Source organism: Rhodococcus sp. NPDC127527, assembly GCF_042672245.1.
Lineage (GTDB): Bacteria > Actinomycetota > Actinomycetes > Mycobacteriales > Mycobacteriaceae > Rhodococcus_G.
Window position 1 is genome coordinate 187,025 of sequence record NZ_JBHXVP010000007.1, and the last position, 98,968, is coordinate 285,992.

Genomic DNA, 98,968 nt, shown 5'->3' on the forward strand with positions numbered 1-98,968 from the left:
TCGCCGGTATGTCGGGTGGCCGCCGTCGGCCAGTAGGTGCGGCGCTGGAACGCATAGGTGGGCAAGGCAACCCGGCGGCGACCGGGCAGCACCCGATCCCAGTCGATCGCGACACCCTGCACATGGGCGGCAGCGACCGCCTCGACGATCCCGCGTGTTTCGTCTCCGCGTCCGGGCAGCGTGGCGATCGTGTTCGGGACGACCTCGGCGGCGAGCGCCGCCAGTGCCGCGCCGGGACCGACTTCGACCATGTGGGTGACGCCGAGTTCGTCGAGGGCGCGGACGCCGTCGTGGAAGCGCACCGCGTGCCGGAGATGACGGGTCCAGTACTCCGGGGACATGATTTCCGCGGACGTGGCAACGCGCCCGGTGACGTTGGAGACGACCGGAATCTTCGGTGGCTGCGCCGTCAGCCTCGACACCACGGCGGCGAACTGGTCGAGGACGGGGTCCATCAGGGTCGAATGGAAGGCCCGCTCGACCCGCAGGCTCGTGGTCTTCAGTCCGGCGGCGGACAGTTCGGCGGCGACGGCGGGAACGTTGCGTTCGCCGCCCGAGAGGACGACGGCTTCGGCGCCGTTGACGGCCGCGAGATCGACGCGGCCGTCGATCCGCGGCAGGATGTCCGCCTCACGGGCCCGTACGGCGATCATCAGACCCGGTTCGGTCGACTGCATCAACCGTCCACGCTCACCCACCAGTGCGGCGGCATCGGGCAGGCTGAACACCCCGGCGACGTGTGCGGCGGTGATCTCACCGATCGAATGGCCGATCAGGTAGTCGGGGGTGATGCCCCAGTCCCGCAGTAGCCGGTACAGCGCGACCTCGATGGCGAACAGTGCCGGCTGGGTGTACTCGGTGCTGTCGAGCTTCGCGCCGCTACTGCCGGTCTCGTCCCAGAGGACCTGCCGTACCGGGGTTTCCACGTGCTCGTCGAGTGCGGAGCAGACCTCGTCCAGTGCCCTCGCGAACACCGGGTACGTCTCGTAGAGTCCGCGGCCCATCCCGAGACGTTGCGCACCCTGGCCGGTGAACATGAACGCCGTCTTGCCACGGGCGCTGGTCCCGGCGACGACGTTGCCGCCGGGACGCCCCGTGGCGATGCGGGCGAGGCCGTCGCGCAGGTCCGCCAGTGTTTCTCCGATCACCGCGGTGCGGTGGGCGAAACCGGATCGGGTGGTGGCCAGGGAGTAGGCGAGGTCGGCCGGATCCGGGAGTTCGGACTCGTTCGTGTCGAGAAACTCCGCCAACCGGGTGGCCTGCGCCCGCAGTGCATCCCCGGTCTTTCCGGAGATCACCCAGACCAGCGGTGAGACCGTCGGCGGCGGGACCTCCGGCACCGCGTCCTCGGGGGGCTGTTCGAGGATCATGTGCGAGTTGGTGCCGCTGATACCGAACGACGAGACCGCCGCCCGCCGGGGTCGTCCGGTCTCCGGCCAGGCGACCGACTCGGCGAGCAGCGAGACCTCGCCCGCGGTCCAGTCGACGTGCCGGGTGGGGACGTCGCCGTGCAGGCTCGGGGGCAGTACGCCGTGGCGCATCGCCATCACCATCTTGATCACGCCGGCGACGCCCGCCGCCGCCTGGGCGTGGCCGATGTTCGACTTGACGGAGCCGAGCCAGAGCGGCCGGCCCTCCCGGCCCTGCCCGTACGCGGCCAGCAGCGCCTGCGCCTCGATCGGGTCGCCGAGCGTCGTGCCGGTGCCGTGGGCCTCCACGGCGTCGATGTCCGTGGGGCCGAGCGCGGCGTCGGCCAGCGCCTGGCGGATGACCCGTTCCTGTGACGGCCCGTTCGGTGCGGTCAATCCGTTGGAGGCCCCGTCCTGGTTGACCGCCGACCCGCGGATGATCGCCAGCACCCGGTGGCCGTTGCGCCGGGCGTCGCTGAGCCGCTCCAGCACCACCATTCCCGCGCCCTCGCTGAGCCCGGTGCCGTCGGCCCGGTCGGAGAACGGCTTGCAGCATCCGTCCGAGGCGAGGCCGCGCTGGCGGCTGAACTCGATCAGCACACCGGGGGTGGCCATCACCGTCGCACCGCCGGCCAGCGCCAGCGCGCATTCCCCGTCGCGGAGCGCCCGCGCCGCGAGATGCATGGCCACCAGCGACGACGAGCAAGCCGTGTCGACGGTGACCGCGGGACCGGTGAAGCCGAGGGAGTAGGAGATCCGGCCGGACGCCACGCTGTTGCTGGTCCCGGTCATCAGATAGCCCTCGGCGTCGACATTCCGCTGAGTCATCAGGTGGAAGCCGTAGTCGCCGCCCATCAGCCCGACGTACACGCCGGTGTCGGTGAGTCCGGGAGCGGTCGGCCGGATTCCCGCCTGCTCCAAGGCTTCCCAGGCGCTCTCGAGGAGCAGTCGGTGCTGGGGGTCCATCGCGATCGCCTCGCGCGGGCTGATGCCGAAGAACGCGGCGTCGAATTCGTCGGCGTCGTAGAGGAATCCGCCCTCCTTCATGTACGTGGTGCCGGCCCGGTTCGGGTCGGGGTCGTACACCTCGTCGAGATTCCAGCCCCGGTTGTGGGGGTACGCGCCGACGGCGTTGCGGCCGTCGCGGACGAGTCGCCACAGGTCCTCCGGAGAGGACACGTTGCCCGGGTACCTGCACGCCATTCCGACGATCACGATCGGATCGTCCGTGCGGGTACGTGTCGGACCGGTCGGCTGCGGAGCAGCATCGTCCCCGAGCAGGCGCGCCACCAGCTCCTGAGCAAGCGCGTCCGCGGTGGGATGGTCGAACACCACCGTCGCGGCCAGGCGCACACCGGTAGCGGTCGCCAGCTGATTGCGCAGTTGCACGGCGGTCAGCGAGTCGAAACCGAGTTGTTTGAAGGCGCGTTCCGGGTCGATCGCCTCCTTGCCTTCGTGACCCAGCACCGCCGCCACGTGGGTGGTGACGATGTCGAGCACTCGACGGTGCCGCTCGCCGGGGTCCAGCGCCCGCAATTCCTCGGCCAGGCCGGCCGGGGAATCGGCGGCAGTGGCGCGGCGACGGACGCCGAGCACCCGCCGCAGGATCGGCGGCAGCGATTCACCCTCGGATCGCGGGGCGCGCTTCGAGAGCCGGATCGGCACGATCAACGGGCGGTTCACGGCCAGGGCGGCGTCGAACAGGGCCAGACCCGACTCCGGGCTGATGGTGTCGATGCCGTCGCGCTGCAACCGGTCGAGATCGGCAGTATTCAGATGGGAGGTCATTCCACTGGGTCGGTCCCACAGGCCCCAGGCCATGGACGTCGCGGGCAGCCCGCGGGCGCGGCGGTGCTGCGCGAGGGCGTCGAGGAAGACATTCGCCGCCGCGTAGTTCGCCTGACCTGCGCCGCCGAGCACACCCGCAGCGGAGGAGAACAGCACGAACGCCGACAAGTCGCGGTCCCGGGTGAGTTCGTGCAGATGCCAGGCGCCGTCCACCTTGGGGCGAAGGACCGCGTGCAACTGGTGCTCGGTCAAGGTGGCGGCGGTGGCGTCCTCGAGCACCCCGGCGGCGTGGATCACACCGGACAGGTCGGGAATGCCGGCGAGGAGAGCAGCCACCTCGGTGCGGTCCGCGACGTCGCAGGCGACGACGCCGACCTCCGCCCCCGACTCGGCGAACTCGGCGCGCAGTTCGGCCGCACCCTCGGGATCGAGCGCGCGCCGGCCGGTCAGCACCAGTCGGCGCACCCCGTGCCGCTCGACGAGGTGGCGGGCGATCAGTCTGCCGATGGTTCCCTTGCCGCCGGTGATCAGGACGGTGCCGTCCGCGCCGAACACCGCGGGTCCCGGTTCCGGCGCCGCCGCAGCGGGCGTCACGGCGGCGAGCATGGGCACCAGCAGTACACCGTCCCGGATAGCCAGCCGAGATTCGTTGCAGGCCAAGGCCATGGAGATCAACGAAGGATCGTCGGCGGGTACGTCCAGGTCCACCAGCGTGATGCGGTCCGGGTGCTCGTTCTGCACCGCGCCGACCAGTCCCCACGCGGCCGCGGCCGACACGTCGTCGACCGGTTCGTCGTCGCGGACCGCCACCGCGAGCCTCGTCGTGAACAGCAAGCGGGTCTCGGCCAGGCGATCCTCGCGGAGCCACGACTGGATCGCCCGCAACGTCGCGTCCGCGGCGGCGTGCGCGCGGACCGGCACGTCCGGTTCGTCGCCCAGGTCGCAGTCGAACCACAGCACGCGACCTTCCGGATCACCGCCGGCAAGCGCCTCCGCGAGCGGCATCAGGTCTGCCGGCGCCGTCTCGGACGCACCCACCGGCATCCACTCCACGCGGTAGAGGCTGTCGCGGACTCCGGTGGCAGGCACGTCCGCGTTCCCGAGCGGCCGCAGCGTCAGCGACCGGGCGGTCAACACCGGTCGTCCTGCCGTGTCGTACGCGGTGACCCGGTATCGGTCGGGCCCGGTCGCGGTGACGTGCACGCGCAGGGCCGTGGCGCCCACGGCGTGCAGTTGAACCGTGTCCCAGGCGAACGGCAGCCGGATGTCGCGTGCACCGGTGTCGGCGGCGCCGTCATCCAGATGGTGCAGCGCAATCACGTGCAACGCCGCGTCGAGCACCGCCGGGTGGATCCCGTATCCGGCGACCGTCGCGGCCGGGTCCTCTCCGCTCAGCCGCACCTCTCCGTACAGGTCGTCGCCGCGCCGCCACGCCGCCCGCAGACCCCGGAAGGCCGGGCCGTACTCGTAGCCGGCCTCGTCGAGCACGTCGTAGAGACCTCGGACGTCGATCGGCGTGGCATCGGCGGGTGGCCACTGCGATCCGGGGGAGCCGGCGGCGTCCACGGCCGCCGTGAGCGTGCCGGTGGCGTGCCGGGTCCACGAGGTGTCCTGCGGGGCATCCGCGGGCCGGGAGTGCACGGACACCGTGGGGGGACCCGCCTCACCGCCGGCGAGCACGCTGACCTGCAACGCCACCTCGCCGTCGGCGGGAATCACCAGGGGTGTCTCGATGGCGAGTTCCTCGAGCCGGCCGCACCCCACGCGGTTCCCCGCGTGCAGGGCGAGCTCCACGAAAGCCGTGCCGGGCAGGATGACGGTGCCGTCGACGCCGTGGTCGCTCAGCCACGGAAGGCGTTGCGGGGACACCAGTCCCGTGAACACCGTGCCCCGGCCGTCGCCGAGCTCGACCGCCGCGGCGAGCATCGGGTGTCCACCCGTTTCCATGCCCGTCGACGCGAGATCTCCCTGTGACACCGGAGTTTCCAGCCAGTACCGGCGATGTTGGAAGGCGTATGTGGGTAGGTCCACCCACTGCCGCCGTTCGTCGTGTCGGGCCCAGCGCACCCGATCCCACTCGACGTGCTGTCCGTACACCCAGGCCTCGGCGAGTGCGGCGGTGAACTGGCGTAGGCCTGCGCGGCCGCGTCGGATGGTGCCGACGGCTCGGCCGGCGACGCCTGCCGCGTCGAGAGTGTCCTGCAGCGGCACGGTGAGGACGGGGTGGCTGCACGACTCGACGAACAGTCGATACCCGTCGGCGGCCAGCGATCTCGTCGCCTGCTCGAACCGGACCGTCCGCCGCAGGTTCCGGTACCAGTAGTCCGCGTCCAGTGCGCTGCCGTCCAGCACGCCACCGGTGACCGACGAGTAGAACGGAATTCGGGACCGGCGGGGGGTGATCGAGGAGAGGACGTCGAGAATGGGTTCACGCAGGACGGAGACGTCCGCGCAATGCGACGCGTACTCCACCGCGATCCGCCTGGCCTGGACGCCGTCGCCCTGAAGTTGCCCGACCAGGATGTCGAGTGCGTCGACGGGGCCGGAGATCACCGTCGCGGACGGCCCGTTGATCGCCGCGACCTCGACGGCGCCGGCCCAGGGTTGAATCTTCTCCTGCACGAGGTCCGGCGGCAGTGCCACCGAGGCCATCCCCCCGCCCCGCCGGGCCGACTCGCCGATCACCCTGCTGCGCGCGGCCACGACGAGTGCCGCGTCCGAAAGGCTCAGCGCGCCCGCGACGCAGGCAGCCGCGATCTCGCCCTGGGAATGTCCGACGACGGCCGCCGGTTCGACGCCGTGCGCGCGCCACAGTTCCGCGAGACCCACCATCGTCGCGAACAACGCCGGTTGCACCACGTCGACCCGGTCCAGGGCCGCGGGATCGCGGTCGCGCAGCACGTCCAGCAGCGAGAAGTCGGTGTACGGAGCCAGTGCGTCGGCGCACTCCCGGACGGTGTCGGCGAACACCGGCGACGTGTCCAGTAGCTCGGTGGCCATGCCCACCCACTGCGAACCCTGGCCGGGGAAGACGAACACCGGCCGGTCGCCGGCTTCCAATGCCACGCCGGTCACGACGTCGGCGCTGGGCGCACCTCTGGCGAGCGCGTCGAGGCCGCTCGACAGGCTCTGAGGGCGGGTGCCGAGCACGGCGGCGCGGTGGTCGAACGTGGCACGCGAACCCAGCAGTGCACCTGCCACCTCGGCGGGTGTCAGGTCGGCGTGCTCGGTGACGTAGTCGCGCAACCGTTCGGCCTGGGCGCGGAGCGCGAGCTCGGTGTGGCCCGACACGAACCAGGCCACGACTTCGTCCGGGGGAGAGGCTGATTCACCCGCCCGCGGCTCGACCGGTTGGGACTCCTCCAGGACGACGTGTGCATTGGTGCCGCTGATGCCGAACGACGAGACCGCCGCCCGCCGGGGCCGATCGGACCCCGGCCACTCCCGGTTCTCGGTGAGCAACGACACCGAACCGGCGGACCAGTCGACGTGCGGTGTCGGCCGGTCGACGTGCAGTGTCCTCGGCAGGACGCCGTGCCGCATCGCCATGATCATCTTGATCACGCCGGCGACGCCTGCGGCCGCCTGGGTGTGCCCGAGGTTCGACTTCACCGAGCCGAGCCACAGCGGCCGGTCGGCGGGGCGGTCGCGGCCGTACGCGGCCAGCAGGGCGGACGCCTCGATCGGATCGCCCAGTTTCGTCCCGGTGCCGTGCGCCTCGACCACGTCGACGTCGCCCGGGCCGAGTCCCGCACTGGCCAGCGCCTGCGCGATCACCCGCTCCTGAGCCTGCCTGTTCGGGGCGGTCAGGCCGTTGCTGGCGCCGTCCTGGTTGACCGCGCTGCCGCGGATGACGGCCAGTATGCGGCGACCGTTGCGCGCCGCGTCGGACAGGCGTTCCAACGCGACCATCCCCGCGCCCTCGCCCCACGCCGTGCCGTCCGCAGCGGCGGAGAATGCCTTGCACCTACCGTCCCGGGCCAGCCCGCGCTGGCGGCTGAACTCCACGAACACAGCGGGGGTCGCCATCACGGTCGCCCCGCCCGCCAGCGCGAGTTCGCACTCGCCGCCGCGCAGTGCCTGCATGGCGAGGTGGATGGAGACCAGGGACGACGAACACGCGGTGTCCACCGTGATCGCGGGTCCGTTCAGGCCGAAGCTGTAGGCCACGCGGCCGGACGCGACGCTCATGGCGTTGCCGGTGATGAAGTACCCCTCGAGGTCTTCGGGTGGCATGCCACCCGCTCGCGCCGCGTAGTCGATGCCGGACAGCCCGGTGAAGACGCCGACCCGGCGGCCGTGCACCGACCGCGGATCGATGCCGGCATGTTCGAGCGTCTCCCAGCTCGTCTCGAGGAGAAGTCGCTGCTGGGGGTCCATCGCCAGCGCCTCGCGCGGCGAGATGCCGAAGACCTCGGGGTCGAACCCCGCCGGGTCGTCGAGGAAGCTGCCCTGCACCGTGTACGTCTTGCCGGACTGCTCGGCCGTCGGGTCGTAGAGGTCCGCCAGGCCCCAGCCCCGGTCCTCGGGGAAACCGGAGACGGTGTCCGAACCGGATTCCACCAGGCGCCACAGGTCCTGAGGCGATCGCACCCCGCCGGGGAACCTGCAGCCGATCCCGATGACGGCGATCGGCTCTCTGCTCACCGCCTCGGCCTCGCGAAGTTTCTCCCGAGCCTGGTAGAGCTCCGCGGTGACCCGCTTCAGGTAGTCAAGGAGCTTCGCTTGATCGGCCATCCGGTTCAGCTTCCATCCGAGCCCCCAACGCCAGCGCGGAACCTCGATTGTATCCGCCGCGGTCTCGAAGTCGAAGGGCGCTCGTCGATCGCGCAGGTCTGACCAGCGAATTCCCCGCTGCCGCCCCTCTCGCCCGGCGGCCGGCACGCCCAGCGCCTCCCCGGTCGACGTCCCAGCGTCAATCGTCTGGTGGCACAGTGTCTTCCATGCCGCTCATTCAGATCAGCCAGACGCCGGGGCTCACCACCGAGCAGAAGCGAGCCACCATCGAGGCCGTCACCAAGGCGTACGCGGAGGCGACGGGGAAGAACCCGGCCCAGGTGTGGGTCACGCTCACCGACGTCCCGCGCGAGAACTGGGGCGTCGGCGGCGTGCCGTTGGGCTGACGGCCGCCGGTCAGGCCTTGCCGGTTCCCTTCGCGATGCCGCGGTCGAGCTGGGTGACCATCGCCTGCCCGAGCCTGGTCAGGTCGGCGACCTGGGTGTCGTCGAGTCCGTCGAACACGAGTGTCTGGACGGCGTGCACGTGCCCCGGCGCGGCGGCGACGACCTTTGCGTACCCGGCGGCGGTGAGGACCGCGAGCGATCCGCGGGCGCCGACGATGCTCTTGCGCCGGACCCAGCCGGCCTTCTCCAGCTTCGTCACCACGTGCGACAGTCGCGACAGCGACGCGTTCGCCTGACCGGCGAGGACGCTGAGCTGCAGTTGTCGCTGCGGCGCCTCGGACAGGACCGCGAGCACGAAGTACTCGAAGTGCGTCAGGCCGGAGTCGCGCTGGAGTTGGGTGTCGAGGGCGGCGGGCAGGCGGGTCGTCAGGGCGACGAGTTCGCGCCAGGCGCGCTGCTGTTCGTCGCTGAGCCACCGAGTCGTCGGATCCGCCGAATGGTCCGAACTCTCCGTCATCTGAACCCCCGTGTCGTGTGCACCACCGAGTCATGCTGTCACGTCACCCGGGAATACTTGCCGTCCGCCGCTGTTTGCTCCTATTGTAGTTGAAGCTTCAATCTAAAGGAGTCGAAATGACGGACCTAGCCATGCCGGCGCTGTACCTCAGCCACGGTGCGCCGCCGCTCGTCGACGACGAGCTGTGGGTCTCCCAGCTCACCGGGTGGTCCGCCGATCTGCCCCGGCCGACGGCGATCCTGGTCGTCTCCGCGCACTGGGAATCGGCGCCGCTGACCATCGGGTCCGTGACCACCGGCACCCCGCTGGTCTACGACTTCGGCGGATTCGACCGCAAGTACTACCGGGTGACCTACCGCTCGCCCGGAGCGCCGGAGCTGGCGCGACAGGTCGCCGCGCTCATGCCCGACAACGAGCCCGTCGTCTACCAGCCCGACCGCGGACTCGACCACGGCGCGTACGTACCGCTGACCGTCATGTACCCGAACGCCGACATCCCCGTTCTGCAGATCTCCATGCCGACCCTCGACCCGCAGCGGTTGCTGCACCTCGGCGAACGACTGCGGCCGCTGCGTGAACAGGGCGTGCTCATCGTCGGATCCGGGTTCACCACGCACGGCCTGCCGTTCCTTCGGGACTGGACGCCGAACGCCGCCGCACCGGGCTGGTCCGCCGAATTCGACGCCTGGGCCGCCGAACGGATCGCCGCTGCCGACGTCGACGCGCTGATCGACTTCCGGGCCAAGGCGCCCGGCATGCCCTACGCGCACCCGACGATCGAGCACTTCGCGCCGCTGTTCGTCACCCTCGGCGCGTCCAGCGAACCCGGGCAGGTGCCCCAGCAGGTGATCGACGGATTCTGGATGGGCCTGGCGAAGCGCTCACTCCAGGTCGTCTAGGACGTCAGTGTGCGCGCAGGAACTCGAGCGCCTGGTCGGCGTGCGTGTTCGCGCGCAGCTCGCTGGCGATCACCTTCAGCACGGTCCGGTCGGTGCCGATGACGAAGGTGGTGCGCTTGACCGGCGACAGCTTCGACAGCAGGCCGCGTCGCACGCCGAACTGCTCGGCGACCGCGCCGGACTCGTCGGACAGCAGCGGGTAGTCGAAGGACTTCGCGGTCGCGAACGAGGCCTGCTTGTCCACATTGTCGGTGGAGATACCCGCCCGCGAGGCGCCCACCGCCGCGAACTCCGAGGCCAGGTCGCGGAAGTGGCAGGCCTCGGCAGTGCATACCGGAGTGAACGCCGCCGGATAGAAGAACAGCACCAGCGGACCGTCGGCGACGAGTTCGCTCAGGGTCCGGACCGTGCCGTCCTGATCGGGGAGTGCGAAGTCGGGAGCGAGCTGACCGGTTTCCATTGCGACGAGGCTACCGGCTGCCATGCCGCCACGAGTGTGCTCCGCTCGTGCCACCCGGTCGCTCCGCAGGCTCCGCTCCTGCGACCCGGTCGCTCCGCAGGCTCCGCTCCTGGGATGATGGGTGCCATGCCCGGCGAGCCAACCTCCGTCCCCTCCGCAACCGCCGTCGTCGACGCGAGCGAGTCCACCACCACCAGGGAGCAGTTCCGCTCCCTGGCGGCCGACCACCGAGTCGTCCCGGTCACCCGAAAGGTGTTGGCGGACTCCGAGACTCCGCTCTCGGCGTACCGGAAGCTGGCGGCCGACCGGCCCGGAACCTTCCTGCTCGAGTCGGCCGAGAACGGCCGGTCCTGGTCGCGATGGTCGTTCATCGGCGCCGGCAGTCCGGCCGCGCTCACCGTCGTCGGCGGCGAGGCCGGCTGGCAGGGCAACGTCCCCGCGGGCGCGCCCTCGGGCGGGGACCCGATCCTGGCGCTCGGGCAGACCCTGGAACTGCTGCGCAGCGAGCGTCTGCCCGACCTGCCGCCGCTGACCGGCGGCATGGTCGGGTTCATGGGCTACGACATCGTGCGCAGGCTCGAACGGCTGCCCAACAACGCCGTCGACGACCTGCAGGTCCCCGAGATGGTGATGCTGCTGGCCACCGACCTCGCCGCCGTCGACCACCACGAGGGCGCGATCACCCTGATCGCGAACGCGGTCAACTGGAACGGCACCGACGAGCACGTCGACGAGGCCTACGACGACGCCGTCGCCCGACTCGACGCCATGACCGCGGCCCTGAGCGCGTCGTCGCCGTCCACGGTGTCCACCTTCGGCCGGCCGGCACCCGAGTACCGGCGCCAGCGCACCACCGAGTCGTTCGGCGCCGACGTCCGCACGCTGATCGGCGAGATCGAGGCCGGTGAGGCGTTCCAGGTGGTGCTCTCGCAGCGGTTCGAGATGGACACCGACGCGCACCCGTTCGACGTCTACCGGATGCTGCGCGCGTCCAATCCGAGCCCGTACATGTACCTGGTCAACGTCCCGGACGGCCACGGCGGCATCGCGTTCACCATCGTCGGGTCGAGCCCCGAGTCGCTGGTCACCGTCAAGGAGGGGGTCGCCACCACCCACCCGATCGCCGGCACCCGCTGGCGCGGGGCCACCGAGGAGGACGACCTGCTGCTCGAGAAGGACCTGATCGCGGACGAGAAGGAGAACTCCGAGCACCTGATGCTGGTGGACCTCGGACGCAACGACCTCGGTCGGGTCTGCGAGCCGGGCACCGTCAAGGTGCACGACTACCGGCACGTCGAGCGCTACAGCCACGTCATGCACCTGGTCTCCACGGTCACCGGGCGGCTCGCGGCGGGCAAGCACGCGCTCGACGCGGTCACCGCGTGCTTCCCCGCCGGCACCCTGTCCGGCGCGCCGAAGGTGCGGGCGATGGAACTGATCGACGAGCTCGAACCGACCCGGCGCGGCATCTACGGCGGCATCGTCGGGTACCTCGACTTCGCGGGTGACGCCGACACCGCCATCGCCATCCGCTCCGCACTGGTCAAGGACGGCACCGCCTACGTGCAGGCCGGCGCCGGGATCGTCGCGGACTCGGACCCGGTGTACGAGGACACCGAGGCGCGCAACAAGGCCATGGCGGTGCTCAGCGCGATCGCCGCGGCGGGCACGCTCAGGACCCTGGGCGGTGCCGATGAGTGACCAGGTGCCCACCGCCGACGAGGCCCCGCCCGCGCGGCGGTCCGGGCGTGCCGCCGCACTGCCCGCCCTGCTGCTCGCGGCCGCCGCACTGTGCCTGTGGGCGTCCTCCCGGATGACGTGGGTGCGGGTGGACTCCTTCGACGGACTCGGCGAAGCACGCAGCACCGCGCTCATCGGCGGTACCTGGGCCGCGGCGACGACCCCGCTCGCCCTGACGTTGCTCGCGGCGATCGCGGCCTCGTTCGCCGTGCGGGGTTGGGCGCTGCGGGTGGTGGGTGTGCTGGTCGCGGCGGTGGCGGTCGCCGCGGCGATTCCCGCGGTGACGCTTCTCGTCAAGGGTGTCGACAGCGACAAGGCCGGACGGCTCGCCGAGTTGCCCGCCCGCGCCGAGGTGACCGGCACCGCGACGCACGCCCCGCCCGCGGTACTGGCCCTGCTCGGTGCGGTGTTGGCGCTGGCGGCTGCCGTGGCGCTGGTCCGGAAGGCTTCGGTCAGCGCCGGGTTGTCGTCGAAGTACGCGGCGCCCGCCGCGCGCCGCGAGGAGGCGAGCAAGCGGCGTGGCGCCGGCTCCGGGGAACCGCAGAGCCAACGAGAGCTCTGGGATGCGCTCGACGCGGGGGAGGACCCCACCGAGGAGCAGTCGCCGGACCAGGCAAACCGCGACGACTCCGGTGACACAGACACCCGCCGTTAGTCAAGAGCGGGGCGCCCTCTACGCTTTACGAATCCGATGAGGTTCCTCACATCGGCCGCCAGCCCAGAAAGGACTCGGGACGCGATGACTGTTCTCGATTCGATTCTCGACGGGGTCCGCGCCGACGTCGCCGCCCGCGAATCCGTGCTCGACTTCGCCGCCGTCAAGGCCGCGGCCGCCGCCGCTCCCGCGGCCCTCGACGCCGCCGCGGCGTTGCGGTCCCCGGGCATCGGCGTGATCGCCGAGGTCAAGCGTGCGAGCCCTTCCAAGGGTGAGCTCTCCACCATTGCAGACCCGGCGGAACTCGCCCTCGCCTACGAGCAGGGTGGGGCGCGCGTGATCAGCGTCCTCACCGAGGAGCGCCGCTTCCGCGGTTCGTTGGCCGACCTCGATGCGGTGCGTGCCGCGGTCCGAATCCCGGTGCTGCGCAAGGACTTCATCGTCGGCCCCTACCAGATTCACGAGGCCCGCGCCCACGGCGCCGACGTGATCCTGCTGATCGTCGCGGCCCTCGAGCAGAACACCCTGAGCTCGCTGCTCGACCGCACCGAGTCGCTGGGCATGACCGCGCTCGTGGAGGTGCACACCGAGGAGGAGGCGAACCGCGCCCTCGAGGCCGGCGCCAGCGTGATCGGCATCAACGCCCGCAACCTCAAGACCCTCGAGGTGGACCGCGACACCTTCGGCCGGATCGCGCCGGGACTGCCGACCAACGTCGTGAAGATCGCCGAGTCGGGCGTCCGGGGGACCGCAGATCTGCTCGCCTACGCCGGTGCGGGCGCCGACGCGGTGCTCGTCGGTGAGGGACTGGTCACCAGCGGCGATCCGCGCACGGCCGTCAAGGATCTCGTCGCCGCCGGGGCGCACCCGTCCTGCCCGAAGCCCGCTCGCTGACCCGTCCGCCCGCGGTCGGACCCGAGGTGGGTCCGACCGCGGCGACTAAGGCAGACTGGTACAGGTGAGCACAGACGATCCCGTCCTTTCCGCCAAAGGCCGCGGCCTTCCCCGCATGAGCGCGGGCGTCACCGAGCGCAGCGCCCACGAGCCCGACCAGGGCGGCCACTTCGGTGTCTACGGCGGCCGGTACGTTCCCGAGGCGCTGATGGCGGTGATCGAGGAGGTCACGGCCGAGTACGACAAGGCCCGCGGAGACGACGCCTTCCTCGCCGAACTCGACCGCCTGCAGCGCGACTACACCGGCCGTCCCTCGCCGGTGTACGAGGCCACCCGGCTGAGCGAGTTCGCGGGTGGTGCGCGACTACTGCTCAAGCGGGAAGACCTGAACCACACGGGTTCTCACAAGATCAACAACGTTCTCGGCCAGGCGCTGCTCGCGAAGCGGATGGGCAAGACCCGGGTGATCGCGGAGACCGGGGCCGGCCAGCACGGCGTCGCCACCGCCACCGCCTGCGCGCTGCTCGGCCTCGAATGTGTCGTGTACATGGGCGAGGTCGACACCAAGCGGCAGGCGCTCAACGTCGCCCGGATGCGGCTGCTCGGCGCCGAGGTGATCCCCGCGATCACCGGCTCGGCGACCCTCAAGGACGCCATCAACGAGGCGCTGCGCGACTGGGTCACCAACGCGCACAACACCTACTACTGCTTCGGCACGGCGGCCGGCCCGCACCCGTTCCCGGTGATGGTGCGCGACTTCCAGCGCATCATCGGCCTCGAGGCGAGGGCGCAGGTGCTGGCGCACACCGGCAGGCTGCCCGACGCGGTCGCGGCCTGCGTCGGCGGCGGTTCCAACGCCATCGGGATCTTCCACGCCTTCCTCGACGATCAGTCGGTGCGCCTGGTCGGCCTCGAGGCCGGCGGCGACGGCGTCGAGACCGGCAGGCACGCGGCGACCATCGGGGGCGGCACACCGGGCGCGCTGCACGGCGCCTACTCGTACCTGCTGCAGGACGAGGACGGCCAGACGATCGAGTCGCACTCGATCTCCGCCGGCCTCGACTACCCGGGTGTGGGACCCGAGCACTCGCACCTCAAGGACATCGGCCGCGCCGAGTACCGGTCGGTCACCGACACCGAGGCGATGGACGCGCTCGCGCTGCTCAGCCGCCGCGAGGGCATCATCCCCGCGATCGAGTCCGCGCACGCGCTCGCCGGCGCGCTGAAGCTCGGCCAGGAACTCGGCGAGGGCGCGATCGTGCTCGTGAACATCTCCGGTCGCGGCGACAAGGACGTCGACACCGCCGCGAAGTGGTTCGGCCTCTTCCCCGACGACGACACCGACGCCAGTGCCACGGAGGAAACCTCGAAATGAGTGAACAGCAGCAGTCCCGGCTGGGCGACCTCTTCGCGCAGTGCCGGGCGGAGAACCGGGCCGCGCTGGTCGGCTACCTGCCCGCCGGCTACCCCGACCTGCCCCGGTCGATCGAGGCGTTCGAGACGCTGGTCGAGTCCGGGTGCGACCTGATCGAGGTCGGCATCCCGTACAGCGATCCGGTGATGGACGGTCCGACCATCCAGGCCGCCGCCGACGAGGCCCTGACCGCGGGCTTCCGCGTGCGGGACGTGTTCACCGTCGTCGAGGCCATCTCGAAGGCGGGCGGCAAGGCGGTCGTCATGACCTACTGGAACCTCGTCCTCAAGTACGGTGTCGACAACTTCGCGCGTGACCTCGCCGCCGCAGGCGGCCTCGGCATCATCACCCCCGACCTGATCCCCGACGAGGCGGCCGACTGGATCGCCGCGTCCGACCGGCACGGCCTGGACCGGATCTTCCTGGTGGCGCCCTCCTCGACCGCCGAGCGCCTCGCGACGACCGTCGACTCGTGCCGCGGCTTCGTCTACGCGACGTCGACGATGGGCGTCACCGGCGCCCGCGCGGCCGTGTCCAACATGGCACCGGAACTGGTCGCGCGGGTGCGCACGCACTCCGACATCCCGGTCGGCGTCGGGCTCGGCGTCAAGTCGGGCGCGCAGGCCGCCGAGATCGGCGCCTACGCGGACGCCGTCATCGTGGGGTCCGCGCTGGTGACCGCCGTCGCCGAGGGCCCGGAGGCGTTGCGGGCGATCACCACCGAACTCGCCGCCGGCGTGCGCTCGGCTACCGTGGCGTCGTGACCTCGACCGTCGACATCCTGGCGTACATCCCGAGCCCGCCGCAGGGGGTGTGGAACATCGGCCCGGTGCCGCTGCGCGCCTACGCCTTCTTCATCATCGTCGGCATCATCGTGGCCATCGTGTGGGGCGACCGTCGGTGGGTCGCGCGCGGCGGGGAGCAGGGCACGGTCCTCGACGTCGCGATCTGGGCGGTCCCGTTCGGCCTGATCGGCGGTCGGCTCTACCACGTCGCCACGGACTGGACGACCTACTTCGGTGCGGGCGGGCATCCCGCCGACGCGTTGAAGATCTGGCAGGGCGGCCTCGGAATCTGGGGCGCGGTGCTGCTCGGCGGCGTCGGCGCCTGGATCGGCTGCCGCCGGCTCGGGGTGTCGGTGGCGGCGCTCGGTGACGCGATCGCGCCCGCGATCCTGCTGGCGCAGGCGATCGGGCGGATCGGCAACTACTTCAACCAGGAGCTCTACGGCCGCGAGACCACGGTGCCGTGGGGTCTCGAGATCTACGAGCGGGTCAACTCCGCGGGCCGCGTCGACATGCTGAACGGCACCTCGACCGGGGTGGTCGAGCGGGTCGTGCACCCGACCTTCCTGTACGAGCTGGTCTGGAACCTGCTGATCGTGGTGCTGCTGGTGTGGGTGGACCGCCGCTTCCGGATCGGGCACGGACGCCTGTTCGCGCTGTACGTCGCCGGGTACTGCGTCGGCCGGTTCGTCGTCGAGCTCCTGCGCGACGACCACGCGACGCACATCGCCGGGATCCGGATCAACGTGTTCACCTCGGTGATCGTGTTCCTCTGCGCGGTCGCCTACTTCGTGCTCGCGAGGAAGGGGCGGGAGACGCCCGCCGAACTGCGGATCGGGAAGGCCCGCGAGACGTATCTGGCGGAGCACTCGGAGGATCCGCCGTCCGCGGACGTGACGGAGCGCGCCGCGGCGACGACCGACCCGGGCACGCCGAAGACGAGCACCACCGAACTGGGGGGCGACGACACGTGACCGGACCTACCGACGACTGGCAGCAGCGGATCGAGAACGGCCTGCCGTTCGAGCCGACCGCCGACGAGCAGGCCACGGGGTTCCCGAACGCCGGGTACTCGGCCGGGCTTCCGCCTACCTCCGGTCCGGTGTACGGCTCGCCCGGCAGCGGCCCGGGGTATCCACCGCCTGCGTCGGGCGCCGCGGCGGCGGGCGCCGGACAGCCGTACGGCGCCCCACAGTTCCCGCCGCCCCAGCAGTACGGTGCGCAGCCCGGTTACCCGACGCAGTACCCGCAGCAGTTCGCTGCGACTCCCGGCTACGGTTACCCGGGCGCGGACCCGGGCGCACCGTTCGGTCGGGACCCGCTGACCGGCGAACCGATGTCGGACAAGTCGAAGACGACGGCGGGACTGCTGCAGATGCTGCTGCCGTTCGTCGGCGTGTGCGGGGTGGGACGGCTCTACACCGGCAGCACCGGCATCGGGCTCGCGCAGCTGCTCGGCTTCTGGTTCGGCGTGTTCGCCACCGTCCTGATGGTCGGATTCGTCATCTTCCCGGTGATCTGGGTGTGGTCGTTCGTCGACGGGATCATCATGCTGTCGGGTGGCGTCCAGGACGGCCAGGGCCGCAAGCTCCGCAGCTGAATCTCGTCCCCTTCTTCACCCTGATCCATCGGCGTAACCCCTGCTAGACTGTGCGCACCCGAGTGTGACGCTCGGAAATCCCTTCGGGCAGAGTCGTCCCGGTACCCCGAAGTAGCACTTCCGCGGACACCCGATCAGGCAGCCGGCGGATCTCGCTACCGCAAGGTTCCCGGAGCAGCGCCCGAACGCGCCACACCGGCGGCATTCCGTGCCGACGTGGAGGTGCCCAGGTGCTGTTCTCGCAGATGCCCGCGCCGCAGGGCCTGTACGACGCTGCGCGGGAAACCGATTCCTGCGGCGTCGCGATGGTGGCCGACATCCACGGCCGCCGTTCGCACGGCATCGTCGCCGACGGCCTTCTCGCGCTGGAGAACCTCGAGCACCGCGGGGCGGCCGGGGCGGAGCCGAACAGCGGCGACGGGGCCGGAATCCTGCTGCAGTTGCCCCTCGACCTGCTCACCGACGTCGCCGGGTTCGCGCTGCCCGCCCCGACCGCGGACGGCGCGAACACCTTCGCGGCGGGCATCTGCTTCCTGCCGCAGGACGAGGCGGCCCGATCGGCCGCGATGGACCGCATCCATTCGATCGCCGCCGAGGAGGGGCTCGAGGTGCTCGGCTGGCGGGACGTGCCCGTCGACCCGGACGGCGCGGACGTCGGGGTCGCGGCCCGAGACTGTATGCCGCACATGAGTCAACTGTTCGTCGTGGCGCCGCCGGGCCCGGCCGGACGGCCCGCCGGACTCGACCTCGACCGGCTGGTCTACGCGCTGCGCAAGCGTGCCGAACAGGTCACCGCCGAGGTAGAGGCGGAGGGCAGCGGGGTGTACTTCCCGTCCCTGTCGAGCCGGACCATCGTGTACAAGGGCATGCTGACGACCGCCCAACTGTCGGCCTACTTCCCGGACCTGCGCGACGCGCGGTGCGCCAGCGCGATCGCGATCGTGCACAGCCGCTTCTCGACGAACACCTTCCCGTCCTGGCCACTGGCGCACCCGTTCCGGTACGTCGCGCACAACGGCGAGATCAACACCGTGCGCGGCAACCGGAACCGGATGCGCGCCCGCGAGGCGATGCTGGCGAGCGACCTGATCCCCGGCGACCTGCGCCGGCTGTACCCGATCTGCACGCCCGAGGCCTCCGACTCGGCGTCCTTCGACGAGGTGCTCGAGCTGCTGCACCTCGGCGGCCGTGGCATCGCGCACGCGGTGATGATGATGGTGCCCGAGGCGTGGGAGAACGACGAGGCGATGGCCCCCGAGCGGCGCGCCTTCTACCGCTATCACGCCTCGCTGATGGAGCCGTGGGACGGTCCGGCGTGTGTGACGTTCACCGACGGCACCCAGGTGGGTGCGGTGCTCGATCGCAACGGCCTCCGCCCGGGCCGGTGGTGGCAGACCGTCGACGGCCGGGTGATTCTCGCCAGCGAGTCCGGCGTCCTGGACGTGCCGCAGTCGCAGGTGCTCGCGAAGGGCAGGCTCGAGCCGGGCCGGATGTTCCTGGTCGACACCGCCGCCGGGCGGGTGGTGCCCGACGCCGAGGTCAAGATGTCGCTGGCCACCGAGCAGCCTTACGGCGAGTGGTTGCACGCCGGGCTGCTCGGGCTCGGGGAACTGTCCGAGCGCGAACCGGTCGCGCACCCGCACGAGAGCGTGGTGCGCCGTCAGGTGGCGTTCGGCTACACCGAGGAGGACCTGCGGATCCTGCTCGCGCCGATGGCCGCCCGTAGTGGGGAACCGTTGGGTTCCATGGGAACCGACACCCCGGTCGCGGTGCTCTCGCAGCGCTCCCGGCTGCTCTACGACTACTTCGTGGAGTTGTTCGCGCAGGTGACCAATCCGCCGCTCGACGCCATCCGCGAGGAGGTCGTCACCTCGCTGACCCGGGTGATGGGGCCGGAACAGAACCTGCTCGCACCGAGCGCCGCCTCCTGTCGGCAGATCGTGCTGCCGTGGCCGGTCCTGGACAACATCGAGCTGAGCAAGATCATCCACATCAACGACGACGGTGACCTGCCGGGATTCGCGGCGACGGTGCTGCGGGCCCGTTACGACGTCGAGCGCGGCGGGGTGGGCATGGCCGAGGCGATCGAGGACCTGCGGGCCCGTGCCAGCGCGGCGATCGCGGCCGGCAGCCGCATTCTGGTGCTCTCCGACCGGGACTCCGATCACACCTACGCGCCGATCCCGTCGCTGCTGGCGGTGTCGGCGGTGCACCACCACCTGGTGCGCACCAAGGAGCGCACCAAGGTCGCCCTGGTGGTCGAGTCGGGTGACGCGCGCGAGGTGCACCATCTGGCGTTGCTGATCGGCTTCGGTGCGGCGGCGGTCAACCCGTACCTGGCGATGGAGTCGATCGAGGACCTGGTCAGCGAGGGGGAGTTGACCGGCGTGGAACCGGCGGTCGCGGTCCGCAACTATCTGACCGGCCTCGGCAAGGGCGTGCTCAAGGTGATGTCGAAGATGGGCATCTCGACCGTCGGCTCCTACACGGCCGCGCAGGTGTTCGAGGCGATCGGTCTCGACCGCGACCTCGTCCACGAGTACTTCCGCGGGACGGTCAGCAAGCTCGGCGGCGTCGGCCTCGACGTGCTCGCCAGGGAGGTGCGGATCCGGCATCGGCTCGCCTACCCGGACAACCCGACCGACCGGGTGCACCGACGACTCGACGTGGGCGGTGAGTACCAGTTCCGCCGCGAGGGCGAGTTGCACGTGTTCACCCCGGAGACGGTGTTCCTGCTCCAGCACGCCACCCGCACCGGCAAGCACGAGGTGTTCGCGCGCTACAGCGAGGAGGTGAACCGGCTCGCGGCCGAGGGCGGCGCGCTGCGTGGGCTGTTCCGGTTCCGCGACGGCCTGCGCCCGCCGGTCCCGCTGGACGAGGTGGAGCCGGTCGAGTCCATCGTGACCCGGTTCAACACCGGTGCCATGAGCTACGGGTCCATCTCGGCGGAGGCGCACGAGACGATGGCGATCGCCATGAACAACCTTGGCGGACGGTCGAACTCGGGCGAGGGCGGCGAGGACGCGGACCGGTTGTACGACGACCGCAGACGGAGCGCCGTCAAGCAGGTGGCCAGCGGTCGCTTCGGCGTCACCAGCGACTACCTGATCAATGCCAGCGACATCCAGATCAAGATGGCGCAGGGCGCCAAGCCGGGGGAGGGTGGCCAGCTGCCCGCGTTCAAGGTCTACCCGTGGGTGGCCAAGACCAGGCACTCGACGCCGGGGGTCGGGCTGATCTCGCCGCCGCCGCACCACGACATCTACTCGATCGAGGACCTCGCCCAGCTGATCCACGACCTGAAGAACGCCAACGAGAGGGCCCGGGTGCACGTCAAACTGGTCAGCTCGGTGGGGGTGGGGACCGTCGCGGCCGGAGTGTCGAAGGCGCACGCCGACGTGGTACTCATCTCCGGACACGACGGCGGCACCGGCGCGTCCCCGCTGACCTCGCTCAAGCACGCGGGCGCGCCCTGGGAGATCGGGCTCGCCGACGCCCAGCAGACGTTGGTGCTCAACGGACTTCGAGACCGCATCACCGTGCAGTGCGACGGCGGCATGCGGACCGGGCGGGACGTGATGGTCGCGGCGCTGCTCGGGGCGGAGGAGTACGGCTTCTCCACCGCGCCGCTGGTGGTCGCGGGCTGCATCATGATGCGGGTCTGCCACCTCGACACCTGCCCGGTCGGCGTCGCCACCCAGAATCCGGTGCTGCGCAAGCGGTTCACCGGCAGGCCGGAGTTCGTCGAGGAGTTCTTCCGGTTCGTCGCCGAGGACGTCCGCGGTTACCTGGCCCAGCTCGGGTTCCGCAGCGTGGACGAGGCGGTCGGTCACGCCGACGCGCTGGAGACGGCGGAAGGGGTGGCGCACTGGAAGGCCCGCGGCCTGGACCTGTCGCCGATCTTCGTGATGCCGACCGACGGCGACGGGAACCGGCTGTCGCAACGGCGTCGTCAGCGGGACCAGGACCACGGCCTGGACCTGGCGCTGGACCGCAGCCTGATCCAGCTCGCGGAGGGGGCGCTCGAGGACGCCCACCCGGTGCGCCTGGAGCTGCCCGTCCGCAACGTGAACCGCACCGTCGGCACGCTGCTCGGTGCCGAGGTGACCCGCCGATACGGCGCGGCCGGCCTGCCCGACGACACGATCCGGGTCCGGCTGACGGGGTCGGCGGGGCAGTCGCTCGGCGCGTTCCTGCCTCCGGGCATCACGATCGAGATGATCGGCGATGCGAACGACTATGTCGGCAAGGGTCTTTCGGGTGGCCGAATCGTCGTCCGGCCCGCGGCGGACGCGTTGTTCGAGGCGGAGGAGCAGGTGATCGCCGGCAACACCCTCCTCTACGGGGCCACCTCGGGCCAGGTGTTCCTGCGCGGACAGGTCGGGGAGCGTTTCGCGGTCCGCAACTCCGGCGCCGTCGCGGTTGTCGAGGGGGTGGGTGACCACGCGTGCGAGTACATGACCGGTGGTCGCGTCGTGGTGCTCGGACCGACCGGCCGCAACCTCGCGGCGGGCATGTCCGGCGGGATTGCCTACGTGCTCGATCTGGACCCGGCGAACGTGAACACCGCGATGGTGACGTTGCAACGCCCGGACCCCGACGACCTGGCGTGGCTGCGCGAGATCGTCACCGCGCACCGGGACCGGACCGGCTCGCCGGTCGCGGCGTCCGTGCTCGCCGACTGGCCGCGGCGCAGTTCGCTGCTGACCAAGGTCATGCCCACCGACTACCAGCGGGTGCTCGACGCGACCCGGATGGCGCGTGCCGAGGGGCGCGACGTCGACGCGGCGATCATGGAGGCGGCTCGTGGCTGATCCGCAGGGTTTCTTGAAGGTTCGCAAGAAGGACGCGCCCAAACGGCCGGTCGCCGAACGGGTCCGCGACTGGCACGAGGTGGCCGCGCCGCAGACGGCGGCCGAACGGGCCCGCGAGGTCGCCGAGCAGGCGACGCGCTGCATGGACTGTGGAATCCCGTTCTGCCACTCGGGGTCCGCGGGCTGCCCGCTCGGCAATCTGATCCCGGAGTGGAACGACCTGGTCCGGCGGGACCGGTGGACCGCGGCGGGTGACCGCCTGCACGCGACCAACAACTTCCCGGAGTTCACCGGCCGGGTGTGCCCGGCACCGTGCGAGGCGGCGTGCGTGCTCTCGATCGCCGAGAACGACACCGGTGGCGCGGTGACCATCAAGCGGATCGAACAGGCGATCGCGGACGCGGCCTGGGAGGGCGGCACGGTGTCCGCGCAACTGGCGACGATCAGTACCGGAAAGTCCGTTGCCGTGGTCGGCTCCGGTCCGGCGGGCCTGGCGGCGGCGCAGCAGTTGACCCGTGCGGGCCACGACGTGACGGTCTTCGAGCGTGACGACCGGCTCGGCGGACTGTTGCGCTATGGCATCCCGGAGTTCAAGCTCGAGAAGGCGGTCGTGGAGCGGCGGCTCGGCCAGATGCGAGCCGAGGGAACACATTTCGTCACCGACTGCGAGGTCGGCGTCGACATCACGGTGGAGCAGGTGCGGGCCCAGTTCGACGCGGTCGTGGTCGCCGTCGGCGCCCTGCGGGCACGGGACAACGCGACCGTGCAGGGGCGTGAGCTGAAGGGCATTCACCTCGCGATGGAACACCTCGTGCTCTCCAACAAGGAATGCGAGGGCGACGGTGCCACCCCGGTCACCGCGAAGGGCAAGCACGTGGTGATCATCGGCGGCGGCGACACGGGCGCCGACTGCCTCGGCACCGCGCACCGGCAGGGCGCACTGTCGGTGACCCAGCTCGACTACCACCCGGAACTGCCCGCCGTTCGCGACGACGAGCGCTCACCCTGGCCGTCGTGGCCGATGGTGCTGCGCACGTCGCCTGCGCACGCGGAGGGCGGAATGCGCCGGTACGAGGTTGCGGTACAACGGTTCCTGGGCGACCAGGACGGTCAGGTCCGCTCGATGGTGCTGGCCGAGGTGACGGTCACCCGCGACGCCGACGGCCGCCGACACGTGACGCCGGTCGGTGAGGAGGTCGAGTTGCCCTGCGACATGGCACTTCTGGCGATCGGATTCGAGGGAGTCGAATACGGCAGGTTGCTCGACGACTTCGAGCTCACGCTCACCAGGAACGGCACCCTCTCGTGCGGTCCGGACTGGCAGACCAGTGCGCCCGGGGTGTTCGTGTGCGGGGACGCGCATCGCGGGGCGTCGCTGGTGGTGTGGGCGATCGCCGAGGGCCGCGCGGCCGCGCACGGCGTCGACGCGTTCCTGACCGGGCACTCGGATCTGCCGTCGCCCGTGCATCCGACGGCACTTCCGCTCGAAGTCCTCTGACCAGCAGGTGACACATCAGTGAACTGTTCTCACTGTTCATTTCGTTCACGGGGTGCGAATAGATCTGAATCGGTTCACCGATTAGGCTTGACGTCGTGACTCGACGGACAAAGATTGTGTGCACCCTGGGACCCGCAACCGCGACCGGGGACCGTATCCGAGAACTCGTCGAAAGCGGCATGGACGTCGCCCGACTCAACTTCAGCCACGGCGCGCATGCCGACCACGAGGAGAACTACCGTCGGGTGCGGGACGCCTCCGACGTGACCGGCAAGGCGGTCGGCATCCTCGCCGACCTGCAGGGCCCGAAGATCCGGCTCGGCCGCTTCGCCCAGGACCGCACGGTGTGGGAGAACGGCGAGCAGGTGCGGATCACGGTCGACGAGTGCGAGGGCACCCACGACCGGGTCTCGACCACCTACAAGGAACTTGCCCGGGACGCCAAGGCGGGCGACCGTCTGCTCGTCGACGACGGCAAGGTCGGCCTCACGGTCGACCACGTCGACGGCAACGACGTGGTCTGCACGGTGACCGAGGGCGGGCCGGTCAGCAACAACAAGGGCGTGTCGCTGCCGGGCATGGACGTCTCGGTGCCCGCGTTGTCCGAGAAGGACATCGAGGACCTCGAGTTCGCGCTGGGTCTCGGTGTGGACTTCATCGCCCTCTCGTTCGTCCGGTCGCCCGCCGACGTCGAGCTCGTGCACGCCGTGATGGACCGCGTCGGCCGGCGTATTCCGGTGATCGCGAAGCTCGAGAAGCCGGAGGCGATCGAGAACCTCGAGGCGGTCGTGCTCGCGTTCGACGCGGTGATGGTGGCCCGCGGCGACCTGGGCGTCGAGCTGCCGCTCGAGCAGGTGCCGCTCGTGCAGAAGCGTGCCATCCAGATCGCGCGCGAGAACGCGAAGCCGGTCATCGTCGCGACGCAGATGCTCGAGTCCATGATCGAGAACTCCCGGCCCACCCGCGCCGAGGCCTCCGACGTCGCCAACGCCGTCCTCGACGGTGCCGACGCGGTGATGCTCTCCGGTGAGACCTCGGTCGGCAAGTTCCCGATGGAGACCGTGCAGACGATGGCCCGCATCGTCGAGGCGGTCGAGAGCGAGTCCACCCGGGTGCCCCCGCTCACGCACGTGCCGCGCACCAAGCGCGGGGTGATCTCCTACGCCGCCCGCGACATCGGCGAGCGACTCGACGCCAAGGCGCTCGTCGCGTTCACCCAGTCCGGCGACACGGTCCGGCGCCTGGCGCGGCTGCACACCCACCTGCCGCTGCTCGCCTTCACCCCGCTGCCCGAGGTGCGCAGCCAGCTGACCCTGACGTGGGGAACGGAGACGTTCCTGGTCTCGCCGGTCTCGACGACGGACCAGATGATCGGGCAGGTGGACACCGCGTTGCTCGGCCTCGGCCGGTACAACAAGGGCGACCAGGTCGTGATCGTCGCGGGTTCCCCGCCCGGCACGGTCGGCTCGACCAACCTCATCCACGTCCACCGCATCGGCGAAGAGGACCACTAGGTGACCGACGCGGGGGAGCTCGAGCGCGCACAGGACCTGGACGTCCTGCTCGACCTGCTGGACCTCGAACAGATCGACGAGGACGTCTTCGTCGGGCAGCATCCTGCACAGGCCCAGCTCGGCAGCCGGACGTTCGGCGGTCAGCTGGTGTCGCAGGCGATGGTGGCCGCCGGCCGGACCGTGGACGGCGACCGGCCGGTGCACGCGATCAATGCGCACTTCATCCGGGGCGGCGACGTCAAGGCGCCGATCGAGTACCGGGTGCAGCGGCATCGGGACGGTCGGGCGTTCGCGAACCGACAGGTCACCGCGTACCAGGACGGTCACGAGCTGATGGTCGTGCTCGCCGCGTTCCAGGACTGGGGCCGCGGGCTCGAGCACGCGGTCGAGGTGCCGGAGGTGCCCTTCCCGGAGTCGTTGCCGCCCTTGGGTGATCACTTCGTCGGGTACGAGGACCGGCTGCAGATGTTCGTCAACGCGCTCAAGCCGATCGACATGCGGTACGCCAACGACCCCACCTGGATCCTCAAGGGCACCGGCGAGACGCTCAACCACAACCGCGTCTGGATGCGGGCGGACGGGCGGCTGCCCGACGACCCCCTGCTCCACGTCGCGACCATGGGCTACGCCTCGGACACCACGGTGCTGGACTCGATCATCACCACGCACGGTCTGTCCTGGGGACTGGACCGAATCGTCGCGGCGACGGTGAACCACTCGATGTGGTTCCATCGGCCGTTCCGCTTCGACGACTGGACGCTGTACGCGACGGAGTCGCCGGTCGCGGCCGGCTCGCGCGGCCTGGCGACCGGGCGGTTCTTCTCCCTCGAGGGCGAGCTCCTCGCTACGGTCGTACAGGAGGGGTTGATCCGGCACTTCCCGAAACGGGGCTGACTCCGGGACAGGAGGTGGCAGTGGGCTTTTCGACGCTCGCCTTCATCTCGGTGATCGCCCTGCTCGGGCCCGCGGTGGCGTATCGGCAGCGATGGCACCTCCCGGTGGTGCTCGGCGAACTCGTAGCGGGGGTGGTGGTCGGCGCGACCGGTCTCGGCCTGCTCGACGCGAGCGACCCGACACTGATGCTGTTCGCGGACATCGGTTTCGCACTGGTCATGTTCGTGGCGGGGACCCACGTGCCGATGCGCGACGCGAGCCTGCGCCCGGCGCTGGCGCGGGGCGCGGCGGCGGCGATCGTGGTCGGGGTGCTCGCCGTGCCCGCGGGCATCGGCATCGCACGGGCCTTCGGGACCGGCCACGCGGGGCTCTATGCCGTGCTGATCGCGTCCTCGTCGGCCGCGCTGGTGCTGCCCATCGTCGACTCGCTGCGGCTGGGTGGGACGTCGGTGCTGCAACTGGTCGCGCAGGTCGCGGTCGCGGACACCGTGTGCATCGTCGCGCTTCCGCTGATGATCGATCCGTCGCACGCGGCGCGGGCCGCGCTCGGCGCGCTGGCCGTCGCCGGGTGTGCGGTGCTCGTGTACGGATTCTTCCGTGCGCTGGAATACCACGACCTGCGCCGCCGGCTGCACCGCGTCTCCGAGGACCGCAAGTTCGCGATGGAACTGCGGATCAACCTGGGCATCCTCTTCGGGCTGGCCGCGCTCGCGGTGTGGAGTCACGTCTCGATCATGCTGGCCGGCTTCGCGCTCGGCCTCGCGGTCGCGGCGGTGGGGGAGCCGCGGCGGCTCGCACGCCAACTGTTCGGCATCACCGAGGGATTCTTCGGTCCCCTGTTCTACGTCTGGCTCGGCGCCTCGCTGAACCTCCGCGAACTGGTGGATCACCCGTCGTACACAGTCCTCGGGCTGGTCCTCGGACTGGCGACGGTGGCGGTGCACTGCGCGGCCCGGCTCCTCGGTCAGCCGCTGTCGCTCGGCGCGTTGGCCGCCGCACAACTAGGCATCCCGGTCGCCGCCGCGACGATCGGAACCCAGTTGCACCTGCTCAACGAGGGGGAGGCGCCGGCGTTGATTCTCGGTGCGCTGGTCACCATCGGGTTCGCGTCCGTGGCGGGCGGCGTTGCGGCGCGACACGGATTGACGAGGTCGTAGCCGGGAGGCGTGGCCCGGGCGACCGGCAGGATCGTCGCGGCGGGGTCAGGTCGTCGAATGGTGCTGTGCGGAGATCGAATCCGTTGACCCGACAGTGCCGCAGGGCCGGGGTTAAACTGCGCCATCGGTCTCGCCCGCTGACGGGGGATGTCAATGTCGCAAACGTCCGGATTCGACTGGAATCACGAGGTGGCGAACACCTTGCTCTGGACGCTGCGGGCGTTCGGGATCTCGGCGGTGTGCTTCCTGCTGATCGCCCTGTTGCTCGTCCGGTTCACCCGGTGGGGCCGACAGTTCTGGCACATCAGCGGACCCTATTTCACCGGGCGTTCCAGCTGGCGGGTGTGGGCGCTGTTCGCGGCGGTGCTGTTGTTGACGGTGCTCGCGGTGCGGATGACGGTACTGCTCTCGTACCAGGGCAACGACATGTACACCGCCATCCAGCGGGCCGCTCAGGCGTTCGCCCAGGACGACTCCGCCGCGCTCGACGAGGCGGAGTCGGCCTTCTGGCGAAGCCTGCTGATCTTCGGGATCCTGGCCACTGTTCACGTGATCCGTACCCAGCTCGACTACTTCGTCGGGCAGGCCTTCGACATCCGGTGGCGGGTGTGGCTCACCGACCACATCACCTCCGACTGGCTGCACGGTCGCGCGTTCTACCGGGACAGGTTCGTCGGCGACCCGATCGACAACCCGGATCAGCGAATCCAGGCCGATATCACCGATTTCGTGCAGATTTCACGGAGCCTGTCGATGGGCGCGGTCGGAGCGGTGATCTCGCTGGTGTCGTTCACCAAGATCCTGTGGGACCTGTCGGGGCCGATGACGGTCTTCGGCACCGAGATCCCCCGGGCGATGGTCTTTCTCGTGTTCACGTACGTGTTGGTGTCCACGGTCATCGCGTTCTGGATCGGCAGGCCGTTGATCTGGTTGAGTTTCTGGAACGAGCGGTTGACCGCGAACTTCCGTTACGCCCTGGTCCGGGTCCGCGACGGATCCGAGAATGTCGCGTTCTACCGAGGTGAACACGTCGAACGGCACGGTCTGCTCGGACGATTCGCCGCCGTCATCCGCAACTACTGGCGAATCGTGTTCCGAACACTGAAATTCGACACCTGGAACCTGGTGGTCAGCCAGATCTCGGTGGTGTTCGCCTTCATCATCCAGGCGCCGCGGTTCTTCTCCGGCGCGATCACCCTCGGCGACATGACGCAGTCGGCCACGGCCTTCGGCCAGGTGCACGATTCGCTGTCCTTCTTCCGCGAGTCCTACGCCACCTTCGCCGGCTACCGCGCGAGCTTGCTGCGACTGAACGGACTGCTCGAGACCGACCACGATTCGCGGGCGCTGCCGACCCTCGACACCGTGCTGCTCGACAACGCCCTCGAACTCCACGACGTTCACGTGCGCAGGCCGGACGGCGAGGCCCTGATCACCGGCCTCCATCTGCAGATGGCGCCGGGGGAGACCTTGGTCGTCAAGGGTCGTTCGGGCAGTGGCAAGACCACGTTGCTGCGCAGCCTGGCCGAGCTGTGGCCCTACACCGAGGGGCAGGTCCGGCGGCCGTCGGACACGGAAACGCTGTTCCTCTCCCAGATGCCGTACCTGCCGCTCGGTGACCTGCGCACGGCAATCGCGTATCCGGGCACCACCGACCGCCTGGACGACGAGACGATCCGCGCGGTGCTGGGCAAGGTTCAGCTGGGCAACCTGGTCGGTCGGCTCGACGAGGAGGCAGACTGGGCGAAGATCCTCTCGCCCGGTGAGCAGCAGCGCATCGCGTTCGCCCGGATCGTCCTGATCCGGCCGACGTTGGCCTTCCTCGACGAGGCGACGTCGGCGGTCGACGAGGGACTCGAGTACTCGCTCTACAGCCTGATCAGGACCGAGGTGCCCGACTGCATGCTGGTCAGCGTCAGTCACCGCAGCACCGTCGACCAGCATCACGCACGACAGTTGGAGTTGGCCGGGGACGGCCCGTGGGAGCTCTCGCCGGTGCCGGCCTAGCTCACGGCCGCCAACCGCTGGGCATGTGCTCGTCGGCGAAGGCGAGTTTGATGCGGATCAGCTCGGATCGGTTGGGCCGGCCCGACTTCATCAGCAGCCCCTCGTGTTCGGCCTGCTGGTCGTACTGCTGGATCTGACCCGCGTCCATCTTCACTCCGACGAGGGGACGTACCGGTCCCGGCCTAGGCATGGCTCGACCCTGTGTGGCGCACGTGTAGTCGGTTCGCCGTTGCCGGCCGTGCTGTCGCGCTCAAGGTGACCTCCCCGGGATCGTAGACCGCGTTGTCGTGCCGAGATGTGGTGCCTGGTGGTGGGCGTCCGAACCCGCGAACGCGCCGGTAGTCGATCTGTTGGCATGCAATGTAGCGAATGGGGACATACCAGTTAGTTGGTTTGGCGTAATTTCCTGGACGTTTGTCCGAGCACTCCCGTGGGATGGGACTGCGCGTGCCTGATTGCGGGACGGGCGGGCAGGCTGGCGGGGTGAACACCGTCGATGCAGTTTCCGAAATCCAGTCCCTGCTGGCGCGATTGGCCCACCTCGCGGACGACGGGACCGTCGAGGAGTACCTCGCGAACTTCACCGAGGACGCGGTGTGGGAGTCCTCGGCCAACCCCGCCACCGGCATGGCGGCCCAGGCCCGCACCGGCGTCGCGGAGATCGAGACCGGTGTGCGGGACCGTCGCGCGGCGGGCATCCAGGGCCCCGGAACCGCGACGCGGCACGTCCTGACCACGGTGGCGGTGACGGCCCCCGACGGCGCGGCGGCGACGGCCACCGCGTACTGGACGTTCTTCGTCGAGACGACCACCGCGCCGCGGCTGTCCAGCATCGGTCGCTACGACGACGTCCTGCGACTCGAGGACGGCGTGTGGCGACTGGCCCGCCGTACGGTGACCATCGGCTAGGGGCGCCGCGGATCACGATCGGACGACGCCGCAGGCCTCGCGACCTCGGCATATAACGATTCCGCAGAGTCTCCGTGCGGACGGGGCATCGGTAATACCGTGGAAGCCACGGCGTGACTCATGTTGCTGGTGTGACGGAGGTCTGTCTGATGCGTGCCGCCTCGACATCCGGACCGGGCCGACTGCGATCGGCGGTACTCCTGCTGGTGGCGGCCGTGGTCGTGCCGATGGGAGTCGCACTCGGCACGACCGGCACCGCGGCCGCGAACCCGTACGACCGCTTCCACGAGGACTGGGTTCCGGCGCCCGGCGGCGTCGGGCACATCAAGGTGCGCATGTGGCTCGCGAACAACGGCAGCAACCGTGCCGTCTACCTCCTCGACGGACTCCGGGCGACCGACGACGTCAGCGGCTGGGAGCACGAGACGAACGCCGCGTGGCTGTCCGACCACGGTGTCAACGTCATCGAACCGGTCGGCGGGGAGTCGAGCTTCTACAGCGACTGGTACTTCCCGAACAACTTCACCAATCAGCCCTACACCTACACGTGGGAGACCTTCCTCACCCGGAACCTGCCGGATCACCTCGCGCGGAACTACGGCATCAGCCGGTCGAGCAATGCGGTGGTGGGGCTGTCGATGGGCGGCAACGCGGCGCTGATCCTGGCCGCGCACCACCGCGACCAGTTCACCTTCGCCGGCACGATGTCCGGGTACCTGAACCTCTCGGCGCCGGGAATGCGCGAGGCGATCCGCATCGCGATGCTCGATGCCGGGCTGTACAACTCGGACTGCATGTGGGGCCCGCCGTGGGATCCCGCGTGGCTCGTCCACGACCCCTTCGTCCAGGCGGAGGGTCTGCGTGGGCTGCCGATGTGGGTGTCGGCGGGCAGCGGGCTGCCCGGGCCGCAGACCCGGCCGGCCTACCCGATCGACTACCTCGACACCGCGACCGGGATGGGCCTCGAGGCGCTCTCGCTCGCGCAGACCCGCGCGTTCCAGGTCCGACTCCTCACGATGGGAATCGATACCGCGCACTTCGACTTTCCGCCCGCGGGCATCCACGCCTGGCCGTACTGGCAGGACCAGCTGTGGGCGATGCTCCCGATGATGAAGAGCGCGATCGAGGCCTGACGGAGACGCACCCGGACCTCGGGTGACACGTTGACCTGATTGTGCCGATTCGGCCCCCGTGCGGAGCCGAATGCTCGTACACTCCAGCCGAATCCACCCACACTCGAGGTCAAGGCGGCTGCCGTGAATCGCTCCCGACCGGTCGGGAGGGCCGCCGCCGCGGCGGTGCTCACCGGCCTCGTCTTCGCCGTGTCGCCGTCCGCGGTGCACGCCGACGCCGGCCGGGTGACGGCCGGGGACGACGGATTCGCCTCGACGACCTCGGTCGGACTGCACAACACCTACGAGCGGGCCAAGTACGACCGCCTCACCGACGCCCTCGACGCAGGTTCCTCCCTGATCGAGATCGACGTCTGGACCAACGTCGCCGGTCCGGGCTGGCGGGTGTCGCACAGCAATCCCGTTGGCAGTGACAGCAACTGCTCGAACGGTTCGATGTCGATGCAACTGACGGGCGACCCGGACCAGGGTCTCGGCGATTGCCTCTCGGACCTTCGGGTGTGGCACGACGCCAATCCCGGCCATCGACCGATCACGGTCAAGCTGGAGCTCAAGGACGGCTTCACCGCGGGTTTCGCGCGTGGCCCGGCCGATCTGGATCTGCTGCTCCGAAATCGGCTGGGCGACGCACTGTTCCGTCCTGCCGCGCTCGTCGGTGACAGCGGTCGCACGCTCGACGACGCGGTGCGTGCGGACGGCTGGCCGACCCGCGAGGCGATGGCGGGCACCTTCATGATCGAGTTGATCCCCGGCACGGTCGAGGAGTCGAACCCGCTCGACGACCTCTGGTCCGATCGCGAGTACGCCCTCCATCTGCGTCAGCTGGCGGCCGCAGGGCAACTGGACCGGGCCGCCGCCTTCCCGGCCGTGCACCGGGCACAGGCCGGTGATCCCCGGGCCCGCTACGAGCAGCCGCTGCGGCCGTGGTTCGTGGTCTTCGACGGTGACGCGGCCGCGTACGCGGACGGCGGGATCGACACCGGGTGGTACCGCGACAACCACTACCTGCTCGTGATGACCGACGCGCACAGCGTCGCCCCGCCGATCGCCTCGGTGGCTCCCACCGAGGCGCAGGCGCGTGCGCGAGTCGCGGAGCTGGCGGCGCGGTCGGCGAGCATCGTCACCTCCGACTGGACGGCGGTGCCCACCGTGTTGTCCGAGGTCGTTCCGCGGGGTTAGGTCGCGGTCGGCATTGCCAGCGTCGTCAGGTCCCCGTCGGTGGCCGAGCGGATCACCACCGGCTGATCGGGACGCGAGAGGTCGAGCATGAGGTCCGGACCGACCGCGCTCAGCAGCGCGGGCCGGAGGGTGACCGGATCGAAGGCGAGCGTGACTTCGGGCCCGGTGACGGTCGCCGGCACGGAAAGTCGGTCCTGCCCGTCGCCGCCGCCGATCGTCAGCTCGCCGCCGCCGACCGTGCACCGGATCGGAGTGTCGCGGACCGCGTCCAGTGCGTCGAGGAGCGCCAGTCGGGGCACGACCACGCGGGTTCGGGTCGGTGCGAGCGCGGCCAGCATGCCCCGGTAGTCCGGGTAGGGCTCGTCGATCACGGTGCAGTCGAACCGATTCCCCCCCGCGTGCAGTGTGAGCCGGGCGGCGGTGGCGGTCAATCCGATCTCGCCCTCGCCGCGCAGCCCGGACGCCGCGGTCGCGAGTTCGTCCGCCGCGACGACCGCCGACCACGATTCGCCCGCCTGCTGGGGGAGGACCAGGGATCGTGTCGAGAGCAGGTAGCGGTCGGTGGCGGTCAGGGTCAGTGATCCAGGCGTCGCCTCGACCAGGATGCCTCGCAGTACCGGGATCGTGCGGTCGCGCGCGGCGGCGGGGAGCACCTGGCCGACGGCATCGGCCAGGTGGGTGCCCGCCAGCGTCGGGCGGCCCGTCGCGGGGTCGGTACCGAGCGCACGCTTGACCGCGTCGGCGACCGCGGCGCCGTCGCGAGCTCGCCGTTCGAGGTCGAGGACGTGCTCGTCGAGCAGTCGTGCGGCTCGATCCGGGTCACCCGCGAGCACCATCGCGACAGCGTCGATCGGCATGCCGATCTCCCGGAGGCGACGAATCATCACCGCCTGCGCTCGCTGCTGCCCCGAGTAGTAGCGGTAGCCCGACGACGCGTCGACCCTGGCGGGCACCAGGAGTCGGCAGTCGTCGTAGAACCGCAGGGCACTCGGCGTGAGTCCGCTCGCGCGGGCGAGAACGCCGATCGTGATCCATTCGTCTGTCGCGTCGTCAGTCACGAGGCCCATCATGGAGCCTCAGGTAACCCGAAGGTCAACCCGCGCGTCAGCGAAAGAGTCCGGCGACGAACCGGGCCTCGTCCTGTTCGGCGTCGTAGATGGTGCGGATGTGATCGCCGGGGTACACCCGGAAGTCCGGGCGTGTGCCGGCCAGCTTCATGTCCGCGATCAGCGCGAGCGTCAGCGGAATCGGCACGACGGCGTCGCGCGCGCCCTGGGCGATGAACAGGGGCCGGTCGAAACCTGAGGTGGGCACCTGGAGGTAGTCGCGCAGCGCGGCGAGCAGGGCGGGGTTGGCCAGTGAACGAGAGAGCATCTGCGCCACAGACACATTCGCACTGAGCTTGGCGAACTGCGCGTACGGCAGGTTGGGTGCCGCATCGACGAGGCGGCGGCCGACGGGGGTGAGGTAGCTGTCCACGTTCAGCTCGGGGTGGACGTCACGCATCCCCGCGATCACGAAGGTCATGAAGTTGGTCAGTCCGGCGAACAGCCCCGAGGGCGGGAACCACGGACCCGCGAGCGGCGCGAGGTTCTCGATGTTCGACGGCACGCCATTGGCCACGGCGCCGCGATAGTCCAATTCGGGGGCGTAGCGCGTGGCCGCATGCGCGGTGAACACCGCGGCGTGACCTCCCTCGGAGAGGCCCACCACCGCCCACCTGGGGGAGAGGGACCGATCGAGGGCGCGGGCGGCGCGGACCGAGTCGACCACCGCATGTGCGGACACCTGGCCGTCCAGATATGGCGGCACCCCCTCGGTGCCCAGTCCGACGTAGTCGGTGGCCGCGACCGCATACCCACGACCGAGCCAGTCGTTGACGTAGGCCCGGGGGTCGTTGTCGACGCCGGTGACCGAGGGAGCGTCGAAGTCGGAGTCCCCGACGGTGCCGTGCGCCCAGGCGATGACCGGCCAGCCGCCGGCCGGGGGCGGGCCGGGCGGGACGAAGACCATACCGGTCGACGGTGTGATGCCGCGCGGGCCTGTGGTGAGGTAGGTCAACCGCCACGCGGTGCCTGCACCGGGCAATGTGAGATTCGCGGGCAACGGCGCGGACTCGAGCACCGCGCCCGGCGCCTGCCTGACCGGCGCGGCCGCAGCCTGGGTCCACCCGGCGTCGACCAGGGGTACCGCCACCGTCGCAGCGATCGCCGTCACCGCCATCGATCGCAGGGAGCCCCGCCGCCTCATTCGCCGAAAGTAGCTCAGTGGGGCGGTTCTCCCGGCGCCTTGGCGGAATCGATGCCCAGTCGATATTTCGAGTGCGCGAGGTTCGGTAGCCTGTTGCGCGTGGCGGCACCGCCGGGGGACGAGGAGGCGACATGCCGGACAGCCTCGAACTACGGGTGCTCGGCCCGGTCTCCGCAGTCCGGGGCGGGCAGCAGCTCGATCTCGGCGGTGCCCGCCAGCGAGCCCTGTTCGCGGCACTCGTCCTCGCGTATCCGCGTTCTGTGTCCGCGGAGCGGCTGCTCGGCCAGGTGTGGCACGACCTCGCCGCACCCAAGCTCAGTTCACTTCACGTCGCGATCTCGAAGCTGCGGGACGCGCTGAGCCCGCAGCGGGCCCGGCGTACCGACGGTGTGGTGGTGCGCGAGGGCAAGCGGTACGTGCTGGCCGTCGACCGCGAGTGTGTCGACGCGTCGAGATTCGAGGACCTGGTCCGGCGCGGCTCCGCGGCCTCGGCGGACGAAGCCATCGGCTGCTATCGGGAGGCACTCGAGCTGTGGCGAGGGTCCGCGTATGCGGACATCGCGGGGGCTGAGTTCGCGGCGCCGGAAGTTGCCAGACTAGCCGCCCTTCGCCTGTCTGCCCGAAAGTCCCTACTCGCCGTGGAGATCTCCCGCGGCCGGTTTGCGGAGGTGCTCCCTGACGCCGAGGCGGTCGTCGCGGAGCACCCGCTGGACGAACGTGCATGGGAGCTGCTTGTCCTCTCGCTCTACCGCAGCGGCAGACAATCCGACGCGTTGGCCGCGCTGCGCCGGGTGCGGGCCGTTCTCGACGACGAACTCGGTATCGACCCGGGCATCGGACTGAGGGAACTCGAGGTCGCCGTCCTGACCCAGGACGAGGCGCTGGACCCCGTGCGCGAGGTGGTGCGCCTCGAGGTGCCGCGCCTGTCGCAATTGCCGGTTCCGCGTACCCGATTCGTCGGGCGCGCCACCGACGTCGACTCGGTGACAGCCCTGCTCGACGATCGTCCGCTCGTCACCCTCGTGGGGCCCGGCGGGGTGGGTAAGACCCGGCTGGCGGTCGAGGTGTGCCGAACCCGCGTGGACGCGGACGGTCCGTGGCTGGTGGACCTGGGCACTCTGGCCGACGGCGCGCTGCTCGTCGCCGCGACGGCCGCCGCGCTGGGACTGCCGGGCGTCGGCACCGTCGAACACCTCGCGGACGTGTTGTCCTCCCGCGAGACGCTGGTGATCTTCGACAACTGCGAGCACGTGGTCGCCGACGCCGCCCGAGTGGTGACCGTCCTCCTGGACCGATGCCCGCAGGTCCGCGTGCTCGCCACCAGTCGCGAGCCGCTCGACGTGGACGGGGAAGTGTTGCACGAGGTTTCGCCGCTGGCACCCGACACCGCGGTCGACCTCTTCGCAGTCCGGGCAGCCGGTGTGGTTCCCGGCTGGACACTCGGCGATGACAACCGCGATGCGGTGCGGACGATTTGCGTTGAACTCGACGGGGTGCCGCTCGGCATCGAGCTCGCGACCGCGCAACTCCGCGTGCTCTCGGAGCAGCAGATCGCGGACGGGCTGGGCGATCGGTTCACGCTGCTGCAGGGCGGGTCACGCAGTGCCCCACCGAGACAGCGCGGCCTCGCCGACACCATCGAATGGAGCTACCGACTCCTCGACGACGAGCAGTCGGCGCTGCTACGCCGGGTGGCCGTGTTCGCGGAGAGCTTCGACCTCGCGGGCGCCGCAACGATGAGCGGGGCCGCGACCGCCGTCGCAGCGGTGGCGCCGCTGACCGCACTGGTACGGCGATCACTGCTGATGGTGTTGCCTGGTACCTCGCCTCGGCGCTATCGAATGCTGCAGACCATCAGGGCCTTTGCGCTCGAGCAGGCGGTGCCCGCCGAGCGGGTTCGGAGCGAGGCCGCGCACCGAGCGTACGTGCTGGCACGGGTGAACGCCGCTCACGCGGGACTGTACGGAACCCACTCCGCAGCGACCATGCGCGAGCTGTCCGACGATCAGGCCGAGCACCGAGCAGCGCTGGTGTCGGCGTTGGCGGTGGGTGACGCGCATTACGCCCTCGAACTGTCCGGCGGGCTGTACTGGTTCTGGTACCGGATGGGCCGGATAGGCGAAGGACTCGGGTTCCTCACCGCCGCCCTCGAAGCGGTGGCGGCCGACGGGCGGCCCCCCGACCCGAGGGTCCTCGCTCGCGCTCAGTCGGGCACCGCGTCGTTGATTTACCTCACCGGTGACCGGGCGGGCGCGGCCCGCGCCGCACAGGCCGCGGCCGACGCCTGGGAGGCGTCGGGCGATGCGGCCGAGGCCGCCCGACTGACTGCGTGGCTCGGCTACTTCCTGTCGATGGACGGCGCCCACGGCGAGGGACTCGACATCGTCTGCCGGAGCGCCGAGCGCGCCCGCGACCTGGGCTCCGACTTCGCCGAGGCGGACGCCCGGATGGTGCTCGGCATGGTGCTGCGCACCCACGGCCGCCCGGCCGAGGCGCGGGCCGCGCTGACAACCGCGATCGCGCTCGCCGAACGGATCGGCAACAGGTGGGCCGTCGGCTCGTCGATCTGGGCGATGATGAAGTCCGCGATGGACGTCGGCGACCTGGAGTCCGCGATGTCGTCGGCGAGGGACATGCAGACGGTGCTCGAGGTCGACGGCGACGTGACGTCGTGGCTGGTCCTGATCCACACGTCCGCCGCGGTGCTGGCCCGGGCGGGCCATCCGGTCGAAGCGGCCGTCCTCGCGGGCGCGGTTCAGGCGCAGGGTAGCCGGATCGGATTCCTGCCCGAGTGGATGGATCCGGTGGACGGGCCGCGGGAGGCGGCCGCGGTGCGGGACGCGCTCACCGTCGAGGACTACCAGCGGCACACCGGGGTAGGGGCGGATCTGGGTCGCGCCCAGATCAACGCGATGCTCGCCGATGTGCTCGAACGGTGGGTGCCAAGCATGTCGTAAGAGAACGGTAAGTGGGCGCGTGTCTGCTGTGGTCGACAGTTTCGACAGCCGAAGGGAAGCGCCCATGTCCACCAGCATCGAAGAATCCTCGCCCGCCCTGCCCTCGATCGTCGAGCGTCTCGCCGCCGCGACGGCCGGGCCGGTGCACGCCCCCGGCGACCCTGGGTTCGACCTGTCCGTGGCCTCGTTCAACACCACGACCGTGCACCGGCCCGCCGCTGTGGTGGTCGCGTCCAGCGCCGCGGACGTGGCCACGGCGGTCGGGATCGCGATCGACGCGGGTTTGTCGGTGGCCGTGCAGGCCACCGGGCACGGCGCGGCCGCCGCAGGGCCGGAGTCGATCCTGATCAACACCAGACTCCTCGACTCGGTCGTCGTCGATCCCCAGGCCCGCACCGCGACGGTCGGGGCGGGCGTGCGCTGGCAGCAGGTGCTCGACGCGGCGACGCCACACGGACTCGGCGGGGCCTGCGGGTCCGCGCCGGGCGTCGGGGTGGTCGGATACACCCTCGGCGGCGGAATCGGCCCGGCGGCGCGCACGCTCGGTTTCGCGGCCGACCACGTCGTCGAGGTGGAGGTGGTCACCGCGGACGGTCAGTTGCACAGGGTCGGCGCGACCGACGATCCCGATCTCTTCTGGGCGCTGCGGGGAGGCGGAGGCGCTTTCGGCATCGTCACGCAGATCACCTTCCGGCTCTTCGAGATTCAGACCCTGCACGCCGGCGGGATGTTCTTCGACTACCTAGACGCGCCGCGGGTCCTGCACGGCTGGCGTGAATGGGTGCATGGGGTCCCGGAGTCGGTGACCTCGTCCGTCGCGGTGGTGAACTTCCCCCCGCTGCCCGTGATCCCGGAACCGCTGCGTGGGAGGACGGTGCTGCACCTGCGCTTCGCGCACCTCAGCGACACCGAGGACGGGGAGGCGCTGCTCGAGCCTCTGCGCGCCCTGGCGACGCCGATCGTCGACACGGTGACCGAGATCATGTACGCAGATCTCGGATCGATCCACGCCGACCCGACTGATGCGATCCCGGGCGCCGAGCGCTCGATGCTGCTGCGCGAGCTGCCGGTCGAGGCGATCGACGAGTTCCTCGCGACGGTCGGCCCGGCGGGTGGACTGCCGCTGGTGCTGGCGGAGATCAGGGCGATGGGCGGTGCTCTGGGTCGCGATGCCGAGGTGCCGAACGCGGTTGCGGGTCGCGACGCCGCGTTCAGCCTGTTCACCGTCGGAATGCCGGTCCCGCCAATCGCCGAGGCGGTTCCGGTTGCACTCGATTCGGTGCTGGCCGCGATGGAGCCCTGGGGGACCGGCGGCGCACTGATGAACTTCGCAGGTGGGGCGACCGGGGAGCCGGCCGACCGGGTACGGGCGACCTGGGATCCGCAGGCGCGTCGGCGCCTCACCGCGATTCGTGATCGCGTCGATCCGAAGGGCGTGTTCGCTGCAGCGGCGCGGTGGTGACGGGCCCCGCGACCCTGGCGACCCGCGGGGTCGGCTGGTCCGTGGGTAGTCCGCGGCGGCGCGTCAGTGCGGCAGCCTGGCCTCGAGGGTGCGGGTGAGGATCTCGAGCGCCAGGTTCCAGCCCCGCGCGACGTCCTGGTTGAGCGTGACGCCGTGCAGCGACAGTGCGGGCCCGGCAAGGTCGCTGACCTCGTCCGGTCCCACTCGGGTCTGCGCGAGCTCGACGAGGTCGAGAACGAGCCGGACGCGGTCACCGTCGCTCAACGGCAGGCACGCGCGCTCGGCGAGGTCGGTCATGGTGTCAACCGTATCGGGTAGGGCCGACGCGGATTCCCGCGCGGGCATGCGGCGACACGGCGGCATGATCACCAAAGCGTCCGGGCCGTCCTCGTCCGCTCGTTTCCGTGGGGCCGCCCTCAGTGGTCGGTCGAGACGCAGCGGAACCCGATGTGGCTCATGCCGGTGTCGATCATGTGTGGGCGGCGGGCGGCGGGCCGATAGCGTCGGCAGTAGCTGTCGGCGCAGAGGAACGAGCCACCCTTGATGACCTTCCGGGGGACCCTGAACTGGGGTTGACGGGCGTCGTAGCTCTCCTCGACGGCTCCGCCGCGCGGGTTCCGCGGCGCACAGCACGAGTGCCCGCTGCCATGACCCTCGGCGTACCAGTCGTCGGTCCATTCCCAGACGTTGCCCGCCATGTCGAACAGTCCGTACGGATTCGGCGGGTAGGACGCGACCGGCGCGGTGGTGCCATATCCCGGTTCGGACCGCCAGGGGAAGTCGCCGTGCCAGAAGTTCGCGAGCCGCTGGTCGTCCGGTTCGGCCTCGTCGCCCCAAGTGAACTCGGCGTGCTCGCGTCCGCCTCGTGCCGCGGCCTCCCACTGCGCCTCGGTGGGCAGCGCGCGCCCCGCCCACAGGGCGTACGCCTGCGCGTCCTCGTGCGCGATGTGGACGACGGGATGGTCGCGGCGACCGTCGGTCGTCGAATCCGGCCCCTCCGGCGTCCGCCAGGACGCGCCCGGCGTCCATCTCCACCACTGGTTGATGTGCCGCAGGTCCACCGGGCCGGGGGTCGGGACGAACACCATCGACCCCGGCTGCAGGTTCTCGGCGGGTGCGCCCGGGAACTCCGCCGGATCCAGGGGTCGTTCCGCGACGGTGCGGTATCCGGTGTCCTCGACGAAGACCGCGTACTGGGCGTTGGTGACCTGCCGGGCCTCGATGGCGAACGCGTCGACCTCGACGCGATGGGCCGGAGCCTCCTCCGGGTAGTGCCGGTCGGAGCCCATCGTGAAGATCTGGGCCGGGACCTGCCGGAGTTCGGTCACGGTGACGGTGTCCACGAGTGCTGAAACTCCTGCCTGCTCAAGCGGTGTCGGGGGCGAACACCTCGTGCCAGTCATTCTTCATGCTCACCACGGTCCAGTCGCTGCGACGCGCGTGATCGAGTATGTCCTCCGCTCCGCCGACGTAGTCGAACTCCCGGTCGCCGTCGTCGTGCAGGATCAGCAAACGCAGAGCAGGTGCCCCCGGCAGGGTGGAGAAGGCCAGCATCGGCAGGTCGCCGTTGGAGTTGCCGACCGACAGGATCGGGCGCCGGCCGATCCGGCTCCAGATTCGCACCGGCTTCTCGGGGCCGTCGTCGAAGAAGTCCATCGCCGCCTTGTAGAGCAGATCGGACCGGCCTCCTTCTGCCCGGTACGAGAGTCCGAGGGCGCTGCCGATGATCCGTTCGGGCGGCACCCCGTACAGATCGCCGGCGACGGGGCGCATGAAATCGCGGTCGCCGCCGGAGGCGATGTAGTTGGTGAAGCCGTGTGCTTCCAGATAGCGCAGCAGTTCGACCATCGGCGTGAAGCCACACCCGCGGTACGGGCGACCGAGCGTCGGATGATCGGTTCCGCCGAAGAACGCCGTCACCCGGGCGTCGTAGTCCTCCACCGTGACCTCACCGAACGCCTGCGTGATGGCGCCCATCAGCAGCGTCAGATCGGCGTCGTCACCGTGGTAGTGCTTGACCATCGCCGCGCCGAGCCACCCGAGATCCTGCTCGAACGCGGCCTTCCAGGGTTGCCGGTCGCGCAACTCGACCTGGTCCTCGGCCATCTCGGCGAGCCGTCGGACGGTGAAATCGAGTTGGATCGGCATCGGTTTCTCACACCACAGGGTGCCGTCGTTGTCGAACACCGCGATCCGTGCCGCGGGTTCGACGTAGTCGGGCCCGCCCTCGTCGGTGACCCGGGCGACGAAATCCACAATGGCGGAGCGTGTTCCGCCGTCCGCCCACGACGCGAGCGAGCCCGTCATCGTCGTCAGTCCCGCGCCAGGAAGGCGTGCAGTTTCTTCACCGCGTGGTCGATGGTGAAGGTGGCCGGCTCCTGCCGCGGCGGGAACTCCTCGAACGTGTCGAGGAAGGCGGTACCGATCGCAGTGCCGTAGAAGACGATGTAGTCGTGGTCGAGGAACCAGTCCCAGTACGTGTTCGACGTCGAATCGGCCCGCTCGAACGGGTCGGTGCGAAGGTTGAACAGTTTCGGGACGCGCAGTTCCGTGAACGGCTCCGCCCAGATCCCCAGCGTGCCGGTCGCCCGCTGCTCCATGAATACGATCTTCCAGTTCTCGAACCGCACACCCAGGACGTCGCAGTCGTCGGAGAAATAGACCATGCCACGGCGTGGGCTCCGCTCCACCTCCCCGGTGAGATACGGCAGCAGGTTGTAGCCGTCGATGTGGACCTTGAACGTCTTGTCCCCGACGGCATGCCCTTGCTTCAGCTCCTCGACGATGTCGGCGTCACCCGCCGCCGCGAGGAAGGTGGGCAGCCAGTCGTGATGCTGGACGATGTCGTTCGAGACCGCCCCAGCGGGGATCCTGCCGGGCCACCTGATCACCTGCGGAACCCGGAAGGCGCCTTCCCAGTTGGTGTCCTTCTCGCTGCGGAAGGGGGTCGTCGCGCCGTCCGGCCACGTGTTGGCGTGCGGGCCGTTGTCGGTGCTGTAGATGACGATCGTGTCCTCGGCGAGGCCTAGTTCGTCGAGGACGTCGAGGACCGAACCGACGTTCTTGTCGTGGTCGATCATGGTGTCGTGGTACGGCGACTGCCAGATGCCCGACTGCCCCACGCTTTCCGGCTTCGTGTGCGTGCGCAGGTGCATGTGGGTGAAGTTCAGCCACAGGAAGAACGGTGTGTCCGCTTCGTGCTGGCGCCGGATGAAGTCGACAGCCGCGTCGGCGATCTCGTCGTCGATGGTCTCCATCCGCTTCTTGGTCAGCGGCCCGGTGTCCTCGATCCGCTGTCTTCCGACGCGGCCGAACCGCGGATCCTCGGTGGGATCGTCCTCGTCGGTGGCCCACGCGCGGAGGACGCCCCGCGGCCGTTGCAGGTTGTACAGCCGGGGATACAGCTCCTTGTCGGGGTAGTCCGGGAGTTCCGGCTCTTCCTCGGCGTTGAGGTGATAGAGGTTGCCGAAGAACTCGTCGAAGCCGTGCACGGTCGGCAGGTACTTGTTCAGGTCACCGAGATGGTTCTTGCCGAACTGCCCGGTCGCGTACCCGAGCGGCTTGATCAGTTCCGCGATGGTGGGATCCTCCGCGGAGAGTCCGATGTCGGCGCCCGGCATTCCGACCTTGCTCATCCCCGTTCGGTACACACTCTGGCCGGTGATGAACGAGGCGCGGCCCGCGGTGCAACTCTGTTCCCCGTAGGAGTCGGTGAACTTCATGCCCTCGTCGGCCAGGCGGTCGATGTTCGGGGTCCGGTATCCCATCAGCCCGTCGCTGTAGCAGCTGAGGTTGGTGATGCCGATGTCGTCTCCCCAGATCACCAGGATGTTCGGCTTCGAATTCGGCATGTGCGATCTCCTCGTCGGCGTGCGTGGCTTCGGCGGATACAGGCAAGCTCCTTCACGGTGAGAATGCGTGGCGCGGTGGGTCGAGCACCTCACCCTGCCCGGGTGAAACCGATGCCGGCCACGCCTCACTCGGCCGCGAACGAATACCCGCGGCGGCGACGCGACCGGCGTCGGCATTTTCACGGGCGGCGGTCTGCACCGCGACCCCAGATCTCAAGGGCCACATCGCCGTCGACCGTTGCGGGCCGCTGTTGGCGGTGGCTCGAAACACGCCTCAGACCAGGCAGATGGGGAATATGACGTTCGGGCCGATGATCGGCACGATTCCCACCGGAGCGCAGGAGAGGATGGCGCCGAGGGGGCCGAGTTGGCTGAAGAGGACGACCGGGTGGACCGAGCCGGGAGCCGGTACGACTGCGGTGTCTGCCGCGGCAAGGCCGGGCGTGAGGGCGATCATGGGTGCGACAGCGATCGCTGCCAGTGCCATGCGAAGCGAGACCTTGTTCATGGCGTTCTCTCAACTACGTGTGTGCGTGCGGCCTGGCAACTCGTTCCGACCTGCGCGACGTGAGAATCGGGGAGTGGACGGCCCCTGTTCACTAACACTGCGCCCTCCGGTCACCGTTGGCAACCAGCGAATTCGGGGTGGGGGAGTGTCCTGCGCCGCGGCGGATGTCGCGGCCTGTCGTGGTGCCCTCGGTGAGACTCGAACTCACACTGCACGGGTTTTGAATCCGTTTCCTCTGCCAATTGGGATACGAGGGCTGGTGCGGTTGTCCACTCTAGGAGATCCGTCGCGAGCGTCAAGCACCGGTACCCTCTTAGAGTCCGCGCCACGTGAGTCGAGGTGGCCGGCGGAAAGGGGAAGGCCCACGATGAACGCTCCTGTCGCTGGTAGCGGCCCGGCTGCGCGACGCGTCGTGGTCGCGGAGGACGAGACGCTGATCCGGATGGATCTGGTCGAGATGCTCCGTGAGGAGGGTTACGACGTGGTCGGCGAGGCCGGCGACGGCCAACGCGCCGTCGAACTCGCCGAGGAGTTGCGACCCGACCTGGTGATCATGGACGTGAAGATGCCCCGGCGCGACGGCATCGACGCGGCCTCGGAGATCGCCGCCAAGCGGATCGCCCCCGTGGTCATCCTCACCGCATTCAGTCAGCGTGAACTCGTCGAACGCGCCCGCGACGCCGGCGCGATGGCCTACCTCGTCAAGCCGTTCTCCAAGTCCGATCTGGTGCCTGCCGTCGAACTTGCCGCGAGCCGGTTCGCCGAGATCGCAGCGCTCGAGTCGGAGGTCGCGACCCTCACCGACCGGATCGAGACCCGCAAGATCATCGAGCGCGCGAAGGGTGTCCTGATGACCTCGCAGTCGCTCAGCGAACCCGAGGCGTTCAAGTGGATCCAGCGCGCCGCGATGGACCGCCGGACGTCGATGAAGGTCGTCGCCGAGGTCGTCATCGAAACGCTCGACCCCAAATAGTTTGAATGACTCAGTAAAATATCGGAACGGAATTGTTTCACGGGCGTTTCCTGTCGAACCCTAAAATGGACGTCCGTCCAAATGGCCGTCCACCTGCTGAATTGTCGAACTCGGGCGGGTGTGTTCCCGCTGGTCCGAGAGCTTCCGGCGTAACACTCGAAACAAGAATTCGGACCGTACGTTGTGTTGCCCTGCAAGCCGATTACGGCGGGGATATGTTCTGTCCGGGCTGACGCGGTCGGCCCCTCCGGCAATGCCGGGGTGCGCAGAATTCGGAGGTGGGACGTGCATCGTCGTACAGCGAGAGGCGCGTTGGTCATTGGTGTCGCGGCGGTCCTGGCGGTCGCGGGATGTAGCAGCAAGTCGACCGACAGTGGATCGTCCGGAAACAGCACGTCCGGTTCCTCCTCGGGGCTGAGCATTCAGCCGACTGTGCTGCTCGACGCCGGGGCCGTCGAGGTGCCCGGCAGCGACGTGACCGACGCCGCGAACCCGGCCGGCAGCGGCAACGCCACCTGCTCGGGCGTCTCGCTGGCCATGGCGGGCGCACTGACCGGTGCGAATTCCGCACTGGGACAGAACATCCTGTACGGCGCCAAGCTCGCCATCGACAAGCACAACAAGGCCAACCCCAACTGCCAGGTCACCGTCAAACAGTTCGACACCGAGGGCGACCCGCAGAAGGCGACCCAGGTTGCGCCCAATATCGTCAGCGACCAGTCCGTCATCGGGCTGCTGGGGCCGGCGTTCTCCGGCGAGACCAAGGCCACCGGATCGATCTTCAACCAGGCCGGACTGCCCTTCCTCACCGCCTCGGCCACCAACCCGACTCTCACCGAGAACGGCTGGAGCACCTTCTTCCGGGGCCTGGGCAACGACAACAGTCAGGGCACCGTCGTCGCCAAGTACCTCACCGGCAGCCTCGGCGCCAAGAAGGTCTGCGTCGTCCAGGACGATTCCGACTACGGCGTCGGCCTGGCCAAGGTCGTCACCGCCGAACTCGGTGCGGCGGCGGACCCGGCATGCTCGGCCAGCGTCAAGACCGGCCAGAAGGACTTCGCCGCCACGGTCTCGCAGATCAAGGGCGAGTCCCCCGACGCGATCTGGTACTCGGGCTACTACGCCGAGGCCGCCCCGTTCGTGACCCAGCTGCGCGAGGGCGGCGTCACCGCGACGTTCAGTTCGGGCGACGGCACCAACGACCCCGAGTTCGTCAAGCAGGCCGGTCAGGCTGCCAAGGACGCGATCCTGACCTGCCCGTGCATCCCGGCCCCGCCCGCGCTGGCGAAGGAGTACGAGGCACTCAACGGTCAGGCGCCGGGCGTCTACTCCGTCGAGGGCTACGACCTGACGACGATCATGCTCGCGGCGATCGACTCGGGGGTCAAGGACCGGGCCGGACTGCTCGCCTTCGTCAAGGGCTACGACGGCCAGGGCGTCGGCAAGCGGTACCAGTGGAACGACAAGGGTGAGCTCTCGAACGCGCTCATCCAGATCTACAAGGTCAACTGACCCGAGGCGCCGGCCGGGCGCCCGCGAGCACACACGCGCACGCGGGCCCCGGCCGTACCGCCCGAGCGGCTGTCGACCACATCCGAAGACCCGCGGAGAAAGACTTCGATGATCGCAACCGCACTCGCCGACTCGGCGAACCTGTACGCAGGCAATATCAGCTTCAACATCGACGGACTGACCAAGAGCTTCTGGCAGTTGACCATCGACGGCCTCAGCTACGGCGCCATCTACGCGCTCGTCGCCATCGGCTACACGCTGGTGTACGGCGTGCTTCGACTGATCAACTTCGCGCACTCCGAGATCTTCATGCTCGGCATGTTCGGCCAGTACGTCGCGCTGGAGTTGATGGGCTTCACCCCCAGCGGCAACGCTTACAACGAGGGCGTGGTCATGACCGTCGTATTCCTCGGTCTCGCGATGCTGTTCGGCATGGCCGTGTCCGGCACCGCGGCCGTCGGCCTGGAACGGGTGGCCTACCGGCCGCTGCGCAGGCGCGGCGCCAAACCGCTGGTCTTCCTCATCACCGCTATCGGAATGTCTTTCGTACTCCAGGAATTCGTGCACTACGTGTTGCCGAAGATCTGGCCGGGGCTCGGCGGACCCAACGCGCAGCAGCCGATCAAGCTCGTCCAGCCGGTGGAGGTGTTCACCATCGGGGGCGCCGCGGTCACGAACGTGACGATCGTGATCATCGTCGCGGCGCTGCTGCTGACCCTGCTCACCGACATCGTCATCAACCGCACCAAGTTCGGTCGCGGAATCCGGGCCGTCGCACAGGATCCCGACACCGCGACCCTGATGGGGATCTCACGCGAGCGGGTGATCATGCTGACCTTCCTGCTCGGCGGCATCCTCGCCGGCGCCGCCGCCATGCTCTACACCCTCAAGATCCCGTCCGGCATCATCTTCAACGGCGGATTCATCCTCGGCATCAAGGCGTTCTCGGCGGCGGTCCTCGGCGGCATCGGCAACCTGCGCGGCGCCCTGCTCGGCGGTCTGCTGCTCGGCGTGATGGAGAACTACGGCCAGGTGGTGTTCGGCACCGAATGGCGCGACGTCGTCGCATTCGTGCTGCTCGTCGCGGTGCTGATGTTCCGGCCTACCGGCATTCTCGGTGAGAGCCTCGGGAGGGTCCGGGTATGAGCATCGGCAATTCGACGGCAGCGTCACCGAATTCGAGCGAACTCCCTGCCGCGCCACCGCCCGAGAGGCACGGTGTCGGCGACGCGATCCGGGGATGGTGGAACGGGCTCGCCCGGCCGATGCAGTGGCTGGTCGGGGTGCCGGTGATCGCGCTGATCGCGATCCTGCCGGTGTGGCGACCGCCGCTGCTGGACACCCCCGGCACCGACTTCGGCGGCGTCATGGCGCAGTTCGCCATGTACGCACTGATCGCCATCGGCCTCAACGTGGTGGTCGGTCAGGCGGGGCTGCTCGACCTCGGTTACGTCGGTTTCTACGCCGTCGGCGCCTACACCGTCGCGCTGCTCACCAGCCCGAACAGCCCGTGGAACAAGTTGAGCGCCACCGGGTTCTTCTCCACCGACTGGGCCTGGCTCTCGTGCCTGCCCCTCGCCGTGGCGATCACCGCGTTCACCGGGCTGATACTCGGCACCCCGACGCTGCGCCTGCGCGGTGACTACCTGGCCATCGTGACCCTCGGCTTCGGTGAGATCGTGCGGTTGCTCGCCGACAACCTCACCGACGTCACCAACGGCGGTCAGGGCCTGTCCCAGATCGCGTACCCGCGCCTGGGCGTCTCCGAGGACAACCCGTACGGGGTCTTCTCGGCCGGCAACACCGGAGGCAACGTCAACTCCGGCGTCTGGTGGTACTGGGTCGGCATGGCGATGGTGATCGTGGTGCTGCTGATCGTCGGGAACCTCGAACGCAGCCGGGTCGGACGGGCGTGGGTGGCGATCCGCGAGGACGAGGACGCCGCCGAGATCATGGGCGTGCCCACCTTCAAGTTCAAGCTGTGGGCCTTCACCATCGGCGCCTCCATCGGCGGACTCTCGGGCGCCCTCTACGCGGGCCAGGTCCAGTTCATCAACCCGACCGGGTTCAACGTCATCAACTCGATGCTGTTCCTCTGCGCGGTGGTGATCGGCGGCCAGGGCAACAAGCTCGGCGTGATCGTCGGCGCGTTCATCATCGTGTACCTGCCGAACCGGGCGATGTCGATCCAGGTCGGCGGGCAGTCGCTGGGTGACTACAAGTACCTCTTCTTCGGGCTCGCGCTGGTGGTGCTGATGATCTTCCGGCCGCAGGGCCTGTTCCCGGCGCGGCAGAAGCTGCTCGCCTACGGCAGGCAGGTGTACCAGGCGGTGCGGCGACCGGTGCCGGCCGAACCGGTCGCCGCGACGAAGGGGGAGGCGCCATGACGGCGGGTCCGGGACCGGGCGATGCCCTGTTCGACAACGAGGACATGGCCGAGCCCGCGACCGAGGCGGCGGCGCCCAGCGCGGGCATCGTCGACGTCGCGGCGGTCGACCCGACGCTCGGAGATCCCGAGGCGGTCGCCGAAGTCGTTGCACCGCAACGCGAGATCGCCACCGGCGAGGGGCAGGTGCTGCTGCGCACCGACGGGCTCAGCGTCCGGTTCGGCGGCCTCGTCGCGCTCGACGACGTGACCTTCGAGATCAGGCGCGGGGAGATCCTCGGGCTGATCGGGCCGAACGGTGCGGGCAAGACCACCTGCTTCAACGCCATCACCGGTGTCTACAAGCCGTCCGCCGGCACCGTCACATTCGACGGCAAGCCGCTCGAGAAGACGAAACGCAACGAGATCACCCGCCTCGGCATCGCCCGCACCTTCCAGAACATCCGGCTGTTCGGGGAGATGACCGCGCTGGAGAACGTCGTGGTCGGCACCGACGCCCGGCACCGGACCTCGGTGCCCGGCGCCATCTTTCGGACCGCGCGGCACCGGCGCGAGGAGCGGGACGCCGTCGAGCGCGGCCTGGCGTTGCTCGAGTTCGTGGGCATCGCGCCCCGCGCGGTGGAGAAGGCGAAGAACCTCTCCTACGGCGACCAGCGCCGGCTCGAGATCGCACGTGCACTCGCCACCGAGCCGAAGCTGCTGTGCCTCGACGAGCCCGCCGCCGGTTTCAACCCCAGCGAGAAATCCGCACTGATGGACCTGATCCGCAAGATTCGCGACGACGGCTTCACGGTGCTGCTCATCGAGCACGACATGCGCTTGGTGATGGGGGTGACCGACCGGATCGTGGTGCTCGAGTTCGGCCGCAAGATCGCCGACGACCTGCCCGCCGCGATCCGGCAGAACCCCGCCGTGATCGCCGCCTACCTGGGGGTGCCCGACGATGCCGCTTCTTGATCCGCCCGCCGTCGACCGGCAGGCCACGCCCGCCCGGACGCCGCTGCTCGAGGTGACCGACATGGTCGTCGGCTACGGCCGCATCCGGGCGCTGCACGGGATCTCGCTGCGGGTCGAGCGCGGCGAACTGGTCACACTGCTCGGCGCGAACGGCGCCGGCAAGTCCACCACCATGCGGGCCCTGTCCGGCCTGCTGCCGTTGACCGCCGGCCGGATCGTCTTCGACGGTCGCGACATCACCCGGATGAAGGCCCACGAACGGGTCAAACTGGGCGTCGTGCAGGCGCCTGAGGGTCGCGGCGTGTTCCCCGGCATGACCGTGCAGGAGAACCTCGACATGGGCTGCTACGCCCGCAAGTTCGAGAGCAAGCAGGCCTACACGGACCGACTCGACTGGGTCTTCGGACTGTTCCCTCGACTCGCCGAGCGGCGCACTCAGGTCGGCGGCACCATGTCCGGCGGCGAGCAGCAGATGCTGGCCATCGGGCGCGCCCTGATGGCCCGGCCGCGACTGCTGATGCTCGACGAACCGTCGATGGGGTTGGCGCCCATGGTGATCCAGCAGATCTTCCGGATCATCTCGGAGATCAACACGCAGGGCACCACCATCCTGCTCGTCGAGCAGAACGCGCAGCAGGCGCTCACCCGGACCGATCGCGCCTACATCCTCGAGACCGGCGAGGTGACCAAGACCGGGACCGGGACGGCACTGCTCGCCGACCCGGCGGTCAAGCACGCATACCTGGGCGTGGGATAGTGCCGGGCGACGCCGCGGGGTCGGTTCCCCGCCGCCGGAGTTCCACAGTGTCGGTGTCGCTCCCTAGACTCTCCCCGGTGAGCCCAGCAACCGATCAGAGCCCCGCCGCCCCAGCCGACGCCGCCGCCGCGAGCGAGAAGCCGACACTGCTGCTGCTCGACGGGCACTCGCTGGCCTATCGCGCGTTCTTCGCGCTGCCCGCGGAGAACTTCAAGACGCACAGCGGCCAGACCACCAACGCGGTGTACGGGTTCACCTCGATGCTGATCAACCTGCTGCGCGACGAGCAGCCCACGCACGTCGCGGCGGCGTTCGACGTCTCCCGGCAGACCTTCCGCGCGGAGGCGTTCCCGGAGTACAAGGCGAACCGCGCGAAGACCCCCGACGAGTTCAAGGGGCAGGTCGAGATCACCAAGGAGGTGCTCGGTGCGATGGGCATCCCGGTGATGGCCGAAGCCGGGTTCGAGGCCGACGACATCATCGCCACCCTCACCACGCAGGCCGAGGATCTCGGCTACCGGGTCCTGGTGTGCACCGGCGACCGCGACTCGTTGCAGCTCGTCACACCCGACGTGACCGTGCTCTACCCGAAGAAGGGCGTCTCCGACCTGACCCGCTTCACCCCGGCGGCGGTCGAGGAGAAGTACGGCCTCACCCCGCGCCAGTACCCGGACTACGCGGCGCTGCGCGGCGACCCGAGCGACAACCTGCCGGGCATCCCCGGCGTGGGGGAGAAGACCGCCGCCAAGTGGATTCGCGAGTACGGCTCGCTCAACGATCTGGTGGACCACGTCGACGAGGTCCGCGGCAAGGTCGGTGACTCGCTGCGTGCGAACCTGTCGTCGGTCGTGCTCAACCGGCAGCTCACCGAGATGGTCCGCGACGTGCCGCTGCCGTACACCCCCGACCAGCTGGTGCTCGCGCCGTGGGACCGGGACAAGATCCACGCCCTCTTCGACGACCTCGAGTTCCGCGTCCTGCGAGACCGGCTCTTCGACACGCTGTCCTCGGCCGAACCCGAGGCCGAGGAGGGCTTCGAGGTGCGCGGCGGGGCGCTCGAGCCGGGCACCCTCGCGTCCTGGCTCGCCGAGCACGGACGCGACGGCCGGCGCAGTGGACTGTCGGTGGTCGGCGCGGGCACCCCGTACGGCGGGGACGCCACCGCGATCGCGATCGCCGCGGCCGACGGCGAGGGCGGCTACGTCGTCGTGTCCGCCGCGACACCGGAGGACGAGAAGGCGCTCGGCGAGTGGCTCGCCGACGTGGACGCGCCGAAGGCGCTGCACGAGGCCAAGGCCGCGGTGCACGCCCTGCGCGGACGCGGTTGGACGCTCGGCGGGCTCACCAGCGACACCGCGCTGGCGGCCTACCTGGTGCGGCCCGGTCAGCGCAGCTTCAACCTCGACGACCTCTCGCTGCGCTACCTCAAGCGGGAGCTGCGGGTCGAGGACTCCGGCGAGGCGCAGCTCTCGCTGCTCGACGAGGAGGACCAGGCCGATGCGGCCGCCGCCGAGGGCGAGATCCTGCGCGCCCGCGCCGTGCTCGACCTCGCCGCGGCGCTGGACACCGAACTCGCGGCCATCGAGTCGCAGCGGCTGCTCACCGAGATGGAGCTGCCGCTGCTCGCGGTGCTCGCGGACGTGGAGGCCACCGGCATCGCCGTGGACACCACGCACCTGCACGACCTGCAGTCCCGGTTCGCCGCGCAGATCGGTGAAGCGGCAGACGCGGCCTACGAGGTGATCGGCAAGCAGATCAATCTCGGTTCGCCCAAGCAGCTGCAGGTGGTGCTCTTCGACGACCTGGGTATGCCGAAGACGAAGAAGACCAAGACCGGCTACACCACGGACGCGGCCGCACTCGAGTCGCTGTTCGAGAAGACGCAGCATCCCTTCCTCGAACACCTGCTCGCGCATCGCGACGCCACCCGTCTCAAGGTGACGGTGGACGGCCTGCTCAAGTCGGTGGCCGACGACGGCCGGATCCACACCACGTTCAACCAGACGGTGGCCGCCACCGGCCGGCTGTCCTCGACCGAGCCGAACCTGCAGAACATCCCGGTGCGGACCGACGCGGGCCGGGAGATCCGCGACGGTTTCGTCGTCGGCGACGGCTACGACGTCCTGATGACGGCCGACTACAGCCAGATCGAGATGCGGATCATGGCGCACCTGTCCCGGGACGAGGGCCTGATCGAGGCGTTCAACACGGGCGAGGACCTGCACAGCTTCGTCGGTTCGCGCGCGTTCGGGGTCCCGATCGAGGAGGTCACCCCCGAGCTGCGTCGTCGGGTCAAGGCGATGTCGTACGGCTTGGCGTACGGGCTCAGCGCGTTCGGCCTGGCCGCGCAGCTGAAGATCTCCACCGAGGAAGCGAAGGCGCAGATGGACGCCTACTTCGCGCGGTTCGGCGGCGTCCGCGACTACCTGCGCGAGGTGGTCGAGCAGGCCCGCAAGGACGGGTACACCTCGACGCTGTTCGGGCGGCGGCGCTACCTGCCGGATCTGAACAGCGACAACCGCCAGCGTCGCGAGGTGGCCGAGCGGGCCGCGTTGAACGCGCCCATCCAGGGCACGGCCGCGGACATCATCAAGGTCGCGATGATCGACGTGCAGGACGCGCTGGCCGCGTCCGGACTGCGCTCGCGGATGCTGCTGCAGGTGCACGACGAACTGGTGCTCGAGGTGGTCGACGAGGAACGCGAGGCGGTCGAAGCGCTGGTCCGGGAGAAGATGGCCGGTGCGATCGAACTGTCGGTGCCCCTGGACGTGTCGGTGGGCACCGGACGGAGCTGGGACAGTGCGGCGCACTGACGGGCCGCGTATCGCGCGCGGGAAGGCAAGGCTGGACGGCGGCTACCGAGTGAAGGCATGTGAGGCATGAGCGTTCTGGTGTGTTTCCACGCGCATCCCGACGACGAGGTGTTCATCACCGGAGGGGTGATGCGGCAGGCGTCCGATGCCGGTCACCGCGTCGTCGTGGTGACCGCGACCGACGGTGCGCTCGGCGAGGTCCCGGCGGGGCTGCTCGATCCGGGTGAGTCGCTGGCCCAGAGGCGACGACGCGAACTCGAGGAGTCGACGAGTGCGCTCGGAGCGCACCGCGTGGTGATGCTGCACTACCCGGATTCGGGGATGGCCGGCACCCCGGACAACGAGAACCCCGACGCGTTCTGCAACGTCGACGTGGACCTGGCCGCCGAGCGGCTCGCGGAGATCCTCGCGGAGGAGTCGGCGGACGTGGTGACCATCTACGACACGAACGGTGGCTACGGGCATCCGGACCACGTCCAGGTGCATCGGGTCGGGGTCCGTGCCGCCGAGCTCGCCGGGGTGCCGCACGTGTACGAGGCCGCGATCAACCGCGACCACATGAAGCGGCTGCTGGCGGCGAACCCGGCGTGGACCGACGAGGCGCAGCCGCCGGACGTCGAGTCCCTGGGACTGCCCGAGTCGGAGATCACCACGGCCGTCGACGTGAGCGCCCAGATCGCGGCCAAGCGTGCGGCGATGCGCGCGCACGCCACGCAGGTCGGCGACTTCGGGCCCTTCCTCGAGATGCCCGAGGAGCAGCTCGCGGCCGCGTTCGGGCTCGAGTGGTTCCGGCGGCGCGGCGCGGCCCCCGATGCGTTGGAGACCGCGCTGCCGCTCTAGGCGCCCGGCGGCGTGGCCTCAGCCCTGCTGCTGCGCCGCAACCTGCTCGCGGACCTTGTCCATGTCCAGGGCCTTGACCTGGGTGACGAGGTCCTCGAGCGCGGCCGGCGGGAGCGCGCCTGCCTGCGAGAACACCAGGATGCCCTCGCGGAACGCCATGATCGTCGGGATGGACCGGATGTTCGCGGCCGCCGCGAGCCCCTGCTCCGCCTCGGTGTCGACCTTGGCGTGCACCACGTCGGTGTGCTGCTCGGACGAGGCCTCGAAGGTGGGGGCGAAGGCGCGGCACGGTCCGCACCACGACGCCCAGAAGTCGACGAGCACCACGTCGTTGCCGCCGACGATCTCGTCGAAGTTCTGCTGGGTCAGGGTCTGAGTAGCCATGCGAATCCTCTCGTTGGGCCTGATGCTGCGATTCAACAGCGCGACCACGGGAAATCTTCCCTCACGCGATCCGCCACTCGCGCTTCGCGTCGCCGTCCCAGCGTCGGATTCCGTCCGCGACGCCCGAGCGTTCCCGCGGGTTCAGCAGGTTGATCGCGGGACCGATCTCGTCCGGGAACACCCTCCTGGCCAGCGTGATGTGCGGCGTCCAGTCGCCGGGATGAATGTGCGCGGGGATGCCGGGACTGGTGTGCAACAGCCGAAAGACGGTCCGTTGCAACGCGAGCAGACCCGACGTCGGAATCACCAGATACGACAGGGTCTTCCGATGCCCACCGAAGACGACCAGGCCGCCCAGTGCCAGGTGCAGCTTCGGGGCCAGCAATTCCTGCTGAAGCAGCAGCTCGGTTTCCGGCTCGATGTGCTGTGCCACCGCCAGCGTGATGTGCGGCCGGTTCGTCGACTTGCGCACGATGTCCTGGCTCGGCAGGTTGGCATCGGACAGTCGTCGCCACTCCCGGCGTACCGCAGCGTCGAGATCGGCGTCGAGCAGCAGTTCCACGGACTGCACCATCTGAGCAATGATGGTCGGGTGAACCAGCCTCGCGCAACAACACCCGAGTCGACCCGGTTGGGGCTGCTGGTCGGCGACGGGATCGGCCACGAGATCGTGCCCGCCACGCAGCGGGTCGTCGACACCGCGATGTCGGCAGTCGGAGCGCCGCCGATCGAGTGGGTCGAACTCCCCGTCGGGCTCGAGGCGATCGCCGCGCACGGCTCCCCGATCCCGGAGCAGACCCTGGAGGCGCTCGGCGCCCTCGACGCCTGGGTCCTCGGACCCCACGACAGTGCCGCCTATCCGCAGGCGTTCCGCGGCCAGTTGACGCCGGGCGGCACGATTCGCAAACGGTTCGACCTGTACGCGAACATTCGGCCGGCCCGCGCGTTCGCCGGGGTGCGGTCCACCGTGCCGGCGATGGACCTGGTGATCGTCCGGGAGAACACCGAGGGCTTCTACGCGGATCGCAACATGCACACGGGCAGTGGCGAATTCATGCCGACACCCGACGTCGCGCTGGCGGTCGCGGTGTTCACCCGACGGGCCTGTGAACGGATCGCACACATCGCCTTCGAACTGGCGTCGCGGCGTCGACGCCGAGTGACGGTGGTGCACAAGGCGAACGTGCTGGCTCTGACCACCGGACTCTTCCGCGACGTGTGCCTCGAGATCGCCGAGCAGTACCCCGGGGTGGAGGTGCGCACCGAGCACGTCGACGCGATGGCCGCGCACCTGGTCCGCCGCGGCGCCGAGTTCGACGTGGTGGTGACGGAGAACATGTTCGGCGACATCCTCTCCGACCTCGCGGGCGAACTGTCCGGCTCGCTCGGTACCGCCCCGTCGATCAACGCCTCGCAGACCCAGGCCATGGCCCAGGCCTCGCACGGTGCCGCGCCGGACATCGCCGGACGCAACCGCGCGAACCCGACCGCGCTGATGCTCTCGGCCGCGATGCTGCTCGACTGGCTGGCCGGGCGGCGGGAATCGGATGCGCTCGCGCGGGCCGCCGAGCGGATCCGGGCCGCGATCGCGCACACGCTCGAGGCCGGCGTCGCGACCGCGGATCTCGGCGGCCTCGCGTCCACCGCGGAGTTCACCGAGACGGTCGGCGCCCGCATTCTGCGGTGGTGAGACCCGATCGTGGCGGGCGCCGGTGTCGGGTCGCGTATCAGGTGCGAATCGCCGCTGAGCCAGTAATGTTCTGCTGGTGAGGCCACGGTGGGCGGGTCGGATGCGTGCCGGGAAACCGGCGCGACGGTCTTCGCGGCGCGCGGTGCGGGCCGCGGTCGGGGCGTTGCTGCTCTCGGTGGTGCTGGGCGGGTGCGTCCACAACAGCGAAGGCCTGGTGCCGCCTGCGACCGTGCACGTCGACCGGGTCGAGGAGATCGCCGCCCAGGTACCGCCGGCCACAGCGGCGAGCGGCCGGTTGAAGATCGGGGTCAACGTCCCGTACGCGCCCAACGAGTTCAAGGACGAGAACGGCAAGATCGTCGGGTTCGACGTCGACCTGATGGATGCCGTCGCCGCGGTGCTGGGGTTGCGAGCCGAGTTCAACCAGGCCGACTTCGACAAGATCATCCCCGCGGTGCAGGCCGGCACCTACGACATGGGGATGTCCTCGTTCACCGACACCCTGGAGCGGCAGAAGTCCGTGGACTTCGTCGACTACTACACCGCGGGCATCCAGTGGGCGCAGCGCACCGGCGAGTCCATCGATCCGAACGACGCGTGCGGGCTGCGGGTCGGGGTGCAGACGACCACCACCGAGGACATCGACGAGGTGCCCGCGAAGAGCGACGCCTGCGTCGCGGCGGGGAAGGAGCCGATCGCGAAGATCAAGTACGACAGCCAGGACGACGTGTCCACCGCGCTGATCCTCGGCCGCGTCGACGCGATGTCAGCGGACTCCCCGGTGACCGCGTACGCCATCAAACGTAGCAACGGCCGGCTCGAGGACGCGGGCCCCCAATTCGACTCGGCTCCGTATGGGTGGCCGGTGCGCAAGGGCTCACCGTTGGCACCGGTGCTGCAGCACGCCCTGCAGCACCTCATCGACACCGGCACCTACCAGCAGATCGCTGACAACTGGGGTGTCGGGACCGGCACCGTCACCACCGCGCAGATCAACGGCGCGACGAGCTGACCCGGGTCACGGCAGGAAGGCGGAGGGCGATGGCGCAGGACACGGCAGGTCAAGCCGAGCGCGCGGAGGAACCGGAACCGATCCGGGCGGTGCCGCTGCGCAGGCCCGGGCGGTGGATCGCAGCCGTCGTCGTGGTGGTGCTGGTCGCGTTGTTCGTCTACGGCGCGGCCACCAACGAGGCCTTCGCATGGGACGTGTACGGCCAGTACCTGTTCGACGCCCGCATCACCGAGGGCGCCCTTCGAACGATCGAACTGACCGTCCTGGCGATGGTCATCGCGGTGGTGCTCGGCGTGGTGCTCGCGGTGATGCGACTGTCCCCGAACCCGGTCCTGCGCAGCGCGGCGTGGGTGTATCTGTGGATCTTCCGAGGCACCCCGGTGTACGTGCAACTGGTCTTCTGGGGTCTGCTCCCGTCGATCTACAAGACACTCGACGTCGGTGTCCCGTTCGGTCCGCAGTTCGCGCACATCAACCTGCAGGACCTGCAGGCGGCGTTCCTGTTCGCCGTGATCGGGCTGGGCCTCAACGAGGCCGCGTACATGGCCGAGATCGTGCGCGCCGGAGTCGGTTCCGTCGGCGAGGGGCAGCTCGAGGCGTCCACCGCGCTCGGCATGTCGTGGGCGCAGACGATGCGTCGGACCGTGCTGCCGCAGGCGATGCGCGTGATTATCCCGCCCACCGGCAACGAGCTGATCAGCATGCTCAAGACCACCTCGCTCGTCCTCGCCGTGCCGTACACGGGCGAACTGTGGGGCCGGGCCCGGGACATCTCCGGTGCGAACTTCCAGCTGATCCCGTTGCTGCTCGTGGCGGCGACCTGGTACCTGGCGATCACGAGCGTCCTGATGATCGGGCAGTTCTACATCGAGCGGCACTACTCGAAGGGGCTGTCCCGGGTCCTCACCGCGCGGCAGTTGCAGGCCCTTGCCGACGCCCAGCACAAACCGGTGCCGCCGGTGGCCGCGCCCGATGCAGGAGGTCCGCTGTGACGACGACGCCGATGGTGAAGGCGGACCGGGTCTGCAAGAGCTTCGGGGCGCTGAAGGTGCTGCGCGGGGTGACCCTCGAGATTGAGCCGGGCCAGGTGCTGTGCCTGGTCGGGCCGTCGGGATCGGGCAAGTCGACGTTCCTGCGCTGCATCAACCACCTCGAGCAGGTCAGCGCGGGCCGTCTCTACGTGGACGGGGAACTGGTCGGGTACGCCGAACGCGGCGGCAAGCTGTACGAGCTCCACCCGCGGGCCGCGGCTCGGCAACGCCGCGACATCGGCATGGTGTTCCAGCATTTCAACCTGTTCCCGCATCGCACCGCGCTGGAGAACATCATCGAGGCGCCCACCCAGGTGAAGAAGGTGCGCAAAAAGGATGCGGTGACCCGGGCACGCGACCTGCTCGACCAGGTCGGGCTCAGCGACAAGGCCGACGCCTACCCCGCCCAGCTGTCCGGCGGCCAGCAGCAGCGGGTCGCGATCGCGCGGGCGCTGGCGATGGACCCGAAGCTGATGCTCTTCGACGAACCCACCTCGGCGCTCGACCCCGAACTGGTGGGGGAGGTGCTCGGGGTGATGAAGACCCTCGCCAAGGAGGGCATGACCATGGTCGTGGTCACCCACGAGATGGGCTTCGCCCGCGAGGTAGCGGACCAGCTGGTGTTCATGGACGGCGGCGTCGTCGTCGAGTCCGGGGAGCCGCGGGAGATGCTGGCGAATCCGACCCACGACCGGACCAAGGCCTTCCTGTCCAAGCTCCTCTGACTCGCACCCCGCCCCGCCCCGCCCCCGCCGCCCCCCCACTCAGTGAGTGAACGGAAGCGTTCACTCGATCTGATCGAACGAACGTACCGTTCACTCGATCAGGGCTGCTATCGTAGTGATATCACTTCGATAGCAAAGGTGGGGCAGGGGAGATGGAGCGTCGGGCGTTTCGGCTCAACGGTTTCATGGTGTTGCTGGGCCTGGTGGTGCTGGCGGTGATCGCGGCGACCGTGGCCGCCACCGGCGATGCGGGACTCGGCGGCGCGATCGTGATCGCGGTGCTGATCGTCGTGATCGCGACCGGCTTCACGGTGATCAACCCGAACGAGGCGAAGGTCGTGCAGTTCTTCGGCCGGTACGTCGGCTCGGTCGACGACGCCGGCTTCCAGTGGGTGATCCCGCTGACGACCAAGCGTCGAGTCACCCTGCGGGTACGTAACTTCGAGACCGCGAAGCTGAAGGTGAACGACGCGGCGGGCAACCCGGTCGAGATCGCTGCCGTGGTCGTCTACAGGGTCGTCGACAGCGGTAAGGCCACCTTCGCGGTCGACGACTACGAGGAGTACGTCGCCATCCAGTCCGAGGCGGCGGTCCGCCACCTCGCGACCACGCACCCGTACGACTCCCATCAGGACGACGTCACCAGCCTGCGGGACGGCGCGGAGGTCGCGGCCGAACTCACGGCGGAACTTCGCGAGCGCACCGATCTCGCGGGCGTCGAGGTGATCGAGGCCAGGATCACGCACCTGGCGTACGCGCCGGAGATTGCCCAGGCGATGCTGGTGCGTCAGCAGGCTGCCCAGGTCGTCGCGGCCCGGACCATGATCGTCGAGGGCGCGGTCGGCATGGTCGGGCTCGCACTGGATCGGCTGGGGGAGCAGGGCGTCGTCGAACTCGACGAGGAGCGCAAGGCCAACATGGTGTCCAACCTGTTGGTCGTGCTCTGCGGAGACAAAGCAACGCAGCCGATCGTCAACGCGGGCACGCTGTACTCATAGGCACATGGTCGAACGCAAGAAGGTGCTGTTGCGGCTGGACCCGGCCGTGTACGACGCGATGGCGAAGTGGGCCGCCGACGACCTCCGCAGCGTGAACGCGCAACTCGAGTACGCGCTGCGGAGGGCACTCGATCAGGCCGGGCGGGCGCCGCGCCGCGGTGAGTGAACGTGGCGTTCGTTCGATCTGATCGAGTGAACGCTTCCGTTCACTCACTTGGGGGCGGTGGGTTTGCGGCAGACGAAGATCGCGGTTCCGGGGAAGAGTTGGCCGCGGAGGGGGCTCCACTGACCCCACTCGCGGTCCAGCCACTCCGGCCAGTCCGGTTCGACGATGTCGCGCAATTCCAGTCCGGCGGCGACGATCTCACGGACCCGGTCGCCGATCGTGCGGTGATGCTCGACGTACGTCGGTGTGCCGTCGTCGTCCACCTCGACATAGGGGGTGCGGTCGAAGTACGGGATCGTCGCGGTGAGCCCCTTCGGTCCCGGGTCGTCCGGAAAGATCCAGCGCACCGGATGATTCACCGAGAACACCCACAGTCCGCCCGGGCGCAACACCCGCGCGACCTCTCGCATCACCAACGCGGAGTCGGCGACGAAGGGGACGGCGCCGAACGCCGAGCAGGCGATGTCGAACGACTCGTCAGCGAACGGCAGCGCCTCGGCGCCCGCCTGTACCAGCGGCACCCGCGGCCCGCCCGCGGCCATCGCGTCGAGGCCGCGGGCGAGCATGCCCCGCGACAGGTCCAGTCCGACCGCTCGCGCGCCCTGGCCGGCCAGCCAGCGCGCGCACGGCGCGGAACCGCACCCCACCTCGAGTACGTCCTTGCCCGCGACATCGCCGAGCAGGTGCACGTCGCCCTCGTGCAGACCCTCTGGGCACCAGACGAATTCGCCACCGGCAGACGCCACCCCGAGGAACTCGCCGTGCGTGCGGTGGTAGTCGTCGGCGTCGGCGTCCCACCAGGCGCGGCTCGCGCGTTCGCTGTCGGCCGAGCCGACCCGGGTGCGGCTCACGCCCGTGGTGCCCAGCGCGGCGTTGGCCGCGGCGTGACGGTCGTCGGGAGTGGGAGTTTGCGTCATCGGGGGACCCCTGGCAGGTGTGATCGGTCGTGCTCAGTCGAAGAGTGATCATCCACTGCCGCGCCGAGACCGCCCACACCGGACGGGCGTCACGGCAGCCTGCGGGTGAGCACCAGCGCCGACCCGGCGGAGACGATGAGCACGAGCGTGCCGGCCACCAGCCACGGGCGGCTCGCGTCCGAACGGGTGACCTCGTAGCCGATCTGCTCCTGCAGGCTCTGGTAGCTCTTGCGCAGTTCGGCGCCGCTGGTCGCAGTGAAGGAAGAGCCGCCGGACAGGCGGGCGATCTCGGCGAGCGAGGCGTCGTCGACGGGGACCGGAATCTGCCGGCCCTCGATCGTGACCGTCCCCGTCTCGGTGCCGAAGGAGATGGTCGACACCGGCACCCCCTTGTCCTTCGCCTGACGTGCCGCGGTGAACGCTCCACGGGGGTCGTCGAGATCCTCCGGCACAGTCTCCTTGCCGTCCGACTCGACGACGATCCGGGCGGGCGGTGTGCCCTCGCCGCTCACCACCGCGCCGAATGCCTCGATCGCCTGCAGGGCGGTGAAGATCGCCTCCCCGGTGGCGGTGCGTTCGGCGAGTTGCAGGTGGTCGATGGCCGCCTTGATCGCGGTCCGGTCGCGGGTCGGCGACACCAGCACCGAGGCCGTCCCCGCGAAGGCCTCCAGTCCGAGATTGATGCCCGGGGTGAGCTCGTCCGCGAACGCCTTGGCCGCCTCCTGCGCCGCCGCGATCCGCGACGGGGCGACGTCGTTTGACTTCATGGACAGCGACACGTCGATGACCAGCATCACCGTGGCCCGGTTCCGGGGGATCCGCTGCGCGGCGGTCGGCCCGGCGAGCGCGACGACCAGCAGCACGGTGCCGGCCAGGAACAGGGCCGTCGGGACGTGCCGCGACACGCCGGGGCGCCGCGGTGCGACCTGCTCGAGCAGTTCGAGGTTGGTGAAGCGCAGGAACTGGCGCCTGCGCAGGCGCTGCACCACCAGATAACCGACGAGTAGTGCGACCGGCGCGAGCAGCAGCGCCAGCCACCACGGGGAGGCGAACAGGGGCCCGCTCACGCAGTCGCCGTCAACGCATCCGGTGGTGCATGTACCCGTGATATCCGCCGCCGTGCGCGAACACCGAGACGGCGACCACCGCGTAGACCAGTACGAAGAGCAGGAGCAGACCGCCGAAGAGCCACAGCGAGATCTGGCCGAGCCGGCGTACCCGGTCCGACGCCTCGGCGGCGCCCTCGACGTCCCCGTCGGCCCACAGTGGATAGACGTTGAACGCGTGCGTGAACGCGGCGAACGCGAGCGGCCAGAAGAACAGCAGCGACGCCACCGCCCAGCCGGCGTTGCTCGGCGGTCGCGCACGCCCGGCGGTGGCGGCGCCGGGCGGTTCGGCGGGCGCGGCCGGTTCGGGCGGTTCGGCTGGAGGTGGGGTACCGGGCGTGGTCATCGCGACCTCCTGATGTGAGACTGGTCACTTCGACGGTACCGATTCGGTGCTGAGGAATCGCTGAATCCGGCCGGGCATCGGCCCGGGTTTGCCCAGCTAAGTACCGGTCGCGTACCCTAATCCACGCGAGTGTCCACACTGCCGCACCGAAACTGGCGCGGCGCGGGGATGTTCGTGAGTCCGACAGAACACCATCAACCGACTATCTATCCCTCCGGAGCAACTCACCTAATGCCCTCCACAACCACCACCTCGCCGCAGGTAGCCGTCAACGACATCGGCTCTGCCGAGGATTTCCTCGCCGCCATCGACGCCACGATCAAGTACTTCAACGATGGCGACATCGTCGAAGGCACCATCGTCAAGGTCGACCGCGACGAGGTCCTGCTCGACATCGGTTACAAGACCGAAGGTGTCATCCCTTCCCGTGAGCTCTCCATCAAGCACGACGTCGACCCCAACGAGGTCGTCTCCGTGGGCGATGAGGTCGAAGCCCTGGTCCTCACCAAGGAGGACAAGGAAGGTCGACTGATCCTGTCGAAGAAGCGTGCTCAGTACGAGCGCGCCTGGGGCACCATCGAGGAGCTCAAGGAGAAGGACGAGGCCGTCAAGGGCACCGTCATCGAGGTCGTCAAGGGTGGCCTCATCCTCGACATCGGTCTCCGTGGCTTCCTGCCCGCGTCGCTCGTCGAGATGCGTCGTGTCCGCGATCTGCAGCCGTACGTCGGCAAGGAGATCGAGGCCAAGATCATCGAGCTCGACAAGAACCGCAACAACGTGGTCCTGTCGCGTCGCGCATGGCTCGAGCAGACCCAGTCCGAGGTCCGCAGCGAGTTCCTGCACCAGCTGCAGAAGGGCCAGGTCCGCAAGGGCGTCGTGTCCTCCATCGTCAACTTCGGTGCCTTCGTGGACCTGGGTGGCGTCGACGGCCTGGTGCACGTCTCCGAGCTGTCCTGGAAGCACATCGACCACCCGTCCGAGGTCGTCGAGGTCGGCAACGAGGTCACCGTCGAGGTTCTCGACGTCGACCTGGACCGCGAGCGCGTCTCCCTGTCGCTGAAGGCGACGCAGGAGGACCCGTGGCGTCAGTTCGCCCGCACCCACGCGATCGGCCAGATCGTTCCGGGCAAGGTCACCAAGCTGGTTCCGTTCGGCGCGTTCGTTCGCGTCGAGGAGGGCATCGAGGGCCTGGTGCACATCTCCGAGCTGGCCGAGCGCCACGTGGAGGTTCCGGACCAGGTCGTGGGTGTCGGCGACGATGCGCTCGTCAAGGTCATCGACATCGACCTCGAGCGTCGTCGTATCTCGCTCTCGCTCAAGCAGGCGAACGAGGACTACAACGCCGAGTTCGACCCGTCCAAGTACGGCATGGCCGACTCGTACGACGAGCAGGGCAACTACATCTTCCCCGAGGGCTTCGATCCCGAGACCAACGAATGGCTCGAGGGCTTCGACAAGCAGCGTGAAGAGTGGGAAGGCCGCTACGCCGAGGCCGAGCGTCGCCACAAGATGCACACCGCTCAGATGGAGAAGACCGCCGCAGACGAGGCCGCCGAGGCTGCCAACGCTGCCGCCGGCTACTCCTCGGAGTCCGGTTCCGCCGAGGGTGGCGAGTCCGCCGGTACCTCGTCGACCGAGGCGAGCGGATCCCTGGCCAGCGACGCTCAGCTCGCTGCGCTGCGGGAGAAGCTGTCCGGCAACGCGTGATGTGACGGCCCGCTAGCCGGGTCGACGTGAAAGGCCCCGGTCCTGCAATGCAGGACCGGGGCCTTTCGCTGTCGGGGGAACGCGGTGCCGGCTCACGCTCCCGGACTGGATATCAGCTCGTCGAGCATGGCGGCCTTCTCCACCAGATCGTGTTCGGTGGGCTTGTCGCCGTCGGGCAGTTCCCGTCGCAGGTCCTCGCGGGTGATGACCACCCACGACGACCGCTGCGCCGCGTCGGCGCCCGTCAGAATCCTGATCGAGCCTTCCTCGAGCACCAGGGTCGGAGTGTCGACGGAGCTGTCGAGGAGCATTCGCAAATCGTCCGCTGTGACAGTCATGTACCTACGGTAGAACTGGCGCGGCCCCCTCGCCAGACGAAAGTGACCCCGCCCGAGATTCGGGCGGGGTCACTTTCGACAGCCGGGTTGTTACCAGGCGCCGACGATCAGCCGGTGGCGACCACCCCGGAGCCCCAGGCGCTCTGCATCTCGGCGGTGCGCTTGCGCATCGTCGCGAAGCTGTGCCGGGCCGGGCTGATCATCTGGGTGAACCAGTTGCGGTGGTGCTCGTGAAGGGCGGCAGCCACTTCGGGGATCAGGATGCAATGCACCCCGTCGACCATGCCAAGACGGTGCCGACCGGGGAGATGGACAGTGCTTCGCATGGTGATCCTTCGTCTGAGAATTGGGCGGCCTGGCGCGTCCGCTCGAAGATAACCGAGAAACGTCCAAACCTGGTGTATTTAGGCCGGATGTGCTGCGGCGTGTTTGGTGACAGACTGGAGCGCGTGTTGCGAATCGGCCTCACTGGAGGCATTGGAGCGGGAAAGTCCACTGTGTCACGGATCCTCGGCGATCTCGGAGCGGTCGTCGTCGACGCCGACCTGATCGCCAGGGAGGTCGTCGAACCTGGCACGCCGGGACTCGCGGCCCTGGTCGCCGAGTTCGGTGCAGACATCCTCCAGGCGGACGGGCAGCTGGATCGACCGGCGTTGGCGGCCAAGGTATTCGGTGACGACGCCGCCCGGGGCAGACTCAATGCGGTCGTGCATCCCCTGATCGGTGCGCGCACCGCCGAACTCGTCGACTCCGCTCCCTCGGATTCGGTAGTGCTGCAGGACATTCCACTGCTGGTCGAGGGACGCATGGGCGCGTTGTTCAACATCGTCGTCGTGGTCTACGTCGATGCCGAGGAACGCGTCCGGCGGCTCGTCGAGCTGCGCGGCATGCCGGAGCAGGATGCGCGGGCGCGAATGTCGGCCCAGGCCACCGACGACGAACGTCGCGCAGCCGCCGACGTCTGGCTGGACAACAGCGGTCCGCAGGGCAGCCTGGACGCACCGGTCAAGGCACTGTGGGAGCGGCTGCACGAGTACGGGCGCAACGTCTCGACCGGGACGGTCGTGCGGGTCGCTCCGGTGCTGGTGCCCGCGGATCCGACCTGGCCGGCGCAGGCGCGCCGGCTCGTCGCCCGACTGCAGCTGGTGTGCGGGGACGCCGCACTGCGCGTCGACCACATCGGTTCGACCGCGGTGCCGGGCCTCGACGCCAAGGACGTACTCGACGTCCAGGTGACGGTGGCGAGCCTGGCGGCCGCGGACGCACTGGCGGACTCGCTCGCCGAGGCCGGATTCCCGCGGGTCGAGTCGGTCACCCGCGACGACCCGAAGCCGGCCTACGGCATCGGCGGCGAAGCGGACCCTTCGTTGTGGGACAAGCGATTCCACGCCGGCGCGGACCCGGGTCGACCCGTCGCCATCCATCTGCGGGTGGACGGGTGGCCCGGGCAACGGTTCGCCCTGCTGTTCCGGGACTGGCTGCGTGTCGACGCGGAGGCGGCCGCGGAGTACCTCGCGGTCAAGCGCGCCGCCGCGGCGACGGTGGCGGGTGAACCGGACGTCGTGGCGGCCACCGAGGCCTACGTCGACGCGAAGACGCCGTGGTTCGATGCGGCCCACACGCGGGCGTGGGCATGGGCGAAGGAGACGGGCTGGTCTCCTGCCTGACGGGAGTTCTCAGCGCCAGCTGATCGGCATGCCCCGGTCGGCGAGCCAGGCGTCGAGGTCGTGGCCGTGTGCGGCGATGCCGTCGACCGCCGTCGTCGCGGCGAGGACGGCGCGCTCGGTGGTGTGGGCATCGAGGTGGCCCGCGACGTGCGCGGCGACGAGCTCGTCGACGTCGAGCAGTTCGGTGTCGCGCCCGGTGCGCACGATCAGGTCCAGGTAGTGGTCCTCGGAGCGCCACACCTGCTCGCCCGCGGTGAAGTCGCCGATGTCGACGTATCGGTCCTGGTCGCGGGCGTGGAACGGGTGGTAGTGGAAGATCGACGCCCGCAGACCGAGCGAGGGCAGCAACCACGACTCCAGGTAGTGGAAGTGCGGATGGTCGGCGGGCCTGGCCATGTAGAGCCCCCACGGCTCCACCCTGAAGTGGTCGACTGGACGCACGAATCCCTTCGGGTCGGTGTTGGTCCGGTCGACCAGGTTGAAGGCCTCGACCTTCGGGGCGTGGACGTCCATGGATGCTGAACCTACCGCTCGGGGCGGCCGGGCACGGTACGTCGGAACCTGTCGGACCGTCGGCCTACCCTGGTGCCATGGCGTTCGCATCCGAGCATCCCGTGGTGGCGCAGTCCGAGTTCCGGCCGGTCGGAGACATCGAGCGGTCGGAGGCACGTTTCGAGGTGGTGAGCGAGCATCGGCCTGCGGGTGACCAGCCCGCGGCGCTCGCGGAACTCGAGCGGCGCATCCGGGCCGACGAGAAGGACGTCGTGCTGCTCGGCGCGACCGGCACCGGCAAGTCGGCCACGACGGCATGGCTGATCGAGAAGCTGCAGCGGCCCACGCTGCTGATGGCGCCGAACAAGACCCTGGCCGCCCAGCTGGCGAACGAACTGCGCGAGATGCTCCCGAACAACGCGGTGGAGTACTTCGTCTCGTACTACGACTACTACCAGCCCGAGGCGTACATCGCCCAGACGGACACCTACATCGAGAAGGACTCGTCGATCAACGACGACGTCGAGCGGCTGCGGCACTCGGCGACGTCGAGCCTGCTCTCGCGGCGGGACGTCGTGGTGGTCGCGTCCGTCTCGTGCATCTACGGCCTCGGCACCCCACAGTCCTACCTGGACCGCTCCATCCAGCTCGACGTCGGGCTGGAGGTGCCGCGCGACGGGCTGCTGCGACTGCTCGTCGACGTGCAGTACAACCGCAACGACGTCGCCTTCACCCGCGGCTCCTTCCGGGTGCGCGGGGACACCGTGGAGATCATCCCGTCCTACGAGGAGCTCGCCGTCCGGATCGAGTTCTTCGGCGACGAGATCGAGGCGCTGTACTACCTGCACCCGTTGACCGGTGAGGTGGTGCGGCAGGTGGACTCGCTGCGCATCTTCCCGGCCACCCACTACGTGGCGGGGCCCGAGCGGATGGAGCGCGCGGTCAAGGACATCGAGGCGGAACTCGAGGAGCGGCTCGCGGACCTCGAGGGGCGGGGCAAACTGCTCGAGGCGCAGCGGCTGCGGATGCGCACCAACTACGACATCGAGATGATCAAGCAGGTCGGCTTCTGTTCCGGTATCGAGAACTACTCGCGGCACATCGACGGCCGCGGCGCGGGGACCGCGCCCGCGACCCTCATCGACTACTTCCCCGAGGACTTCCTGCTCGTCATCGACGAGTCGCACGTGACGGTTCCGCAGATCGGCGCGATGTACGAGGGCGACATGTCCCGCAAGCGCAACCTCGTCGAGTACGGCTTCCGGTTGCCGTCGGCCACCGACAACCGCCCGCTCACCTGGGAGGAGTTCACCCAACGCATCGGCCAGACCGTGTACCTGTCCGCGACGCCGGGCAAGTACGAGTTGGGTCAGGCCGGCGGCGAGTTCGTCGAGCAGGTCATCCGGCCCACCGGACTGGTGGACCCGGAGGTGGTGGTGAAGCCGACGAAGGGGCAGATCGACGATCTGGTCCACGAGATCCGGCAGCGCACCGAGAAGGACGAGCGCGTCCTCGTGACCACCCTGACCAAGAAGATGGCCGAGGACCTCACCGATTACCTCCTCGAACTCGGGATCAGGGTGCGGTATCTGCACTCGGACATCGACACCCTGCGCCGGGTGGAGTTGCTGCGTCAGTTGCGTCTCGGCGAGTACGACGTGCTGGTCGGCATCAACCTCCTCCGAGAGGGCCTCGACCTGCCCGAGGTGTCGCTCGTGGCGATCCTGGACGCGGACAAGGAGGGCTTCCTGCGCAGCTCGACCAGTCTCATCCAGACCATCGGCCGCGCCGCCCGCAACGTCTCCGGCCAGGTGCACATGTACGCCGACAAGATCACCGACTCGATGGCACAGGCCATCGAGGAGACGGATCGACGCCGTGAGAAACAGATCGCCTACAACAAGGAGAAGGGCGTCGACCCGCAGCCGCTGCGAAAGAAGATCGCCGACATCCTCGATCAGGTCTACGAGGAGGCCGACGACACCGCCGCCGGGGTGGACATCGGGGGGTCGGGCCGCAACGCCAGTCGCGGCCGCCGGGCGCAGGGCGAGGCCGGTCGCGCGGTCAGTGCCGGTGTGTACGAGGGCCGTGACGTCAAGGCGATGCCGCGGGCCGAATTGGCAGATCTGGTCAAGGAACTCACCGATCAGATGATGAACGCGGCCCGCGAGCTCCAGTTCGAGCTGGCCGGTCGGCTCCGCGACGAGATCGCGGACCTAAAGAAGGAACTGCGCGGGATGGACGCGGCCGGACTCCAGTAGCCCCTGGTCGGCGCTGGGGGACACCGGCTCCCGACGACTGTGCGAGGTCGGCTCCTCGATACGCGCACGGGTCGTCGCCGAGGGCGTCCCCCCGGCAGGCGTGTTCGGTCCGGGCGTGCGGGGCTGAGCCGGGCCGCGCCCTCGGTCGGTGCCGTCGCTCAGCTGGTGATGTCCTTCGTCCCGAAGCGTTGCCACGCACACACCCCGAACGCCGCCGCGTAGGCCAGTGCCGAGAACGAACCGACCACCACGTCGTGCCAGTCGACCGTGGGCGCCAGGAACCGCGTCCACGCGAAGGAGAAGTGCCCCGGCAGCAGGTCTCGCCAGTGGCCGAGAGCGGTGATCTGGTCGAGGATCTGGACCAGGATCGACACCATCACGGTCCCGCCGACCGCGCCGAGGGGCGCGTCGGTGAGGACGGACAGCAGCATCGCCAGGCCCGCCACCCAGGTCAGGTTCACCGCGATGTACGCCAGGGCCAGCGCCAGGCGGGCGACCGCCTCGCCGTAGCCGAGCGAGTCGCCGAACGGGGTGACCAGCGGACCCGTCCCGTACAGCACGGTGCCGAGCGTGAGGGCGACCGTGAACAGCAGCAGCAGTGCCAGCACCGACAGCACTGCCGACACGATCGCCTTCTGCTGCAGCAACCGGCTGCGCGGCACCGGGATCGCCAGCAGGTACCGCAGCGACGACCAGGAGGCCTCGCTGGCCACCGAGTCGCCGAAGAAGAGGGCGACCACCACGATGAGCAGGAACCCGACGGACATGAACAGGCAGAACACCGTGAAGTTCACGCCGCCGCGAGTGCCGAGATCGATCAGGTCGATCGCCGACGAACTCGACCCCGACCCGCCGCCGATCGCGAAGGCCACCGCCAGGATCACCGGCAGCACCGCGAGGAATCCGAGCGCCAGGTGGGTGCGCCTGCGCTTGAACTGCCGGACCAGTTCGGTCCGCAGCGGCAGCGTCCGGCGCGCGTGGTAGCCCGTCGCGCGACCGTCGGAGGGCGGTTCCGGTGCCCGACCGTCCAGTGTGCTCACCAGGTCTCCCGTTCGCGATGGTCCGACACGTGTACGAGCCGCAGGAACACGTCCTCGAGCCGTGTCGACCCGGCCAGTCCCCGGACGCCGATCCCGGCTCCGACGAGGGTGCGGACCACCACGGCTGGATCGATGTCGCCGAGATCGACTCGGACCGAGGGGTTCTCGCCGGTCTGGACGTGAACCGGTCCCAGTCCGGCGAGGTCGGCCAGCACGCGCGCGGCGCCGGCGGCGTCGTCGACGCGCAGCTCGGTGGCGCCCTCCGCGGAGGTGAGCTCCTCGACGGTGCCGGTCGCGATCACCCGGCCGTGGTTCATCACGACCACGTCGGTGCAGGTCTGCTCGACCTCGGCCAGCAGGTGACTCGACACGAGCACGGTCCGACCGGTGCGCGCATAGTTGACGAGCACCTCGCGCATGGTTCGGATCTGCGGCGGGTCGAGTCCGTTGGTGGGCTCGTCGAGCACCATCAGGTCGGGCAGTCCGAGCATCGCCTGCGCGAGCGCGAGCCGTTGCCGCATGCCCTGGCTGTACGAGCGGACCTTCCGGTGCACGGCGTCGCCGAGGTCGGCGATCTCGAGTGCCTCGTCCATCCGGGCCTCCGCGGCGGGTCGGCCGGTGGCATCCCAGTACAGCCGCAGGTTGTCGATGCCGCTCAGGTGGGGGAGCAGGCCCGACCCCTCCACGAAGGAACCGAGCCGCGAGAGCACCGGTGCGCCCGGGGTCACCGTGTGCCCGAAGACCCGGATCTCGCCGGCGGTGGGCGTGATCAGACCCATCAGCATCCGCAGCGTGGTCGTCTTGCCCGCCCCGTTGGGGCCGAGCAGTCCGAGCACCTGACCGCGCCGGACCGTGAAGCTCACGCCGTCGACCGCCCGGAAGCCGTTGCCGTAGGTCTTGCGCAGGTCGGAGATGACGAGCGGCACGTCGACCAGGTCAGGGTCCACCTGCGCGACCGCGCGCCGTCGCGACCGCACGGTGGTGACCGCGACGAGCGCTGCCAGTGCGGCGGCGATCGCGGCGATGCCGACCAGCGGGGCCAACGGCACGGCCCGGCTGGAGGCCCGTGCGGGCACGCTCGGCACCGACAGCATCGGGTCGGCGAGTGCGACCGTGAACTGGGCGGGGGTGAGGGGATTGGCGTACGCCTGGTCGGTCGCGGTCACGACCAGCTCGAGGTGGTGGCCCTCGGGAACCTGGAAGGCGACCCCGGGGAGCGTGACGGTGAGGGGGATCGGTTGTCCCGCAGGTGAATCGGGCAGGCGGATCGCGGAGACGGCGTTGCCGGTGAGGGTGCGTCGGCCCTGGGCGCTGACGTCGTAGAGCTTGGCGAAGAGCACGCCGTCCCCGGGCGCCGCGAGCGCGGCGACCGTGAGCCGAACCGAACTGGTGCCGGTCAGGGTCAGCGGTCGTTCCAGCGGCGCACCCGAGAATCGGGCGGACTGTCCGGGCGGGTCGGCGGCCAGGTCGAGGGCCCCGCCAGCGGCGGTGCCGAGCCCGGCGACTGCCGAGCCCAGCCCGGGCACCGCCGACAGTGCCGCGGGTGAGGCCCCAGGCGGCCGCACCACCGACTGCGGATTCCCCATCAGGGGGATCTGAACTCGTGGGGTCGGAGCGTCCGCCGCGGTCAGTCCCGGATAGTCGTCCGCGGTCATCCGGCGACTCACGGGCTGGCCCTGGTCGGTCGGCGTGCCGGGCAGGGCGAAGGTGAAGGTGTCGCTGCCGGTGCGCTCGCGCAGTCGGTCGGACAGGAACGCGGCGACCGCGGCCCGGCTGCGGTCGGACTCGCCGCCGGCGTCGTGCCCGCCGTCGAACCAGTGCACCTGGACCGGGGTTCCGTTCGCGGCGATCTGGCGGGCGGTCGCGTCGGCCTGGTCCAGGCCGAAGAGGGTGTCCTGCTGACCCTGGACGAGGAGGGTGGGTGCGGTGATGTGATCGGCGACCGCGACGGGAGAGTGCGCCCGCAGCAGGGCGAGCAGTTCCGGTGTGGGTCGGCCGGTTTCGGCGGCGGGGGCGTAGGCCCGGCAGATCTCGGGGGCGAATCGGCCGCAGGGTCCTGCGTTCGGGCTCGGGCCCCCGTCGGGTGCGGCCTGTGCCGCGCCCGACACGCCAGCGCCGAAAAAGATTCCGGCCCAGGCACGTTTGAGGACACCCGGCCCGCCGTAGCCGGCCGCGGCGGGCGTGACGGACTCCGTGGCGACGGTGGTGCCGTAGTTGGGGAACAGTGCCTGGCCGAGGTCGTTCCACGTGATCGACGCGGCCACCGCGTCGATCCGGCGGTCGGTGCCGGCGAGTGTCAGTGCCAGTGCGCCGCCGTACGATCCGCCCGCGACCCCGATTCGGGGGTCGCCGGGACCGTCCTGCTGGACGTCCGTCCTGGCGGACAGCCAGTCGAGCAGTCCGCGGGCGTCGGCCACCTCACGATCGGGATCGTTGAGCGAGATCTGACCGGTGCTGTGTCCGAATCCGCGGGCGCTGTACGCGAGTACGACGAATCCGTCCTCGGCGAGGCCTCGGGCCTGGTCGGCCAGGGTGTCCTTGCTGCCGCCGAACCCGTGCGCCAGCAGCACCGCGGGCGCGGGAGTCCGCGCCGGAAGGTACAGCCGTGCATCGATTTTGACCTCGTCCGAACCTCCGGGTCCGGCCGGCAGTGCCACCTGCACGTCCGAGGTGGTCACGGGGGGAGGCCTGCGGACATTCGAGGTCGCCACCACGGCCAGCGTGGCAAGGAGAATCACCGCCACGACGACGGCGATCCACGAGGTGATTCCGCGCGGCCGGCGAAACTGCATGAGACCCAATGTAGCGAGACACCGCGGATGTGCGTTGTACCGCAATTCCCACTAACCAGATGGTGATCCGGATAGGGTCATCGCAGCGGCCGGGTGTCGGAGCGTGCTGTTGCAGCGTTCCGCATCGGAGGCGGCCAACGCACCACCGCGCCGCGGGCGCGATCGAGATACCGGAGGAATGAATGAGTGCCTACCGCACCATCGTAGTCGGAACCGATGGCTCGGACTCGTCGCTGAAGGCAGTCGACAAGGCTGCGTCGCTGGCGGCCGATGCCGGCGCGAAGCTCGTCATCGCCTGCGCGTACTACCCGGCCGACCCCAAGGACATCGAGGCGGCGCAGGACACCCTGCGCGAGGACGCCTACCAGATCACCGGGTCCGCGCCCACGTTCGAGATCCTCCGCACCGCTCGCGAGCGCGCCCAGGCGGCGGGTGCGCACGACATCGTCGAGCGCGCGGTCGTCGGGGCGCCCGTCGACTCGCTGCTCGCCCTGATCGACGAGGTCTCGGCCGACCTGCTGGTGATCGGCAACCGGGGGCTGAACACCCTGACCGGTCGACTGCTCGGCTCCGTGCCCTCGGACGCGGCCCGCAAGTCGACCTCCGACGTGCTGATCGTGCACACCGTTCGCTGATCGTCACCGATTCGGGCCGTGGCTCCGGCGGGGTACTCCCCGCCGGAGCCACGGTCTTTTCGGAAGCTAGTGCACCGGAGTCAGTTTCGCGAGGACCTCGGGGAGGTCGCGGGCATGCACCACGCCGAGGCGCTGGGTCGCCCTGGTGAGTGCGACGTAGAGGTCGTTCATGCCCCTCGGCGACTCGTCCAGAATTCGCTGCGGTTCCACGATCAGCACGACGTCGAACTCGAGCCCCTTCGCCTCGCGGACGGACAGCACGCTCACCGAATCCGACGCCAGGTCGCGGAACTCGTCCACGCCGTCCTCGCTGGTGAGCACCGCGACGAGCCCGGGTCCGGTCTCGTCGGCAACGCGCGCCCGCACCTCGGCGGACAGCTCGGCCGACGGCACCCGCCGAGCCCAGGGCGGCGTCCCGGAGTCGCGCACCGAGCGCGGGACCGATTGCGCCGGGTCGATCGCCGCCAGCACGTCCTGGGCCACCGCCATGATCTCCGACGGGGTGCGGTAGTTGACCGTGAGTTCGGTCAGCTGCCACCTGCGGGCGACGTACGGTTCGAGCACCGTCTGCCAGGACGAGCTGCCGGCCGGATCGCCGGTCTGTGCGGTGTCGCCGACCAGCGTCATCCACCGATTCGGGATGCGGCGCATCAGCATCCGCCAGGCCATCGCCGACAGCTCCTGGGCCTCGTCGACGATCACGTGTCCGTAGGTCCAGGTGCGGTCCGCGGCCGCCCGCTCCGCCGCGGTGAGTCGCTGCCGCAGGTCCTGTCGCTGCGCCAGCTGGCTGGCGTCGATGAGGTCGTAGGCCATCAGGATCTCGGGGTCGAGTTCGTCCTCGAGATCCTGGGGCGCCGAGCCGGTGAGGATGTCGAGTGCGCCCTGCGCGTCGGCGATCTGTGCGCGCCATTCCCGGGTCGCCCGCTCGCGTTCGGCAGCGTCGTCCACCCCGAGCAGTTCCGCGAGCTCGTCGAGCAGCGGCGCGTCCGCCGCGCTGAATCCCGCCACCCCGACACGGTGCAGCAGCTCGCGCTGCTCGGCAGGTAGGTCGCGGGCCGCGGTGTCGAGCCGAGCCCGGGACGAGAGCAGTTCGGCGAGCACCTGCTGAGGCGTCAGCAGCGGCCAGAGCTCGTTGATCGCGGTCATCACCTCGGGATCCGAACGCATCTCGTCGCGGATGTCGGCCACGTCGTCGCGGCTGAGCAGATTCGCCCCACCGAGGACGTTCGCACCGAGGTTGGCGGCGAACTGGTCGGCCAGCGACTCGATCACGGCGGACACGAAGATCGGGCGCGCGAGATTGTGCGGCCGGCGGGACGAGCGGGCGCGTCCCCGGGCCCTGGTGACGGTCTTGCGGTCGAGGGTGATCGTGTAGGTGTCGAAGCTCAGCGGGACCGGCTGCGCGGGGACCAGCTGCCGATCTCGGACGGCCTGCTTGAGTACCGCGACCATGTCGAGTGAGCCCTTGACCTCACTGGTCTCCAGGGAATCCTGGTGTGTCGCGGTCACTCCCGGATACAGGTCGCCGATGGTGGACAGCAGCACACCGGTCTCGCCGAGAGAGGGCAGCACCTGGCCGATGTAGTCGAGGAAGGTCGCGTTCGGCCCGACGATGAGCACGCCGGACTTCGCCAGCTGCTGGCGGTAGGTGTAGAGCAGGTAGGCGGCGCGGTGCAGGGCGACGGCGGTCTTTCCGGTACCCGGCCCGCCCTGGACCACCATGACCGACTTGTGCGCGGACCGGATGATCGCGTCCTGTTCGGACTGGATGGTCTCGACGATGTCGTTCATCTGGCCCGTGCGCGCCGCGTTCAGCGCGGTCAGCAGCGCGCTCTCGCCGGCCACGCCACCCGCCCCGTCCACGGCGCCCGCCTGCTCGGCGGCGGCCAGGTCGAGGTACTCGTCGCCGAGCCCGGTGACCTTGCGGCTCCGGGTCCGGATGTGCCTGCGGCGGGTGACGCCCTCCGGTGCGGCGGGCGTGGCGAGGTAGAAGGGCCGGGCCAGCGGGGCGCGCCAGTCCAGCAACAGGGTCTCGAAGTCGTTGGCCTCGTCCAGGATGCCGACCCGGCCGATGTATCGCCGGGTGTCCTCGCCGTCGGCCTCGGCGTCGAGGTCGATGCGGCCGAAGCACAGGCCGTTCTCGGCGGCGTCGTACTTGGCGATGTCCTCGGTGTACATCTGCGTGAACGACTCGCGTTCGCTGCGCGCCTGCGGGGTGCCCCCGGTTTGCAGGAGCACCTTGCTGAGCCGGGTGGACGCGTACTCCCGCAGGGCGTCCAGTCGGTCGTACAGCATCGACACGTACTGCTGCTCGCGGTCGCGCTCGGCATGCTGCAATGCCTCGTCGGGCAAGTGATCTCCTCGGCCGGAAAGGGTGGGAAAAGGGCCAAGGAAGTCTAGTGGGCGGGACCGTCGGTGTGCAGAATCGCCTGGTCACAGGCCGTCTCGTGGACCGAGTTCCAGCGCAGGCCGTTGCGACCCGCGGCGTCCGGAACCAGGACGGCGGTGACGATGCGCACGCTCGTCTCGTCCACGGTGTGGTGGGTTTCGCGGAAGCGCACCACGACCACTGCCGCGGTGGACTGCCGAACCTCGACGGCGGTGATGGAGATGCGCAGTCCGGGCACCGCACGTGCGGCGCCCCGTAGCGATTCGGTCAGCTCGTCGTTCCCGAGGACGCGCCCGTCGGTGGTGACGAGCGCGAAGTCCGCGGTGTGTGCACCGGTGAACTCGGTGAGGACCGCGGGGTCGGCCGCGGTCCCAAGCCAGCGCGCGAGGACGTCGTGGTGCCGCTCGATCTCCTTCGCGACGAGGTCGACGGTGACGGCCGTCGCCGGCGGGACCGGTTCGCTCGACGTCACCAGCCGCGCACCTGCCACTCCGCGAGGTTCGGACGCTCCGCGCCGAGCGTGGTGTCCTTGCCGTGCCCCGGGTACACGACGGTGTCGTCGGGGAACCTTTCGAAGATCTTGGTCGTGACGTCGCGGTAGAGGGAGTTGAAGTGCTCCGCGTCCGGGGTCTTGCCGACGCCGCCGGGGAATACGCAGGGTCTGTCAAGGGTAATACTTGCGGTGGAGCTGGAAGGAGTGCCCATGACTAACGATCTTCCCACCTCGGGCCGTGTACGGGCGGCGATCTACACCCGGATCTCCGAGGACCCGAGGGGCCTGGAGAAGGGCGTCACGCGCCAGCAGGAGGACTGTGAGGCCCTCGCCGGCGCGCGGGGGTGGGAGGTTGTCGCCCACTACTCGGACAACGACATCTCGGCACTCAAGGGCCGCGTGCGTCCCGGCTACGAGCAGTTGATGGCCGCCGCCAAGCGCGGCGACTTCGATCAGGTCGTCTCCTACGGGCTGTCCCGGTTGTGGCGGTCGCGGCAGGAGCGTGCCGCGGCGATCGACACGCTCTCGAAGGCGCGCGTCGGTGTCGCGCTGGTGAAGGGTTCGGATTTGGACCTGACCAGTGCCAGCGGGCGTATGTACGCGGGCATCCTCGGCGAGTTCGACACCGCCGAGTCGGAGATCAAGGCCGAGCGGGTGGCCCGCGCGGCGCAGCAGCGAGCCGAGGAGGGCAGGGCAAACGGTGCGTGTGCATTCGGGTGGACGCGCGTCTACGAGCGTGACGCTCAGGGGCGGGTGCTCTCCTGGAAGGACGTGGTCGACGAGCCTGCCGCCGAGGTCGTACGTGGAATCGTCGGGGACCTGCTGGCCGGTGTGACGCTGCGGGCGATCACCGCCCGCCTCAACGACGAGGGGATGGCCGCACCACTCGGGGGTAGATGGATCCCCTCGTCTGTGCGGAAGCTCGCGCTCCGCGACCTCAACGTCGGGATCCGCCGCCACGGCAAGAACACCTACCGGGGAGCCTGGGAGCCGATCGTCGACGAGCCGGACCACGTAAAGGTGAAGGCCCTGCTCGCCGACCCGCAGCGACGGTCGCAGAAGGCCGCCGCCCGGACCCACCTGCTGACCTTCGGCGTCGGCAAGTGCGGCGTTTGCGATGGGCCGCTCGTCGTGTCGCGCAAGGGGCCGAAGGGTAGGAAGACCTCGCTGTACGTCTGCAAGGAGCCGGGCTGCGTAGGACGCCGCGAGGAGTGGGTCGACGAACTGGTCGTCGCGACCGTCTGCGCGCGACTCTCCAAGCCCGACGCGCTGGCCATCTTTGAGTCGGATGACACCGCATCGGAAGAGGCCCGAGACAAGGTCGCGGAACTGAGAGCTCGGCTGGACGGGGCTGCTGATGCCTATGCGGCTGGTGCGATCGACACGGCCCAGCTCGCGCGGATTACCGCGCAGCTCCGACCTGCCCTGGAGGCAGCCGAGATGCAGGTTCGGCCAGCTGCGGCCGTACCGACCGTTGTTGGCGAGCTCATCGATGCCGTTGATAAGCGCGCGGCTTGGGACGGGCTCGAAGTCTCGCAACAGAGGGCTGTCCTGGAAGCCCTTCAGGTCGAGGTCGTCATCAAGAAGGCGCGCGGTGGACCCGGGTTCAAGCCAGAGTCCGTGGATGTGAGATGGCTCACGTCGTCTGGGGCCCCCATCGACTGATCGAGCTTCTGAACAGGGTAAATGCCCGGGATGGCCGCCGCCGCCCGGGCATTACTGCGCTCGCGAGGGCTCTTGTGCGCTTCGGGGATGTCATATGCGCTCCCAACTCGCATCAATGCGCAGCGAGGCACCTGCCCCGCTGCGACGGCCGAATGGCCAGGAGGTGCAGAACATGCCTGCAAGCGAGAAGCGCCCGCTTCTGACCCGGAACGAGCTGTTGGCCGAATACGGCTTCGCGGATAGCAGTGAGCGGCGGGCGAGGGCGCAGGGACGGTTCATCCCGCATGTACGGATCGGCCGGAAGGTCTTCTACCGGCGCGAAGCCGTCGAGGCGTGGCTGGCCGAACACGAACGTGCTGGCCAGGAGCGGCAGGACGGTGGCAGCCGTGGCTGAGGCGACGATCGACGAGGCGACGATGAGCGTGATTCACCTCCGGGCTGTCGAGCTTGCCGATCAGGCACCGCCGCTGACCGCAGAGCAGGTCGTCCGGCTGCGGACGGTCTTCGGCAGTCGCCGCGGCAAGACAGGGGCGGCCGCGCATGTCTGATGCATACCGGTCGGGAGTTTGGGGATCTGGAGTTCGCGGACACGCCGCACGGGCAGTGGAGGCGAAGCAGTGCGTGGACTGTAACGAGGTCAAGCCCCTCGATCAGTTTCACCGTAACCGTGCTGCGGCGGACGGGCACCAGTGGGCTTGTAGGGAGTGCTGCAACCGGCGCGAGAGGTCGCGGCGCGGTATGAATCCAGAACGTCGCAGGCTCCAGAACAAGCAGTACAGGAAGGCGAATCCGCACATCGTCTGGCAGCAGGAGTACCGCACACGCTGTTCGCGTTACGGGCTCCCTTTGAAGATCGTGCCGTTCACGCGCGCACAACTTGTCGACCGCTGGGGTGAGCGCTGTGTCTACTGCACTGTCGGCACGTTTGAGCAGATCGACCACCTCCTGCCGATCGCGGCGGGAGGTCCACACGTCCTCGCTAACGTGGTGCCCACGTGTCGGCGCTGCAACCAGGCGAAGCTTCATGTGTTCGACCGACTCGCGATACGGGAGTTCAGGGCCGGGAAGGCTGGCGGGCCCGGGACCAGCATCCCCGACGTCGCCATCATCAGGTTGGCCCTCGCCAGCGGGCGGCACTCGTGATCTCTGCAGGTGAGTCCAAGTTGATGGATCCGACACCCGCCGGGGCCGACGCGGACCTGCGTCATTTCGGCCGTCGGCTCGTTGCCCTTGGCGTCGTTGTGTGGTCTGCCAAGGGGGGTGGTGGTACGGAGTTCCTCCGACCTCGAGGTTGGCAGAATCTCGGAGTTGAGGACAGCCTTGCGAGGATTTCCGCGCACCGCCCAGGCGATGCCCTGTGCGCCAACATGGGTGGCCGTGTGGCGGTGGTCGACGTCGACCCCCGCAACGGCGGTGACATCGAAGCGGTCCGGTCTCTGCTGGCTGAACTCGGGACAAGGGTGTTCGCCGAGGTCGACACGCCCGGCGACGGCAAGCACTTCTACATCGCGGGGCACGTCGACCTGGCTACGGCTCACCGCGTAAAGGGCCTGCCCGGTGTTGACGTGCAGTCCTTCGGGTCGAATGTCTTCCTACCGGGAACGCGTCGACCCAAGTACGACGGCAAGGGCTACACCATCGTGGTCGACGACCTCGACAGGCTTGCCAAGGAAGGTGACCAGGCAGGGGCGAAGGCGTTCGCGGAGTGGGTATCCGAGCGGTCTTCAGCCAGACGGGTTGCCCCGTTCACGTCGTCGCAGCCGTGGGACGGCGAGCTGCCGAATGCTCGGGAACGCGCGTACTTGGAGACGGTCCTGGAAAACCAGGCCAGGACGGTGGCGGCGGCACCGGCCGGCGGGCGGAACGCGGCGCTGTACAAGGCGGCTCTCAAGTGCGGGTCCTTCGTATCGGGTGCGGGGCTGGACGAGGGTCGTGTGGTCGATGCATTGGAGGACGCGGCCGCGCAGTGCGGCCTGATCGAGGAGGACGGCGAGGCATCGGTGCGTGCCTCTATCGAGTCGGGCGTGAGCAACGGCCGGATGAACCCTCGTGCGGTGCCGGAGCCCGACGAACCGGAGGGTGAGCGCCCTTCGAGCAGCCGAACCGCCGCGGGCAGTGGTACCGGCGTTAGTGACTTCGAGCAGAGGGTCGAACACGAACTCATGATGTTGAGGGCGCGGGAGGAGGCTCGTCGACGGTTCCATGCCGACGTTGCGCCAGCGAACGCCGACTACGACGACGAGTACCTCAGCGGAGACCAGCTCGACGAGCTGCCGGAGCCCGAGCCGTTGATCGAGGGTGTTCTGGTCCGGCACGCCTACGGGATCATCCGGGGTCGTGACGCGACGTTCAAGTCGTTCATCGTCCTCGACTGGGCACTGTCGATGGCGGCAGGGGTGCCGTGGCAGGGGCGGGCCACCGAGCGGGTGAAGGTCCTCTACATCGCTGGTGAGGGTGCTTACGGCCTGGCAGCACGCAAACGTGCCTGGGAAGAGGCCCACGGTCTGCACGTGGACCCCGGCTGGTTCGTCGTTCGAAAGTCGCCCGTGAATCTCTACCGCGGCGGACCGGACCTCGACCACCTGCTCAGCTACATCGAGGAGCACGGATTCGGGTTCGTTGTCCTCGACACGTTGCGGAAGATGTCGGGCGGCGCGGACGGCAACGGGTCGGACATGGGTGTGGTCGTCGACAACATCGACCGCATCCGGCGGGCCACCGACCACGGGAGCGTCCAGGTGGTCGCCCACACCGGCAAGGCGGATGAGGACGTTCGCGGCTTCTCCGGCATCGAGGACGACGCGGACCTCGTCTGGTCAGTCAAGCGCAAGGCCGGCTCCACTCAGGTCAGCCTCAAGTGCGCGAAGATGAAGGACGGACCAGACGGCCACACGATCGACCTCAGGCTCCGCGAGCTCGGAGGGTCCCTTGTCATCGAGCACGATGATCGCGCCCCACACAAGCAGGTTTCAGCTGCCGCGCCGCGCACTGCGGCCGACCGGATCATGCACGTGATGCGTGAGGAGTTCGCCGGCAACGGCGCAACGGTCCAGGACCTCATGAACGGCACAGGGTTGTCGCAGTCCACGATCTACCGCGCTCGCAGCACGTTGTTGGCTAACGGACATCTGGTGGAGCGGGCCGGCCAACTGTTCCTCGGTCCCGCCGGGTCGGCGGCGTAGCCATGGGAAAAGCCAAGGTCGTCTACGTGGGAAAGGACCTCCGGATTCTCTCGGGTTCTCATGAAGATTCCCATCGCGCTGACTGGTGAGAATGCCTATGAACTGGCCCTTTCCCACTATTCTCGCCGGATTCCCACGGGATTCTCACCACTTCTCGCCCCGAGCGCCCCCTAAGGGGGCGCGGAGAGCAGGAATTGAGACAGGTCGTTGGTAAACGTTGCTTGCCGCTACCTCGCCATCATGCCGAGAGCGAGCGAGAAGTCTGGGCTGGTGGCCCCCTGGACCTCGCAGCAGGACGTACCTGCGCGGATGGCCTGGCTGCTGGACGGGATCTGTACCGCGCGCGGCGGGGTCACGTGGCTACCGGCCACGACCAAAGCTGTTGTCGGCAGCGACAATCACGCCTCGGTCCGCGAGAAGTCGGCCTCGGGTCATGGCGGATTTGGTTGACCCGAGGCGCTCGTGGTTGTCGGACCTCGGTTGTACTGTGGCCCGGTCGATTGGGCTGCTCAGTGGCCCGTGAGCATCGACCTCGCCGCGCCACCTCAACCGTCAACATCTGCTCGTCTGTCCACCCGCATGATCCGAGCCAGGAGGCCACGTGACCGTTGAACCCCGAGGTTTCTCCCGGGAGGAGCTCGCCGAGGAAATGGAGGTGAGGCGCGCCCTGCAGATGTTGGGCGAGATCGAAGTGGACCCCGGCGGACTCGGGCCCACCCCTGACTACGAACTCTTTCGCGCCGAGCACCCCGAATTGCGCGACGCGATCCGCGCCTCGCAGGAGTTACTGAGGGAGTTCCGGTACCGCCAGATACGAGTGTCGCGGACGACGCTGCTCGCCGCGTACCTGCGCCTCGCACAGCAGGACCGTGAACTCGCAGAAGGGCTCTATGCCCGGTTCCATGAGCGGGTCGGCTTCGCGGCGGTTGACGACATTTCGGATTTCGGGTTCTACGTGCTGATCACCAGACTGGCAGCTGCGGACGCAGCTGTCGCCGGCCACCGTCACCTCCACGCAGTCCCGCAGCCCGCAGATGGTCTGGGCGAGGCGGAACCGGCCTTCGGGTCCCTCGCCGACGAGCACGGCTGGGAGGCCACACTGCCCACCGACGGGCCGTGGGGGCCGGTACTGGACGCCCACCCTCTGGGTGAAGGAGTCGTCGCCGTCAACACACCGAGACACGGCGGACTGCTGGTGTCCCCGAGGCGCATCGTGGCGATGCCCGACAGCCTGGGCCCGCGGGGCGTGCTCGACGGGAACTGGGTATGGGTGAAGGACCGCTCGGCCGACCACGTCAGGCTGGTATACGCCACCGAACTCGGCATCATCGGCAGTGAGTTCGACGAAATCGAGCTTGCGGTCGCCCGGCGGTTGCCGCTCGCATGGGCGCGGTGGAAGACCGGAAGGGATACGCGGCCTGCGAAGTTGCCGTTCAACGTGACCTTCCATTACAGGCAGCACCTGCTGTCCGCGATGATCTGGCTGCCCAGACACGCCGGCCGCACCGAGGCGACCGACTGGCTCGTCGCGCAGGGCCTCGACCCTGAGGACCTCGCCAGCCAGGTGTGGCCGAACCACGCCTCCCAGGCCTTCACCACGGCCCGGTCGAAGTGGCCCGAGTCGGCGCTCAATCGCGTGCGGAAGTACGCAGGGTGGCTGCGCGACGAGCAGGAGAGGGGGACGACTGACACGCTGGCGATGCGCCTCGCGTTGGACAGTTGGAAGCGTTACGCGCTCCACCTCGGTGCCACGCAGGAGGCCGTAGGTGTCGCCGCACAGGACCTCTGACGCGGCGCTGGGCTCCGGACGATACGGTTCTGTCCACCAGCAACCTGACCGTGGTGTGCCTGCCGGGCATCGTTGTGAGGAAAGGGGTTCCATAGCCTGGCGGGTGACGAGGCAAATACAAGTAAGTACAAAATGGCGCGGTGACTGCCCAGAGTTCCATGGGCATGAGGAGGTGCGGTCGATGGCAGCAGAACATTCCGGCGTGAAGTCACCCTGGGCCCTGTACAAGTCGATGAGCTACGGCCACCTCGGGGCCGGCGGCCAGGCGTACTACTTCGACGTTGGACGAGGGGGCGTGGGTAGCGCGCGTCCGCGTGACGTCGACGGCCATCCCGTGCTCCCGCACGATGCACCGCAGATTGCCGTCGATTACGCCCGTGAGCGGGGGTTTCCCTTGCCCGGAGAGAACGCTTCTGTCGGAGGAGTGACTCCGAATAGGGCCGCTCGACGTCACGGCCGGTAGAGGTGACCTGAGGGCGCGCGGGGAGTGGCACTGACCGCAGTGATCATCGGCCTTGTATTGAGGAGTGCTTCCCGAGTTGCACTGTGACCGAGGCTCTCTCGGCATGTAGGAGTCCTATAGTGCGAAGCCAAGAAGTACGAATTGAAGCCAAAACTTTGTACTTAACGTCTAACGACGCCGGGCGCGCCTGTGCCCCGATCTCGCCGGCTGCGGTACATGTGACCGCGGAGATGCTCTCCGGCGCGGACACCCCGGCGACCTCGACCTCGACAAGTCACTGTTCATGTGTGGGGCAGGCGAGAGCTGCCTACGACGAACTCGAAGTCGCCTCGGACAGGTAGCGGTACGCGGTCGCTCGGGAGACGCCGAGTACCCGGGCGATGTCGGGGACGGCGAGCCCCTGCCCGCGCAACTGGACTGCCTTCGCAGCATCGGCGTCGTCCACCTTGCGGGGGCGTCCACCCTTACGGCCGTTCGCTGCTGCTGCGGCGAGCCCGGCGCGGGTCCGCTCGATCATGGTGTCTCGCTCGAGCTGGGCGAAGGCGGCCATCACCGTCAACATGGCCTTGCCCATCGCGCCCTCGGTGGTTAACCCCTCGGTGAGGGAACGGAACCCGACGCCGCGCTCGGCGAGCTGCTGCACCGTCTCGAGGATGTGCATCGTGTTGCGGCCGAGCCGGTCGAGTTTCCAGACGGTCAGCACGTCGCCTTCGCGGAGGTGGTCGAGGCAGGCATCGAGCTCGGGTCGTGACGACTTGGCCCCACTGACTCCGTGGTCGGTGAAGATGCGCTTCGCGCCGGCGGTGTGCAGTGCGTCGAGTTGAAGCTGCGGATCCTGATCCGTGGTGCTTACCCGCGCATACCCGATGACTGCCACAGTCGCCCCCGTCTCAAAATCTCGCATGTGTCGAGGTTTTGAGAATACTAGTTTTGAGACAGGTTTACAAGACAGTTTAGATGGTCGTGGCCCCTGGGTCGTGGAGTCGGGCTGTCGAGGCGTCGCAGTCTCATCAACCCATCGTTTTTGAGACATCGGCAAAGGGATTGCGGGTGTGCGCCGATCAGGGAAGTGGCCCCGCTTCAATGCGTGTGAGCACTCGACTGTGTGGTCGCGCGCGCCGAAAAGATCTGGCCGAGAAGGTTGCTTACGAACACTTCGAGGATCGAGGCGATTCGATCGACCTCATTGCGCGAGGGTCGTACAGTCGAGCCATGCACCAGCCGGGACCGGACCTTGTATGCGTCCCGGAAGAATGCCTCGGGGGTCTTGTCGTCGTAGACCCGGCCGTCGAGCGACTGGGCAATACGGGTTCCGGCCTGTGTGATCGACTCTTCTCGTAGGTCTCGCAGTGAACCGATTATTGAGTTGGCCTCGTGGTCCGGGAGCAACCCACCCTTGACGTCTTGAATGAATCGGTTGATCAGGTCGGTCGATTCCTGCGAGCGGCGCTCTCGAATCACTAGTGCCTCGATCGCGGTGACCAGCAGGATCAGGCGGGTCTCGGGGTTCAACTCGAAGAAGGACGCGCCGAAGAGGTCACACGCCAGCTGCTGGCCATCGGTGGGCAGGACGCCGGCGTCGCGGACAGTTCGAACCGAGTTCAGGAGTTGCTCCCTAGACTTCGGAATGAAATAGCTCCCGGTGAATGCCGCGAACGTTGCCGTGGGCTCGCACGCAAAGATCATTAGTCCGTGCTCGTCTGGCAGAGCCTGCACGCCATGCTCGGCGGCCAACGGTTCCAATCCGGGGCGGGTTGAGCGGAATAGCGGCGCGTAGTCGCTTCCGAAGTCGGCCCCGACCTGCATCTGAACGAGAGATGCCTGTAGATGACGCCGCCATGCTCGTCCTGAGGACTCTGCATCGGCAGTCGTGGCGTACGGGCCGCCGGTGAGAACCAGTTCGGTTGAGTCGCTGATCGCGATCTCACCACCATGGGACCGCAGCTCGACGCGATGCTCATCGGCTGGGTCGGAGAGCAGCTGGCTGATGTCGTTAATGTCGATGCGTACACGGTCGGGCAGTCGTATCCGGTTCCTGAAGGCGAAGCTCACACCCGAATGCTTGCACGGAGATCCGTGACGCGTTGTAAGCCCGGCATGAGCTCGATGCCGAGCTTGTCGCGGACAGACCATCGGGGGCAGGCGGGGTAACTTCACTGCGACCGCATCGACCGAGGAGACCGCACCACCGATGGCCAAGACCAATGCAGCCCTGATCTGGAGCATCGCGAACCTGATGCGCGGACCGTTCCAGCCGAACCAGTACGGGGACGTCATCCTGCCGCTGACCATCCTGCGCCGCCTGGACTGCATTCTCGAGCCCACCAAGACGGCCGTCCTCGACGAGTACGAGAAGAAGAAGCGCTCGAACATCCCGCTCAAGCCGTTCCTGACCGCGAAGTCCGGCTACTCGTTCTACAACACGTCCAAGTGGGACTTCGAGAAGCTGACCGCCGACCCGGAGGGACTGGCCGACAACCTCATCGACTACATCGCCGGCTTCTCCGCGAACGTCGGGGACGTGTTCGACGGATTCGGTATGGACGCGCTGATCGCGGACCTGGACAAGAAGAACCTGCTGTTCCTGATCGTCAAGGAGTTCGCCAACGTCGACCTGCACCCCAAGGCGGTCTCCGCCCACGACATGGGCTACATCTTCGAGGAGCTGATCCGTAAGTTCGCCGAGTCCAACAACGCGCAGGCCGGTGACCACTTCACCCCGCGCGAGGTGATCCGTCTGATGGTCGAGCTGCTGTTCCAGAACGACGACGAGGTACTCACCAAGGCCGGCATCGTCCGCACCATCTACGACCCCGCCGCGGGCACCGGCGGCATGCTCTCGGTCGCCGACGAGCACCTGCACGACATGAACCCCAAGGCCCGCCTGGTGATGTACGGGCAGGAGGTCAATGCACGGTCCTACGCGATGTGCAAGTCCGACATGATCATCAAGGGCCAGGACGTCGACAACATCTACCTCGGCAACACCCTCACCGATGACGGCTATGGCGGCAACACATTCGACTACCTGCTCTCCAACCCGCCGTTCGGCGTCGAGTGGAAGTCCGCGCAGAAGGCGGTGACGGACGAGCACACCCAGCGAGGGCACGCGGGCCGCTTCGGACCGGGCCTACCCCGGGTGTCCGACGGGTCGCTGCTGTTCCTGATGCATCTGATCTCCAAGATGCGCACACCCCGCGACGGCGGCAGTCGGCTCGCGATGGTTCTCAATGGCTCCCCGCTGTTCACCGGCGGTGCGGGGTCGGGGGAGTCGAACATCCGCCGCTGGATCATCGAGAACGACCTGCTCGACGCGATCGTTGCGCTGCCGACGGACATGTTCTACAACACCGGCATCAGCACCTACATCTGGATCCTCGACAACCACAAGCCCGCCGACCGCAAGGGCAAGGTCCAGCTGATCGACGGCTCCGCCCTGTTCGGGAAGATGCCGAAGTCCCTCGGCTCCAAGCGCAAGGAGCTGCGGCCCGAGCACATCGCGACCATCGCCCAGCTGTACGTCGACCAGGTCAACGACCCCGGCACCGGCGAGGAGTCGTCGCTGTCGATGGTGTTCAACGGCGAGGACTTCGGCTACTCGACCATCACCGTCGAGCGACCGCTGCAGCTGCGGTTCGAGCCCACCGAGGACAAGGTCGACGAGGTCCTCGCGCAGAAGTCGATCGAGAAGCTGAAGGCGGGCGAGCAGGCCGCGATCCGCAAGGCGCTGACCGGGCTGATCGGCTGGGAGTGGAACGACCGCGACGCGTTCGTCGGCGAGCTGAAGGACGCGCTGCGCAAGGCCGGGATCACCAAGCCCGGTGCTCCGCTGGTCAAGTCGATCTGGTCGAGCATCGGCGAGCACGACGACAACGCGGTGATCTGCACCGACTCGAAGGGCAAGCCGGAACCCGATCCGGCGCTGCGGGACACCGAGAACGTGCCGCTGACCGAGGACATCGAGAAGTACTTCGCTCGGGAGGTGCTGCCGCACGTGCCGAATGCGTGGATCGACGACGACAAGACCAAGGTCGGCTACGAGATTCCGTTCACCCGTCACTTCTACCGGTACGTACCGCATCGGGACCTGACCGAGATCAAGGCGGACCTGCAGATCCTGGTCAAGGAAATCACCGAGATGCTCGCAGAGGTGGGGGAGTGAACTGGCCCGCGTACCCGGAGTACAAAGATGTCGGGGTCGACTGGCTCGGTGCGGTGCCGGCGCATTGGCCTGTCGGCAAGGTCAAGCACGGGTTCAGCGTGGTCCTCGGCAAGATGTACCAGGCAGAGGTCACAGGGCCGGATGATCAACTTCTTCCCCATTTGAAGGCCGGAAGCGTCACAGAGACGGGCCTAAACCTTGAAGACCCCATGTTGTGCGCCTTTTCCAGACCCGAGCGCAGGAACCTCAGCTTGAGGCGGGGGGACTTGCTGGTGGTCGAGGGCGGCGCTATCGGGCGATGCGTTGTCCTTGAAGAGGATCTACCTGGCTGGGGGTTTCAGAAGTCATTGAATCGGGTCCGTCCGTTGGGGGACGACTCGGTCATCTTCCTGAGTTATCTGGTTCAGTCCGCTACGGCGCTCGGGCACGTATCCATCTTGTGCGGGAAGGCGACTATTCCGCACTTCACGGCGGAGAAGTTGGCTGCCCTCGAATGGCCGCGGCCCCCGGTGGAGGAACAGACCCGAATCGCGGACTTCCTGGATCGGGAGACCGCCACGATCGATACGCTGATCGACAAGCAGAACCAGTTGATCGCCACCTTGCGTGAGGACCGCACCGCCACCATCACCCGCGCCGTCACCAACGGACTCGACCCCGACGTGGACATGAAGGACTCGGGGGTCAAGTGGCTGGGCCACATGCCAGTGCATTGGAAGGCTGGTCGGCTCAAAGACGTAGTCGCGACCGTCGACTCGGGTACGAGCGTGAACGGTGCGGATGTCCCCGCAGCGGACGGCGAGGTCGGCGTCCTCAAGACCAGTTGTGTGTCGAGCGGGACATTCCTCGCGGGGGCGAACAAGACGGTGGCGTTCGAGGACTTGGATCGGGTGTCGTGCCCCGTCCGCGGCGACACGCTAATCGTCAACCGCGCGAATACGCCGGCCCTTGTCGGCTCGGCAGGATATGTCTCGGAATCGGTCGACGACTTGTACCTCTCCGACAAGCTCTGGCAGGTGAAGTTCGTCGGTTCGCTCCCCAAGTACGTGCACTACTGGACGCAAACGCGGGTGTACCGATCCCAGATTGCGGCGGGATGTGTGGGGGCGAGTGCCAGCATGCAGAACCTGTCGATTACCGACTTCCGCGCGATTGAAATCGGCATCCCACCTGTCGAGGAGCAGCGTGAAGTCGTGGACCACCTCGACGTTGTCTTGTCGAAGGTCGATGCACTTATCGACACGGCGTCCGCGATGATCACCACGCTCTCCGAGTACCGCTCCGCCCTCATAATGGCCGCCGTCACCGGCAAGATCGATGTGCGTGGGGCGGTGGCGTAGTCGTGGCGCGCGCGCAGACGATTCAGATCTACCTCCCGTCGGGCAGTCCGGCGGGCATCCGGGTCGCCAGCATCACCACTCGCACTGTCCGGGTTTTCGAGGTGCCGCGCTCGCTGCTGAGCGAATTCCTCCAGCGCCGCGAGTCCGGGCAGGTGGGGGTCTACTTCCTGTTCGGCGCGGCGGGTGAGGAGTCGACTCGCGCCTACATCGGCCAGTCCGGCAACGTAGGGGAGCGACTCAAGCAGCACACCTCGGGCAAGGACTTTTGGACCACGGCGATGGTGGCGGTGTCGCTGACCAACGAGTGGACCTCGACCCATGTTGCGTTCTTGGAGTGGCTGTCGATCGACCGTGCCATCAAGGCCGGCCGGTACGCGTTGCTGAACGGCAACCAGGCCTCCAACCCGCACACCCCCGAGCCGATGGAAGCGGACTGTTACGAGTTCCTCGACACCATTGCGGTGCTCTTGGCGACCCTTGGCGCGCCGGTCCTTGAACCGGTCCGGCAGTCCCCGACCACCGTCTCCAGCGCCGATACTGCCGGCCCGGTACAGGAGTTGCTGTTCTTCCGGGAGGCGGGATGTGAGGCGACGGGGTATCAGACCTCAGAGGGCATGTTGGTGTTGGCCGGGTCTGTCGGGCGCGCGGATCTGCGCGGTTCGGCGGTCCTTTCCACGCGGCGGCTGCGGGACTTGCTGCGTGAGCAGGGCGTAGTCGATCTGCAGGAGGGTCGGCTGGTGTTCGTCAAGGATCATCTTTTCAACAGTCCGTCGGCGGCGGGTGGATTCCTTGTGGGCGGCAGCAACAATGGCCGCACCTCGTGGAAGAACGACTCCGGTCAGGACCTCAATCACATCGAGGCTCGCGAGCTGACTGCATTCGCAGGCGGCGGCGCGCTCAGCGCCGACGTGGAAGGAGTGATGTCGTGATGGCCCAGCACAACGAGATCGAGTTCGAGTGGGAGATCTGCGAGCACTTGGCCGCCCACGGCTGGCTGTACTCGACCAACGACTCCGGCTACGACCGGGAGCTGGCGTTGTTTCCGGAGGACGTGTTCGGTTGGCTGGCTGACACTCAACCCGATCAGCTGGCCAAGCACCTCAAGCCCGGGCTGACCGGGCCGGCGTTGGAGACGGCACGGCGGGGGGTTCTTGCTGCGCTGGCGAAGACCCTCGACGCCGACCCTGCGAGGGACGGCGGCACCCTGTCGGTGCTACGGCGCGGGTTCAAGCACATCAACGCCAAGTTTGCGATGTGCCAGTTCGCCCCGAACACCACCCTGAACGCGACCACCGCCGAGAAGTACGCGCAGGTGCGGCTGCGGGTGCTGCGGCAGGTGCACTACTCGACCAGCTGTAACAACAGCATCGACCTGGTGTTCTTCGTCAACGGCCTGCCGGTCGCCACCGCCGAGCTCAAGACGGACTTCACCCAGAACATCACCGACGCGATCCTGCAGTACAAGCACGACCGCTCGCCGAAGGGCGAGCCGCTGCTGGCGTTCGGGTCGCGCGCGCTGGTGCACTTCGCGGTCTCCAACAGTGAGGTGGAGATGACCACCAAGCTCGCAGGACCGGGCACGGTGTTCCTGCCGTTCAACCGGGGCAACGACCACCACAAGGGCAATCCGGCGAACCCCGAGGGCTCGCCGGCCGCGTACCTGTGGGAGACGATCCTTCAGCGTGATACGTGGCTGGACATCCTCGGCCGTTTCATGCACCTGGAGATCCGCGACTCTGTCGACCCGATCACAGGGAACAAGGTGCGGAAGAAGACGATGCTCTTCCCGCGCTACCACCAGTGGGAGGTCGTCACCCGCCTGGTCGACGCCGCCCGCGCCGAGGGGCCCGGCCACAAGTACCTGATCCAGCACTCGGCCGGATCCGGCAAGACCAACAGCATCTCGTGGCTGGCGCACCGGCTCTCCGGGCTGCACAACGCGGCCGACGAGAAGGTCTTCGACTCGGTCATCGTCGTCACCGACCGCACCGTCCTCGACTCCCAGCTGCAGGAGGCGATCAAGCAGATCGACAAGGTGCACGGCGTCGTCGCCCACATCGACGGCCTCGGCGGCTCGAAGTCCCAGCTGCTGGCCGATGCCCTCGCCGCGCGGACCCCGATCATCATCGTCACCATCCAGACGTTCCCGCACGCTCTGGAGGCGATCGCCGACCGTGCCGAGCTGGCGTCGCGCTCGTTCGCGATCATCGCCGACGAGGCCCACTCCTCCCAGGCGGGCGAGGCCTCGAAGCGGCTCAAGGATGTGCTCTCGCCCGGCGAGTTGGCGGAGCTGGCTGACGGCGGCAGCGTCGACACCGAGGACATCCTGGCCGCGCAGATGGCCGCCCGGGCGTCGACCCCGAACGTGTCGTTCTTCGCGTTCACCGCCACCCCGAAGGGCAAGACCCTGGAGCTGTTCGGCCGCCCCGGCCCGGACGGGCTGCCGGCACCGTTTCACCTGTACTCGATGCAGCAGGCCATCGAGGAGGGCTTCATCCTCGACGTGCTGGCCAACTACACCCCATACAAGACGGCGTTCCGCCTCACCCACAACGGGCGCGCCTACGAGAGCGGGTCCGACCGTGCGGGCGGCACCGTCGCCGTGAAGACAGACGGCCCGGCCGGCGAGGACCTGGTGGACAAGTCGGCGGCCATCACGTCGGTGATGAACTGGGTCAAGCTGCACCCGACGAACATCTCCCAGAAGGTGCAGATCATCGTCGAGCACTTCCGGCAGAACATCGCCTGGCGGCTCGACGGCAAGGCCAAGGCCATGGTCGTCACCTCCTCCCGCAAGGCCGCGGTGCGGTACAAGGTGGCGTTCGACAAGTACGTCACCGAGCACGGCTACACCGACGTCGCCGCGCTGGTCGCGTTCTCCGGGGAGGTCACCGACACCGACACCGGGCCGGACAAGTTCACCGAGACCTCGATGAACCCGCGACTCAAGGGCCGGGACCTGCGCGACGCGTTCAACACCGACGAGTACCAGGTCATGTTGGTGGCCAACAAGTTCCAGACCGGCTTCGACCAGCCGCTGCTGGTGGCCATGTACGTCGACAAGAAGCTCTCCGGCGTCGCGGCCGTGCAGACCCTGTCCCGGCTCAACCGGACGCTGCCGCCGAAGAAGGACCAGACCTTCGTCCTCGACTTCGCCAACGACCCCAAGGACATCGTCGACGCGTTCGAGCCGTACTACGAGGCCACCACCCTCTCGGGGGTCACCGACCCGAACATCATCCACACCCTCGCCTCCAAGCTGGACATGGCCGCCATCTACACCGACAGCGAGGTCACCGGGTTCGTCGAGGCGTTCGTGGCGGGCAAGGGCAACAACGCGTTGACCCGGTGGATCACCCCGGCCCGGCAACGCTTCCGCGCCGGCGAACAGCAGGCGGTCGCCAATAGCGACCAGGCGGCTCGGGACGAGCTGGACATGTTCCGCAAGGACGTCTCGACCTATATCAAGCTGTACGACTTCCTGTCCCAGATCGTCGACTACGAGGACCCGCAGCTCGAAGCTCGGTCACGGTTCCTCAAGCACCTCGCGCCGACGATCACCAGCGAGCAGATCAACCACGAGATCGACCTGTCGACCGTGCAGTTCGACTACATCGACCAACACAAGCAGGCCACCTCCAACAGCAAGTTGACGGGGGAGGCGACGGTCGATCCGATGAGCGAGGCGGGCAGCGGCGTTGTGCGGGATCCGGAGCTGGTTCGGTTCGAGGAGATCATCGCCAAGATCAACGACCTGTTCTCGGGCGAGCACACCGAGGCCAGCACCCGCGCGGTGGTCACCCACATTCGCGACAAGCTCACCGAGAGCGAGACGCTGCAGGAGCAGGCCCGGGCAAATTCGCTGGCCCAGTTCTCGGCCAGCCCCGACATCAAGACGGTGTTCACCGGCGCGGTGATCGAGTCCATGAAGGCGTCCGAGGACCTGTCCGGGCAGATCCTCTCCAGCGAGACCATCGCCCAGACCCTGCTCGACGCGCTGCTGCCCGGTATCCACCGAGCCTTCAACACCGCCGTGCGCGGGGACGTGCAACCCGAGGTGGCGGTCGGGGTGGAGTACACCGAAAACCAGCGGGTCGGAGGGCAGTAGTCGACAGTCTGCAGAACCGATGACGGTGTTGCTGCGTTTGTCCGCCGCCGGTGGTGGGCGGCATCGGGGTATCCAGTCGTGACCCCCACTCGCGTAGATTCTGCCGGTGAGCGACGACATGCAGCAGATGCCCGATGGCGACGATCAGCCAACAGCAGTGGAGACGACGCGACAGCCCGGGTCCGCCGGGGGACAAACTCCGGTCACGTGGTGGCAGACGGTGCACAAGGCTATGACCACGACCACGCAGATCGTGCTGCCGTGGTGGACGGTGTACGCGGCCGCGGCCTTCCTGCCGTTCGTCCTCGTGCTCGGGTTCTGCTCGCGCTGGGGAGCGAATCAGTGGGGAAACGTGGCGTCCTGGCTCTCGGGGTTCGCGACCCTGCTCGCCGTGGTGGTTGCGCTGCGGCAGGCCGCACTCGCCAGGCGACATGCCGACGAGCTGTACGAGCGGCAGGCGAGAGCCGCGAACCTGGCGGTGCAGCGGTCCGAGTTGATGGTGCTGTGGCCCGTACTCGAAGAGACCGAGTTAGTTGCCCACCGAATGCTCCCAGATCCCGGTGTAGCCACTCCTGATCGGGATGAATGGAACGGCCAATTGGCGAGGTGCAAGCGCGCGTATTCGCGTGCGAGATTGTTCCTTCACGACGAGCAGGTACAGGTAGCGATTGGCCACTTTGTCGAGGCTGTTGACCTGCTTGACCAGCAACTGAAGTCAATCGAGCGGGAGCCCCAGACCTTCAAAGCCCCCGGTGTTGTTAGGCAGGTTCTGTGGATGCGCATCCGCCACATCACAGTCACGCGGATTGCTCTACGAGACAAGGCGGCTGCACGACTGACGGACTTTGTCCCCGATGAAGTCGTGAAGCGGGCGGACGCATGGTCGGCACCCACGGCCGTTGACGATCTTTGATCCGCTTCTCTCGGCCATGTAGCGCCGCATGATGGCCTTGAGGTCGGTCGTAGGCACGTCCCTCAGGTCGTTGTTGTGGGCGACCGCCGCCTCGTCGTCTGTTTCCCGGCGTCTACCGTTGAAGACCCAGTACATGCCACCGTCGAGGATGTCCAGGCTTCCACGTGTTGCCACCGGACTCAGTGCACGGCCGGTAGGTTCGCGACCGCTTGACAGCGCTACCAGCCCCGTTCGTGCCACTCCGCGAGGTGCGGCCGCTCGGTGCCGAGGGTGGTGTCCTTGCCGTGGCCCGGGTAGACGACCGTGTCGTCGGGGAACCGCTCGAAGATCTTCCTCGACGTCGCGGTAGAGGCCGGTGAAATCGTCGGGATTTGTTGTCCGTCCAAGACCCCCGGGAAGAGGGAGTTTCCGGTAACTGCTGACTCCCGGCTTGTCCTCCGAAATGGCGACTGGTGACTGCAGGTCGGCGTGATGCCTCGATTCAGGCCACCGGTCTGCGCAGGGCCATCAAGCACAGTCATCGCAGATACCGCTCTTTGGGAGCGTCAAATGGTGTCGGGGGCACATTGCTGGCGGTTTCGGCGGTACTGCTGCTGCCGATTTGCGTGCCGACGACTCTCTCGCGGCAACTACCTGCGGTGGGAGAGTCGGTTCCCCACCACCTGCGGGTAGCTCGGCTGCGAAGTGCCGGTAGCAGTCCAGCCGTGCCCTGGCCGCATGCTGATCGAGATCATCCGGAATCGGCTGGCCCTCGATGTCCAGAACGTATTGGTAGCCCCGGCCGACCGTTTGGTCCTGGGTGACGCAGAGAGCCGTCAGCGCAGGTTCGCGACGCCGCTGGCACTCCACCGCAACTTCACCCAGGACGCCACCGATCCAGTTGCGCATCTGCGAGCGAGTTCGGATGCCGGTGAGGTCTTGGACCTTCTCGGCAAGCTCTTTGTAGGTGATGAAGTCGTTGTACCGAGTGGCGGTGTCGGCCAGGACGTCGTACGCAGCGGTCGCCCACGAGGCGCACGCTTCCTTGAAGGGGACGGCCGATCCATCGGACGTTCTCCAAGTGCCTGGGGTTGGTACTTCGTCGGTGGTCGGGGACGTCACGACGGTCGAGAACGACGCGGACGGTTCTTCCCCGACCGCGATCTCCACTTCCGCTGTCTTGGGTGCAGTCGTGCGGTCGATCGACGGATTGGCGCGCGGTTGATAGACGCTGGTTACGAACCCGATCTTGCGGAGCTGGGCGAGCGCGTGGTGGGAGTTGTAGGTAGAGCGAGATTGCCCGCAGGCCAGCTCGAATGCCTGTTTCGGCGGGTAATGGACCCCTCCTACATCGACCCAGTGGTCCTGGATGGGTTCGGGGTCGACGCGGCTGATCGCGGCAATCGCGAGGTATAGCTCATCGGGGACTTGGGGATCGCTCACGTCGGCTATTACAGCGGATGGATCCGACAGATCCAATGTCGGTCCGCGCGTAGGCGACTCGGTGGTGCCATCGATTGCTCGTGTGTTGTCCGTCCCGGGCGTGACCGTCAATCTCGGACTCATCGTCTCGGCCGTGGGTACCCTCGCCGCATGGTTGCACCCACCGATCCGGATGGCACCGTCGTCGCTCTCGTCGAGGCGCGCTCGACGTACCCGAGTCCGGAGAACGGATCGTTCTACGACGAGGTCCTCGCTGAGGTTCAGGGACGGGCTGCCAGTTCGGGGTCGTTGGGGAAGGCTGACGTCGGTGCGCTCATGATGTGGAAGCGGCTGAATTTGAGCACAGTCTGGACGCGCGAGCTGAACGAGTGGCCGGACAGGAAGGTCCGGGCCGTCACAGGTACGGCTCTTGAACTAGCCAGAGACACTGGTTTGTCGATCCCCGAAGCCGCCGGACGGGCGCGCGCTGCACTGGTCGATCTTCCGGGGTGCAGGCAAGGCGCTGCGGTCGCGTCCACGCTTCTGACCGCTGGAGCCCCGAGGCGGATGGCCGTATACGACCGCAGGGCGGTAGTCGCCCTGCATAACCTCGGTTATCCCGATCCGCATGGGTTTTACAGTCGGTTCATGTCCACCGTGGCCGAGCTGGCTGAACTGGTGAACGGCACGACCGGTGAGCGCTGGTGCCCACGCGACGTCGACAAGGCGCTTTTCATGCTTGGTGGGTCCGGAGCGCGGAGGCAGGTGTAGCCGGCGAGGTTCCGCCTGGGGCTGCCTTCGGACGGGAGGGGCAGGTCAGACGCGACGAGCTAATTGTCGCGTCTGATGCCGTCCGGCCCGATCCAAGCAGTGATCTTGCTGCCGTGCCTGGCGGGCGCGCACCAGGCCGCCGTGGCGGTGCCGTAGCCCAGTCCGTTCCAGCCGCCGCCTTCAGTGGCATACCAGGTCTGCTGCGTGAACGGTGATCGCGACGTTGTGCCGTTCTCATGCGTGATCTCGAGGCTCCAGCCAGACATGTCGGCATCATTTGGGTCGACGATGACGAACAGGCTCCCGTCGACATCGGACGCGAGTTCGGTCGGCGGCAGGGGTGTAGTCACCAGCCGCGCTCCTGCCACTCCGCGAGGTGCGGCCGCTCGGTGCCTATGGTGGTGTCCTTGCCATGGCCGGGGTAGACCGTGGTGTCGTCCGGGAAACGCTCGAAGATCTTGGTTGTGACGTCCCGGTAGAGCGAGTTGAACTCGTCTGGATTTGTTGTCCGTCCAAGACCCCCGGGGAACAGCGAATCGCCGGTGAACAGGTGCACGGTTCCGCTCGCCGGATCGGTGAGGGCGAGGGCGATCGAGCCCGGGGTGTGGCCGGACAGGTGGATGACCTCGAGTGCGAGCGAGCCCACCTCGACCAGGTCTCCGTCGGTGACGGTGCGGTCCGGCGTCACCGGCAGCGTCCCGGCGTCGAGGGCGTGGGCGACGGTCGGCACGCCGGTGAGCTTCACCACCTCCGCCAGCGCGAGCCAGTGGTCGGGATGCTGGTGGGTGGTCACGATCGAGGACAGGCAGGGGGCGGCCGTCTCGATCAGTCGGGCGAGGCGGTCGGCTTCGTTGGCGGCGTCGATGAGCAGCGCGTCGCCGGTCGCGGAACACACCACCAGGTAGGCGTTGTTGTCCATGGGGCCGACCGAGATCTTGGTGATCGTGGCACCGGCGATGGTGCGGCGTTGCGGGTCCGAGCCCGGAGCCAGTTCACCGGTGTAGTGGTCGTCGATTGTCATCTGCTGCCCGTCCATGACCGGGACGCTACCGTCCGAACCGGGCCCGTGGCGGGTCGGACGGAAGCAAGCGTGTCGGTGGGTCGGCCTACCATGTGCATCGGCCGAGGACTCATGCGCGCGACCAGTGCACATGTGCCGGACAAAGGGGAGAAGGGACATCGAGTGGCGGACCGCCTGATCGTGCGAGGAGCGCGTGAGCACAACCTGCGAGGCATCGACATCGACCTGCCGCGGGACAGTCTCATCGTCTTCACCGGGTTGTCCGGATCCGGCAAGTCGTCGCTCGCGTTCGACACCATCTTCGCGGAGGGACAGCGCCGCTACGTCGAGTCGCTGTCGGCCTACGCCCGGCAGTTCCTCGGGCAGATGGACAAGCCCGACGTCGACTTCATCGAGGGACTCTCGCCCGCGGTCTCGATCGACCAGAAGTCGACCAACCGGAACCCGCGCTCGACCGTCGGCACCATCACCGAGGTGTACGACTACCTGCGCCTGCTGTACGCGCGGGCCGGCACGCCGCACTGCCCGGTCTGCGGCGAGCAGATCGCCAAGCAGAGTCCGCAGCAGATCGTCGACCAGGTCCTCGCGATGGAGGAGGGCACCCGATTCCAGGTCCTGGCGCCTGTGGTGCGTACCCGCAAGGGTGAGTTCGTCGACCTGTTCGAGCAGCTCAACACCCAGGGCTACGCCCGGGTGCGGGTGGACGGCGTGGTGCACCAACTCACCGACCCGCCGAAGCTCAAGAAGCAGGAGAAGCACGACATCGAGGTCGTGGTCGACCGCCTCACGGTGAAGGCGAGCTCGAAGCAACGGCTCACCGACTCGGTGGAGACGGCGCTGCGCCTGGCGGACGGCATCGTGGTGCTCGACTTCGTGGACCGCGAGGAGAACGCCCCCGACCGGGAGCGGCGGTTCTCCGAGTCGCTGGCCTGCCCGAACGGGCACGCGCTCGCCATCGACGACCTCGAGCCGCGCTCGTTCTCGTTCAACTCGCCGTACGGCGCCTGCCCGGAATGCACCGGCCTCGGCATCCGAAAGGAGGTCGACCCGGACCTGGTGGTGCCCGACCCGGAGCTGAGCCTCGCGGAGGGGGCGATCGCGCCGTGGTCGATGGGGCAGACCTCGGAGTACTTCGGCCGGCTGCTGTCCGGACTCGCCGACGCGATGGGCTTCGACATCGAGACCCCGTGGAACAAGTTGCCCGCCAAGGCTCGCAGGGCGGTCCTCGAGGGCAGCGAGCACCAGGTCCACGTCAAGTACAAGAACCGGTACGGTCGCACCCGCTCGTACTACGCCGAGTTCGAGGGCGTGATGCCCTTCCTGCACCGCAGGCTCGAGCAGACCGAGTCCGAGCAGATGAAGGAACGCTACGACGGGTACATGCGCGACGTGCCCTGCCCCGCCTGCAACGGCGCGCGGCTGCGGCCGGAGATCCTCTCGGTCACCATCTCGGCAGGCGCGCACGGCAAGAAGTCCATCGCCGAGGTCGCCGACCTGTCCATCTCGGAGTGCGCGGACTTCCTGAACAGCCTCACCCTCGGTGCCCGCGAGGAGGCCATCGCCGGCCAGGTGCTCAAGGAGGTGCAGGCGCGGCTCGGCTTCCTGCTCGACGTCGGTCTGGAGTACCTGTCGCTGGCGCGAGCGGCGGGCACCCTGTCCGGTGGCGAGGCGCAGCGCATCCGGCTGGCCACCCAGATCGGCTCCGGCCTCGTCGGCGTGTTGTACGTGTTGGACGAGCCGTCCATCGGGCTGCACCAGCGCGACAACCGGCGCCTGATCGAGACCCTCACCCGGCTGCGGGACCTCGGCAACACGCTCATCGTGGTCGAGCACGACGAGGACACCATCCGCACCTCCGACTGGGTGGTCGACATCGGCCCGCTCGCGGGCGAGCACGGCGGCAAGGTGGTGCACAGCGGGCCGTACCAGGAACTGCTGACGTGCGAGGAGTCTCTCACCGGTGCATACCTTTCCGGGCGGTCCAGCATCCCGGTGCCGCTGATCCGGCGTCCCGTCGACAAGAAGCGCCAGGTCACGGTGGTCGGTGCGAAGGAGCACAACCTCAAGGGCATCGACGTGAGCTTCCCGCTGGGCGTGCTCACCTCGGTCACCGGTGTCTCCGGGTCCGGCAAGTCGACGCTCGTCAACGACATCCTGGCCACGGTGATGGCGAACAAGCTCAACGGCGCCCGGCAGGTGCCCGGCAGGCACACCCGGGTGAACGGGCTCGACCAGCTCGACAAGCTGGTACAGGTGGACCAGTCGCCGATCGGCCGGACGCCGCGGTCGAACGCCGCGACCTACACGGG

At 68.7% G+C, this 98,968-nt stretch carries 78 protein-coding genes, 1 tRNA gene and 3 pseudogenes (1 of these 82 only partly in view); 51 read left to right on the forward strand and 31 right to left on the reverse strand.

The window, feature by feature from the left end; translation table 11 throughout:
- Positions 1 to 7,934, reverse strand: the 5' portion of a protein-coding gene (locus ACFVH2_RS14385; RefSeq protein WP_378424886.1) for an SDR family NAD(P)-dependent oxidoreductase. Its footprint begins 2,653 nt before the window's first position; the window shows 7,934 of its 10,587 coding nt (coding positions 1-7,934); the start codon lies at positions 7,932 to 7,934; its stop codon lies beyond the left edge, outside the window.
- A 206-nt stretch (positions 7,935 to 8,140) separates the two neighbouring features.
- Between ACFVH2_RS14385 and ACFVH2_RS14390 the strand changes: the two genes are divergently transcribed.
- A complete protein-coding gene (locus ACFVH2_RS14390) occupies positions 8,141 to 8,320 on the forward strand; it encodes a 4-oxalocrotonate tautomerase family protein (RefSeq protein ID WP_378424884.1) in 180 nt (59 codons plus the stop codon).
- Positions 8,321 to 8,330: 10 nt separating this feature from the next.
- Here ACFVH2_RS14390 and ACFVH2_RS14395 read toward each other — a convergent pair whose 3' ends face one another.
- Positions 8,331 to 8,837 (reverse strand): MarR family winged helix-turn-helix transcriptional regulator, encoded by a 507-nt coding sequence (locus ACFVH2_RS14395; protein WP_378424882.1) that lies wholly within the window; start codon positions 8,835 to 8,837, stop codon positions 8,331 to 8,333.
- Between the two features lie 116 nt (positions 8,838 to 8,953).
- On the opposite strand from ACFVH2_RS14395, the gene ACFVH2_RS14400 reads away from it, so the two are divergent.
- Positions 8,954 to 9,736 (forward strand): dioxygenase, encoded by a 783-nt coding sequence (locus ACFVH2_RS14400; RefSeq protein WP_378424880.1) that lies wholly within the window; start codon positions 8,954 to 8,956, stop codon positions 9,734 to 9,736.
- 4 nt (positions 9,737 to 9,740) lie between these two features.
- Here the strand turns inward: ACFVH2_RS14400 and ACFVH2_RS14405 are convergent, their stop codons facing one another.
- Positions 9,741 to 10,196 (reverse strand): peroxiredoxin, encoded by a 456-nt coding sequence (locus ACFVH2_RS14405; protein WP_378424878.1) that lies wholly within the window; start codon positions 10,194 to 10,196, stop codon positions 9,741 to 9,743.
- 126 nt (positions 10,197 to 10,322) lie between these two features.
- Between ACFVH2_RS14405 and ACFVH2_RS14410 the strand changes: the two genes are divergently transcribed.
- From ACFVH2_RS14410 to ACFVH2_RS14470, 13 genes are all read left to right on the forward strand, one after another.
- Positions 10,323 to 11,897, forward strand: coding sequence for an anthranilate synthase component I (locus tag ACFVH2_RS14410; RefSeq protein ID WP_378424876.1), 1,575 nt, complete (start codon positions 10,323 to 10,325; stop codon positions 11,895 to 11,897).
- Positions 11,890 to 12,591, forward strand: a complete 702-nt coding sequence (locus ACFVH2_RS14415) for a TIGR02234 family membrane protein (protein WP_378424874.1) — start codon at positions 11,890 to 11,892, stop codon at positions 12,589 to 12,591. The genes ACFVH2_RS14410 and ACFVH2_RS14415 overlap by 8 nt, the downstream gene beginning before the upstream one ends.
- Before the next feature lie 84 nt (positions 12,592 to 12,675).
- Positions 12,676 to 13,485 (forward strand): indole-3-glycerol phosphate synthase TrpC, encoded by an 810-nt coding sequence (gene trpC, locus ACFVH2_RS14420; protein WP_378424872.1) that lies wholly within the window; start codon positions 12,676 to 12,678, stop codon positions 13,483 to 13,485.
- A gap of 115 nt (positions 13,486 to 13,600) precedes the next feature.
- Positions 13,601 to 14,860 carry a tryptophan synthase subunit beta gene (gene trpB, locus ACFVH2_RS14425; RefSeq protein ID WP_378425003.1) on the forward strand — a complete coding sequence of 420 codons (1,260 nt, stop codon included), beginning with the start codon at positions 13,601 to 13,603 and terminating at the stop codon, positions 14,858 to 14,860.
- Positions 14,857 to 15,663, forward strand: a complete 807-nt coding sequence (trpA, locus tag ACFVH2_RS14430) for a tryptophan synthase subunit alpha (protein ID WP_378424870.1) — start codon at positions 14,857 to 14,859, stop codon at positions 15,661 to 15,663. Before trpB ends, trpA begins: the two co-directional genes overlap by 4 nt.
- Positions 15,660 to 16,658 (forward strand): prolipoprotein diacylglyceryl transferase, encoded by a 999-nt coding sequence (lgt, locus tag ACFVH2_RS14435; protein ID WP_378424868.1) that lies wholly within the window; start codon positions 15,660 to 15,662, stop codon positions 16,656 to 16,658. Before trpA ends, lgt begins: the two co-directional genes overlap by 4 nt.
- Positions 16,655 to 17,284: a TM2 domain-containing protein gene (locus tag ACFVH2_RS14440; RefSeq protein ID WP_378424866.1), complete on the forward strand. Its 630-nt coding sequence runs from the start codon at positions 16,655 to 16,657 to the stop codon at positions 17,282 to 17,284. The genes lgt and ACFVH2_RS14440 overlap by 4 nt, the downstream gene beginning before the upstream one ends.
- Positions 17,285 to 17,514: 230 nt before the next feature.
- Positions 17,515 to 22,098 (forward strand): glutamate synthase large subunit, encoded by a 4,584-nt coding sequence (gene gltB, locus ACFVH2_RS14445; RefSeq protein WP_378424864.1) that lies wholly within the window; start codon positions 17,515 to 17,517, stop codon positions 22,096 to 22,098.
- On the forward strand, positions 22,091 to 23,596 hold the full coding sequence (locus tag ACFVH2_RS14450) for a glutamate synthase subunit beta (RefSeq protein ID WP_378424862.1): 1,506 nt from the start codon (positions 22,091 to 22,093) through the stop codon (positions 23,594 to 23,596). The genes gltB and ACFVH2_RS14450 overlap by 8 nt, the downstream gene beginning before the upstream one ends.
- 95 nt (positions 23,597 to 23,691) lie before the next feature.
- Positions 23,692 to 25,110 (forward strand): pyruvate kinase, encoded by a 1,419-nt coding sequence (gene pyk / locus ACFVH2_RS14455; RefSeq protein WP_378424860.1) that lies wholly within the window; start codon positions 23,692 to 23,694, stop codon positions 25,108 to 25,110.
- Positions 25,111 to 26,004, forward strand: coding sequence for an acyl-CoA thioesterase II (locus ACFVH2_RS14460; RefSeq protein ID WP_378424858.1), 894 nt, complete (start codon positions 25,111 to 25,113; stop codon positions 26,002 to 26,004).
- Between the two features lie 20 nt (positions 26,005 to 26,024).
- Positions 26,025 to 27,161 (forward strand): cation:proton antiporter, encoded by a 1,137-nt coding sequence (locus ACFVH2_RS14465; RefSeq protein ID WP_378424856.1) that lies wholly within the window; start codon positions 26,025 to 26,027, stop codon positions 27,159 to 27,161.
- A 153-nt stretch (positions 27,162 to 27,314) separates the two neighbouring features.
- Entirely contained in the window at positions 27,315 to 29,168 is a 1,854-nt protein-coding gene (locus ACFVH2_RS14470; protein ID WP_378424855.1) for an ABC transporter ATP-binding protein/permease, read from the forward strand.
- 1 nt (position 29,169) lies between these two features.
- Here the strand turns inward: ACFVH2_RS14470 and ACFVH2_RS14475 are convergent, their stop codons facing one another.
- Positions 29,170 to 29,316, reverse strand: a complete 147-nt coding sequence (locus ACFVH2_RS14475; RefSeq protein WP_378424852.1) for a hypothetical protein — start codon at positions 29,314 to 29,316, stop codon at positions 29,170 to 29,172.
- A 335-nt stretch (positions 29,317 to 29,651) separates the two neighbouring features.
- On the opposite strand from ACFVH2_RS14475, the gene ACFVH2_RS14480 reads away from it, so the two are divergent.
- The 3 genes from ACFVH2_RS14480 to ACFVH2_RS14490 all read left to right on the forward strand — a co-directional run bounded on the left by ACFVH2_RS14480 (position 29,652) and on the right by ACFVH2_RS14490 (position 32,389).
- Entirely contained in the window at positions 29,652 to 30,077 is a 426-nt protein-coding gene (locus ACFVH2_RS14480; protein WP_378424850.1) for a nuclear transport factor 2 family protein, read from the forward strand.
- A 149-nt stretch (positions 30,078 to 30,226) separates the two neighbouring features.
- A complete protein-coding gene (locus ACFVH2_RS14485; RefSeq protein WP_378424848.1) occupies positions 30,227 to 31,210 on the forward strand; it encodes an alpha/beta hydrolase in 984 nt (327 codons plus the stop codon).
- Between the two features lie 123 nt (positions 31,211 to 31,333).
- Positions 31,334 to 32,389, forward strand: a complete 1,056-nt coding sequence (locus tag ACFVH2_RS14490; protein WP_378424846.1) for a phosphatidylinositol-specific phospholipase C domain-containing protein — start codon at positions 31,334 to 31,336, stop codon at positions 32,387 to 32,389.
- Here ACFVH2_RS14490 and ACFVH2_RS14495 read toward each other — a convergent pair.
- Positions 32,386 to 33,447, reverse strand: coding sequence for a MerR family transcriptional regulator (locus ACFVH2_RS14495; RefSeq protein ID WP_378424844.1), 1,062 nt, complete (start codon positions 33,445 to 33,447; stop codon positions 32,386 to 32,388). The two genes, ACFVH2_RS14490 and ACFVH2_RS14495, sit on opposite strands and share 4 nt — an antisense overlap.
- A gap of 46 nt (positions 33,448 to 33,493) precedes the next feature.
- The gene (locus ACFVH2_RS14500) at positions 33,494 to 34,612 is read right to left on the reverse strand and encodes a lipase family protein (RefSeq protein WP_378425001.1); all 1,119 of its coding nucleotides are present in this window, start codon (positions 34,610 to 34,612) and stop codon (positions 33,494 to 33,496) included.
- Positions 34,613 to 34,770: 158 nt separating this feature from the next.
- Here ACFVH2_RS14500 and ACFVH2_RS14505 point away from each other — a divergent pair, with 158 nt between their 5' ends.
- Both ACFVH2_RS14505 and ACFVH2_RS14510 read left to right on the forward strand, forming a co-directional pair.
- On the forward strand, positions 34,771 to 37,596 hold the full coding sequence (locus ACFVH2_RS14505) for a BTAD domain-containing putative transcriptional regulator (RefSeq protein WP_378424842.1): 2,826 nt from the start codon (positions 34,771 to 34,773) through the stop codon (positions 37,594 to 37,596).
- 64 nt (positions 37,597 to 37,660) lie between these two features.
- Positions 37,661 to 39,058, forward strand: a complete 1,398-nt coding sequence (locus ACFVH2_RS14510) for an FAD-binding oxidoreductase (protein ID WP_378424840.1) — start codon at positions 37,661 to 37,663, stop codon at positions 39,056 to 39,058.
- Between the two features lie 63 nt (positions 39,059 to 39,121).
- On the opposite strand, the gene ACFVH2_RS14515 is transcribed toward ACFVH2_RS14510, so the two are convergent.
- From ACFVH2_RS14515 to ACFVH2_RS14540, 6 genes are all read right to left on the reverse strand, one after another.
- Entirely contained in the window at positions 39,122 to 39,355 is a 234-nt protein-coding gene (locus ACFVH2_RS14515; RefSeq protein ID WP_378424839.1) for a hypothetical protein, read from the reverse strand.
- A gap of 119 nt (positions 39,356 to 39,474) precedes the next feature.
- Positions 39,475 to 40,401 (reverse strand): formylglycine-generating enzyme family protein, encoded by a 927-nt coding sequence (locus ACFVH2_RS14520; protein ID WP_378424837.1) that lies wholly within the window; start codon positions 40,399 to 40,401, stop codon positions 39,475 to 39,477.
- Between the two features lie 22 nt (positions 40,402 to 40,423).
- Positions 40,424 to 41,365 carry an HAD family hydrolase gene (locus ACFVH2_RS14525; protein WP_378424835.1) on the reverse strand — a complete coding sequence of 314 codons (942 nt, stop codon included), beginning with the start codon at positions 41,363 to 41,365 and terminating at the stop codon, positions 40,424 to 40,426.
- A 5-nt stretch (positions 41,366 to 41,370) separates the two neighbouring features.
- Positions 41,371 to 42,909, reverse strand: coding sequence for an arylsulfatase (locus ACFVH2_RS14530; RefSeq protein WP_378424833.1), 1,539 nt, complete (start codon positions 42,907 to 42,909; stop codon positions 41,371 to 41,373).
- 274 nt (positions 42,910 to 43,183) lie between these two features.
- Positions 43,184 to 43,396 carry a hypothetical protein gene (locus ACFVH2_RS14535; protein WP_378424831.1) on the reverse strand — a complete coding sequence of 71 codons (213 nt, stop codon included), beginning with the start codon at positions 43,394 to 43,396 and terminating at the stop codon, positions 43,184 to 43,186.
- Between the two features lie 201 nt (positions 43,397 to 43,597).
- Positions 43,598 to 43,674, reverse strand: a tRNA-Leu gene (locus tag ACFVH2_RS14540).
- A 110-nt stretch (positions 43,675 to 43,784) separates the two neighbouring features.
- Between ACFVH2_RS14540 and ACFVH2_RS14545 the strand changes: the two genes are divergently transcribed.
- The 8 genes from ACFVH2_RS14545 (at position 43,785) to ACFVH2_RS14580 (ending at position 53,655) form a co-directional block, all read left to right on the forward strand.
- On the forward strand, positions 43,785 to 44,390 hold the full coding sequence (locus ACFVH2_RS14545; RefSeq protein WP_378424829.1) for an ANTAR domain-containing response regulator: 606 nt from the start codon (positions 43,785 to 43,787) through the stop codon (positions 44,388 to 44,390).
- A gap of 285 nt (positions 44,391 to 44,675) precedes the next feature.
- Positions 44,676 to 45,902 carry a branched-chain amino acid ABC transporter substrate-binding protein gene (locus ACFVH2_RS14550; RefSeq protein ID WP_378424827.1) on the forward strand — a complete coding sequence of 409 codons (1,227 nt, stop codon included), beginning with the start codon at positions 44,676 to 44,678 and terminating at the stop codon, positions 45,900 to 45,902.
- Positions 45,903 to 46,010: 108 nt separating this feature from the next.
- The gene (locus ACFVH2_RS14555; RefSeq protein WP_378424825.1) at positions 46,011 to 47,048 is read left to right on the forward strand and encodes a branched-chain amino acid ABC transporter permease; all 1,038 of its coding nucleotides are present in this window, start codon (positions 46,011 to 46,013) and stop codon (positions 47,046 to 47,048) included.
- A 119-nt stretch (positions 47,049 to 47,167) separates the two neighbouring features.
- On the forward strand, positions 47,168 to 48,289 hold the full coding sequence (locus ACFVH2_RS14560) for a branched-chain amino acid ABC transporter permease (RefSeq protein WP_378424999.1): 1,122 nt from the start codon (positions 47,168 to 47,170) through the stop codon (positions 48,287 to 48,289).
- A gap of 44 nt (positions 48,290 to 48,333) precedes the next feature.
- Entirely contained in the window at positions 48,334 to 49,245 is a 912-nt protein-coding gene (locus ACFVH2_RS14565) for an ABC transporter ATP-binding protein (protein ID WP_378424997.1), read from the forward strand.
- A complete protein-coding gene (locus ACFVH2_RS14570; RefSeq protein WP_378424823.1) occupies positions 49,232 to 50,002 on the forward strand; it encodes an ABC transporter ATP-binding protein in 771 nt (256 codons plus the stop codon). Before ACFVH2_RS14565 ends, ACFVH2_RS14570 begins: the two co-directional genes overlap by 14 nt.
- A gap of 77 nt (positions 50,003 to 50,079) precedes the next feature.
- A complete protein-coding gene (gene polA, locus ACFVH2_RS14575; RefSeq protein WP_378424821.1) occupies positions 50,080 to 52,815 on the forward strand; it encodes a DNA polymerase I in 2,736 nt (911 codons plus the stop codon).
- A 66-nt stretch (positions 52,816 to 52,881) separates the two neighbouring features.
- Positions 52,882 to 53,655 (forward strand): PIG-L family deacetylase, encoded by a 774-nt coding sequence (locus tag ACFVH2_RS14580; protein ID WP_378424819.1) that lies wholly within the window; start codon positions 52,882 to 52,884, stop codon positions 53,653 to 53,655.
- 18 nt (positions 53,656 to 53,673) lie between these two features.
- On the opposite strand, the gene trxA is transcribed toward ACFVH2_RS14580, so the two are convergent.
- Together trxA and ACFVH2_RS14590 are read right to left on the reverse strand one after the other, a co-directional pair.
- The gene (gene trxA, locus ACFVH2_RS14585) at positions 53,674 to 54,039 is read right to left on the reverse strand and encodes a thioredoxin (protein WP_378424817.1); all 366 of its coding nucleotides are present in this window, start codon (positions 54,037 to 54,039) and stop codon (positions 53,674 to 53,676) included.
- A 61-nt stretch (positions 54,040 to 54,100) separates the two neighbouring features.
- Positions 54,101 to 54,613, reverse strand: coding sequence for a 2'-5' RNA ligase family protein (locus ACFVH2_RS14590; protein WP_378424815.1), 513 nt, complete (start codon positions 54,611 to 54,613; stop codon positions 54,101 to 54,103).
- 18 nt (positions 54,614 to 54,631) lie between these two features.
- Between ACFVH2_RS14590 and ACFVH2_RS14595 the strand changes: the two genes are divergently transcribed.
- From ACFVH2_RS14595 to ACFVH2_RS14620, 6 genes are all read left to right on the forward strand, one after another.
- The gene (locus ACFVH2_RS14595; RefSeq protein ID WP_378424813.1) at positions 54,632 to 55,729 is read left to right on the forward strand and encodes an isocitrate/isopropylmalate dehydrogenase family protein; all 1,098 of its coding nucleotides are present in this window, start codon (positions 54,632 to 54,634) and stop codon (positions 55,727 to 55,729) included.
- Between the two features lie 100 nt (positions 55,730 to 55,829).
- On the forward strand, positions 55,830 to 56,741 hold the full coding sequence (locus tag ACFVH2_RS14600) for an ABC transporter substrate-binding protein (protein ID WP_378424995.1): 912 nt from the start codon (positions 55,830 to 55,832) through the stop codon (positions 56,739 to 56,741).
- A 29-nt stretch (positions 56,742 to 56,770) separates the two neighbouring features.
- On the forward strand, positions 56,771 to 57,733 hold the full coding sequence (locus ACFVH2_RS14605; protein ID WP_378424812.1) for an amino acid ABC transporter permease: 963 nt from the start codon (positions 56,771 to 56,773) through the stop codon (positions 57,731 to 57,733).
- A gap of 11 nt (positions 57,734 to 57,744) precedes the next feature.
- Positions 57,745 to 58,497, forward strand: coding sequence for an amino acid ABC transporter ATP-binding protein (locus tag ACFVH2_RS14610; RefSeq protein ID WP_378424992.1), 753 nt, complete (start codon positions 57,745 to 57,747; stop codon positions 58,495 to 58,497).
- Positions 58,498 to 58,649: 152 nt separating this feature from the next.
- Positions 58,650 to 59,495: an SPFH domain-containing protein gene (locus ACFVH2_RS14615; protein ID WP_378424811.1), complete on the forward strand. Its 846-nt coding sequence runs from the start codon at positions 58,650 to 58,652 to the stop codon at positions 59,493 to 59,495.
- A gap of 4 nt (positions 59,496 to 59,499) precedes the next feature.
- The gene (locus ACFVH2_RS14620) at positions 59,500 to 59,661 is read left to right on the forward strand and encodes a hypothetical protein (protein ID WP_378424809.1); all 162 of its coding nucleotides are present in this window, start codon (positions 59,500 to 59,502) and stop codon (positions 59,659 to 59,661) included.
- A 44-nt stretch (positions 59,662 to 59,705) separates the two neighbouring features.
- Here the strand turns inward: ACFVH2_RS14620 and ACFVH2_RS14625 are convergent, their stop codons facing one another.
- The 3 genes from ACFVH2_RS14625 to ACFVH2_RS14635 form a co-directional block, all read right to left on the reverse strand.
- Positions 59,706 to 60,578, reverse strand: a complete 873-nt coding sequence (locus tag ACFVH2_RS14625; RefSeq protein WP_378424807.1) for a class I SAM-dependent methyltransferase — start codon at positions 60,576 to 60,578, stop codon at positions 59,706 to 59,708.
- An 89-nt stretch (positions 60,579 to 60,667) separates the two neighbouring features.
- Entirely contained in the window at positions 60,668 to 61,645 is a 978-nt protein-coding gene (locus tag ACFVH2_RS14630) for a VWA domain-containing protein (RefSeq protein WP_378424805.1), read from the reverse strand.
- A 10-nt stretch (positions 61,646 to 61,655) separates the two neighbouring features.
- A complete protein-coding gene (locus tag ACFVH2_RS14635; protein WP_378424803.1) occupies positions 61,656 to 62,030 on the reverse strand; it encodes a CD225/dispanin family protein in 375 nt (124 codons plus the stop codon).
- 231 nt (positions 62,031 to 62,261) lie between these two features.
- Here ACFVH2_RS14635 and rpsA point away from each other — a divergent pair, with 231 nt between their 5' ends.
- Entirely contained in the window at positions 62,262 to 63,737 is a 1,476-nt protein-coding gene (rpsA, locus tag ACFVH2_RS14640) for a 30S ribosomal protein S1 (protein ID WP_378424801.1), read from the forward strand.
- A 92-nt stretch (positions 63,738 to 63,829) separates the two neighbouring features.
- Here rpsA and ACFVH2_RS14645 read toward each other — a convergent pair whose 3' ends face one another.
- Positions 63,830 to 64,075 (reverse strand): hypothetical protein, encoded by a 246-nt coding sequence (locus ACFVH2_RS14645; protein WP_378424799.1) that lies wholly within the window; start codon positions 64,073 to 64,075, stop codon positions 63,830 to 63,832.
- A 107-nt stretch (positions 64,076 to 64,182) separates the two neighbouring features.
- Positions 64,183 to 64,401 (reverse strand): hypothetical protein, encoded by a 219-nt coding sequence (locus ACFVH2_RS14650; protein ID WP_378424797.1) that lies wholly within the window; start codon positions 64,399 to 64,401, stop codon positions 64,183 to 64,185.
- Between the two features lie 123 nt (positions 64,402 to 64,524).
- Here ACFVH2_RS14650 and coaE point away from each other — a divergent pair, with 123 nt between their 5' ends.
- The gene (coaE, locus tag ACFVH2_RS14655) at positions 64,525 to 65,742 is read left to right on the forward strand and encodes a dephospho-CoA kinase (protein ID WP_378424795.1); all 1,218 of its coding nucleotides are present in this window, start codon (positions 64,525 to 64,527) and stop codon (positions 65,740 to 65,742) included.
- A gap of 9 nt (positions 65,743 to 65,751) precedes the next feature.
- Here the strand turns inward: coaE and ACFVH2_RS14660 are convergent, their stop codons facing one another.
- The gene (locus ACFVH2_RS14660; RefSeq protein ID WP_378424793.1) at positions 65,752 to 66,255 is read right to left on the reverse strand and encodes a DUF402 domain-containing protein; all 504 of its coding nucleotides are present in this window, start codon (positions 66,253 to 66,255) and stop codon (positions 65,752 to 65,754) included.
- Between the two features lie 77 nt (positions 66,256 to 66,332).
- Between ACFVH2_RS14660 and uvrB the strand changes: the two genes are divergently transcribed.
- Positions 66,333 to 68,495, forward strand: a complete 2,163-nt coding sequence (uvrB, locus tag ACFVH2_RS14665) for an excinuclease ABC subunit UvrB (protein WP_378424791.1) — start codon at positions 66,333 to 66,335, stop codon at positions 68,493 to 68,495.
- Between the two features lie 158 nt (positions 68,496 to 68,653).
- Here uvrB and ACFVH2_RS14670 read toward each other — a convergent pair whose 3' ends face one another.
- Both ACFVH2_RS14670 and ACFVH2_RS14675 read right to left on the reverse strand, forming a co-directional pair.
- Entirely contained in the window at positions 68,654 to 69,535 is an 882-nt protein-coding gene (locus tag ACFVH2_RS14670; protein WP_378424789.1) for an ABC transporter permease, read from the reverse strand.
- Positions 69,532 to 72,327, reverse strand: a complete 2,796-nt coding sequence (locus ACFVH2_RS14675) for an alpha/beta fold hydrolase (protein ID WP_378424787.1) — start codon at positions 72,325 to 72,327, stop codon at positions 69,532 to 69,534. Before ACFVH2_RS14675 ends, ACFVH2_RS14670 begins: the two co-directional genes overlap by 4 nt.
- Positions 72,328 to 72,509: 182 nt before the next feature.
- Here ACFVH2_RS14675 and ACFVH2_RS14680 point away from each other — a divergent pair, with 182 nt between their 5' ends.
- A complete protein-coding gene (locus tag ACFVH2_RS14680; protein WP_378424785.1) occupies positions 72,510 to 72,962 on the forward strand; it encodes a universal stress protein in 453 nt (150 codons plus the stop codon).
- A 66-nt stretch (positions 72,963 to 73,028) separates the two neighbouring features.
- Here the strand turns inward: ACFVH2_RS14680 and ACFVH2_RS14685 are convergent, their stop codons facing one another.
- The 3 genes and pseudogenes from ACFVH2_RS14685 to ACFVH2_RS14695 all read right to left on the reverse strand — a co-directional run.
- Positions 73,029 to 75,314, reverse strand: coding sequence for a HelD family protein (locus ACFVH2_RS14685; protein ID WP_378424783.1), 2,286 nt, complete (start codon positions 75,312 to 75,314; stop codon positions 73,029 to 73,031).
- A gap of 44 nt (positions 75,315 to 75,358) precedes the next feature.
- Complete coding sequence (locus ACFVH2_RS14690; RefSeq protein ID WP_378424781.1) at positions 75,359 to 75,823, reverse strand: hypothetical protein; 465 nt, start codon at positions 75,821 to 75,823, stop codon at positions 75,359 to 75,361.
- Positions 75,820 to 76,005 (reverse strand): annotated as a pseudogene (locus ACFVH2_RS14695) (MBL fold metallo-hydrolase); the annotation flags it as partial. The gene ACFVH2_RS14690 and the pseudogene ACFVH2_RS14695, both read right to left, overlap by 4 nt.
- Before the next feature lie 28 nt (positions 76,006 to 76,033).
- Here ACFVH2_RS14695 and ACFVH2_RS14700 point away from each other — a divergent pair.
- The 6 genes and pseudogenes from ACFVH2_RS14700 to ACFVH2_RS14725 all read left to right on the forward strand — a co-directional run bounded on the left by ACFVH2_RS14700 (position 76,034) and on the right by ACFVH2_RS14725 (position 82,480).
- The gene (locus tag ACFVH2_RS14700) at positions 76,034 to 77,509 is read left to right on the forward strand and encodes a recombinase family protein (protein ID WP_378424779.1); all 1,476 of its coding nucleotides are present in this window, start codon (positions 76,034 to 76,036) and stop codon (positions 77,507 to 77,509) included.
- Between the two features lie 172 nt (positions 77,510 to 77,681).
- Entirely contained in the window at positions 77,682 to 77,903 is a 222-nt protein-coding gene (locus ACFVH2_RS14705) for a helix-turn-helix transcriptional regulator (RefSeq protein ID WP_378424777.1), read from the forward strand.
- On the forward strand, positions 77,896 to 78,057 hold the full coding sequence (locus ACFVH2_RS14710; RefSeq protein ID WP_378424775.1) for a hypothetical protein: 162 nt from the start codon (positions 77,896 to 77,898) through the stop codon (positions 78,055 to 78,057). Before ACFVH2_RS14705 ends, ACFVH2_RS14710 begins: the two co-directional genes overlap by 8 nt.
- A 190-nt stretch (positions 78,058 to 78,247) precedes the next feature.
- Positions 78,248 to 78,505, forward strand: a pseudogene (locus ACFVH2_RS14715) (HNH endonuclease); the annotation flags it as partial.
- Positions 78,505 to 80,691, forward strand: a complete 2,187-nt coding sequence (locus tag ACFVH2_RS14720; protein WP_378424773.1) for an AAA family ATPase — start codon at positions 78,505 to 78,507, stop codon at positions 80,689 to 80,691. The pseudogene ACFVH2_RS14715 and the gene ACFVH2_RS14720, both read left to right, overlap by 1 nt.
- Positions 80,692 to 81,292: 601 nt before the next feature.
- Complete coding sequence (locus tag ACFVH2_RS14725) at positions 81,293 to 82,480, forward strand: DUF7007 domain-containing protein (protein WP_378424771.1); 1,188 nt, start codon at positions 81,293 to 81,295, stop codon at positions 82,478 to 82,480.
- Positions 82,481 to 83,250: 770 nt separating this feature from the next.
- Here the strand turns inward: ACFVH2_RS14725 and ACFVH2_RS14730 are convergent.
- Together ACFVH2_RS14730 and ACFVH2_RS14735 are read right to left on the reverse strand one after the other, a co-directional pair.
- Positions 83,251 to 83,820, reverse strand: coding sequence for a recombinase family protein (locus tag ACFVH2_RS14730; protein ID WP_378424769.1), 570 nt, complete (start codon positions 83,818 to 83,820; stop codon positions 83,251 to 83,253).
- Between the two features lie 203 nt (positions 83,821 to 84,023).
- Positions 84,024 to 84,995 (reverse strand): hypothetical protein, encoded by a 972-nt coding sequence (locus ACFVH2_RS14735; protein WP_378424767.1) that lies wholly within the window; start codon positions 84,993 to 84,995, stop codon positions 84,024 to 84,026.
- A 139-nt stretch (positions 84,996 to 85,134) separates the two neighbouring features.
- Here ACFVH2_RS14735 and ACFVH2_RS14740 point away from each other — a divergent pair, with 139 nt between their 5' ends.
- From ACFVH2_RS14740 to ACFVH2_RS14760, 5 genes are all read left to right on the forward strand, one after another.
- Positions 85,135 to 87,105, forward strand: a complete 1,971-nt coding sequence (locus ACFVH2_RS14740; RefSeq protein WP_378424766.1) for an N-6 DNA methylase — start codon at positions 85,135 to 85,137, stop codon at positions 87,103 to 87,105.
- Positions 87,102 to 88,445 carry a restriction endonuclease subunit S gene (locus ACFVH2_RS14745; protein WP_378424764.1) on the forward strand — a complete coding sequence of 448 codons (1,344 nt, stop codon included), beginning with the start codon at positions 87,102 to 87,104 and terminating at the stop codon, positions 88,443 to 88,445. Before ACFVH2_RS14740 ends, ACFVH2_RS14745 begins: the two co-directional genes overlap by 4 nt.
- Before the next feature lie 2 nt (positions 88,446 to 88,447).
- On the forward strand, positions 88,448 to 89,374 hold the full coding sequence (locus ACFVH2_RS14750; RefSeq protein ID WP_378424763.1) for a GIY-YIG nuclease family protein: 927 nt from the start codon (positions 88,448 to 88,450) through the stop codon (positions 89,372 to 89,374).
- The gene (locus ACFVH2_RS14755; protein WP_378424990.1) at positions 89,374 to 92,553 is read left to right on the forward strand and encodes a type I restriction endonuclease subunit R; all 3,180 of its coding nucleotides are present in this window, start codon (positions 89,374 to 89,376) and stop codon (positions 92,551 to 92,553) included. Before ACFVH2_RS14750 ends, ACFVH2_RS14755 begins: the two co-directional genes overlap by 1 nt.
- 106 nt (positions 92,554 to 92,659) lie before the next feature.
- A complete protein-coding gene (locus tag ACFVH2_RS14760) occupies positions 92,660 to 93,466 on the forward strand; it encodes a hypothetical protein (RefSeq protein WP_378424761.1) in 807 nt (268 codons plus the stop codon).
- 218 nt (positions 93,467 to 93,684) lie between these two features.
- On the opposite strand, the pseudogene ACFVH2_RS14765 reads toward ACFVH2_RS14760, so the two are convergent.
- Both ACFVH2_RS14765 and ACFVH2_RS14770 read right to left on the reverse strand, forming a co-directional pair.
- Positions 93,685 to 93,862 (reverse strand): annotated as a pseudogene (locus ACFVH2_RS14765) (MBL fold metallo-hydrolase); the annotation flags it as partial.
- Positions 93,863 to 93,973: 111 nt separating this feature from the next.
- Positions 93,974 to 94,888 (reverse strand): hypothetical protein, encoded by a 915-nt coding sequence (locus tag ACFVH2_RS14770; RefSeq protein ID WP_378424760.1) that lies wholly within the window; start codon positions 94,886 to 94,888, stop codon positions 93,974 to 93,976.
- A 150-nt stretch (positions 94,889 to 95,038) separates the two neighbouring features.
- Here ACFVH2_RS14770 and ACFVH2_RS14775 point away from each other — a divergent pair, with 150 nt between their 5' ends.
- Positions 95,039 to 95,638, forward strand: a complete 600-nt coding sequence (locus ACFVH2_RS14775) for a hypothetical protein (protein ID WP_378424758.1) — start codon at positions 95,039 to 95,041, stop codon at positions 95,636 to 95,638.
- A gap of 59 nt (positions 95,639 to 95,697) precedes the next feature.
- Here ACFVH2_RS14775 and ACFVH2_RS14780 read toward each other — a convergent pair whose 3' ends face one another.
- Entirely contained in the window at positions 95,698 to 95,988 is a 291-nt protein-coding gene (locus tag ACFVH2_RS14780) for a hypothetical protein (protein ID WP_378424756.1), read from the reverse strand.
- Complete coding sequence (locus ACFVH2_RS14785; RefSeq protein WP_378424754.1) at positions 95,985 to 96,674, reverse strand: MBL fold metallo-hydrolase; 690 nt, start codon at positions 96,672 to 96,674, stop codon at positions 95,985 to 95,987. Before ACFVH2_RS14785 ends, ACFVH2_RS14780 begins: the two co-directional genes overlap by 4 nt.
- Positions 96,675 to 96,821: 147 nt before the next feature.
- On the opposite strand from ACFVH2_RS14785, the gene uvrA reads away from it, so the two are divergent.
- A partial coding sequence (uvrA, locus tag ACFVH2_RS14790) for an excinuclease ABC subunit UvrA (protein ID WP_378475711.1) occupies positions 96,822 to 98,968 on the forward strand: 2,147 nt, incomplete at its 3' end.

What these genes read in the sequence shown, in the direction of transcription:
- ACFVH2_RS14530 (WP_378424833.1), bottom strand. Translation starts at nt 42,909, where the DNA reads ATGCCGAATTCGAAGCCGAACATCCTGGTGATCTGGGGAGACGACATC.
- ACFVH2_RS14610 (WP_378424992.1), top strand. Translation starts at nt 57,745, where the DNA reads ATGGTGAAGGCGGACCGGGTCTGCAAGAGCTTCGGGGCGCTGAAGGTG.
- ACFVH2_RS14605 (WP_378424812.1), top strand. Translation starts at nt 56,771, where the DNA reads ATGGCGCAGGACACGGCAGGTCAAGCCGAGCGCGCGGAGGAACCGGAA.
- ACFVH2_RS14600 (WP_378424995.1), top strand. Translation starts at nt 55,830, where the DNA reads ATGCGTGCCGGGAAACCGGCGCGACGGTCTTCGCGGCGCGCGGTGCGG.
- trpA (WP_378424870.1), top strand. Translation starts at nt 14,857, where the DNA reads ATGAGTGAACAGCAGCAGTCCCGGCTGGGCGACCTCTTCGCGCAGTGC.
- ACFVH2_RS14635 (WP_378424803.1), bottom strand. Translation starts at nt 62,030, where the DNA reads ATGACCACGCCCGGTACCCCACCTCCAGCCGAACCGCCCGAACCGGCC.
- ACFVH2_RS14555 (WP_378424825.1), top strand. Translation starts at nt 46,011, where the DNA reads ATGATCGCAACCGCACTCGCCGACTCGGCGAACCTGTACGCAGGCAAT.
- ACFVH2_RS14775 (WP_378424758.1), top strand. Translation starts at nt 95,039, where the DNA reads ATGGTTGCACCCACCGATCCGGATGGCACCGTCGTCGCTCTCGTCGAG.
- ACFVH2_RS14660 (WP_378424793.1), bottom strand. Translation starts at nt 66,255, where the DNA reads ATGGACGTCCACGCCCCGAAGGTCGAGGCCTTCAACCTGGTCGACCGG.
- ACFVH2_RS14645 (WP_378424799.1), bottom strand. Translation starts at nt 64,075, where the DNA reads ATGACTGTCACAGCGGACGATTTGCGAATGCTCCTCGACAGCTCCGTC.
- rpsA (WP_378424801.1), top strand. Translation starts at nt 62,262, where the DNA reads ATGCCCTCCACAACCACCACCTCGCCGCAGGTAGCCGTCAACGACATC.
- ACFVH2_RS14505 (WP_378424842.1), top strand. Translation starts at nt 34,771, where the DNA reads ATGCCGGACAGCCTCGAACTACGGGTGCTCGGCCCGGTCTCCGCAGTC.
- ACFVH2_RS14415 (WP_378424874.1), top strand. Translation starts at nt 11,890, where the DNA reads ATGAGTGACCAGGTGCCCACCGCCGACGAGGCCCCGCCCGCGCGGCGG.
- ACFVH2_RS14405 (WP_378424878.1), bottom strand. Translation starts at nt 10,196, where the DNA reads ATGGAAACCGGTCAGCTCGCTCCCGACTTCGCACTCCCCGATCAGGAC.
- ACFVH2_RS14525 (WP_378424835.1), bottom strand. Translation starts at nt 41,365, where the DNA reads ATGACGGGCTCGCTCGCGTCGTGGGCGGACGGCGGAACACGCTCCGCC.
- ACFVH2_RS14680 (WP_378424785.1), top strand. Translation starts at nt 72,510, where the DNA reads ATGAGTGCCTACCGCACCATCGTAGTCGGAACCGATGGCTCGGACTCG.
- ACFVH2_RS14500 (WP_378425001.1), bottom strand. Translation starts at nt 34,612, where the DNA reads ATGGCGGTGACGGCGATCGCTGCGACGGTGGCGGTACCCCTGGTCGAC.
- ACFVH2_RS14615 (WP_378424811.1), top strand. Translation starts at nt 58,650, where the DNA reads ATGGAGCGTCGGGCGTTTCGGCTCAACGGTTTCATGGTGTTGCTGGGC.
- ACFVH2_RS14475 (WP_378424852.1), bottom strand. Translation starts at nt 29,316, where the DNA reads ATGGACGCGGGTCAGATCCAGCAGTACGACCAGCAGGCCGAACACGAG.
- ACFVH2_RS14485 (WP_378424848.1), top strand. Translation starts at nt 30,227, where the DNA reads ATGCGTGCCGCCTCGACATCCGGACCGGGCCGACTGCGATCGGCGGTA.
- ACFVH2_RS14560 (WP_378424999.1), top strand. Translation starts at nt 47,168, where the DNA reads ATGCAGTGGCTGGTCGGGGTGCCGGTGATCGCGCTGATCGCGATCCTG.
- ACFVH2_RS14675 (WP_378424787.1), bottom strand. Translation starts at nt 72,327, where the DNA reads ATGCAGTTTCGCCGGCCGCGCGGAATCACCTCGTGGATCGCCGTCGTC.
- uvrB (WP_378424791.1), top strand. Translation starts at nt 66,333, where the DNA reads ATGGCGTTCGCATCCGAGCATCCCGTGGTGGCGCAGTCCGAGTTCCGG.
- ACFVH2_RS14625 (WP_378424807.1), bottom strand. Translation starts at nt 60,578, where the DNA reads ATGACGCAAACTCCCACTCCCGACGACCGTCACGCCGCGGCCAACGCC.
- ACFVH2_RS14590 (WP_378424815.1), bottom strand. Translation starts at nt 54,613, where the DNA reads ATGGTGCAGTCCGTGGAACTGCTGCTCGACGCCGATCTCGACGCTGCG.
- ACFVH2_RS14470 (WP_378424855.1), top strand. Translation starts at nt 27,315, where the DNA reads ATGTCGCAAACGTCCGGATTCGACTGGAATCACGAGGTGGCGAACACC.
- ACFVH2_RS14395 (WP_378424882.1), bottom strand. Translation starts at nt 8,837, where the DNA reads ATGACGGAGAGTTCGGACCATTCGGCGGATCCGACGACTCGGTGGCTC.
- ACFVH2_RS14565 (WP_378424997.1), top strand. Translation starts at nt 48,334, where the DNA reads ATGGCCGAGCCCGCGACCGAGGCGGCGGCGCCCAGCGCGGGCATCGTC.
- ACFVH2_RS14785 (WP_378424754.1), bottom strand. Translation starts at nt 96,674, where the DNA reads ATGGACGGGCAGCAGATGACAATCGACGACCACTACACCGGTGAACTG.
- trxA (WP_378424817.1), bottom strand. Translation starts at nt 54,039, where the DNA reads ATGGCTACTCAGACCCTGACCCAGCAGAACTTCGACGAGATCGTCGGC.
- ACFVH2_RS14400 (WP_378424880.1), top strand. Translation starts at nt 8,954, where the DNA reads ATGACGGACCTAGCCATGCCGGCGCTGTACCTCAGCCACGGTGCGCCG.
- ACFVH2_RS14620 (WP_378424809.1), top strand. Translation starts at nt 59,500, where the DNA reads ATGGTCGAACGCAAGAAGGTGCTGTTGCGGCTGGACCCGGCCGTGTAC.
- ACFVH2_RS14510 (WP_378424840.1), top strand. Translation starts at nt 37,661, where the DNA reads ATGTCCACCAGCATCGAAGAATCCTCGCCCGCCCTGCCCTCGATCGTC.
- ACFVH2_RS14410 (WP_378424876.1), top strand. Translation starts at nt 10,323, where the DNA reads ATGCCCGGCGAGCCAACCTCCGTCCCCTCCGCAACCGCCGTCGTCGAC.
- ACFVH2_RS14570 (WP_378424823.1), top strand. Translation starts at nt 49,232, where the DNA reads ATGCCGCTTCTTGATCCGCCCGCCGTCGACCGGCAGGCCACGCCCGCC.
- ACFVH2_RS14545 (WP_378424829.1), top strand. Translation starts at nt 43,785, where the DNA reads ATGAACGCTCCTGTCGCTGGTAGCGGCCCGGCTGCGCGACGCGTCGTG.
- ACFVH2_RS14535 (WP_378424831.1), bottom strand. Translation starts at nt 43,396, where the DNA reads ATGGCACTGGCAGCGATCGCTGTCGCACCCATGATCGCCCTCACGCCC.
- ACFVH2_RS14515 (WP_378424839.1), bottom strand. Translation starts at nt 39,355, where the DNA reads ATGACCGACCTCGCCGAGCGCGCGTGCCTGCCGTTGAGCGACGGTGAC.
- ACFVH2_RS14650 (WP_378424797.1), bottom strand. Translation starts at nt 64,401, where the DNA reads ATGCGAAGCACTGTCCATCTCCCCGGTCGGCACCGTCTTGGCATGGTC.
- ACFVH2_RS14740 (WP_378424766.1), top strand. Translation starts at nt 85,135, where the DNA reads ATGGCCAAGACCAATGCAGCCCTGATCTGGAGCATCGCGAACCTGATG.
- trpC (WP_378424872.1), top strand. Translation starts at nt 12,676, where the DNA reads ATGACTGTTCTCGATTCGATTCTCGACGGGGTCCGCGCCGACGTCGCC.
- ACFVH2_RS14390 (WP_378424884.1), top strand. Translation starts at nt 8,141, where the DNA reads ATGCCGCTCATTCAGATCAGCCAGACGCCGGGGCTCACCACCGAGCAG.
- ACFVH2_RS14705 (WP_378424777.1), top strand. Translation starts at nt 77,682, where the DNA reads ATGCCTGCAAGCGAGAAGCGCCCGCTTCTGACCCGGAACGAGCTGTTG.
- ACFVH2_RS14580 (WP_378424819.1), top strand. Translation starts at nt 52,882, where the DNA reads ATGAGCGTTCTGGTGTGTTTCCACGCGCATCCCGACGACGAGGTGTTC.
- ACFVH2_RS14755 (WP_378424990.1), top strand. Translation starts at nt 89,374, where the DNA reads ATGGCCCAGCACAACGAGATCGAGTTCGAGTGGGAGATCTGCGAGCAC.
- trpB (WP_378425003.1), top strand. Translation starts at nt 13,601, where the DNA reads ATGAGCGCGGGCGTCACCGAGCGCAGCGCCCACGAGCCCGACCAGGGC.